This window comes from Tatumella saanichensis (assembly GCF_000439375.1).
Classification (GTDB): domain Bacteria; phylum Pseudomonadota; class Gammaproteobacteria; order Enterobacterales; family Enterobacteriaceae; genus Tatumella; species Tatumella saanichensis.
The window spans coordinates 57,672-173,014 of sequence record NZ_ATMI01000002.1 but is presented as its reverse complement, the minus strand read 5'-3'; the positions used below and the strand labels follow the sequence as shown (position 1 = coordinate 173,014).

Genomic DNA, 115,343 nt, shown 5'->3' with positions numbered 1-115,343 from the left:
TTCTCCGAGCTTAAATAAACGCTCCCAGCACAACACCAGTAATAAGGTAAATAATGTCATTCTTTGTCGCCTTTCTGTCTGTGCAGCTCTGTTCAGGAAGTGGTTTTAACATCGATTTCATGGCGGTAACGGGCCCAATCAAAAGACTCGCCTGGATCGGTTTTACGACCTGGGGCAATATCACTGTGTCCGGTAATATCTTCAGCCTTGATCGAATAACAACGCATCAGTGTTTCAGTGACTCGGCACAGTGACTGATACTGTTCATCGGTATAAGGCTCAGTGTCCGTCCCTTCCAACTCAATGCCGATAGAAAAATCATTGCAGTTATCTTCCCCTTGATAGGACGATTGACCGGCATGCCAGGCGCGTTTATCAAACGCCACATACTGCACAATCTCACCATCGCGCCGGATCAAGCAATGGGCGGCCACTTTTAGGTGGGCAATCTCCTGAAAATAGGGATGCGCCTCTGGAGATAAGGTGCCGGTAAACAGCTGATCGATCCACGGACCTCCGAACTGACCGGGGGGGAGACTGATATTATGGATCACCAGCAACCGCGGAACGACCTCATCAGGACGCTCATTAAAATGCGCGGATGGGACTTTTTTCGCGGCGCTCAACCAGCCGGATTCCAGTTTCATTGCGGTCATCTCTTCCTGCCTGATATCGAAAAAATCAACAAAACGGCCATGATAGGGCTTCTGTCTATAAGGAACCAGTGTTGACAACACATAGTTACGCTATTCAACTGGTGACTAGCAATACATCAGGCTACAGTATTTAGCTCTGTGACTAAAGGAGCAACCCTTGTTATGCCTGTCAGCCCAATCGTTTCACAGCACTGTAAGCGACAGTTACGTGAACGCGCGCACAATGAAATTTTGCAGGCGGTTCGCCAGAGGATAAAATCCCCCACAACCCTCTCACATCCCATCGACCGTGCCCTGATGTCTACCAATCAGACTGCGCAGGCCACTATTATCAGCGAGCGGGACGGAATTTTTTGTGGTCGCCATTGGGCAGAGGCGGTCTTTAACGCTATTGACCCCACTCTCACCCTGACGTGGCAAGTGGATGATGCAGTCGCCATCACTGCCGGACAAACCCTAGCAACGGTGAGCGGCCCAATAAGCGCTATACTGGCCGCAGAAAGTACTGCCCTGTGGTTCTTACAGCGACTCTGCGGCGTCGCGTCCGTATTCGCGCAAACACTGAATGCCGTCGCCGGTGCTGACTTGCGGGTGCTTATCGGTATCAATGATACCCCCGCCCTCACCGCATCACTAAAATATGCCATGCTCTGTGCCGATACCGGTTTCCAACGCGTGGATGTGAATGATCCCATCCCGGTAACCGCTAACCATATCTCTGCCTGTGGCTCACTGACGGCAGCCATGGAAAATGCTCGCTGGCTGGACCCTGATCGTCCGGTGGAGGTTGCGGTCAGCTCACTCAAGCAGTTTCATCAGGCCCAGCAAGCTGGTGCCGATCTGATTTTACTGCAAGGTTTCTCGCTGCCACAACTCAGCACCCTGCCTACGGCACTGCCGGGGCTGACGCTGGTGGTGGACGGCCCGTTCGACACGCAGCAGTTTCAGGCACTTGCCCACTGCGGGATTGAATACCTCTCCGCCACCGCGCTGGTAAGCCAACAACCACTGGCAATTCGTCTTAGCCTTACTCCTACCAGTTAATTGTTCTGAGTGCGGTCGTCGTTATTCGCCGCACTTATGCGTACTCTATTTTTAAACCTGATGCTTACTTTCTTTGAATTGTGAATAGCATCAATAATACTCAGTATAAAAGCAGTGATACTAGCAACTTCTTTATTATTTATAATGCGTTTTGATCGTTATCGAGATAACAGTATGGATACTGTAGAAGAATTAAATGGAACCTATTTCTATTCAGACACTTCAAATCTCAGCGCAGGAGAACTTTTCTTTTGGATTATGATAGATGAAACGTCAGAGTATTTTGGTATCAAAGATATTGCTGCAGTCACTGCGATATATTCAGGCAGCAATACTCTCACTGTTACAGGAAAGTTTGCTGGAGCCACTCCGGTGACATCTGTCGCCTCCTTACTCTCCCGAAAACTGTTTAGGGCGACAATGATGCCAATTAGACTGCCGACATGGGTAGGATTTCCTCCGAATGTAAAACGGATTATGACGTATAAACTCAGCACTTTTATAGGCAGGAGTCTGCCTGTCGTGGGATGGGTCATCATTGCCAGTGACATTGTCATCATCACTTTTAGGGCGGTTAGCAAATACAATACCTTGGCACATCCCGCAGATTGTCTTTAGCAGGCTATTATGGATAATCGACAGCAACAGATTATTGACTGGTATAACGAAAACTGGAATATGCGACTATTGCCCTTTTTCAAAAAACCAGTAATCACTCCTGATACTAGCCTTTCTACCGGTAACTATCCCTGGGTTCGGGAGGATGCGGAGGAGATCCTCTGTCACTATTTTACTTTTTTTAATGTTGAACGCCGTGGTTTTACTCTGGCGCTTTACTGGCCAAATGAAGAAGTTTTTATGCCGCTTAATATCTTACGGGCAGAAAATCGAAAGTGGAAATGGAAACAGCCAAAACCTTTGACATTAAAAATGTTAGCGGAATCTGCAAGCGCTGGGTATTGGCTTTATGATTAAAAGGATATTCAGTTATGGCAATTCCAGCACATTTATGGCTTAAAGATGATGACGGGAAATTAATTAAAGGAACATGTGATATCGCTGACCGAGAGGACAGCATAGAAATTATAAGTTTCAGCCATGGTATGCACCTTCCCACAGATCCGACTACCGGTAAAATAACCGCACCCCGTATCCACTCACCGATGTTGTTAGAGAAAGAGTTTGATTCTTCTTCTCCCTCTCTTCACAAAGCGGTTGCGACCGGGCAAACACTCTGTAGCGCCGAGATAAAGTGGTACCGTATTAATGACGCAGGTCAGGAAGTTGAGTATTTCAATATGTTCCTCGAAAATGTCAGGGTCGTCGCGATAACACCGGTCATGTACAACACTCGGACTGTTGAAAAATGCAATCACCTAGAATGCATTGAATTACGTTATGAACGCATCACATGGCGCTATTGCGAGGGTAACAAGCAGTACACTGACGCTTGGAATGAACGAATAACCGCATAGTGCCTTTTACAGAATCACCCTGTGCAGCACAGCGTATGCGCATAATACACTGCGAGCCGCCTCAGAGAACGGTGAGCGTTTATGTTTGCGACGCGGGTTTATAACGGGAACGATCGCGAAACCGTGGTCTGCCTGCTGAAAGCTTAGCCGCCAGATGTCAGTATCTCCCTCATTCATTGAAGGAGAAAACTGTGAAAAACGACCTTGGATTCACCCTGATTGAACTGATGATCGTCATGGCGATTATTGCCATTCTCAGTGCCATCGGCCTACCCGCCTATCAGAACTACTTACAGAAAGCCGCAATGAACGATATGCTGCAACTGATGATGCCTTATAAAACGGCCATTGAATTGTGCAGTATGGAGCAAGGTTCCCCGCAGGGGTGTAACGCAGGCACCCAAGGCATCCCTCCAGCAAAAGGCTCACGCTACAGTGAAACAATCGTGATTGCCGACGGCACCATGACGTTAGCAGGGCGTGAGACACTACAAGGCCTAACCGTTGACTTGATCCCACAATGGAATCAGCAGGACGGTGACTTTACTTGGGCAAAACGTTGTCAGAGTGACAGTCGACTGTTACTGAATAACTGCCAATCACAATTCCGGTTTGATGATGTTGGGCAGGACCTATGAGTCATACACCGCTGCAGAGCCTGTGTCGGCAGCTACCGGCCTGTGTTATCAGCCAGACACCCTCTCATTTGACACTGGCGGTCACCAGCACCCCGCCACAGGAGATGCTCGATGCACTGCATTTTGCTAGTCAATGTCAGCTGTTATTTGAATATTGGCCGCAGGCCCGCATAGAACAACAGCTCCGCCAGCAACATCTCAGCCAGCCTGCAGGACAACCATTACTGGATATTCCTGAACTGGCCCAGCAGTTATTGGATCAAGCGACCCGTCAGCGGGCATCGGATATCCATATTGATCCCCGAGCCGAGGGATTCCAGATCCGCTTAAGGATCGACGGGATACTGCACCCTTTACCCTCTGCAAATACCTATCCTGGGGAGGCACTGATCGCCCGCTTTAAAGTACTGGCCGGACTGGATATCGCCGAGACCCGACGCCCTCAAGATGGAAAGCTAACCGCCGACAGTGATAGCGGACAGCAGCCGCATAGTTTCCGCCTATCCACGTTGCCAACAGAATTTGGGGAAAAAATGGTGCTGCGCCGCCAGTATCCGGCTACCGCCGCCCTCCTCCCCGAGCAACTTGGGCTGGCAGCCGATGATCTGCGTGACCTGCAGCACTGCCTGAATCAGCCGCAGGGAATGATCTTAGTCACCGGCCCAACGGGCAGCGGCAAAACGCTCACCCTCTACAGTCTACTTAATGCCCTAAATAGCCCACAGAGAAATCTAGTCAGTGCCGAAGATCCTATCGAGATCAGCCTACCGGGGGTCAACCAGTCTCAGGTCAATTCCAAAGCAGGATTCAGTTTCTCACTCATACTACGGGCTCTGCTGCGTCAGGATCCTGATGTGATCATGATTGGCGAGATCCGCGATGATGAAACTGCTGAGATTGCGGTGAAAGCCGCTCAGACCGGGCATCTGGTACTTGCCACTTTGCATACAAATTCTCCTCCGGAGGCTATCACCCGTTTACGGCAGATGGGGATCCCCGGTTATCTTCTGGCTGCTTCGCTACGGCTGATCATCGCTCAGCGGCTGGTACGCAAGCTTTGTCAGCATTGTCGACGCCAAGCTGAGCCGCCACTGAAACTGCCGGTAAGCTTGTCTGAGCAGCCGCTGATGCACTGGCAGGCCTGTGGCTGTGATCACTGCTTCAGCGGCTATTATGGTCGCCGCGGACTCTTCTGTTTACTGCCGATTAAGGAGGCGTTATCCCAAGCCATCGCCGCTGACAGTCCACCTGGTACCCTGACTGACATCGCGCTGCAACAGGGAATGCGCCCGTTGCTGCTAAGTGGTTTGCAAGCGATCAGAGAGGGAGACACCAGTTGGCCGGAAGTGGTCAGGGTCACTGGAGGGATCAATGGCTAATTACCGGATTTATCATTGGCAGGCGGTTGACCGTCAGGGACAAGCCTGTCAGGGCGAATCCTTACTGAGTGGCACTCGCCAACTACATAGCCTGCTGCTGAGTGAAGGAAAGGTACTGATTAGCCTGAAAACACGAGGCCGCTACCGACCGCAAGCTTGGCACCCTCAGCAACAAATTCTGCTGTTTCATCAGACTGCCCTGCTACTGAGGGCCGGGTTGCCGCTGGTTGACGGACTACAACTGTTAGCCGACGGACATCCGCTAAAAATATGGCGTCTGCTGCTGCAGCAATTGCGCCGGCAGATTATGCGCGGTATCTCGTTCTCAGACGGCCTCGCGGCTTGGCCGGAAATTTTTCAGCCGCTCTGCTTGGCGATGGTACGGGCTGGGGAAAAAACTGGACAGCTTGACCGCTGCTGCTTACAACTGGCCCACCAACAACAGCAGCAACTTCAGTATAAAAAACAGTTCCTGAAAGCGTTGCGCTATCCACTGTTTATCCTGCTACTCACTCTAAGTATGACCTTGGGCATGCTACTGTGGGTGCTACCGGCCTTCGAAGAGATCTATCGCTCCGCCAATACCCCGCTGCCCGCGTTCACCCGTAGGCTTATCAGTATCTCTCAGGCCGCAACGAACACCTTACCGGTGCTCTTGCCGCTAGTGATGCTGCTATTGTTGGGCGGGGTCGGGCTGTATCGCTATCATCCCAGCTGGCAACTGTTACAACAAAAACTGCTGTTCCGCCTACCGCTGGCAGGTCGGCTTTGGCAAGCCACCACCTTGGCCCGCTTGTTCAGTTTACTGGCACTGACCCAGGGTGCCGGTTTGCCACTGTACGAAGGCCTGACTACGGCTACCGGCTTAGCCACCAGCCGCTTCTGGCATCAGCAACTTTCTGCTTTGCTGTCACATATCCGCCGAGGACAGTCACTCTCTACAGGAATGGAGCACCAACCGGGATTTACCCCGCTCTGTATTATGCTGATCCGATGCGGTGAGCAAAGTGGTCAGCTGGAGGTTCTCTTTCAGCATCTGGCCGACTGGTATGATACTGAGGCTCAACAACTCACAGTCCGTGTCAGCAGCAGTATCGAACCCCTAATGCTGCTTATCACCGGCAGCCTGACCACCATGATGGTGGTAGCACTTTATTTACCGATGCTTAATCTTGGCAACGCGCTGCTATAACCCTCCCGCCCAATTACTTTCGCTCCTTTTTCTGGTTACTCGCTGGCGGACATCACTGACAGAATCCGCCCAATCCTGAGCAAACGGATGGATAAAAATACAGCGACTGCCACCGCTCATCGCCGGTTCTCTACCGCAGGACTGCGTTTTTTAGCCTGATTGCGCTACAATTCATACTCTATGCCTGAATTGACAGGCAACTTAAGACCGAGAGTGACGCTGCCCGTTAATTGCTAGGACAAATAGCACTATGACCTATGTTGTTGCCCTGACCGGGGGGATAGGAAGCGGTAAAACCACCATTGCTAACCACTTTGCCTCGCTGGGCGTGCCGGTGATTGATGCCGATATTATTGCCCGCCAAGTGGTCGCGCCCGGCAGCCTGGCATTGCAGCAAATCCACCATCACTTTGGTACACAGGTGCTTCTACCTGACGGCAGCCTAAACCGCAGTTGGTTACGTCAGACCGTGTTCAGTGATCCTGCGGAGAAAACGTGGCTTAACCAGTGTCTACACCCGTTAATTCAGCAACAAACACAACAGGCGATCAGTGAGGTCACTGAAGACTGGTGTCTGTGGGTGGTGCCATTACTGGTGGAAAATAATTTACAACATTGTGCTGACCGGGTGCTGGTGGTGGACACCGATGAAGAAACTCAGATCCGCCGTACTATGGCACGGGACAATATGAGTAGGCAGCAGGCGGAAAGCATTTTGGCGGCGCAAGCTGACAGGCAGTCTCGGTTACAGGCTGCTGACGATATTATTGATAATTCAGGAGTACCTGCCGATAAGCAGCAGGAAGTCATAAGGTTGCACCACCACTATCAGAGACTGGCGTCTGCAAAAAAAGGATCTGCATTATGAGCACTGTCATCCTGTTCGAGTATCCGTTAAATGAGAAGGTACGCTCTTGGTTACGTATGGAGTATCTGCTGCTGCAGCTAAGCGGTAGCCAGCCGGTGAATGACCCCGTGGCAGCCTTAAGTTTTTTCCGCAGCATTGCCGATTTGCTGGATATTTTTGACCGTGGCGATATGCGTGCCGACTTGGTCAAAGAACTGGAGCGCCGCCAGCAGAAACTCGAAAGCTGGCTCAATGTCAGTGGCGTGGATGTTGCCCTAGTCAGCGAGCTGCAGCAGACACTCAAGCACCATTCTGCAGAGATGATGACGGTCCCACGTATGGGACAGCAGTTGCGTGAAGACCGCTTTATCAGCCAGGTCCGCCAACGTTTGAGCATTCCCGGCGGATGTTGTAGCTTTGACCTGCCGACGCTACAGATCTGGCTGCATCTGCCTGAGGATGTCCGCCAACAGCAGGTGGATGAATGGTGCCGCACTCTGCTGCCCTTAAAAGAAAGTTTATTATTGGTTCTGGATCTGATCCGTCAGTCTGGCACCTTTCAGACGAAAATGAGCCTGAACGGCTTTTATCAGGATAATGCTGAAGATGCCGATATCCTACGTCTGAAAATACGCGCTGAAGATGCGCTTTATCCGCAGATTTCTGGTCACAAAAATCGTTACGCTATCCGCTTTATGCCGGTGGACAGCGAAGGGGGACAGATCCCAGAACGGTTAGAGTTCGAACTCGCCTGTTGTTAAGAGGATGCTATGCAGGAAGAAATAATCACGGTCAAATGCCCGCAATGTCAAAAAGAGGTGATCTGGGATGAATTAAGTCCCTGGCGTCCGTTTTGCTCGAAACGCTGTCAGATGATTGATCTTGGAGAGTGGGCGGCGGAAGAGAACCGTATCCCGCTGGACGATAAATTGTCTGAGGATGAAAACTGGAGCGGAGAATAACCCCGCTCTGCAGGGAGCCCATGGCTCCCTGTGGTTTACTTTACAGTTCACCTGCCACTAGGCGGGCCACCAACTGATGGTTAGCTGGCGGAAAATCGTCGGCAATTAGGTCTTTCTGTGCCACCCAGCGTTGTGGCTGGCCTTCCTTCCCCCACGGCTCTCCCTGCCACTCCTCAACCAGAAAGAAATGCAGAGTGACGTGTACCTGTTCGTAGGTATGGTCCGCTTCGCCTACCGGACGCGCGTGGATCACGTCAATGCCGGTCTCTTCCATCAATTCACGTTTCAGTGCCTGTTCTGCGCTTTCATCCTGCTCAATCTTCCCACCCGGAAACTCCCATTTATTCGCCATATGGGAAGAGGATGAGCGACGGGCCAGAAAAATACCGCGCTGCGGGTCGCGGATAATCCCGACCGCTACTTGGAGATGCTTCATGGTTTACCCTTTATCACCAGCTCGCCGATTCAGCGGCTGATTGCAGTACATGCAGACAATAAAAAGGTTCATGTTGCCATGAACCTAAAGGTTTCAGCGTAAGACGGCCCCGGTGCTCCGGGGCACGTTTGTTAGGCAATACGCCCGTGACACTGCTTAAATTTCTTACCGGAGCCGCAAGGGCAAGGATCGTTACGTCCCACCTTACGCTCACCGCCCTGGGCAGCCATTTCCTGTGCCGCTTCGGTTTCAGCATCGACGTGGCTCAATTGCTGTTGACTAGCTAAGCGCTCCGCTTCTTCACGACGCTGCTGTTCCATCGCCTCAACCTCTTCCGGCATCCGTACTTGAACTTTGCTCAGCGTGCTGACCACTTCATACTTCAGCGCTTCAAGCATGGCACTGAACATCGCGAAGGATTCACGCTTATATTCCTGCTTAGGATCTTTCTGCGCATACCCACGCAGGTGAATACCCTGACGCAGATAGTCCATCGAAGCCAGGTGCTCCTTCCACAGCGTATCTAACGTCTGCAGCATCACCCCTTTCTCGAAGTTACGCATCATTTCAGCGCCAACCACTTCCTCTTTTTCTTTATAGCTTTCATCAGCACGGGCCATAATACGCTCACGCAGCGTCTCTTCATGCAGCTCAGGCTCTTTATCCAGCCATTCGGTAATCGGCAGGTCTAGGTCGAAATCGTTACGTAGACGCTCCTCCAGACCCGGTACGTCCCACATCTCTTCCAGAGACTGAGGCGGAATATAGCTGTCGATGGTGGCCGTCAGCACATCGCCACGAATACCGTTAATGGTTTCGCTAACATCGGACACATCCAGCAGTTCATTACGCTGGGTGTAGATCGCACGACGCTGATCGCTGGCCACATCATCGTATTCCAGCAACTGCTTACGAATATCAAAGTTACGGCTTTCCACTTTGCGCTGTGCATTGGCAATCGCTTTAGTGACCCACGGATGCTCAATGGCCTCACCCGGTTTCATGCCCAGTTTACGCATCATGTTTGAAACGCGATCAGAGGCAAAGATACGCATCAGGGCATCTTCCATCGACAGGTAGAAACGGGAAGAACCCTTATCCCCCTGACGACCAGCACGTCCACGTAACTGGTTATCGATACGGCGGGATTCGTGACGCTCTGTACCGATGATATGCAGACCACCAGAGTTCAGTACCGCATCATGACGAAGCTGCCAGTCTTGTTTAATGGCCTCAATCTCTTCCGGAGTTGGATTTTCACGCGCTTCCACTTCCGCATGCCAGCTTCCCCCCAGCATAATATCGGTACCACGACCGGCCATGTTGGTGGCGATGGTGACGGCTCCCGGCTGACCCGCCTGGGCGATAATGTCGGCTTCGCTGGCGTGGAACTTGGCGTTCAGTACGCTGTGCTTAATACCCGCTTTGGTCAGTTCATGAGACACCACTTCAGATTTCTCAATGGAGATGGTCCCTACCAAAATAGGCTGACCGTTGGCAGTCCGCTCACGGATGTCTTCAATAATCGCATCGATCTTCTCTTTCTCAGTCATATAGACCAGATCAGGCAGATCTTTACGTACCATCGGACGGTTAGTTGGCAGTACGATGGTGTCCAGTTTGTAGATAGAACTGAATTCAAAGGCTTCAGTATCCGCAGTACCAGTCATCCCCGCCAGTTTCTCGTACAGACGGAAGTAGTTCTGGAAGGTGATCGAGGCCAAAGTCTGGTTCTCATTCTGGATCTCTACGCCTTCTTTCGCTTCAACGGCCTGATGCAGGCCGTCTGACCAGCGACGTCCCTGCATGGTACGACCGGTGTGTTCATCGACGATAATCACTTCACCGTCTTTGACGATATAGTCAACGTCACGGGTAAACAGGGCATGGGCACGCAGCGCTGCGGTGACGTGGTGCATCAGCATAATATTGGTCGGAGAGTAAAGTGACTCACCCTCTTCCATAATGCCCTGCTTAACCAGCAATTCTTCGATTTTAACCAGACCACGTTCGGTCAGGTGGACCTGACGTGATTTTTCATCGACGGAGAAGTCCCCTTCACCTTGGAAGGTGTCAGAATCTTCTTTGTCTTGACGTACCAAGTGCGGAATGATTTTGTTTACTTTGATGTACATCTCGGAGCTATCTTCAGCAGGGCCAGAGATGATCAGTGGAGTACGGGCTTCATCGATCAGGATGGAGTCGACTTCATCCACCAGCGCATAGTGTAATTTACGCTGTACACGTTCTTCTGGACTGAACGCCATGTTATCGCGCAGATAGTCGAAGCCGAATTCGTTGTTGGTACCATAGGTAATATCGGCGTTATAGGCTTCACGTTTTGCCGGTGCAGGCATACCCGGCAGGTTGATGCCAACGGTCAGGCCCAAGAACTCGAACAGCGGACGGTTATTTTCGGCATCACGCTGTGCCAGATAGTCGTTGACGGTGACGACATGCACACCCTTGCCGGTCAGGGCATTCAGGTAAGCTGGCAAGGTCGCGGTCAGGGTTTTACCTTCACCGGTACGCATCTCAGCGATACAACGCTCATTCAGTACCATCCCACCCATCAACTGCACATCAAAGTGACGCATGTTGAAGATACGGCGGCTGGCTTCACGCACAGTAGCAAAGGCTTCTGGGATCAAGCTTTCCAGTTCTTCGCCTTTTTCAAGGCGAGCACGGAACTCAAGGGTTTTGGCTTTCAGTTGTTCGTCGGTCAGTTCGGTGAACTGAGGTTCCATCTTGTTGATCACATCAACGCTTTTACGCATACGGCGTAAAGTACGATCATTACTGCTGCCAAAAATTTTAGTAAGAAGTTTAATAACCATTTTTCTTTTATCTCAATTCAGCCATCCGGCTGCAAAAAATCGGGAGGTTCAGGGGGAGGTAACTCAGGCGCGCTGTGGCCCAGCACGGATCCCCTGCGCTGCGGATACCCAAATACCACTGTCAAACACCCTTGGCTGAGTGGCCGGGGGCTGGATGGCAGGTAAAGGTCGCAGGCTAATAGGCTGAAGTGTCGTAAGCAGGGCATGCAAAGATTGCAGTACCGCAATTTTTTGTACTCGAGGCAGTAATGATTCTTCTGCCTGCGGGCTACCCTGTGGTAGAGAGAAAGAGAGGTGACGGATCACCACACGGATAGCGTGTTGGTGCCAGTAGCCCGTGCCAGGACGGCGGGCATTATCACGCAGCCTCATCAGGCTTTCGAAGCTGACAACATGGCTGACAAACAGAGTGTTGGCGGCTTTACTGACCGTTCCGGCATCCAGTGTCTGCCCATTGGCAACGGGCAGGCCCAAACCGGCCGCAACCATCCCTAGCAGGAGATGGGGCCAGAAGTAGCGCCTACCTAATTGTCGCCAACGTGAAAAAAGTCCGATCACACACTCTATCCATTGAAAACGGGTGCATGTATCTCCGGGAGAAACTCAGCTATCCCTGCGTTCGTGGCCGGAAATACCAAATGATATACCTGAGATAGTACCACTAATGTCAGTTTTCAACATCAGAGAATCAAATCACGGCTTATAAATTCTGCACAGGCGCGGGAAATTTAGACAAACATCGAGGAAGAGATAAAAAAAACAGCAGGTTCACTGACCGGAGAGAGTATCAGTGAAACCTGCTGTTTTATGCAGAATTAAGCCAGTACTAGGTTCGGCGCTTTGAATGCCTGTGGCAGTTCAGCTTCATCTTCAAAGGTTGCCCATTCCCAGGCTTCCTGTTTTGCCAGTACTGCTTGCAGCAATTTATTGTTCAGCGCATGGCCGGATTTATAGGCGCTGAACGCACCAATCACATTGTGGCCACACATAAACAGATCACCGATAGCATCCAACATTTTATGACGAACGAATTCGTCGTCAAAACGCAGACCTTCTTCGTTCAGTACACGGAAATCATCAAGTCCGATTGCACAGTCAAGACTACCGCCCAGGCACAGGCCACGAGACTGCAGATACTCGATTTCACGCATAAAGCCGAAAGTACGGGCACGGCTGATCTGGCGGACAAACGCATCAGCAGAGAAATTCATCTGATAACGCTGTGAGCTTGAGTCGATCGCCGGGTGTTTGAAGTCGATAGTAAAGTCGAGAGAGAAACCGTTATAAGGTTTCAGCTCGGCCCACTTATCGCCATCTTCTACACGTACTGTTTCTTTGATACGAACGAATTTTTTAGCACTGTTCAATTCATCGATACCGGCATCCAGCAACAGGTAAACGAAAGGCGCAGCGCTGCCATCCATGATAGGGATTTCCGGAGCATCCACTTCAACAATGATGTTGTCGATACCCAAACCTGCTAAGGCAGAGTTAAGGTGCTCTACGGTGGAAATGCGCACGCCTTCATCATTCACCAAGCACGTACTGAGCATGGTATCGCGCACGTATTTTGCATCAGCCGGAAAATCCACCGGTGGATTCAAGTCAGTGCGACGATAGATGACCCCAGTATTCGCTGGCGCAGGGCGCAGAGTCAGGCTGACTTTTTTACCGGTATGCAAACCGATACCTGTCGCCTGAACAATACGTTTTAATGTCCTTTGTTTGATCATCGTATTAATCTCGCAATATTACTCTTCATTCGGGACTATACCCTACTGACAGGCCGCCAGTTTAGCACAAAGAGCGCACTAGACCAAATATCGGCGTATTCTTAGTCAGCCTGCTTACGCAGGAAGGCTGGAATATCCAGATAGTCAGGTTCTTTGTTATTCGTCTGACCAGACTGCTCGTTAACCACTTTCGCGGCCGGTTTTGGCTCCTGAGGTAATGGAGTCATACCGTGCTGCTGATAACGATGGTCAACCGGCTGGCTGGCCGCCTTGTTAGTCACCAGGGTGATTTCTGGACGCTTGTCCATGCCGATACCGGTTGCCACAACAGTAACGCGCAGTTCATCGTTCATATCTGGATCCAGCGAGGTACCGATAACCACAGTGGCGTTGTCAGAAGCAAACGCACGGATGGTGTTACCCACGGTTTCAAACTCGTCCAGACGCAGGTCAAAGCCAGCAGTAATGTTGACCAGTACGCCACGAGCACCAGACAGGTCGATATCTTCCAGCAGCGGGCTGGAGATCGCCATTTCAGCGGCTTCTTCAGCACGGTCTTCGCCACAGGCGACACCAGAGCCCATCATCGCATAGCCCATTTCTGACATCACCGTGCGAACGTCTGCAAAGTCGACGTTCATCAGACCCGGACGGGTGATCAGTTCGGCAATACCCTGCACCGCACCTTTCAGCACATCATTGGCCGCGCCGAAGGCATCCAGTAATGAAATACCACGACCCAGTACCTTCAGCAGCTTGTCGTTCGGGATGGTGATCAGTGAATCCACGTGGCGTGACAGCTCCGCGATCCCCTGCTCAGCAAACGCCATACGCTTTTTGCCTTCGAAATTAAACGGTTTGGTGACCACAGCAACAGTGAGGATCCCCAGATCTTTGGCCACTTCTGCCACCACTGGTGCTGCACCGGTCCCGGTACCGCCGCCCATACCGGCTGCGATAAACACCATGTCCGCACCATCCAGTGCTGCACGCAGTGCTTCACGGTCTTCTTCTGCCGAGTTACGGCCGACTTCTGGGTTCGCGCCAGCACCCAGACCTTTGGTAATGTTGTTACCAATCTGAATCGTCTGACCGACGGCAGTTTTACGCAGTGCCTGAGCATCAGTATTCACTGCAAAGAACTCAACCCCTTCGATACGTTCGCGTACCATATGCTCTACGGCATTACCGCCGCCGCCGCCAACGCCGATGACTTTTATCACCGCATCATTGGTTAATTCCATAGGTTCAAACATGATTTCTCTCCGTTATGTGCCTGTCGCCTGGAGACCATAAATGCTGATAGCATGATCTCCTTTAGTAAAAATTAAAACTCTTTTTTAAGCCAACTGTTAATTCGTTTAAACCAACCGCCTACAGAGGCTCTTTTTTCGCTTTCGCCCTCAGCGCCTAGGTGCGATTCCTTACCGTAATGCAACAGCCCGACGGCGGTTGAATAGTAAGGTTCCTGCGCATAGTCAGTCAGACCAGTAATGTTCAACGGCTGACCGATACGTACCTGAGTGTGGAACACTTTTTGTGCGCAGGCTGCGAGGCCTTCGATCTGCCCTGCTCCTCCGGTCAGCACGATACCTGCTGCCAGGTGGTGTTTAACACCCTGCTGACGTAATTGCTCCTGTAACGCCAGGATTTCGTCGTTCACCAAGTTCAGTAATTCGGTATAACGCGGCTCAATGACTTCCGCGAGCGTCTGACGCTGCAGGCTGCGTGGCGGACGTCCGCCAACACTCGGCACTTCAACATTTTCGTCTTTACCGACGATTGAGCCTAGCGCACAGCCATGACGGACTTTGATCGCCTCAGCATCCGTCGGGGGCGTACCGAAGGCATAAGCGATATCACTGGTCACCACATTACCTGCATAAGGGATCACTTTAGTGTGGCGCAGTGCACCGCCAGTATAGACGGCCATATCCATTGTACCACCGCCGATATCCACGACACAGACGCCCAGCTCACGTTCATCTTCGGTTAATACCGCATAGCTCGACGCCAAACCGGCAAAAATCAGTTGATCCACTTTCAGGCCACAGCGCTCCACCGCCTTGACGATGTTTTTTGCCATATCGTTATGACAGGTGATCAGATGGACCTTCGCCTGCATCCTGACGCCGGATAAGCCGACGGGGTTTTTGATCCCTTCCTGATAATCAATGGCATATTCCTGAGGGATAACATGCAGAATACGGTGCTCATCACTGACACGTACTGATTTGGCGGTGTGTACCACATTCTCGACATCATCCTGGGTCACCTCTTCATCGGAAATCGGAACCATCCCGATTTCGTTCTGGCAACTGATATGTTTGCCTGAGAGGGCCAAGTAAACCGAGGAGATTTGGCAGTCCGCCATTAATTCAGCTTGGTCAATAGCCCGCTGAACACATTTCACCACTGATTCCAGATCGTTAACGCCACCTTTATCCATCCCACGGGACGGGCAGCTGCCAACACCGATAATGTTGACCATACCATCGGGCAGAATCTCCCCTACCAGGGCAGCAACCTTCGCGGTGCCGATCTCGAGTCCTACTACCAGTTTTCTGTCCGTTGATTTGATCATTGTTGTTTAGCCTGTGCCTGCTTTTGTTGCTGGTTACTGTTCTTAGGATCGGCAGGAGCTGCTACCCAGCCCACCGCTGCACCGGAGTCATAACGTAAGTCCACGTAGCCGATCTGCTTGTTGTCGGTCTGAGCCTGACGCAGCAACACCGGATAGAGATCGATAAAACGCTGTAAGCGCTTCATGGTTTCATCACGCCCTAACTCAATTTTCATGCCATCACTGGTCACTAACTGCCAAGAGCGTCTGGCGGTCATTGACGCCGCTTTTAGGGTCACTTTCGAAGCTTTCAGGGTATCACTCATCTGATAGAAGCCTGCCATCACCTCTTTCTCGCTACCTTCCGGTCCGTACAGCATCGGCATCGATTGCTGGCCGTTACTGCTGACCGGCAGTCGGAACGAGACCCCATCTGCGTCAACCACATTTTGATCATTCCACCGTGCTACGGGAACATATTCAACCAGATGAATCTTTAATTCGTCCGGCCACTGCTTGCGCACACTGACCTGTTTAATCCATGGCAGACGTTCAATCTGCTGCTGAATGACATCAACATTCTGCGACATAAAGGTCCCGGGCGGTCCCAAGGATAAAATGGCCTGACGGATATCATCATTGGTGGTGTAATGCGTCTGTCCGGTGACCACCAGCTTCGACAGCGGCAGACGTGATGCATCATCCATCCATTTCAGTACCATCGCGCCACCCAGCACCATGGTTCCGAGAACCACTAACAAAAAGATCACTCCAAACAGGCGTGAGCCGTTACTCCTTCCGGATCGGATTCGATCCTGAGGTTCCCGGTTCCGTGTATTTAAAGCCGCCTGAGACATATCAGTCTATTCACTCCAGAATATTGCTAATTAATTGCATAAAAATCGTAACTGACTGTTTCAGTCTCCCGTTACCCACCCGGTTTCAGGGATATTCGTTCACTTTCCGGCCAGCCGCGGTAAAGCCAGCACGGCCACTTAGACTTTCCCTACGGCGACTCATAGGCTTGCTGGCGCTCTCCGATGGCTAAGAGCGCTCGCCATACCCTCGGACTGCTCTGTGAAAACACTAGTATCATCAAAAAGATACTAAGCAGTGTAGCCCTGAATTCTGTCTCTGGCCGCTAACACAACACGGCCAAGAGATTAAGCACTAGCACTGACGGACAAATCCTGTCCGTATTCTCACTATCATATTGAAAAACAAATGCTAACGCACTTAACAAATCTGCTTATTCCGGGCTGCCCTCAACGGTTAGCTGTGCTGTGCGTCACTCGCGACTACCGGTTGCAATTTTGAGTCAGCCAGGGTGCGGGCAATACGCCCAACGGTCCCCGCCCCTTGGGCTAAGATCAGGTCATTGCCGCTCAGTGCCGGTGCCAGTGCATCGGCCAGCATGCCATGGTCTGACACCAGTATCGGGTCGACTCTGCCGCGACTACGGATAGAGCGACACAGTGCCCGACTGTCAGCACCAGCAATCGGCGCCTCACCGGCGGAATACACTTCCAGCATCAGCAGCACATCCACCTGTGACAGCACATTGGCAAAATCATCAAACAGGTCTCGGGTACGAGAATAACGGTGCGGCTGGAAAATCATCACCAGCTTTTTATCCGGCCAGCCGGCGCGAGCAGCTTTGATAGTGGCATCCACCTCGGTCGGATGGTGGCCGTAATCATCCACCAGCATCGCGCTGCCTGGCAGACCATTGACCGGCGCAGTAGGATACTCGCCTAACAGATCGAAACGGCGTCCGGTTCCTTGAAAATCTTCAAGCGCTGCCAAAATATCCTCATCATCAATGCCTTCTTCACTGGCAACGCTGACCGCCGCTGCCGCATTAAGTGCATTGTGCCGGCCCGGCGCGTTAAGCGTTACGGTCAGTACCGGTTTATCCAGACGGACAATTCGAAAATGGCCCTGTGCACCCTGCTGACGGTAGTCCTCGATACGCACATCCGCATCGTCACTGAAACCATAAGTGGTGATCTGACGCCCGACCTGCGGGATCAATTCACGGATCACTGGGTCATCGACACATAACACCGCCCTTCCGTAAAACGGCAGATTATGCAGAAAATTGACAAAGGTCTGTTTCAGATTGTCAAAATTCCCCTGATAGGTATCCATATGATCCGCTTCGATATTGGTCACCACCGCCACCATCGGCTGCAGATGTAAAAACGAGGCATCACTTTCATCGGCTTCTGCAATCAAGTAACGGCTACTGCCCAATCGCGCATGGGTTCCAGCCGCCTTTACCAAACCACCATTCACAAACGTCGGGTCCAAGCCACCTTCCGCATAAATACTGGACACCATCGCAGTGGTAGTGGTTTTACCGTGGGTACCGGCAATGGCGATACCATGACGAAAGCGCATCAGTTCTGCCAACATCTCAGCACGGCGGATCACCGGGATACGTGCCTCACGGGCCGCCACCAGTTCTGGGTTATCTTCGGAAATCGCACTCGACACCACCACCACACTGGCATCGTTCACGTTTTCTGGACGATGGTTAAAATAGACAGTGGCGCCCAGTGCACTCAGATGCTGAGTCACCGGATTTGGCGCCAGATCCGAACCACTGATCTGGTAACCTTCATTGGCTAACACTTCAGCAATACCGCCCATGCCAGCACCACCGATGCCGACAAAATGGATATGTTTCACCCGACGCATTTCGGGTACGACAGAGCGCAGTTTTGCCAATTGCTGAGTATTCATTTATTCACACGACCTGTTATCACTTCGCCCGCCACCGGGCTAAGCCGCTCATATTGAGCAGTAAAATTATTTAACGACTTTCGCCACTTCATTGGCTACCCGCTCGGTAGCATCTGGCACCGCAACGGCCCGCGCTTGCAACGCCATCGACAATAATGTCGGACGATCCCAACCGGATAACGTCTCTGCCACCACATCAGCAGTAAACTGCGGCTGTTCAAAAATCTTGGCAGCACCGGCCTTTTCTAGCGGCAGCGCATTCCAATATTGCTGGCGATCTTTATGCTGGAACGGGACGAAGATCGCTGCCAGTCCGGCAGCGGCTACCTCGCTGACCGTCAGCGCACCGGAACGGCACACCACCACATCAGCCCAAGCATAGGCCGCAGCCATATCATCAATAAATTCGGTAATTTTGTGGCCGCCCTGCCCTACGGCATCGTAGGCTTGTTGTACCGCCTCACGGGCCCCTTTACCGGTCTGGTGCCACAGAGTAATACGCTCACCACATAGCTTGGCCACTTCCGGCAAGGTCTGGTTCAGGATACGAGCACCCTGACTTCCACCGAGTACCAGTACCCTTATCGGACCTTCCCGGCCTTCAAAGCGCCGTTGCGGGGCCGGCAGTGCCAGTACATCGGTACGAACCGGATTACCCACCACTTCCGCATCAGGAAAGGCGCCTGGAAAAGCCTGCATCACTTTGCGGGCAATCTTCGATAGCCCTTTATTAGTCAGCCCGGCAATGCCATTCTGCTCATGCAGTACCACCGGGATGCCGCAACTCCAAGCGGCCAACCCGCCAGGCCCGGACACATAGCCGCCCATTCCCAGCACCACATCCGGTTGCCACGCTTTTAGGATCGCCCGCGCCTGACGCCAAGCGGTAAAGATACGCCACGGGGCCAGCAGTTGAGCTTTCAGTCCTTTACCACGTAGTCCACTGATACGGATAAAATCAATATCGATACCGTGTTTCGGCACCAAATCGGCTTCCATACGGTCAGCCGTTCCCAGCCAACGTACCTGCCAGCCTTGTTCCATCAGTTCATGGGCGACCGCCAGTCCCGGGAATACGTGTCCACCGGTCCCGCCAGCCATCACCATCAGTCGTTTGCCGCTCATCGACTACCTCGGGTAAACGCCTGTGCTTTCGTCAGACGTGTTTCATAATCTATTCGTAATAACAACACGATGGCCGTCGACATAATAATCAGACTCGAACCACCATAACTGATCAGTGGCAATGTCAGACCTTTGGTCGGCAGCATACCAGCGGCCGCCCCAACATTGACCAGTGCCTGGAAGCTAAACCAGACGCCAATGGCACAGGCTAGGAAACCTGAAAAACGCTGATCAAGCTCTAGCGCCCGACGGCCGATGGACATCGCGCGAAAAGCGACGAAGAATACCATCAAAAGTGCCAGTGACACACCGAAAAAGCCCAGTTCTTCGCCGATAATCGAGAAGATAAAATCGGTATGGGCTTCCGGTAAATATTCGAGTTTCTGCACCGAGTTACCTAAACCCTGCCCCCAGAATTCACCCCGCCCAAAGGCCATCAGTGACTGGGTTAACTGGTAACCACTGCCGAACGGATCCGCCCACGGATCCCAGAACGAGGTCACACGGCGCATACGGTAAGGTTCTGCCAAGATCAACAGCACCACCGCAAACAGACCAGAGCCGATAATCGCCAAGAACTGCCACAATTTGGCTCCCGCCAAAAACAGCATTGCCAGGGTCGTCACGAACAGCACGATAACCGTTCCTAAGTCCGGCTGCGCCAGTAGTAACACCGCCAGGATCACCATGACCCCCATCGGTTTACAGAAGCCCCAAAAGTTACTGCGGACTTCATCGACCTTTCGCACCAAATAGCTGGCCAGATAGCAGAACAGAGAGAGTTTAGAAAATTCTGCTGGCTGAATACGTAATGGGCCGAGAGCGATCCAGCGCGATGCCCCGTTTACCGAGCTACCGACCACCAATACCACCAACAGCATCACGACCGAAATCAGTAGCATCACATTACTGTAACGCTGCCAGAAGGACATCGGTAAACGCAGGGTCACCAGTGAAATCACAAAGCCAAGACCGAGATAAAAGGCATCACGCTTGGCAAAGTAGAAAGGATCATCGTTCATGCGCTGCCCGACCGGCACCGAGGCTGAGGTCACCATTACAAAGCCGATAATCGCTAGGCCAAAGGTCAGCCATAGCAGGGTACGGTCATAGAGGATGATTGCAGTGTCATCACTCTCTTTGGCGCCCATCACCCAATCTCTCAGACGACCGCCGATGGCCATCGCAAGTGTCAGGGGAAGTCGCAGGCCTGGGATACGCATTAGCCTAGCTCCTTTGCAAGACGGGTAAACAGATCCCCGCGTTGCTCAAAATTTTTAAACTGATCGAGGCTGGCACAGGCCGGTGACAGCAGCACCATGTCTCCCGCCGCCGTGTGCGGTGCAATAGCCGCCATCGCCTGTTCGAGGGTCTCTGTGCGAACTGAGATTTCCGCTCGCAGTGCCGCCAGTTGGTCACCGTCACGGCCGAAGCAATACACCGCCAGATTGTCCCGCTGTAGATAGGGCAGTAATGGCGAGAAATCGGCAGATTTACCGTCGCCGCCCAGCAATAGCCACAGCTTGCCGCTGACCTTTAGCCCTTTTAACGCTGCTTCGGTACTGCCGACATTGGTGGCTTTTGAGTCATTGATCCAGTCCACACCACGATGGCGGTAGGCCAGAGCAAAGCGGTGACTCAGCCCGCTAAAGGTAGTGAGCGCTTTCAGGCTAGTCGCCCGGGGCAGCCCCACCGCATCAGCCAGCGCCAGGGCGGCCAGTGCATTGGTAAAGTTATGCTGGCCGGTGATCCTCATCTCGGCGGTATCCAGTACCTTTTCGCCTTTTACCCGCAGCCAGGTACTGCCCTGCTGAGTATTCAGATGATAATCACCGACATTCACGCCAAAGCTGATACAACGCTGATCGACGCCGCGTACCGGCATGGTCAGACCATCATCGGCGTTAACCACGCAGACTTTCGCCTGCTCATAGATACGTAACTTAGCCGCACGGTATTGCTGCATTCCCAACGGATAGCGGTCCATATGATCTTCAGAGACATTCAAGATTGTGGCCGCTGCCGCTTTCAGACTGTGGGTAGTTTCTAACTGAAAACTGGACAATTCCAACACATACAGCTCAACATTGGGGTCCAGCAGCGACAACACCGGTAAACCGATATTCCCCCCTACCGCAACCTGACATCCGGCTGCTTGGGCCATTTCACCGACCAGGGTGGTGACGGTGCTTTTACCGTTCGAACCGGTGATCGCCACCACCGGTGCCGTCACTTCACGGCAAAACAGTTCAACATCCCCAACAATCTCTATACCCGCCTCGGCGGCTTCCGCCAGCAATGGATGAGACAGCGCGATACCGGGGCTGGCGACGATCAGATCCGCTGACATCAACCAGCCTTCATGCAACCCGCCCAGATAACGCTCAACGCTGTCCGGCAGTTTATCCAGCCCTGACGGAGATACCCGGGTATCAGTCACGCGCGGCGTCACACCTCGCGCCATAAAGAAATCAACACAGGAGAGGCCCGTCAGCCCCAACCCGATAATGACGACCTGTTTACCCCGATAGTCAGTCATAATTAACGCACCTTAAGGGTTGCCAGCCCGATTAGAACCAGCATCAGTGAGATGATCCAGAAACGCACAATCACGCGTGGTTCCGGCCAGCCTTTCAGTTCATAGTGGTGATGGATAGGTGCCATGCGGAAAATACGCTGCCCGCGTAATTTAAAGGAGCCGACTTGCAGGATCACCGACAGGGTTTCGACCACGAACACGCCGCCCATGATCACCAACAGGAATTCCTGGCGCAGTAATACGGCAATAGTTCCCAGAGCACCGCCCAGCGCCAGAGACCCTACGTCCCCCATAAAGACCTGCGCCGGATAGGTGTTAAACCACAGGAAGCCAAGACCCGCACCGACAATTGCCGTACAGACAATCACTAATTCACCGGCGTAACGTAGATAAGGAATATGCAGGTAATCGGCAAAGTTAACGTTACCCGTTGCCCACGCCACCAAACCGAAGCCTGCCGCCACAAACACCGTCGGCATAATCGCCAGACCATCCAGTCCATCGGTCAGGTTGACCGCGTTGCTCGTCCCGACAATTACCAAGTAGGTCAGCAGCAGATAGCTCAGCCCCAGTTGCGGCATCACATCTTTAAAGAACGGCACCACCAGCTCGGTCGCCGGCGTCCCTTTACCGCTGACATATAAGGCAAACGCCACGCCGAGAGCGATCACCGACTGCCAGAAATACTTCCAGCGGGCGATCAGGCCTTTAGTATCTTTGCGGACCACTTTGCGGTAATCATCGACAAAACCGACAATCCCGTAGCCGATCAGCACCACCAACACGCACCACACATAGGGGTTAGACGGATAGGCCCACATCAGTACCGAAATGGTGATGGAGGTGAGGATCATCAGGCCGCCCATGGTCGGGGTACCGCGTTTGCTGAAGTGAGACTCAGGTCCGTCATTACGTACCACCTGACCGATCTGCAATTTCTGCAGCCACGCAATCAGGCGCGGGCCCATCCACAGGCTGATAAACAGCGACGTCAGCAGGCTGACAATGGCACGGAAGGTCAGATAGGAGAAAATGTTAAACCCGGAATAGAAGGAAACCAGATGTTCAGCGAGCCAGACTAACATGTGCCTTTCTCCTGTAATTGCTGAACCACCTCTTCCATAGCTGCACTGCGCGAACCCTTAATCAAAATAGTCACTTCCTGATGTTCCGATAATAATGTTTTTAACCGCGCGATAGCCGCCGGTTTGTGAGTGAAATGTTCTCCGTCAGCACTTTCCTGAGAAATAAAACGGCTCAGGTGACCAACGCTGATGACTTTATCAATGCCGGCATTTTTCGCCGCAATCCCCACTGAACGGTGGCACTGTTCGGCTTCATCCCCCAACTCGGCCATGTCACCGACCACCATGATGCGGTAACCCGGCATCTCGCCCAGAACCTGCGCGGCGGCGGTCATTGAACCAACGTTAGCATTGTAGCTGTCGTCCAACAGACGCTGATGCTCAGACAGGCGGATCGGGTATAACCGGCCAGGAACCGGTTGCAGGAGACTGAGGCCTTGTTGGATTGCCGACAGTGGCGCGCCCGCAGCCAGCGCCAGCGCAGTGGCGGCCAACGCATTGGCGACGTTATGACGTCCCGGCAAGGGCAGTTGAATATCGGCTTCACCCTGTGGTGAATGCAGGCGGAAGGCGGTGCACTCCCCTGTGACCTGAATATCCGTGGTAAAGAAATCAACCCCGTCGCCACCCTGTGGGGTAAAACGCCACACGGTTTTATCGGTCAAGTTAGCTTGCCAGTGCGGCCAGTCATTGCTCTCTTCATTAAGGATGGCGATGCCGTTTTCCGGCAGCCCTTCAAAAATTTCGCCTTTGGCTTTGGCAACCCCAGCCAATGACCCAAACCCTTCCAAGTGGGCTGCTGCCAAGTTATTCACCAGGGCCGCTTCTGGGCGGACCATCGCCGTGGTATAGGCGATCTCACCCTGATGGTTAGCACCCAGTTCAATCACCGCATACTGGTGCTCTGGCGTCAGCCGTAGCAGGGTCATTGGTACGCCAATATCGTTATTCAGGTTACCGGCGGTATACAGGGTATTACCACACTGCTTCAGGATAGCGGCGGTCATCTCTTTGACCGAGGTTTTTCCAGAAGAACCGGTTAGCGCGACGATCTTGGCGGGGACCTGTTGACGTACCCAAGCCGCCAACTGACCAAAGGCAATACGTGTGTCATGCACCACCACCTGTGGAATGTCCACGGGCAAGGGTTTACTCACCAGTAATGCGCTGGCACCGGCCGCTATCGCATCGCTGATAAAATCATGGGCATCAAAGCGCTCACCGATCAGCGCCACAAACAGGCAACCAGAAGTCACTTTGCGGGTATCGGTGGTGACCTCTGTAAAGGTCAGTGTTGGGGAGCCGGTTAATTGCCCCTCGGTTAAGGTTGCCAGTTGCTGCAAACTTACAGAAATCATGCCATCACTCCCAGTAAAGCGGCCACTGTCGCCCGATCAGAATAATCAAAGCGGCGGTTACCAATGATCTGGTAATCTTCATGGCCTTTACCGGCCACCAAAATAATGTCGTCAGCCCCGGCTTGTGCCACGGTCTGCGCTAACGCCTGGGCCCGTCCTGGGATCGCCAGCGCCATGCCGGGGTCCAGTAATCCGCTGAGGATATCGCTGACAATCCTGGCAGGATCTTCACTGCGCGGATTGTCGTCGGTGATCACCAGCCGGTCAGCAAACTGTTCAGCGATCGCCCCCATCAGCGGGCGCTTGCCTTTATCTCGGTCTCCGCCACAGCCAAACAGGCACCACAGTGTGCCACGGCAATGTAAACGGGCTGCCTGCAAGGCTTTTTCCAGCGCATCAGGAGTATGGGCATAATCCACCACCACCGTCGGATGCCCCTCACGATGGAACACTTCCATCCGTCCACATACCGGCTGTAGTTGCTCGGCCGTGTCACACAACCGTTGCAGCGGATAGTCCAGTGCCAACAAGGTCGCCATCGCCACCAGTAAGTTACTGACGTTGAACGCTCCCATCAGCGGACTGGTAAATTCACCGTCACCCCATGAAGAGCGGATTTTTACCTTGGCCCCTTTTTCGAGCCATTGAACGTCGATGGCTTCTAGGCGTCGACCGGTGGCATCCTCAGCAATGTGCCCTGCCATACTCACCGCCACCGCATCCGTCAGCCTTAACAGCCACTGACGGCCAACCGGATCATCGGCATTAATGATCGCCTGACCGACCTGGTGTTCGGAAAACAGTGACCATTTCGCGGCTTCGTAATGTTTCATATCACCGTGATAATCGAGATGATCACGACTGAGATTAGTGAACACCGCCGCGGCAAAAGGTAAAGCTGCCACTCGGTGCTGCACTAGGCCGTGGGAGGAAACCTCCATTGCCGTTAGGGTGGCACCCTGGGTAAGTAGATCTGCCAACTGGTGCTGGATATCCACCGCCGAGCCGGTGGTATTCTCCGCCGCCGCTAACTGACCGTACAGGCCGTTGCCGACGGTACCCATCACGGCCCCAGTCTCTCCCAACAAGTTAGCCCACTGCGCCAGCAACTGACTGACCGTGGTTTTACCGTTGGTACCGGTGACACCAATCAAGGTCTGCTTTTCTGCTGGATGGTCATAAAAACGTCCAGCCAGCGCCGACAGCCGTTGCGATAACTGTGTCAGATAGATGACCGGAACACCTCGAACTTCGGTAATATCCCCGTCTGCTGCTTCCCCTTCCGCTTCCGCAATCACCGCGGCGACACCGCGGTCAATCGCCTGAGGAATATACTGCCGTCCATCCACCTGATGACCGTTGACGGCCACAAACAGATCGCCGGATGCCACACTGCGGCTATCCAGTGTCATTTCCCTAAGCTGACGTTCTGGCGCACCGGGCACCCAAGGGGCCAGCAGGTCGCGCAAGTTACGATCTGTCACTGAGATCCTCATTTTTATTAACCACTAAATCACTTTTATCGTTGGTAGGCAGTGCATCTGGCTCAATGTTCATGGTACGTAAAACGCCGCCCATGATGGCACCGAACACTGGCGCAGACACGGCACCACCATAATATTTACCGGCCTGTGGGTCGTTAATTACCACCACCAGCGCAAAGCGCGGATGGCTAGCAGGCGCGACCCCAGCCGTGTAAGCAATATATTTGTTGATATAGCGTCCATCCGGGCCTACTTTCTTGGCGGTACCGGTTTTAATCGCAATCCGGTAGCCCTTAATGGCCGCTTTCACACCGCCGCCGCCCGGTAGGGCCACACTTTCCATCATATGCAGCACTGTTTTCACCGTCGCTTCAGGGAAGACACGCTGACCGGCCACCGGCGGATCCACTTTAGTGATCGATAACGGGCGCGCGATACCATAGCTGCCGATGGTCGCATAGACACGGGCCAGTTGTAGCGGCGTAACCATCAAGCCATAACCAAATGAGAAGGTCGCCCGCTCGATATCGGACCAGCGTTGTTTATTCGGGTAAAGGCCGCTGCTCTCACCGATCAGACCAAGGTTGGTCGGTTTGCCGAGACCAAAACGGGAATAGGTATCCACCAAGGCAGAGGAGGGCATCGCTAGCGCCAGACGCGAGACCCCGACGTTACTCGATTTCTGTAATACCCCGGTCAGCGTCAGTTCGTTATAGCGAGCCACATCTTTGATCTCATGGCCGTTGATACGGTAAGGCACGGTATTAATCACACTGCCTTCACGAACCACTCCCCGTTGCAATGCGGTCATCACCACCATCGGTTTAACCGTTGAACCAGGCTCAAAGATATCGGTGATAGCACGGTTACGTACCGCATCTTTGGAAAGATTATTGAGATTATTCGGGTTATAGGCTGGGCTATTGGCCATGGCCAAGACTTCACCGGTATTGACATCCACCAGCACGGCAGTACCTGATTCAGCCTTGTTAAAGGCGACGGCATTATTGAGTTCACGGTACACCTGGGCCTGCAGACGCTCGTCAATACTCAAGGTCAGATTATGAGCAGCCTGGCTATCTTTTGAAGAAATATCTTCAATTACTCTTCCCTGACGATCCTTCCGCACCGTGCGCTCGCCAGGTTGACCGGTCAGCCACTGATTGAAACTTTTCTCAACCCCTTCAATCCCGACACCGTCGATATTGGTAAAACCGATCAAATGTGCCGTCACCTGGCCCGCTGAATAGTAACGACGTGATTCCTCACGCAGATAGACGCCAGGTAATTTCAACTGTTTGATGTAGGCGCCAACAGACGGATTAATCTGTCGGGCAAGATAGGTGAAACGACCATCGGGTTTGGCATCGATCTGCGCTTTAAGCTGTGGCAGTGTGAGAGAGAGGGCATCGGCCAGCGCCTGCCAGCGACCGTCTTGGGTGACCCCGCCTTTTTCATTCAAAACCTTAGGGTCGACCCACACCGCATTCACCGGCACACTGACTGCCAGAGGGCGACCGGTCCTATCGGTGATCATACCCCGCGAGGCGGGCACCGCCTGCACTCGCAATGAACGGGCATCTCCCTCTTTCACCAGACGATCAGGGTTCAACACCTGTAGATAACCGACTCGCGAGATCAGTCCAACCAGTGCAGCCAAGATCCCCAGACAGAGCAACGCAAAACGCCAGCTGACAAAGCTGGCCTTATTTTCCCGTTTTCCCGATTTCAGCGTTTTTTTCGCGCTGCTCATTCAGTCATTTCGTCCCTAAGGTTGTACCACGATATTTTCCTGTGAAGGATCAACGTGCTGCATATGAAGCTTCTCAATGGCCAGTCGCTCGACACGGCTGTGATCACCGAGGGCATTTTCCTCAAGGATCAGGTTACGCCATTCGATATCCAGAGAATCTTTTTCCAGCACCATCTGTTCCCGCTGTGCTGTTAGCAGGCGGGTTTTATGGGTAGTGATCACCACCATAATGGCCGAGACTAATACCGCAACCAGTAGGATCAGCGGTAATTTACCGTGACGTAACAGATCCCCGCCGATGATCCCCGGCAGACTGTGACGTTCATTGCTGATCATTCTGGGTTCCTCTGTGCAATACGTAGCACCGAACTGCGTGCTCGCGGGTTATCGGCCACTTCACGCTCCCCGGGCACCAGTTTGCCGAGGGTTTTCAGTTCCCGCCCACCGAGGGCTTTCAGTTGTGCTTCGGTCAGCGGTAATCCAGACGGCACCTGTGCACCGCGACTCTGATCACGCATAAAGCGTTTCACTAGTCGATCTTCCAACGAATGGAAACTGATCACCGATAAACGCCCTTCCGGCGCCAACACATCCATAGCCCCTTTCAATGCCTGGGCAATCTCATCCAGTTCACTGTTGACCCAGATACGGATTGCTTGGAAACTGCGGGTTGCAGGGTGTTTAAACTTATCTTTAACTGGCGTGGCGTGATAAATCACCTCCGCCAGTTCTTTGGTCCGGGTCATTGGCTGCTCTCGGTTGCGCTCAACGATGGCGCGGGCAATCCGTTTCGCAAAACGCTCTTCACCATAGGCTTTCAGTACAAAAGCAATATCCTGCTCTTCTGCCTGCATCAGCCACTCCGCAGCTGACTGACCACGGGTCGGATCCATACGCATATCCAGAGGCCCGTCACGCATAAAGGAGAAACCGCGTTCTGCATCATCCAGTTGCGGTGATGAAACCCCTAAATCCAGCAAAATACCGTTAATTTTACCTCTTAATCCCAAGGAATCGACATACTCTTCCAGACCGGAAAAAGGTCCGTGAATAATCGAAAAGCGCGGATCGGCGATTTCTGCCGCCGCCGCAATCGCCTGCGGATCCCTATCGATGGCGATCAGCCGCCCGTGCTCTCCTAACTGTGAGAGAATAAGGCGGGAATGCCCTCCCCGGCCGAAAGTACCGTCGATATAGATACCGTCCGGCTGGAGGTTGAGTCCGTTCACTGCTTCATCGAGCAGCACGGTAGTGTGCTTAAAATTTTCCGACATAGGCTATAGCGATAGGTCCTGCAACCGCTCAGAGAGTTCGCTGTGAGCGGTTTCTGATTCGATATCTTCCCTGATTTGTTGATACCAGGCCTGTTCATCCCACAGTTCAAACTTATTGAACTGACCGACCAGCATAATTTCTTTCTGTAAACCGGCGTGCTGTCTGAGGGTACTGGCAAGCAATAGGCGCCCTGCACTGTCCATCTGGCATTCGCTGGCATGTCCTAACAGTAGGCGCTGAACCCTGCGTTCTGCCGGATTCATGGTGGAAAGTCGCGATAATTTTCGCTCAATCACTTCCCACTCCGGTAAGGTATAAAGCAGCAGGCAGGGCTGATGAAGGTCGATGGTACAGACCATTTGCCCTTGCGATTCCCCTATGAGGACGTCACGATAGCGAGTAGGGATCGCTATCCGTCCTTTTACATCGAGGTTTAGCTGCGTTGCCCCGCGAAACATAACTGTGTTTCCTCTCAGTTAACCTGTTTCACCACTTTATCCCACATTTTACCACCGAATGAGTGTACGGAGCGGACGAAATCCTTGTCAAGCGACAACGGTCGCGTAACGACATTATTTCCTGCGGCAAATTCAGGGGATGACAGGGATAAAGATAAGAATATTCCCCGCACTCAGGATTAAGCTGATGAATAAATACAGAAATTTAACAACACAGTCAGGAAGGAGCCAAAGACAACGGTGAAAAACGGCAGAATGGTTAACTTCAGGCAATATGTCCAGCGGTAGCACTTTAAGGAATTTCTGAAGTGCTGTCCGCATAATCCGCCGTAATGATGATCAATACGGCAGTAATGCGCTAGCGTTAGCGTAGCGGGCGACGACCAGAGATCCCCCGCCGGTAAAGATGACGACGGATACGGGTCAGCCCAGGGCGGGCTTTTTCCGGTGTTTCCAAACTTGCGAGCACCAGTTCTAACACCCTTTCGGCAATATCCCGATGTCGCTGACCAGCAGACCACACCGGACAGTCCAGAAAATCCAAGAACTCGTTATCGCCGAAGGTGGCTATTGAGACGCCAGTGGGTAATTGGCCATTGACTTGTAGCCAGGCATCCATAATGCCCTGCAACAGCGAAAAAGAGGTGGTAAACAGCGCCTGTGGCAACGGCTGCTGCTGTAGATAACGGACGAAAGTCTCCGCAGCGACACTGCGTTCAAAACTATTGCTGTAGAGAAAAGCGACTGGCCGCCCATCGTCGTTCCAAGCCTCGCGGAAGCCCTGCTCACGCTGGAAGCTCACTGACAGCTCAGGTAAAGCCCCAAAAAACAAAACACTATCAATGGGCTGTTGACGCAGTTCACTGCCCAACGAAAAAGCATCTTCACGATCAGCCCCGACCACACTGATAAACTGCTCACTGTTAAGGGCACGATCCAAGGCAATCACCGGCAACGCCTCTCTGGCACGATGCTGGTAGAACGGGTGCTCCGGCGGCAGTGAGGTCGAGACAATTAGCGCATCCACTTGACGCTGCAACAGATGTTCGATACAGCGAATTTCGTTATCAGGCTGGTCCTCAGAGCAGGCGATCAGCAACTGATAACCGCGTTGTCTGGCCTGACGCTCGAGGTATTTCGCAATGCGGGTATAGCTGGTATTTTCCAGATCAGGGATCACCAGACCGATGGAGCGAGTTCGGCCTGCGCGTAAACCGGCGGCTACAGCATTGGGCTGATAATTATGTTCTTTGACCACCGCCATGACTTTTTCCACGGTTTTTTCGCTGACACGATATTGCCGAGCCTTACCGTTGATGACATAACTCGCGGTTGTTCGCGAAACCCCTGCCAGACGGGCAATTTCATCCAGTTTCACACTCACCTCTTCCTTCACCGCCTCTGCGAGGTCAATGCGGCTATCTAACTCCAGTTCCCCCTGCTGAGCAACTGTTTTTCGCCTAAATCGTGAGCAAAACAAAGGGCCCGGTTTCCCAGGCCCTGCCAATAGCACTCGGTGACCACGCCCTATCGCAAATCAACCGATAGTGCGCTCGCCGCGAGAAACACCCACCACACCAGAACGTACCACTTCCACAATTTCAGTCACGCCACGTAAGGTATTCAGAAACGCATCCAGTTTATCGCTAGGGCCTGCTAACTGTACGGTGTACAGGGTGGCGGTCACATCGATAATATGACCACGGAAAATATCCGCGCAGCGTTTTACTTCATCCCGTAGCTGACCTTCCGCTTTCACTTTGACCAGCATAATCTCACGTTCAACAAACGCCGCCTGCCCCAGTTCACTGACCCGCAACACATCCACCAGCTTATGCAGCTGTTTTTCGATTTGCTCCAGCACTTTTTCATCGCCGACCGTTTGAATGGTCATTCGCGATAGCGTCGGATCCTCGGTCGGTGCCACCGTCAGGCTTTCAATGTTATAGCCGCGCTGTGAAAACAGGCCAACTACACGCGATAAGGCACCGGATTCATTCTCAAGTAATACCGATAAAATACGGCGCATTATTCCGTCCTCTCCGTTTTGCTCAACCACATATCATTCATACCGCCACCGCGCACCAGCATCGGGTAGACATGCTCACTGCCATCGACCCGTACATCCAAGAACACCAAACGACCGCTGCGTACCAGCGCCAGTGCCTCGGCCATCTTCTCATCCAGCTCTTCAGGTTTGTCGATCACCATACCGACATGACCATAAGCCTCAGCCAAGCGGACAAAATCAGGCAGTGATTCCATATAGGACTGTGAATGACGGCCGGAGTAAATCATATCCTGCCACTGTTTCACCATCCCCAGATAGCCATTGTTTAGGTTAAGGATCAGCACCGGCAAATTATACTGCGAGGCGGTGGACAACTCCTGAATGTTCATTTGAATACTGCCATCACCGGTCACACAGACCACGGTAGCCTCAGGGATCGCCAACTTCACCCCTAAAGCTGCTGGCAGACCAAAGCCCATAGTGCCGAGGCCACCAGAATTGATCCAATGACGGGATTCATTAAACCGGTAATGCAGCGCAGTAAACATCTGGTGCTGGCCGACATCCGAGGTCACGTAAGCATCTCCACCGGTCAACCGCCATAGGGCATCAATGGCCGCCTGAGGTTTAATCGTCTCGGACTGAGTATCAAATGCCAGACAGTTGCGGGCACGCCACTGGGTGATTTGCTGCCACCAATCTGCATGTTTTTCAGCACTGTCGTTATCCGCTGGCAGCAATTCCAGCATCTGCGTCAGCACCTGAGCCGCATCGCCAACCACAGGAATATCAGCCATTACCGTTTTAGAAATTGAGGTTGGATCAATATCGATATGGATCACTGACGCGCCTGGGCAATATTTTTCCAAGTTATTGGTAGTACGATCATCAAAACGGACACCAACGGCAAAGATGACATCTGCGGAATGCATGGTCATGTTGGCTTCATAAGTGCCGTGCATCCCCAGCATCCCGACACTCTGCGGATGGGTGCCGGGAAAAGCCCCCAGTCCCATCAGAGTAGTGGTAACCGGAATATTTAACACTTCGGCTAATTGGATCAGCGCTTTTTCCGCTCCGGCAGTGATCACCCCACCACCGGCATAGATCACCGGACGTTCAGCGGAAGTCAGCATCTGGATAGCCCGTTTAATCTGCCCGCGGTGTCCCTGTGTGGTTGGATTATAGGAACGCATAGAAACCTGTTCGGGCCAGCTATACGGGAATTTAGCGGCCGGATTAAGCGCATCTTTCGGCAGATCGATCACCACCGGTCCAGGACGGCCAGAGGCAGCCAGCCAAAATGCTTTCTTAATGGTTTCCGGAATATCTTCCGCTTTTTTCACAAGGAAGCTGTGCTTCACAATTGGCCGCGAAATCCCGACCATATCGCATTCCTGGAACGCATCACTGCCGATAAGAGAAGACGCCACCTGCCCGGAGAGCACCACCATCGGGATAGAATCCATATAAGCGGTGGCAATACCGGTGATGGCATTGGTGGCCCCTGGTCCGGAAGTCACCAATACCACGCCAGTTTCCCCGGTGGCACGGGCCAGAGCATCAGCCATATGCACCGCAGCCTGCTCATGACGAACTAAGATATGGTCAACACCGCCAACGGTCTGCAGGGCATCATAAATATCGAGCACCGCCCCACCGGGATAACCAAATACCTGCTTTATTCCCTGATCAATTAATGACCTGACGACCATCTCGGCCCCTGACAACATCTCCATTCTTTCCTCCAGGCTACTGACTTCACGGCTCCACAAGACTGACAAAAGACCGACTTCCGCAACAGATAAGTTTCTCGGTAAAAACCTGTTTTATCTCTGAATTCAGAGCATGAAAGTTTCTACGACACCCTTAATTGGCACCGGTTGACGGTGAATGTCTGCATTTCATCCGGTTAACATAACCGCAGAAATCATGTCAGGCAAACCTGCCAGAGAGGTAAATAGGAAATTAATAAATAAAAGCTACTACGATCATGGATTACCGCGTCGGAATAATAACGAAAGGCCAATAGTTATTAGCTGAATATTCTGCATTCATGATAAATAACAGTGTAATGTTGAGTTTATGATTTTTATTCCCGTGCTATTTTTGGTTCCCTGTACGGCATATCCACCATGTCCTAACATCATTCTCCAAAAATTAGCAGTAACCCACTATATTTCTCTATTAACATAGAGGTAAATAGGGGGGTAATGCTGCCTCGAGAAAATAAAAATCAATTAAAAATCATTACGATAGATGGATAACCCTCCCCTACACTCGCCTCAATCCTTTCGGCTTTTCCTCCGTGTCTACCATTGGACATGACAGAGCACTTTTTACAGGACAAATGGCAGAAGATTCCACTTTTATAAAAACAGGATAATCCACTACGGAAGGTTGACATCCCATCCGCTTTCCAGTACCAATATACACATACTTATTTTAAGGGTCTGACAAATGATTCGTTTTATCCGCCTATCAGCACTACTCCTTCTCGCATTAAATTTGCGCGGTAGTCTGGTGGGCGGAATTAAAAAATGATTCGGGCCTGAAAACAGAAAAACCCGCGCCGAAGCGCGGGTTTTTTTATATCCGCAGGCCGGTGCCAAAATAGTTAAGGAACAAGGTATGAGCCAGCAAGTTATTATTTTTGATACAACCTTACGTGATGGTGAACAGGCGTTACAGGCTAGCCTGAGTGTCAAAGAGAAACTGCAAATCGCCTACGCATTGGAGCGTATGAAGGTCGATGTCATGGAAGTCGGCTTTCCGGTCTCCTCCCCTGGAGATTTCGAATCGGTACAGACTATCGCTCGCAACATTAAGAATAGCCGTGTCTGTGCACTGGCCCGCTGTGTTGAGAAAGACATTGATGCCGCTGGCGAGGCATTACGAGTAGCAGAAGCATCTCGTATCCATACCTTTATCGCCACCTCTCCGATGCACATCGCCACTAAATTACGCAGTACCCTGCCAGATGTTATCGAACGAGCCGTCCACATGATCAAACACGCCCGTCGCTACACGGACGATGTTGAGTTCTCCTGCGAAGATGGCGGTCGTACCCCGATTGACGATTTATGCCGCGTGGTAGAAGCCGCAATTAACGCCGGTGCCCGCACCATCAATATCCCAGATACCGTCGGTTACACTCTGCCAGGTGAATACGCCAATATTATTTATCAACTGACCCAGCGCGTGCCGAACATTGATAAAGCGATCCTGTCGGTCCACACCCACGATGACCTGGGTATGGCCGTCGGGAATGCTATCGCCGCCGTTCAGGCCGGTGCCCGTCAGGTTGAAGGTACCCTTAATGGTCTGGGTGAGCGTGCCGGTAACTGTGCCCTGGAAGAAGTGATCATGGCGATTAAAACCCGTCAGCAGATCATGAACCTGACCACCGGTATCAATCATCAGGAAATTTACCGTACCAGCCAGATCGTCAGCCAGATCTGCAATATGCCGATCCCTGCCAACAAAGCGGTCGTCGGTTCTAATGCCTTCGCTCACTCCTCGGGGATCCACCAGGATGGCGTGCTGAAAAACCGTGAAAACTACGAAATCATGACTCCGGAGTCCATCGGCCTGAATCAGATCCAGTTGAACCTGACTTCCCGCTCCGGTCGTGCCGCCGTGAAGCACCGAATGGAAGAGATGGGCTACAAAGAGTCTGACTATGATGCTGAAGCGCTGTATACCGCCTTCCTGAAGCTGGCAGATAAGAAAGGTCAGATCTTCGATTACGATCTGGAAGCCTTGGCCTTTATCAATAAACAGAACGAAGAACACGATCACTTCCGTCTGCAGGACTTCAACGTCCAGTCTGGCTCCAATATCACTGCTACCGCATCAGTCCGTCTGGCCTGTGGTGAAGAAGTCAAAGAAGAAGCCGCGACCGGCAATGGCCCGGTGGATGCTGTTTATCAAGCCATTAACCGCATCACCGGCTATGGCGCTGAACTGGTTAAATATCAGTTAACTGCGAAAGGCCATGGCGAAAACGCACTGGGCCAGGTCGATATCGTCATCAGCTACAACGACCGTAAGTTCCACGGTGTTGGTCTGGCCACGGACATCGTCGAGTCCTCTGCCACCGCGATGGTGAATGCGCTAAACAATATCTGGCAGGCCAAACAGGTCGAAAAAGAATTAGAACGTAAGTTTAAGAACGAAGCTAAGGAAACCGTGTAATTATGTCTACATCATTTCACATTGCCGTATTGCCGGGTGACGGTATCGGCCCGGAAGTTATGGCGCAGGCGCTGAAAGTGTTAACGGCGGTGCGTGAACGTTTTTCTATCGACATTACGACCCGTCAGTATGATGTAGGCGGTATTGCCATTGATAACCACGGTCAGCCGCTGCCGGCAGAAACTCTGGCAGGCTGTGAGCAGGCCAATGCGGTGCTGTTCGGTTCAGTGGGCGGGCCTAAATGGCAGCACCTGCCGCCGGACGGTCAACCAGAGCGTGGTGCCTTATTACCGCTGCGTAAGCACTTCAAATTGTTCAGCAACCTGCGTCCTGCGGCACTGTACAATGGCCTGGAAGCCTTCTGCCCATTGCGCAGTGATATTGCCGCCAAAGGCTTTGATATTCTGTGTGTCCGCGAATTAACCGGCGGTATCTACTTCGGTCAACCTAAAGGCCGCGAAGGCAGCGGTGATGAACTGCGTGCGTTTGATACCGAAGTTTATTATCGCTATGAAATCGAGCGTATTGCGCGTCTGGCTTTCGAGTCAGCGGCTAAACGCCGTAAAAAAGTCACCTCGGTAGATAAGTCTAACGTGCTGCAGTCTTCCATTCTGTGGCGTGAAACCGTGACGGAAATCGCTAAAGAGTATCCGGACATCACCCTGGAGCACATCTATATTGATAACGCCACCATGCAGCTGATTAAGGATCCGTCACAGTTTGACGTCCTGCTGTGCTCTAACTTATTCGGCGATATCCTGTCCGATGAGTGTGCGATGATCACCGGCTCTATGGGGATGCTGCCCTCTGCCAGCCTGAACGAGCAAGGCTTTGGTCTGTATGAGCCAGCCGGTGGCTCTGCTCCAGATATTGCCGGTCAAAATATTGCCAACCCTATTGCCCAGATCTTATCGCTGTCACTGCTGTTACGTTACAGCCTGAATGCCGCTGACGCCGCAGACAGCATTGAGCAGGCGGTGAACCGTGCGCTGGAAGAAGGTTACCGCACCCGTGACCTGGCTGGTGAAGGCCCATCAGTCACCACCGATGAAATGGGCGACATCATTGCCCGCTTTATCTCCGGAGAAAAATAAAAATGAGCAAGACCTTATATCAGAAGTTATTTGATGCCCATGTCGTGTATGAAGCCCCTAACGAAACGCCGATCCTGTATATCGACCGTCACCTGGTGCATGAAGTCACCTCGCCGCAGGCCTTTGACGGCCTGCGTGCCCACGGCCGTAAACTGCGTCAGCCGTCAAAAACCTTCGCCACCATGGATCACAACGTCTCGACTGAGACCCGTGATATCAATGCCTCCGGTGAAATGGCCCGTATTCAGATGCAGGAACTGATCAAGAACTGTGAAGAGTTCGGCGTACAGTTATATGACCTGAACCACCCATTCCAGGGGATCGTCCATGTTATCGGCCCTGAACAAGGGATGACTTTACCGGGTATGACTATCGTCTGTGGTGACTCCCATACCGCGACCCACGGTGCCTTTGGTGCCTTGGCGTTCGGTATCGGCACCTCAGAAGTGGAACACGTGATGGCGACCCAGACCCTGAAGCAGGGTCGTGCTAAAACCATGAAGATCGAAGTGGTCGGCGATGCCGCACCAGGCATCACTGCCAAAGATATCGTGTTGGCAATTATCGGTAAAACCGGCAGCGCCGGCGGTACCGGTCACGTCGTCGAATTCTGTGGCCCGGCTATCGAAGCCCTGAGCATGGAAGGTCGTATGACCCTGTGTAATATGGCGATCGAAATGGGCGCTAAAGCCGGTCTGGTTGCTCCGGATGAAACCACCTTTGCTTACCTGAAAGACCGTCAGTTCTCGCCGCAGGGTGACAAATGGGAACAGGCCGTCGAGTACTGGAAAGGGCTGAAATCGGACAGCGATGCAGTGTTTGACAGCGTTGTCACCTTGGATGCGGCAGAGATCGCCCCCCAGGTGACTTGGGGCACTAACCCAGGTCAGGTTATCGCTATTAACCAGCCGATCCCAGCTCCGCAATCGTTCAGTGATCCGGTTGAGCGCGCCTCTGCCGAAAAAGCGTTGGCCTATATGGGCTTGGACGCTGGCGTCAAGCTGACGGATGTGGCGATTGATAAAGTGTTTATCGGATCTTGTACTAACTCCCGTATCGAAGATTTGCGTGCTGCCGCAGCCATTGCTCAAGGCCGTAAAGTGGCACCGGGCGTGGTGGCGATGGTGGTTCCTGGCTCTGGTCCGGTAAAAGCCCAAGCCGAAGACGAGGGGCTGGATAAGATCTTCCTGGAGGCCGGTTTTGAGTGGCGTCTGCCAGGCTGTTCCATGTGCCTGGCGATGAACAACGACCGTCTGAATGCCGGTGAACGTTGTGCCTCAACCAGTAACCGTAACTTTGAAGGCCGTCAGGGCCGTGGTGGACGTACCCACCTGGTCAGTCCGGCAATGGCTGCCGCGGCTGCGGTTAGCGGTCACTTTGCTGACATCCGTGAACTGAATTAAGGAACTTAACCATGGCCAGAAAATTTACCTGTCACACCGGTATTGTCGCTCCGCTGGATGCGGCCAATGTCGATACCGATGCGATTATCCCGAAACAGTTCCTGCAGAAAGTGACCCGCACTGGTTTTGGTCAGCATCTGTTTAATGACTGGCGTTTCCTTGACGATGCCGGTCAGGTGCCTAACCCAGAATTCGTACTGAATAAGCCGGAATTCAAAGGCGCTAGCATCCTACTGGCCCGTGAAAACTTTGGTTGCGGCTCCTCCCGTGAGCATGCCCCTTGGGCACTGACCGATTTCGGTTTCCACGTGGTGATCGCCCCAAGCTTTGCCGATATTTTCTATGGCAACAGCTTTAACAACCAGCTACTGCCGGTAAAACTGGACGAAGCACAGATCGACGAGTTGTTTGAATTGGTAGCGGCTCAGCCGGGTATCGAATTCACCGTTGACCTAGAAGGGCTGGAAATTATCGCTGGCGGTAAACACTATCCGTTTACCCTCGATAGCTTCCGCCGTCACTGCATGATTAATGGCTTGGACAGCATCGGCCTGACGCTACAGCATGAGACAGCGATCTCTTCTTATGAAGAGCATCAGCCAGCCTTCCTGCGTTAATCCCTCAGCGCCACCGTTTTTAGCACTCCCCCTCTTTACCGAGGGGGAACTTAACCTTCCCGACCCGCCTCTCTGACCTGCCAAGTCAACAGCAGTGACAGCAGCATTATACCCGACGCCAACCAATAGACACCCTGGTGCCCCCAGTGAGCACTGACCGTTCCTTGTAATACGCCCGCAAAGATCATGCCGGTCGACACAGAGTTAGTAAACAAGGTGGTGGCCGCCCCGGCCTTGCCCGGCATCAGATCCTGGAACCACAGCATCACCAGCCCGGCGGTGATCCCGATAAACAATGCGTTGAGCAACTGCAACGCTAACAGTCCTTCGATGCTGTGGAACAGCAACATTCCCGGATAGAACAGAGCCCCGGCGATCATCGCCAGCAATACCAATGGCCGTTTGCCGATCTTTTTCGCCAGATAACCCGCCACCAGCATCACCGGAATTTCTAAGCCTGCTGCCACCCCCATCAGCACTCCGGCCATTTTCTCCGGCATCGCAAGTGTACTGCTGATATACAGCGGCATATCAATGATATACATAAGGTTGCACATCCACATCAGTACCGAGCCAATAAACAGAAAGCGGACATGGTGATTTTTCCAGCCACTGGCGGCACTGCGAGCAATATCTACCGCGGGATAAATTCTTGGCACAGACGGCAGGGTGACACGGATCAACACCAACGCCAGTAAAAACAGGGACGCCGCCACCAGATACAAGGTCTTAAACCCGAAATTTAAGGCCAATACAAAGGAGATCGGTGGGCCAATCACCCATGCCAGCGACATCTGCGCCCGCATTAACGAGCTGAACATCACGATTTCCCGCGAGGTGGACTCTGCATACTCACGCGCCAGCGCAAAAATCTGCGGCATCACTACGGTAGAAAACGCCGACAGCAGTAGCCCAAGGGTAATCAACACCCAGTAGCTACGGGTAAAGGCAAACACCAGCGCATTCAATAGCGCCAGCAGGCAGCAGAACATCAGCAAATGACGGCGGTCACCTTTATTGTCGGAGCGCTTAGCCAGTAAAAAACTGACGATAATCCCAGTCACTGCGTTGACGGTAAAAAACACGCCGACCATCAGCGGACTGGCCTGCAATGACTGACTGAGGAATAGGCTCAGGGTCGGTGCCTGTAATGCCCCGGCAATGCTGACAAAGAAGGTCACCAACATAAAAAACAGAAACACGGTGTTGCCTTTAGTAGGCGGCTGTTCAGAGGTTTGCATAGCATGGGTATCCGGTGAGAGAGAATTCGCTGTCTGCCCGACATCGCTGTGCCGCGACAGACAGCATCCGGCTAATTTACACCGCTCGGCGCGCAGTTTCAGCAGAAACTCCCTGACAGCTGATCTGCTGCACACAAATACTGCAACGTCAACGACCCGCACCACTTTCCCGAAGGGAAAGAATTGCATAGAATGAGACGTTCTCAACGGGGTGCACTGTCTGTGCTGAGAGATACCCGTCGAACCTGATCCGGTTAATACCGGCGTAGGGATTTGAGATTGATCACTCAGATCCTTTGCGCATTGCTGAAATTAATGCTCAAGGAGCGCAAAGTGTTAAAGAAAATACTGCCTGTTTTACTGCTGATATCGGCCCCTGCCCTAGCGGACAAACCTGTCCTCACCGTCTATACCTATAGCTCGTTCTCCTCTGACTGGGGGCCTGGTCCGGCGATTAAAAAAGCCTTCGAAGCCAATTGTGGTTGTCAGCTAAAATACGTGGCGCTCGGCGACGGTGTTGCTCTGTTCAACCGCCTGCGCATGGAAGGTCAACGCAGTAAAGCCGATGTAGTGGTGGGGCTGGATAACAACCTGATTGCGGCGGCCCACCAGAGCGGGCTGTTTGCCCCCTCCGATACCGACCTCAAGTCACTGACCGTACCTGGGGGCTGGAGTGATCACACCTTCATTCCTTATGACTACGGTTACTTTGCCTTTGTCTATAACAAGAAACGCCTGAAAAATCCCCCTACCAGCCTTAAACAACTGGTGGAAAGTCCGGAGAAATGGCGAGTCATTTATGAAGACCCACGTACCAGTACCCCAGGATTGGGTCTGTTGCTGTGGATGCAAAAAGTCTACGGTGACCAAGCACCGGCAGCGTGGAAAAAACTTGCAAGTAAAACCGTCACGGTCACCGGCGGCTGGAGTGAAGCCTACAGTCTGTTTCTGAAGGGGGAAAGCGACCTGGTGCTCAGTTATACCACCTCCCCTGCCTATCATATTATTGAAGAGCACAATCATGATTACGCCGCCGCTGATTTCAGCGAAGGCAATTACCTGCAAGTCGAGGTTGCGGCCCGCCTGAAAAATAGCCCCCATCCGGCGCTGGCCAAGCAGTTTATGGCTTTTGTCACCTCACCGGCTTTCCAGCAAACCTTGCCACAGGGTAATTGGATGTATCCGGCCGTGAAAACACCGCTCCCTGCGGGTTATCAGCAGCTGAGTGTCCCGGCAACCGCGCTACAATTTACGCCACAACAGGTGGCGGAACACCGTGCTGCCTGGGTAGATGCGTGGCAGAATGCTGTCAGCCAATGAGTCCCGGCAAATGGCTCCCTGGTCTGCTGGCGGCGTTATTCAGTAGCGGCATCGCCCTGCTGGCACTGGCCAGTCTGCTGCACAGTGCCAGCGCCCGAGACTGGCTCAGCGGGCTGCAAGATCCCTATCTGCATCATGTGATTGCCTTCTCTTTTGAGCAGGCATTACTGTCAACCCTGCTGTCGGTGGGGTTGGCCGTGCCGGTGGCCCGGGCACTGTACCGACGTCGCTTTCCCGGCCGTCAGGCTTTGTTGCGCCTCTGTGCCATGACGCTGGTGATGCCGGTACTGGTGGCCGTGTTTGGCCTGCTGAGTGTCTATGGTCATCAGGGCTGGCTGGAGAAAATGTTTGCCCTGGCGGGTTGGCACTATCACTTCCCCGTCTATGGCTTAGCGGGGATCCTGCTGGCACACCTGTTCTTTAACCTGCCGCTGGCCGCGCGCCTACTGTTACAGGCATTTGAACAGATCCCCGCCGAGCAGCGACAACTGGCGGCACAACTCAATATGCAGGGTTGGTACCTGTTTCGCTGGCTAGAATGGCCTTGGCTAAAACGTCAGTTATTGCCGGTGGCGGCACTGATTTTTATGCTCTGTTTTGCCAGCTTCGCCATTATCCTAACCCTCGGGGGCGGCCCGAAAGCCACCACCCTGGAGTTGGCGATCTATCAAGCACTCAGTTATGACTTTGACCCCGCCAAAGCGGCGATGTTGGCACTGTTACAGTTGGGGGTTTGCCTGAGCCTTATGGCGGTCAGCCTACGCCTGAATACGGTACTCAGTGGCTCCGCCAGTCTACAGACGCCTTGGCAGGCACAAGACCGGCGCTGGCTACCAGGGCTGGCCGATAGCCTGTGGATCCTGCTGACCCTATTACTGCTGCTGCCGCCGTTACTGGCCGTGATCATCAATGGCCTGCAGGGAGGCTTGTTAACCGCATTACAGCAACCAGCACTGTGGCAGGCAGTTCTGACGTCAGTCACCATCGCCCTACGCGCGGGTCTGTTGGCAATCGTGCTGACCCTGATGCTGCTATGGACCACCCGAGAATGGCGAGTCAGGGAGCGGCCGCTTCCTGCACAGCTACTGGAAAGCAGCGGCATGCTGATCTTAGCAATGCCCGGTATCGTCCTAGCCAGTGGCTGGTTTCTGTTGTTCAATAACACGGTAGGCCTCCCCGATTCACCGGCATTTATCGTGGTGATCACCAATGCACTGATGGCTATCCCCTATGCGATGAAAATCCTAGATATGCCGATGCGTGACTTGGCGCGCCACTATGACCGCCTGTGTCTATCACTCGATGTCCGTGGCTGGCGCAGGCTACGTTTAATTGAATATCCGGCCCTGAAAAAGCCGCTATTTCAGGCACTGGCCTTTGCCTGTGTGCTGTCACTGGGCGACTTAGGGGTGATTTCGCTGTTCGGCAGTGAAGATTTCCGCACCTTGCCTTTCTATCTGTACCAGCAAATTGGCGCTTACCGCCAACAACAAGGGGCCGTGACAGCGTTATTGTTGTTGCTGGTCTGTTTTATCCTCTTCACCCTGATTGAAAAAATGGCAGGCAAAGATGCTAACGCTGAATGATCTCAGTTACCGCTACCAAAACCAGACCCTGCGTTTTTCCCTGCAGGTCGCCCGCGGCGAAAGGGTGGCGATTGTCGGCCCAAGTGGTGCCGGTAAAAGCACACTATTAAGCCTGATCGCCGGATTCCTGCCTGCCAGCAGCGGTGAATTGTGGATCGATAACCGGCTCTGTACCCATCAGCCACCGGCACAGCGCCCGCTTTCAATGCTGTTTCAGGAAAATAACCTGTTTGCCCACCTGACCGTCAAACAAAATCTGGGCTTAGGACTGCATCCTGGACTAAAACTGAAGGCCGGACAATGGCAGCAACTGACCGAGATTGCCGACAACGTCGGCCTGGCTGACCTGCTAGAACGTTTACCAGGGCAGCTTTCCGGTGGTCAACGGCAACGGGTCGCCCTGGCTCGCTGTCTGTTACGCCAGCGCCCGCTGCTGCTACTGGATGAGCCCTTTTCAGCCCTCGACCCGCAACTACGTCAAGAGATGATCACCCTTACCGATCGCCTGTGTCGTGAGCAAACCATGACACTGCTGATGGTGTCCCATCATCAGGAGGATATACAGCAGATTGCAGGGCGAACCGTAACGGTCCGTAACGGAGAGGTGATCAGCGAGAAGTAATGGCAGTGTGCAGACCGGGCCACTGTCTTGGCCTACACACTCTGTGTCAGGCGATAAATACCCGCCATAACAGATGACGGAAGTCCGGCATCATCGGGTGAAACTGCAGGGCCACAAACCCGGCCACTGCGGCGACAATCATTAACGGCGCTAACCAACGTAAATTTTTTGCCGACAACAGCCCGCTGGCTGGGGCAATTTTCTTACGGATACTGCGGAACCAACGCCAGCCGAGCCAGGCGGCCAGCCAAATCAGCACCGCTTCTGCGAGCAACAACCATTTAAAATCGCTGCTTTGTGCGGTATGGGGCGCATCGATAGCCACACCCGCGAGGATCCCCGGCAGCAGATAGACCGGTGGCCATAATAGACAGCCGACAATATTGGCCGGCAGAAACTTCTTCACCGGCAGTTCCAGCATTCCCGCCAGCATCGGTACCAGCGGACGGGTCGGCCCGACAAAACGGCCAATTAGGATGGTGGCAACGCTGTGATCATTGAGGGCATGCTCGATTTTATCCAGCAACTTACGGTGTTTTTGCAGATATTTCCAGCGGTGCAACGGCCCCTTAAAACGCCAGCCGATATAAAATGAAATCCAGTCCCCCAACAAGCAGCCAGCACAACCTGCCGCCCAGGCCGGATACAGGCCGATTTTGCCGCTGCCGATCAGTGCACCGAGGCTGGCCATCATCACCGTCCCGGGCAGAACCAGGCCCACCAGCGCCAGAGACTCGAAAAACGTCACCACCGCAACGGCAAACAGCGCCCACTGCAATGACTGAGTCATCAGGTGTTGGATCCAGACTTCCATAACAATTCCTCACAGTAACAGAGCCTGGATTGTCCTGAGCGAGTCAGTGGACGTCAAGCAATGTCGGTTGTTTAATACAAACAGATACAAAACCCACCACAGCAGGCTGGCTGCGCTTTCAGCATGGAGAGTTATGCTATACTCCCTCTCTCGCGACTGCGGAGTCTTTGTGAACCCTTCTCAACCCGGTTTTTTATTAACTCGTCACTGGCGGGATACCCCTCAGGGAATCGAGCTGATCTTCTGGCTGGCCACCGACGCCGGGCCGGTACAGTTACGGGTGCCTGCACAACAGGCGATAGCGTTTATACCACAGTCCGCCGCCGAAAAAGCTCAGCGTTTGCTGAGTGATGAGAAAAACCTCGAATTTCGGCCGCTACCGCTGAAAGATTTCCGCCATCAGCCGCAAACGGCCCTCTATTGTCGCCAGTACCGGCAACTACAGCGCATTGAAAAACGCTTACGCGAGGCGGATATTCCGGTCAGTGAGGCAGACATCCGTCCGGCGGATCGTTTTCTGATGGAACGCTTTATCACCGCACCGGTCTGGTTTGACGGTCATCCTACCAATGGACTGATCGATCAAGCTCGCTTGAAACCGCACCCCAACTATCGCCCTACTCTTAAATGGATGTCACTGGATATTGAAACCAGTGAACAGGGAGAGCTGTATTGCATCGGCATCGAAGGCTGTGGACAGCGCTTGGTTCTGATGCTTGGCCCACCGACCCCTGGTGAGACGACAGACGATTTCCAGCTTGAGTATGTCGGCAGCCGCCGTGAATTACTGCAGCGTCTTAATCAGTGGATGAGTGAGCATGATCCGGACGTGATCATCGGCTGGAATGTGGTGCAGTTCGATTTGCGAGTGTTACAGAAACACGCCGACCGCTATCAGATCCCGCTGCTGGCAGGCCGCGGTGGCACTCCGCTGGAATGGCGAGAGCACGGTTTTAAACCCGGCACTTGGCAGGCAATGGCAGCCGGACGGTTGATTATTGACGGGATCGAGGCACTCAAATCAGCATTTATGACTTTTCCGTCCTTCAGTCTGGAAAATGTATCACAGTGCCTGTTTGGGGAAGGCAAGTTTATCGAGGACCCGCTGAACCGCATGGCGGAGATTAATCAGCGCTTTGCTACCGATAAACCGGCACTGGCGCACTATAACCTACGGGACTGCGAATTGGTCACCCGTATCTTTGAACATACCCGACTGATGCCGTTTTTACTTGAACGTAGCAGCGTCAACGGACTGCCCGCCGATCGTCATGGGGGGTCGGTCGCCTCATTTAGCCACCTCTATCTGCCGCGGATGCACCGTGCCGGTTTTGTAGCCCCCAATACCGGCGAAGTGGCCCCCGCTGCCAGCCCCGGCGGTTATGTGATGGACTCACGCCCCGGGCTTTATGATTCGGTACTGGTCCTGGACTATAAAAGCCTGTACCCCTCAATCATCAAAACCTTTCTGATTGATCCTGTCGGCCTGGTGGTCGGCGAGGCAGAAAGCGATGACCAGGCCATTGTACCGGGCTTCCTCGGTGCCCGCTTTTCCCGCCACAGCCACTGTCTGCCGGCGATAGTCGGCGAGATCTGGCAACATCGAGAGCAGGCAAAACAGCAGCAAAACCAACCGCTGTCGCAGGCACTGAAGATTATTATGAATGCCTTTTATGGCGTACTCGGAACCCCAGCCTGCCGTTTCTTCGACCCGCGATTGGCCTCGTCGATTACCCTACGCGGTCATGAAATTATGCAGAAAACCCGCCAAGTCATCGAACAGCAAGGCTATCAGGTGATCTATGGCGATACGGACTCGACCTTTGTCTGGCTGAAAACCGCCCATGACGAACAGCAAGCCGAAACCATCGGCCGGGCTTTGGCCGCCGACGTCAATCAGTGGTGGCGTGAACATCTGGCAGAAAACTTCGGCCTAGAGAGTGCCCTGGAACTGGAATATGAAAACCACTACCGACGTTTTCTAATGCCAACCATCCGCGGTGCCGAACAAGGCAGTAAAAAGCGCTACGCAGGTTGGGTGAATAATCAGGGCCAGGACCGGATTATTTTCAAAGGCCTGGAAGCAGTGCGTACCGACTGGACACCGCTGGCCAAAACTTTTCAGCAGCAGCTTTATTCACTCATTTTCCGTCAACAGCCGTGGGAACCCTATGTATTGGAGACGGTGGCCAAACTGATGGCCGGGGAGTTGGATGATCAACTTATCTACAGTAAGCGTCTGCGGCGACCGTTGGAAGAATATCAGCGTAATGTGCCACCCCACGCCCGGGCGGCGCGGCTAGCGGATGAGCAACACCGTAAAGCCGGACGGGCACCGCGTTATCAAAAAGGCGGAACCATCCGCTATGTAATGACCACCCGTGGGCCGGAACCGGTCAGCGGCCAAACTGCGCCGCTGGATTACGATCATTACCTGACACGACAACTTGAGCCAGTGGCAGATGCTATACTCGGCTTTGTCGGCGGAAACTTTTCCACATTGATTACCGGGCAACTGGGACTGTTTTGACAGGTGACGAATGCCTCGCCTTCCAGTACCATATCGCCCTCCCTGAATCTCATTGCTCTGATTTTATTCACCAGACTTCTGCCTGGTCACACTGCTATTGTCTGCAGAGCATGGACATCTTTTTATACCTTAAGAGAATCGAGCTAAATATTTATGCCTTTTACACTTGGTCAGCGCTGGATTAGTGATACAGAAAGTGAACTTGGACTGGGGACGGTCGTCGCTATCGATGCACGTATGGTCACTTTACTTTTCCCAGCGACTGGCGAAAACAGACTCTATGCCCGTAATGATTCTCCGATCACCCGTGTGATTTTTAATCCGGGTGACACCATCACCAGCCACGAAGGCTGGCAGTTAACCGTCGATAGTGTCCACGACAACGACGGCGTGATGACCTATACCGGTACTCGCACCGATACCGAGGAGACCGATGTCAGCCTGCGAGAAGTGATGCTCGACAGCAAACTGGTCTTCAGCAAACCACAGGACCGGCTGTTCGCCGGTCAGCTTGACCGTATGGACCGCTTTGCCCTGCGTTTCCGTGCCCGTAAATACCAGAGTGCCCAGTACCGTCTGCCGGTCAGTGGCCTGCGCGGCATGCGCACTAACCTGATCCCGCATCAGCTACACATTGCCCGCGATGTCGGTCGCCGCCACGCGCCACGCGTCCTGCTGGCTGATGAAGTCGGCCTCGGTAAAACCATCGAAGCCGGTATGATTATCCAGCAACAATTACTGGCCGGTCGGGCCGAACGCGTGCTGATCATCGTTCCCGAAACCTTACAGCACCAGTGGCTGGTCGAAATGCTGCGCCGCTTTAATCTGCGTTTTGCGCTGTTTGATGATGAGCGTTACAACGAAGCTCAGTTCGATACCAGTAACCCGTTCTTTACCGAACAACTGGTGATCTGTTCGCTGGATTTCGCCTGTAAAAATCGCCAACGTCTGGAAGCCATGGCGGATGCGGACTGGGATTTACTGGTGGTCGATGAAGCCCACCACCTTTCCTGGTCTGAAGGCAAACCCGGCCGTGAATATCAGGTCATTGAAAAACTGGCAGAAACGACGCCAGGCGTGCTGCTGCTCACCGCGACCCCAGAACAGTTGGGAATGGAGAGTCACTTCGCCCGTCTGCGTCTGCTCGATCAGGACCGCTTCCACGATTATCAGACTTTTGTCGAAGAACAGCAGCAGTATCAGCCGGTCGCCGATGCGGTGACGTCGCTGTTAGCGGATCACCCGGTGTCTGCCGCCGAAGAGCAGATGATCAACGATCTGATCAGCGATCAGGATATTTCAGCGCTGATCAGCCAAGCCAACAGTGACCAGCAACAGCGTCTAGCGGCGCGGACAAAATTGGTTTCGCTACTGATGGATCGCCACGGTACCAGCCGCGTGCTATTCCGTAACACCCGTCAAGGGGTTAAAGGCTTCCCATCGCGTCAGTTACAGGATATCCGCCTGCCATTGCCGTCTCAGTACCAGACCGCCATTAAGGTATCTGGGATCATGGGTGGCCGTAAAAGTGCTGAAGAGCGTGCCCGCGATATGCTCTACCCAGAGCAAATTTATCAGGAATTTGAAGGGGACAGTGGCACCTGGTGGGCCTTTGATCCACGCGTTGAGTGGTTATCTCAGTACCTGCTGGAAAACCGCAAAGAAAAAGTCCTGGTGATCTGTGCCAAAGCGGCCACGGCTCTGCAACTGGAGCAGTATCTGCGTGAGCGTGAAGGGATCCGTGCCGCAGTGTTCCATGAAGGGTTATCAATCATTGAACGTGACCGTGCCTCGGCATTTTTTGCCTCACAGGAAGACGGTGCTCAGGTACTGCTGTGTTCAGAAATCGGTTCTGAAGGCCGTAACTTCCAGTTTGCCAGCCGACTGGTAATGTTCGATCTGCCGTTTAACCCTGATCTGCTGGAGCAGCGTATTGGTCGTCTCGACCGTATCGGCCAGCAAAATGATATTCAGATCCTGGTACCTTGGCTGGAAAATACGGCTCAGGCGGTACTGTTGCGCTGGTTCCACGAAGGGCTAGATGCCTTTGAGCATACTTGTCCAACCGGCCGCACGATTTATGATCAGGTGCATCCGCAGTTGCTGAGTTTCCTCGCGACCCCAGAAAAGACCGAGGGACTGGATGAATTTATCACCGCATGTCGTCAACAGCACGATGCACTGAAGGCCAGTTTGGAACAGGGGCGCGACCGTCTGCTGGAGCTGAATTCTAACGGCGGAGAAGCCGCACAGGCGTTGGCAGAGGCGATTGCCGAACAGGATAACGATACCGAGCTGGTGAATTTCGCCCTGAACCTGTTCGATATCGTCGGTATTAATCAGGAAGACCGCAGCGATAACCTGATTGTATTGACGCCGTCGGATCATATGCTGGTCCCGGACTTCCCAGGACTGCCGGAAGAAGGCTGTACCATCACCTTTAACCGTGAACAGGCACTGTCGCGGGAAGATGCTCAGTTTATCACCTGGGAACATCCGTTAATCCGTAATGGTCTGGACCTTATCCTCTCTGGGGATACTGGCAGCAGTGCCATCTCTTTATTGAAAAATAAAGCGTTGCCGGTGGGGACTCTGCTGGTTGAGCTGATGTATGTAGTGGAAGCTCAAGCGCCGAAGCATCTGCAACTGACCCGCTTCCTGCCGCCAACACCACTGCGTCTGTTACTGGATAAATCCGGTAACAATCTGGCGGAAAAAGTTGAGTTTGAAAGTTTCAACCGTCAGTTAAACGCCGTGAACCGTCACACCGGCAGCAAACTGGTGAATGCAGTGCAGCAGGATGTCTATCAGATCCTGACCCAGGGTGAAGAAAAAGTGGTCCCCGAAGCCGAAGCGGTGATCGCCGAAGCCCGTCGTCAGGCGGATGAAACCCTGAGTGCTGAACTAGACCGACTGCGTGCTTTACAGGCCGTTAACCCGAACATCCGTGATGATGAAGTCGAGGCACTGGAAAGCAACCGTCAGGAAGTGCTGGAAAGTCTGTCTCAGGCCAATTGGCGACTGGATGCCCTGCGTCTGATCGTTGTCACGCACCAGTAATCGATGCGGGGGCTACGGCCCCCGATGGAAAACCCCATGGAACCTTACAATCCTCCCCGTGAACCTTGGCTGCATATCCTCTATCAGGACAGCCATATTATGGTGGTCAATAAACCGAGCGGTTTACTGTCGGTACCGGGACGGCTGCCAGAGAACTTTGACAGCGTCATGTTACGGGTACAACGTGATTTTCCCGAGGCACAGTCGGTTCACCGCCTGGATATGGCCACCAGCGGCATTATCGTGGTGGCGCTGACCAAGGCGGCGGAGCGAGAACTGAAACGCCAATTCCGTGAGCGGGAACCGCAGAAAACCTATGTCGCCCGGATTTGGGGGCATCCGCAGGCAGAGAAAGGGGTGGTGGATTTACCTTTGATCTGTGATTGGCCTAACCGTCCTAAGCAGAAAGTCTGCGTCGAGACCGGTAAAGCGGCACAGACTGAATGGCGGGTATTGGAAGTGGCAGCAGATAACAGCTGTCGTGTCGAGCTAAAACCGATCACGGGCCGCTCGCACCAGTTGCGCGTTCATATGCTGGCTCTCGGCCATCCTATCCTTGGGGACCGCTTTTACGCCCACCCGGAGGCACTGGCGATGGCAGAGAGGCTATTACTGCATGCAGAATCGCTGACCATTACCCATCCTACCTTTGGTACTGCCATGACGTTCCGTCAGCCCGCAGATTTCTAAGGAGTAGGTTGCAGAAAGGGCAGCGCCGATAACCGGGCTGCCCTTTTTTATTTGAGTCGTTACTTAAACCCTTTCTCTTTACGGATCAGTTCGTAGGCTGACTGTATCTTCTGGGTTTTCTGCTTCGCCATCTCCATCATCTCTGGCGGTAGCCCTTTGGCAACCAGTTTATCTGGGTGATGTTCACTCATAAGTTTGCGATAAGCGCGCTTAATGGTGGCAATATCATCGTTCGGGTTCACGCCCAGCACATGACAAGCATCTTCCAAGGTCGGTCCACGCTGCGCCTGCTGATACTGCCCTTGATAGGATCCCTGACCGGAAAACTGTTCCCCTCCTGCCATCATTCGCAGGAACTGATCAAACTGACCACGGGAAATGCCCAGTTCTTCGGCGATCACATACAACACCTGACGTTCGTTCGGATGCAGAATGCCATCAGCAAACGCCGCCTGCACCTGGATCTCCAGAAACATACGAATCAGATCGAAACGGCCAAAACAGGCACTGCGAAACTCCCGCAGTTTATCCCGTAATGGATATTGGCTGTCTTTACCTTCACGGAACGCCTGTTGTGCCGCGCGGCGCGAGTCACCGTGCAGCTGTAAGCGGTCCATAAACGCCGAGGCCACTTGAATGTCGGCCTCAGTCACCCGGCCTTTTGACTTGGTCAAATGCCCCATCACTTGAAAGGTGGTTCGAAAAAATAGGCTTTGCCTTGACTGATTATCTGAAAAATAGCCCTGGCTTTTATTACTCAATACTTTGTCGATGGCATGGCCGATCATTAATCCCAGCACCACGCCCCAGAAGCCGGCACCTGAGTAAAGGCCGAGCACGAATCCAATTACTTTACCCCAATAGCGCATAAACTCCTCAATTCGCCATGCTTACGGCTGAAATTTGCATTATCATACCTGTCATTTGCTCAACCGCCTATCGGCAAACCGGAGAGATCAGGATTAACACCAGCCGCATAATGCGGTAAGTTAGTCCTCCACCGAGTGTCGGCATGATGACAGGTTTAACGGAATCCTTGATGCAGCGTATGAATAAACGTCTACCCACCCTGCTTGCCACGATGATTGGTGCAGCGCTTTATAGTCAGCATTCTTTTGCCGATGACCTGATGTCACAGTGTATGCTGGGCGTCCCCTCGTATAATCGCCCGCTAACTAACGGCAATCCTAATCAGCTGCCTGTCACTATCCATTCTGATTCAGTGAAAGGAACCTACCCCGATTCTTCGGTGTTTAGCGGTGCCGTCAGTGTTAATCAGGGGAATAGTCGGTTGCAGGCCGATGAGATCCAATTGCACCAGCGCCAACAGGCCGGTGAAACTACTCCGCAGCGCACCGTCGATGCGCTGGGTAACGTACATTATGATGATAACCAAGTCATCCTCCGGGGTCCGAAAGCCTGGTCTGACCTGAATACCAAAGATACCAATGTCTGGAACGGTAATTATCAGATGGTCGGTCGTCAGGGACGGGGAAGCGCCGATGAAATGAAGCAACGCAGCAATAACCGCTATACCATCCTGCAAAACGGGACCTTTACCTCCTGTCTGCCTGGCAGTAACAGCTGGAGTGTTGCCGGTTCAGAAATTATCGAAGACCGTCAGGAAGAGTTGGCTGAGATCTGGAATGCCCGTTTCCGCATCGGTTCAGTGCCGGTGTTTTACAGCCCTTATCTGCAGATGCCGATCGGTAACAAACGTCGTTCCGGCTTTCTGGTCCCTAATGCGAAATATGGCAACAATAACGGCTTCGAGTTTATGCTGCCGTATTACTGGAACATTGCCCCGCAGGCCGATGCCACCATCACCCCGCACTATATGAGTAGGCGCGGGATGCAGTTACAGAATGAATTCCGTTATCTGTCAGGGTTAGGGGGCGGCCTGATTGAGCTCGACTACCTGCCCTCCGATCAGCAATATAATCGTGATAAAGAGGCCCGCGGGTTATCGTCAGATTCGAACTCCGATCGCTGGTTATTCTACTGGCGTCACGAAGGTGTCTACGATCAGCACTGGCGTTTTAATGCCGACTACACCAAAGTCAGCGACGCCTATTACTTTAATGACCTGACTTCCCGTTATTACAGCTCGACGGACGGCTACGCCACGCAGAAATTCAGTATCGGCTATGCGGATACCAACTGGGATGCCACCCTGTCGACCCGTGATTTCCAGACCTTCAGTAAAACATCCACCAATATTTACCGTGCGATGCCACAGTTGGATGTTAACCTCTATCAGAACGATATGGGGCCATTTGATGGTCATATCTACGGTCAGGTCGCTCGCTTTACCAATACCAATCCGAACTACCCGGCAGCCACACGCCTTCACCTTGAGCCGACCCTAGACCTGCCATTGTCCAATGGCTGGGCGAGTCTTAACACTGAAGCTAAACTGCTGGCAACTCATTATCAGCAGGATAATCTGGATGATTATAATAACGGTGATCTGGGCTATACCGGTAATGAGAAGCTGAAAGACTCAGTAAACCGTACCCTGCCACAGTTCAAAGTCGATGGCCGTATGGTGTTTGACCGTGATATGACTTGGTCACCGGGCTATACCCAGACCTTGGAACCGCGGGTACAGTATCTGTATACGCCGTACCGCGACCAGAGCGCTATCTATCCTTACGACTCAACCTTATTGCAGACCGACTATACTGGGCTGTTCCGTGATCGCACCTACAGTGGCCTAGACCGTATTGCTTCTGCAAACCAATTAGCTACTGGGGTAACCTCCCGTATTTATGATAATAATCTGGTTGAACGATTTAACGTTTCCGTGGGTCAGATATATTCGTTTACTCCGTCACGGACCGGAGTGCAGCAAGTTGATGACCAAGATAGCACTGGTAGTCTGATTTGGGCCGGTGATACCTACTGGAAAATCAGTGACCGTTGGGGCGCACGTGGCGGTATTCAGTATGATACCAAGCTGAATAATGTCTCACAGGGTAATGCTATCCTCGAGTATCGTCGTGATGCCGATCGTATGGTTCAGCTGAACTACCGTTATAGCAGCCCAGAATATGTTGCCTCAGCGCTGAATAATGAATCTCTGCTGACCAATCCGATCTACCGTAAAGGGATTTCACAGGTCGGTACCACTGCCAGCTGGCCGATTGCAGATGCCTGGTCAGTGGTCGGAGCCTACTATTACGACACTCGTAACAGTAAGCCAGCTGAACAGTTACTGGGGCTGCAGTACAGCTCCTGCTGCTACGCTATCCGTGTCGGTTATGAGCGTAAGATCAACGGCTGGGAGAACAATACCAGCAAATATGACAACCAGATCTCATTCAACATTGAGTTCCGCGGACTGGGCGCAAACTACGGTCTGGGAACTAATCAGATGCTGCATCAGGGTATTATCCCTTATCAGCCTGCATTCTAATGTTGCAATGGTTGGCCGGTAACTTCCGCAAAGCGGTAACAACGATGGAAAAAGTATGAAGAACTGGAGAATAGTGATTCTGTGCGTGGCATTGAAAGCCACAGCGGCCTTTGCAGCACCACAGATGATGGATAAAGTCGCCGCAGTCGTGAATAACGGTGTCGTTCTCGAGAGCGATGTCGATGATATGATGCGTACCGTAACCACTCAGGCAAAAGAAGCCGGCCAACAATTACCTGACGCTCAGACGTTGCGCCATCAGATCCTTGAACGTGAGATCATGGACAGCATTATCACCCAAATGGGCCAGCGTGCCGGGGTGCAAATCAGCGATCAAGAGCTGGATCAGGCAATCGGCGACATTGCCGCTCAAAACCATATGACGGTGGATCAGTTGCGTAGTCGTCTTAGCTATGACGGCGTTAACTATAACGACTACCGTAATCAGATCCGCAAAGAAATGCTGATCGCAAATGTGCGTAACAACGAAGTCAGAAGCCGCATCACCATTCTGCCGCAGGAAGTCGACAATCTGGCCAAGCAGATCATGTCGCAGAACGTGCCGGGCACCGAACTGAACCTGAGCATGATCCTGCTGCCGTTACCGGAAAATCCGACCCAGCAACAGGTTGACGATGAGCAAGCACTGGCCAACAAACTGGTGGGTGAGCTGAAAGCGGGTGCCAATTTCGGTAAAATGGCGATGACCTACTCAGCAGACCCGCAGGCGCTAAAAGGCGGTAATATGGGCTGGGGCAAAATTGAAGAGCTGCCAAACCTGTTCAGCCAAGCCTTGAGTACCGCACATAAAGGGGATATCGTCGGTCCAATCCGTTCCGGTGTCGGTTTCCATATCTTGAAAGTGAATGACATGCGTGGTGAGTCACAGAATGTTTCTGTCACCGAAGTACACGCCCGTCATATCCTGATCAAGACGTCACCGATCATGAGTGACCAGCAAGCAGAAGCAAAAATTCAGCAGATCGCTCGTGATATCGACAGCGGTAAGATCACTTTTGCCGCTGCCGCGCAGAAATACTCTGAAGATCCAGGTTCCGCAAACCAGGGGGGTGATCTGGGTTGGGCTTCTCCGACCATTTATGATCCGGCGTTCCGTGATGCGGTCATGAAACTGAAAAAAGGCCAAATCAGTCAGCCCGTGCGCTCTTCTTTCGGCTGGCACCTGATTCAATTACTGGATACCCGTCAGGTAGACAGAACCGACGAAGCCGCCAAAGACCGTGCCTATCGTATCCTGTTTAATCGTAAGTTTGCGGAAGAAGCGCAAACCTGGATGCAGGAACAGCGCGCCTCTGCCTACGTGAAAATCTTGGACAACAATGGCTGATATCCCACGTATCGTGATCACTCCCGGCGAACCCGCCGGGATTGGTCCTGACCTTACCCTGCAACTGGCCAGTCGTGACTGGCCAGTTCAGCTTGTGGTCTGTGCAGACCGCGAGTTACTCCAAGCTCGGGCCGATCAGCTCGGCCTGACCGTCACCCTTGAAGACTACGCGTCGCAACAGCCTGCCCGACCTCAGCAGGAAGGTAGCCTGACCGTTCTGCATGAACCCCTCTGTACGCCGGTAGTCGCTGGACAGACCGATGTCCGCAACAGTGACTATGTGCTTCGCACTCTGAGCCGCGCCAGCGACGGCTGCCTAAGCGGTGAATTTGCTGCCATGGTGACCGGCCCGGTACACAAAGGGATTATCAACCAAGCCGGTATCCCATTCAGCGGCCATACCGAGTTCTTTGCCGAGAGAGCGGGCTGCCACAAAGTAGTGATGATGTTGGCCACTACCGAGCTGCGGGTGGCGCTGGCCACCACTCACCTGCCGCTAAAAGATGTGTCGGCGGCCATCACCCGTGACAACCTGCATGAAGTGATCACTATCCTGCATCATGACCTGCAGCACAAATTCCATCTGCCTGATCCACGGATCCTGGTATGCGGGCTCAATCCCCATGCCGGAGAAGGCGGTCATATGGGCCGTGAGGAAATTGACGTGATCGAGCCTGCGCTTGAAGAGTTGCGTCAGCAAGGTATCACGCTGATCGGGCCACTGCCTGCCGATACCCTGTTCCAGCCGAAATACCTGCAAAATGCTGATGCCGTGCTGGCGATGTATCACGATCAGGGTCTACCCGTGTTAAAATTTCAAGGCTTTGGTCGAGCGGTGAATATTACCCTCGGTCTGCCATTTATCCGGACTTCTGTCGATCACGGGACTGCGCTTGACTTAGCCGGTCTCGGACAGGCAGATCCGGGCAGCTTTATTACGGCGATCACCCTCGCCATCAATATGATTAAGAGCAGTAATGAATAATCGCGTCCATCAGGGGCACTACGCCCGTAAACGTTTCGGGCAGAACTTCCTGAACGATCAATATATTATCGACAGCATTGTCTCAGCGATCCACCCACTTAAGAGTGATGCGCTGGTCGAAATCGGCCCAGGCCTCGGTGCTCTCACCGAGCCGGTGGGTGATAAAGTCGATGCCTTAACGGTTATCGAACTTGACCGTGATCTAGCAGCCCGTCTGCAGACCCATCCGTTCCTCGGCCCGAAACTGACCCTGTTTCAGCAAGATGCGATGACCTTTAACTTCGCAGAATTGGCCGCTGAACGTGGACAGCCACTGCGAGTGTTCGGTAACCTGCCCTATAATATTTCTACCCCGCTGATGTTCCATCTGTTCAGCTATCCGGGTGCCATCAAAGATATGCACTTCATGTTGCAAAAAGAAGTAGTGAATCGTCTGGTGGCCGGTCCGGGCAGTAAAGCCTATGGTCGTCTGACCGTGATGGCCCAGTATTATTGCCAAGTGATCCCGGTGCTGGAAGTGCCTCCGCACTCCTTTACCCCGCCGCCGAAAGTGGACTCTGCGGTAGTGCGTCTGGTGCCTCATGTTAACTCCCCTTACCCGAAGGTGGATGTCAGAGTCCTAAGCCGCATTACCACTGAAGCCTTTGGTAAACGCCGTAAAACCCTGCGTAACAGCTTGGGTCATCTGTTCTCCGCACAGGTACTGTCAGAACTGGGAATTGATGAATCACTGCGGGCAGAGAATATCAGTATCGCCCAGTACTGCCAGTTGGCGCACTGGCTGACTGAACATCCGGAACAGCCTCAGGAGCAATAATCATGTGTGGATCCAGACGCGTTTATGTTCATGTACAGACCTTCTACGTGGCCGCGCAATCGCTGCCAGAAGAGGAGAGGTATGTGTTTGCTTACACTATTACGATCCGTAACCTCGGACGTGAGGCGGTAACACTGCGTGAACGCTACTGGTTAATCACCAATGGTAATGGTAAACAGACCGAAGTTCAGGGAGAAGGTGTGGTCGGCGAACAGCCGCTGATCGCCCCCGGTGACGAATACCAGTACACCAGTGGTGCGGTACTGGAAACCCCGGTCGGTACCATGCAAGGCCACTATCTGATGGAAGCCGCTGATGGCGAGCGTTTCCAGACCGAAATCCCGGTGTTCAGGCTGGCAGTCACTGCGAGCCTTCACTAACCCTTCCCCACAGGCCTGTTTCCGCAGGTCTGATGTCTACGCGCACAGGATTTTCATGAGTACGTATCTGATAGGTGATATTCACGGTTGTTATAGCGAATTTTGCGCACTGCTGGATCAAGTCAGTTTTGATCCGGACCAAGATGAACTGTGGCTGACTGGTGACCTGGTGGCCCGTGGTCCAGACTCACTGGCGGTGTTAAGAAAAGTGAAGTCACTGGGAGACTCAGTAAGACTGGTACTGGGTAACCATGATCTGCATATCCTAGCGGTATTCGCCGGCATTAGTCGTAATAAGCCGAAAGATCATCTGGCTGAGCTGTTGGCCGCTGAAGACTGCGACAGCCTGATTAACTGGCTACGTCGTCAGCCGTTGTTACAGGTCGATGAGCAGAAAAAACTGGTGATGGCCCATGCCGGTATCACCCCGCAGTGGGATATTGAGACCGCTAAAGCTTGTGCCCGTGAGCTGGAAATGATCCTCTCCAGTGACAGTTATCCACTGTTTCTCGATGCCATGTACGGGGATATGCCGAATAATTGGACCGAAGAACTGAGCGGTTTAGCAAAGCTGCGTTTTAGCGCCAATGCCCTGACCCGCATGCGTTACTGCTTTCCTAACGGTCAGCTGGATATGATCTGTAAAGATACCCCAGACAAAGCCACGCCGCCGCTAAAGCCCTGGTTTATGCTCAATGGTCCGGTGCGTGAAGACTATACTATCGCTTTTGGTCATTGGGCCTCACTAGAGGGGAAAGGTGTGCCAGAGGGGATCTTAGCACTGGATACTGGTTGTTGTTGGGGCGGCACACTGACTCTACTCCGCTGGGAAGATCGCCAATGGTTTCACCAGCCATCATTACAGAAGAAAAAGAAGTAATACTGCGACGGGCCTAATGATCAGGCCCGTTTTTTTTAACCTTGCCTCAGCTTTAGAAAGCATCAGGATGCAACCGACAAGACGACGGCCGCCTTCATAGCGGCCGTGGACAGAGATTAACGTCGGTCGAGGATCTCAAAACAGAAGCTGTGGGTATTGGCGTTATCCGCATCGTGAAATTCACTGAATACCGATTGCCATTGATCCGGGTCGTAATCTGGGAACTGCGTGTCCCCTTCCACTTCGGCATCAATATGGGTCAAATATAAGCGATCCGCTTTTTCCAACATCTGCTCATAGATCTTACCACCACCAATGATCATGACCTCCGGCACATCCCCCGCTAGTGCCAGCGCTTCGTCCAACGAGGTGACCCAGCGTACACTCGGGTCATTGCCCGGCGTCCGGCTGAGGACAATATTTAAACGTCCTGGCAGCGCACGACCAATAGACTCAAAAGTCCGACGCCCCATAATCACGGGCTTATTTAGCGTCTGCTTTTTGAACCATGCCAAGTCAGCCGGCAGGCTCCAAGGCATGGCGTTATCCATCCCAATAACACGATCTGCTGCCATCGCAGCAATCAGACTAATCATTACGTTAACCCGCTCGAAAAATTGGCGCCATCATACGGAAAGGGATTGTCGGAGTCGATAGGCAGCATTCACTATTTAATGAAACCCTGCGCCAGCACAACATCTCAGTAATTAGTGCAACATTTCAGCAGCAGTAAAGTAGCGATAAAAAAAAGCGGCCCTGTAGACAGGGCCGCTTCAGGTCTGACCGACCAGGATTAGCCGTTAAGTTCGGCGTGCATTTCCTGAACAGAGATCACGCGGTCACGAGGGTCCGCATTGAGGGCCATCGCGGTGGCAAAACCGCCGTTCAAGGTGGTGTCATAATGCACTTTATATTGCAGTGCGCTGCGACGGATCAGGCGGGAGTCTTCAATCGCCTGACGTCCTGCGGTGGTGTTAACGATATAGCTGTACTCACCGTTTTTCAGTCGGTCCTGAATATGGGGACGACCTTCGTGAACCTTGTTCACCAAGCGCGGGTTAATCCCCGCTTCGCCCAACACCACTGCCGTACCGTGGGTGGCATCCAACTCGAATCCAAATTCGATCAGTTGCTTCGCCAGCGCAGCAATACGTTTCTTATCCCCTTCACGAACAGAAATCAGCGCGCGTCCCGATTTTTTCATGGTCGCCTGCGCACCCAGCATCGCTTTCGAGAACGCCTCGGCAAAAGTACGGCCAACACCCATGACTTCACCGGTGGAGCGCATCTCTGGGCCAAGGATTGGGTCAACCCCTTGGAACTTATTAAACGGCAGTACCACTTCTTTGACCGAGTAATACGGTGGGATCACTTCTTTGGTGACACCCTGGGTCGCCAGTGACTTACCGGCCATTACGCGGGCGGCCACTTTGGCCAGAGGTACGCCGGTCGCTTTCGAGACAAAGGGTACGGTACGGGCAGCACGCGGGTTAACTTCAATCAGATAAACTTCGTTATCTTTAACCGCAAACTGTACGTTCATCAGACCGCGCACATTCAGTTCGAAGGCCAGTTTGCGTACCTGGTCACGCATCACATCCTGGATCGCTTGGCTCAGGGTATAAGCCGGTAACGAACACGCAGAGTCACCGGAGTGAACCCCAGCCTGCTCGATATGTTCCATAATACCGCCGATCAGTACCTGCTCGCCGTCACAGATCGCATCGACATCCACTTCAACCGCATCGTCCAAGAAGCGATCCAGCAATACAGGCGCATCATTAGACACTGATACCGCAGTCATAAAGTAGCGTTTCAGATCCTGCTCATCGTAGACGATTTCCATCGCCCGGCCGCCCAACACATAAGACGGACGTACCACCAGCGGATAACCGAGGGTCGCGGCTTTTTCAACGGCCTGCTCCAGGGCAGTCACGGTGGCATTAGCTGGCTGTTTCAGCGACAGACGGTCAACCGCCTGCTGGAAACGCTCACGGTCTTCGGCACGGTCAATGGCATCCGGGCTGGTACCGATCACCGGCACACCGGCCGCTTCCAGTTCACGCGCTAATTTCAGCGGAGTCTGGCCGCCGTACTGAACGATGACGCCTTTCGGCTTCTCGATACGGACGATTTCCAGCACATCTTCCAAGGTCACCGGCTCAAAGTAGAGGCGATCTGAAGTATCGTAGTCGGTCGACACGGTTTCTGGGTTACAGTTAACCATAATGGTCTCATAACCGTCTTCACGCATTGCCAGTGCCGCATGCACACAGCAATAGTCAAACTCGATACCCTGACCGATACGGTTTGGCCCGCCACCAAGGATCATGATTTTCTCGCGATCGCTGGACGGGTTGGCTTCACACTCTTCTTCATAAGTGGAATACATATAAGCGGTATCGGTAGCAAACTCCGCCGCACAGGTATCAACGCGCTTATATACCGGGTTCAGGTTAAACTGCTCACGTAATTTACGGATTTCCCCTTCGGCGACATCGGCCAACTGTGCTAGGCGTAGATCCGAGAAACCTTTACGCTTCAACTGACGCAGTTTTGCTGCATCCAGGCTGTTAATGCCCTGCTGAGAAACCTGATTTTCCAGACGGATCAGCTCTTCAATCTGTACCAGGAACCAGCGGTCGATATTGGTCAGCGCAAACACATCTTCAACGCTCATTCCCAGACGGAAGGCATCACCGATATACCAGATACGGTCGCTGCCAGCATCTTTCAGCTCACGGCGGATAATGGTCAGGGCTTCGGGATCATTGGCGCTGACTTTCGGGTCAAAGCCACAGGCACCGACTTCCAGACCGCGCAGCGCTTTGTGCATCGACTCTTGGAAGGTACGGCCAATTGCCATCACTTCACCAACAGATTTCATCTGCGTGGTCAGACGGTCATTGGTACCGGCAAATTTTTCAAAGTTAAAGCGTGGAATTTTGGTGACCACGTAGTCGATGGAAGGTTCAAACGATGCCGGGGTCAAACCACCGGTAATGTCGTTCATCAACTCATCCAGGGTATAGCCGACGGCCAGTTTGGCGGCAATTTTCGCAATCGGGAAACCGGTAGCTTTAGAAGCCAGTGCCGAGGAACGCGACACACGCGGGTTCATTTCGATCACAATCAGACGACCGCTTTCCGGATTAACCGAGAACTGAACGTTAGAGCCACCGGTTTCAACACCAATTTCACGCAGCACCGCCATCGAGGCGTTACGCATGATTTGATACTCTTTATCGGTCAGGGTCTGAGCTGGCGCGACGGTAATGGAGTCACCGGTATGGATCCCCATCGCATCAAAGTTTTCGATGGAACAGACAATGATACAGTTATCATTTTTGTCACGAACCACTTCCATTTCGTACTCTTTCCAACCGATCAGTGACTCATCGATTAACAGTTCGTTGGTCGGGGAAAGGTCGAGACCACGGGTACAGATCTCTTCAAACTCTTCACGGTTATAGGCGATACCGCCACCGCTGCCGCCCATGGTGAAAGAAGGACGGATAATACACGGGAAACCGACCTCGTCAGCAACCTGATAGGCTTCTTCCATAGTATGTGCGATACCGGAACGCGCGGTATCCAGACCGATGCTTTTCATGGCTTTATCAAAGCGCATACGGTCTTCGGCTTTATCGATAGCATCGGCAGTGGCGCCGATCATGGTGACACCGAACTCTTCCAGCACACCCTGACGCTCCAGTTCCAGTGCACAATTTAGTGCCGTCTGGCCACCCATGGTAGGTAGCACTGCATCCGGACGCTCTTTTTCGATGATTTTGCGTACCACTTCCCAATTAATCGGCTCGATATAGGTGGCATCGGCCATTTCTGGGTCGGTCATGATGGTGGCTGGGTTAGAGTTTACCAGAATGACGCGGTAGCCTTCTTCACGCAGCGCTTTACACGCTTGAGCACCTGAGTAGTCAAATTCACACGCCTGACCGATAACAATCGGACCAGCGCCAAGGATCAGGATGGATTTTAGGTCTGTACGTTTTGGCATTTTTCGCTCCTGATTACTTGCTACCAGTACGGTAAGTGTTGATTAACTCAATAAAATGGTCGAACAGCGGCGCGGCATCATGCGGGCCCGGGCTGGCTTCTGGGTGCCCCTGGAAGCTGAATGCCGGCTTATCAGTACGGTGGATGCCCTGTACGGTATGGTCAAACAGCGAGGTATGGGTCACACGCAGACACTCCGGCAGGCCATCTTTATCGACGGCAAAGCCGTGGTTCTGCGCGGTGATCATCACCACATCACGATCCAGATCTTTAACCGGGTGGTTACCACCGTGGTGACCTAACTTCATTTTCACGGTTTTGGCACCGCTGGCCAGTGCCAGTAATTGGTGGCCCAAGCAGATACCAAATACTGGGATATCGGTGGTCAGGAACTGTTTAATCGCCGTAATCGCGTAATCACAAGGCTCTGGGTCCCCCGGACCGTTTGACAGGAAAATCCCATCCGGTGCCATCTTCAGTACCTCTTCTGCAGAGGTCTGTGCTGGCACTACGGTTAAACGGCAACCGCGATCAGTCAGCATACGCAGGATATTGCTTTTTGCCCCGAAGTCGTAGGCCACCACATGGTAAGGCAGCTCACTTTCCGCTTTCGGTGCTGGCAATTCATCAGCCAGTGTCCAGCTACCTTGAGTCCAGGAGTAGGACTTCTCGGTGGTGACTTCTTTGGCTAAATCCATCCCTTTAAGACCAGGGAAAGCTTTGGCTTTCGCCAGTGCTTCTGCCACGTCCAGATTATCCCCTGCCACGATACAGCCGTTCTGCGCGCCTTTTTCACGTAATAAGCGGGTCAGTTTACGGGTATCGATATCAGCAATGGCCACGATGTTGTGACGGACGAGGTAAGCAGAAAGGTCTTCGGTATTGCGGTAGTTACTGGCGATTAATGGCAGGTCACGGATCACTAAGCCCTGAGCATGAACCTGAGAAGATTCTTCGTCTGCGGCATTGGTGCCGACATTACCAATATGGGGATAAGTAAGAGTGACAATCTGGCGGGAATAGGAAGGATCAGTGAGAATTTCTTGATAACCGGTCATTGATGTGTTGAAAACGACTTCTCCAACTGCCGACCCGCTTGCGCCAATGGCCAGACCGTGGAACTCGGTTCCGTCTTCCAGAACCAGGATTGCTGACTTAGTCAAAACTTCCTCCGGGGAATAAATAGTCACTATACCTGCATATTAATTCATAACTATCGCCTGAATCAATCCAAAAAACAGCTTAAGGCTCGAATTTTGGCAAATTGGGCGCATTCTAATGATCAGATTGACTTATGTCTAGTCACAAAGGCGATAAGGTTGCTTTTTTTAAGGCACTGAGCGTTAATTCTAAATAACACCCACAAAAAAGCACGATATCGCTGGGAATAAAACGATTGCTTAATGACTATCGCTAAAACCACGTTCAGTTGTTGTTTTAACAAACAATAACCCAGAAAAAAAACAGTAAGATGAGATAAAAAAACAAGTTAAGTGCAGGTAATACCACTTTAAGGAAGGACACAACCAAAGACTAACATAAATAAAAAAATAAAGAGGGATATTATTATCCCTCCTTTACAATCAATAGCTTATTGATTGCCACTCACATCACAACATATTAAATATCATTAAGGGAAAGCACATCACGCATGTCATAGAACCCATGTTTATGACCACTTAACCAGATTGCTGCTCTGACTGCCCCTTTTGCAAAGGTCATACGGCTAGACGCCTTATGGGTAATCTCGACACGCTCACCGATATCCGCAAACATCGCCGTGTGTTCACCCACGATATCGCCAGCACGTACGGTGGCAAAACCAATGGTACCAGGCTGACGTTCACCGGTGTGTCCTTCTCGGCTGTAAACCGCATGCTCTGACAGTTTCCAGTCCATCGCCTCGGCAATGGCTTCACCCATCGCCAGCGCCGTGCCGGACGGGGCATCCACTTTATGACGATGATGAGCTTCAGTGATCTCAATATCACTGTATTCACCCATCACTTTGGCAGCTTTTTCCAGCAGTTTCAGTACCAGGTTCACACCAACGCTGAAGTTCGCGGCAAACACGACTGGGATTTTCTCACCGGCTACCCGGATGACGCCACGGCCCTGCTCATCAAAACCGGTGGTGCCGATAACGATCGCTTTTTGGTGTGTCTCACAGAAAGTCAGATACTCTAAGCTGGCTTCCGGGCGAGTAAAATCAATCAGTACGTCAAAATCATCTTTTACCGCCAGCAGGCTGTCGCTCACCTGCACGCCGGTTTTACTTCCACCCGCCAGCTCGCCGGCATCACATCCCACCAACGAAGAGCCTGGACGTACCACTACAGCACCCAGTGTCGCCTGATCGGTCAGTTGTGTTGCTTCAATTAATTGACGCCCCATGCGCCCTGAGGCTCCGACAATACCTATTCGGATGTTATTCATAACTATTCATTCCTTAACCTGTGCATGCAATGCCCCTGCAGGGTAACCAGTGGTTCAGACCAGTACCAGCAAAAAAAGGCATCATTAGAATTTCAGAAGGTAGCTGGCATCTTATCAGCAAAATCAATAGCCGATGACTGGGCAATCAGAACCGGCGACGCGAGTCACCCTAACAAGCGGATAAAAAAAATCCCGCAACCGACGTTGCGGGATTGGCAGCTTACTGGATTTCTTTGACCTCAACCCGTAGCTCTTTCGGAACTTCAAAGACAATATTCTCTTCACGCCCAACCAGCTCAATGGCAGCATCTCCGCCCATCTCACCAAGACGAGTGATCACCTGCTGAACCAGAATATCCGGGGCTGACGCGCCAGCGGTCACACCGATACAAGAGGCGCCTTTCAGCCAGTCAGCATTGATATCGCTGGCGGAGTCAATCAGCCACGCCTGCTTACCGGCACGACGTGCCAATTCTGCCAGACGGTTAGAGTTTGAAGAGTTCTTCGACCCCACCACTAGGATCACATCCGCCTGCTCAGACAAGCTGCGTACCGCTTCCTGCCGGTTAGTGGTCGCGTAACAAATATCATCTTTACGTGGCCCGATGATCGCAGGGAAACGCTGACGCAGGGCATCAATGATTTCAGAGGTATCGTCGACGGACAGGGTCGTCTGGGTCATAAAGCTGAGATTAGATTCATCCTTCACCTGCAGCTTAAACACATCCTCCGGTGACTCAACCAGGTACATCCCCCCTTCCGGGTTACTGTACTGCCCCATAGTGCCTTCCACTTCCGGATGCCCCGCATGGCCAATCAGAATAGCTTCAACCCCTTTACGACTGGCTCGTGCGACTTCCATATGGACTTTGGTCACCAACGGGCAGGTGGCATCGAATAGCATGGTTAATTGACGAGCACGGGCTTCTGCCCGTACTGCCTGCGAGACACCATGCGCAGAGAAAATCAGAATAGCGCCGTCCGGTACTTCGCTGATCTCTTCGATAAAAATGGCGCCGCGATCACGCAGACTTTCCACCACATAACGGTTATGCACTACTTCATGACGAACATAGATTGGCGCGCCGTACATCTCCAGAGCGCGTTCGACAATACTGATGGCACGGTCTACACCGGCACAGAAACCTCGCGGGTTAGCCAGCAGAATCTGCATGTTTACTCTCCAAGTCCGGGTCGACTTCCAGTACTTCGACATCGAATGTAGTCATTTGGCCTGCCAACGGATGGTTAAAGTCAACGGTGACGGAATCTCCGGAAATGTCACGGATAATCCCTGGCATTTCACTTCCATCCGGCAGGGTAAATAACATGATAGCCCCTGGCTCAGGCTCACCGCTTTCGGTGAAGTCTCGCAGAGAAAAATACTGAATCATGTCAGGGTTAGTGACACCAAAAGCTTCTTCGGGTGCCAAGGTAAACTGGCAGCGGTCACCGGCCTGTTTACCGGTCAATTCGCGGCTGAAGGCGGCAGACAGACTGCCATCTCCAAGACGGAACAGCGCCGGTTTGCCCCCGGCGCGGGTCGATTCCGCCACTGACCCATCTTCTAGGGTCAGTACAAAATGGACCAATAGCACGCTGTCAGGTTGGACAGACTGGCTCATCACTCACCTTTCTTTTCATGGCGTGAGGAAGGGATAAACCCTTCCAGGATCACCAGCGCAGCACCGATACAGATACCACAATCGGCGATATTAAAGGTCGCGAAATGCCAGTCACCCACATAGAAGTCGATGAAATCCACCACGAAACCATGCCAGAAACGATCCAGTAGATTTCCCAGTGCCCCCCCGATAATCATTGCATAGGCGATATTGGTCAGGCGTTGGCTGGCGCGGTTGCGATACATCAGCACCACTAAGGCGATGGCGATAGCAATGGCGATCCCCGCAAAGAACCAGCGCTGCCAACCGCCTTTATCCGCTAAGAAACTGAACGCCGCACCATAGTTATGGGCGTAGAACAGATTCAGGAAAGGCATTAGCGCACGGGTTTCGTGCAGCTGCATGTTCGCCATAATCCACTGTTTACTGGCGAAGTCGATCACCATTACCAGCAGCGTAACCCATAACCAGCGTAGTCCAGTTGACGTCAATGATTTACTCATCAGGCAAACTTACGCTCTTCGCCGTCACCTTCGACGTTGCTATAGCAGCGTCCGCAGATTTCAGCATGTTGCGGGTTTTGACCAACATCGGTAGTGAAATGCCAGCAACGCGGACATTTCTCTCCTTCGGCCTTCGTCAGACTGACCTTCAGTCCTTTCAGGTGTTCACTCTGCACCGCATCTGCCGGAGCAGTGGCCAGCGGAGCCACTGTCACCGCGGAGGTCAGCAGCACAAAGCGCAGCTCGTTACCCAGCGCATTCAAGCTGGCTGCCAGTGCATCGTCGGCATACAGGGTCACAGCAGCTTCCAGTGCGCCGCCGATACGCTTATCAGAACGCGCCTGCTCAATCACCTTGTTCACTTCACCACGGACTTTCAGTAATTGTTCCCAGTAACTGTCGTTCAGCACTTCGCTTTCCGGCAGCCCAAACAGCCCCTGATACCACTCACCGGTGAACACATACTTTTCACGCTCACCAGATAGATGACCCCAGATCTCATCAGCCGTAAACGACATGATCGGTGCCATCCAGCGAACCAACGCCTCGGCGATATGCCACAGGGCGGTCTGACAGCTACGACGCGCCACGCTGTCCGCTTTGGCGGTGTACTGGCGGTCTTTGATCACATCCAGATAGAATGAGCCCATCTCCACGGAGCAGAACTGCATCAGACGCTGCACCACTTCATGGAAATCATAGTTTTCATAGGAAGCCACGATATCCTGCTGTGCCGCCAGCGCACGGCCAACCGCCCAGCGGTCAACCACCACCATCTGTTCCGGCGCGACCTGATCGGTTTCCGGATTGAAGCCATTCAGGTTAGCCAGCAAGAAGCGGGCAGTGTTACGGATACGACGATAGGCATCGGCAGAACGCTTCAGGATTTCGTCAGACACTGCCATTTCACCAGAGTAATCCGTTGAGGCCACCCACAGACGCAGAATATCCGCGCCCAATTTCTTCATCACGTCCTGCGGACTGACGGTGTTGCCGATAGATTTCGACATCTTACGGCCCTGACCATCAACGGTGAAACCGTGGGTCAGTACCTGACGGTACGGAGCTTTGCTCTTAATCGCCGTGGAGATCATCAGTGAGGACATAAACCAACCGCGGTGCTGGTCAGATCCTTCCAGATAGATATCGGCACTGTGGCCGTTAAATTCAGGACGTACATCCACCACCGAGCAACTGGTCGACCCAGAGTCAAACCATACATCCAGGGTATCCGGCACTTTGCTGTAATGCTCAGCGTCATCGCCCAGCAATTCTTTTGCATCCAGATCCCACCATGCTTGGATCCCATCCTGCTCGACGCGCAGGGCGACCTGCTCCATCAGCGCCAGGGTATTCGGGTGCAGCTCTTCGGTATGGTTATGCACGAACAATGCCATCGGTACGCCCCAGGTACGCTGACGGGAGATACACCAGTCAGGACGGTTGGCCACCATAGATTCGATACGTGCCTGACCCCAGTCTGGGATCCACTGTACGCCTTTGATTTCTTCCAGTGACTGTTTACGCAGCCCCTGCTGATCCATGCTGATAAACCACTGTGGGGTCGCACGGAAGATGATCGGCGTTTTATGACGCCAGCAGTGCGGGTAGCTGTGATGCAACTTTTCCAGATGCAACAGCGCGGCTTTTTCACGCAGGATCTCGACCACTAATTCGTTGGCTTTAAACACGTTGACGCCATCCAGCCCCGGATAGGTACCCGGCAGGTAGCAACCGTCTGGGCCCACTGGATTAGCCGCTTCGATACCGTATTTCTGACCGATCACATAGTCATCCGGGCCGTGACCAGGCGCGGTATGGACCGCACCGGTACCAGCATCCAGGGTAACGTGATCGCCCAACAGTACCGGCACATCGAAGGACAAGAACGGGTGCGCGAAACGCATCATTTCAAGGGCGCTGCCTTTGCACTCGCCCAGCACCTGCCAGCTTTCGAGACCGGCGCGTTTCAGTACGGTTTCGACCAAGTCTTTTGCCAAGATCAGCGCACGTCCATCGGTCTGGATCAGCTGATAATCAAATTCTGGGTTTACCGAGATCGCGCGGTTAGACGGCATGGTCCAAGGAGTCGTGGTCCAGATCACCAGTGAGACCGGTGTCGCTGGAGTCTGTGCGCCAAAGGCAGTGGCGACCGCTTCTGGCTGAACCGCGTTGAACATCACATCAATAGACAGCGAGGTCTTGTCATAATACTCAACTTCCGCTTCCGCCAAGGCAGAACGACAATCCAGACACCAATGAACCGGCTTAGCCCCTTTGTGCAGGTGGCCGTTACCGATAATACGGCCCAGAGCACGGATAATATTGGCTTCGGTGGTGAAGTCCATGGTCAGGTAAGGGTGCTCCCAGTCGCCCAATACCCCAAGACGAATAAAGTCTTTCTTCTGACCTTCCACCTGTTCGGCAGCATATTTGCGGCAAGCTTCACGGAATTCGGCGGCGGAGACTTTCTCACCCGGCTTGCCGATCATCTGCTCAACTTTGTGTTCGATAGGCAGACCATGACAGTCCCAACCTGGTACATAAGGGGCATCAAAACCGGACAGTCCTTTAGACTTGACGATAATATCTTTCAGGATCTTGTTAACTGAGTGACCAATGTGGATGTTGCCGTTGGCGTACGGAGGGCCATCATGCAGGATAAATGTTTTTTTGCCTTTTTTCGCTGCACGAATAGCACCGTACAGGTTATCGTCGGTCCAACGTTGCAGCATACCAGGCTCCCGTTTGGCGAGATCGCCACGCATCGGGAAGCCGGTTTCCGGCAAATTCAGGGTAGATTTATAGTCACTCATCAGGTTCTCGATTCCATATTTCGGTGGTTATACCGTTGCTTGCAGCCCAAAAAACTCACGGGCCGTCACCACATCTTTGGCAATTTGCACTTTTAATTCATCAAGAGAGGCAAATCGTTGCTCGTTACGTATTTTATGGCGCAGTATCACGGAGATATGCCGGCCATACAAATTCAGATTGACGTTCAGCAGGTTCACTTCCAATTGCTGGCGGATGCCCTTTACCGTAGGACGGGTGCCGATATTGGCCACGCCGAAGTAACTGTGCTGATCAATACCGCGCACTTCCACCGCATAGACGCCACGCACCGGCGTTACCGCACGACGTAGCGGCACATTAGCCGTCGGAAAGCCCAAGGTCCGTCCCAGGGCATCGCCATGCACCACTCGGCCGGTGATCTCAAACGGACGCCCCAGTAAGCGTTCCGCGGCGGCCAAGTCATCACTCGCCAGCGCTTCACGTATCAGAGTGCTGCTGATGCGCTTACCTTGCTCACAGAACGTCTTGGTATTGACCACATCGAAGTGTTCACGTCGACCGGCCTCCTGTAATAACAGGAAATCCCCTTCCCGACCAGCGCCAAAACGGAAGTCATCCCCTACCGCCAAAAAGCGGACATCCAGTTTATCGACCAGAATATCGTGAATAAAATCATTGGCTTTCAGTGCTGAAAAGTGGCGGTCAAAGCGGACACAGATCACAGTATCCACCCCTGCATCGGCCAGATATTTCACTTTTTCCCGCAATCGGGTCAGCCGGGCGGGTACCTCGCCGGCGGTGAAAAACTCACGAGGCTGAGGTTCAAACAGCATCACCACCACCGGGAGTTGGCGACGATGTCCTTCTTCACAGAGCTGCTTCAGCAACGCCTGATGTCCGCGATGCACTCCGTCAAAATTACCAATAGTCAAAACGCAGCCCCGGTGCTGCTTTGAAAGATTATGTAAACCGCGGATAAACTTCATGGCCGACTCAAATCGCTGGAAATCGCCGGATTATACCCTTTACAGCGTACAAAATTAACCCGTCAGTATGGCCTTTCGACGCTTCTTTCCTGCTTTTCCTCATGATTCTTCCTTGCCGGGCAATTTCCCGACAATTTTGTTGCGAAAAGCTGTATTCAACCTAAGGAAGCTGGTAGAATCTTGCGCCATCAATTACGTAACCGGGTGTTGTTTTTTAAACGACGCTTATTTGCACAAATCCATTGACAAGAGAAGGCGCAAAAGGCATAGTCCTCGGCCTTTGATTTGTCCATATAGAACATATTTGGGAGTTGGACCTTGGCTAATATCAAATCAGCTAAGAAACGCGCTGTAACATCTGAGAAACGTCGCAAGCACAACGCAAGCCGTCGCTCAATGCTGCGTACTTTCATCAAAAAAGTATACGCTGCAATCGCTACTGGCGATAAAGCTGCTGCGCAGAACGCATTTAACGAAATGCAACCAATCGTGGACCGTCAGGCTGCTAAAGGTCTGATCCACAAAAACAAAGCTGCACGCCATAAAGCAAACCTGGCTGCACAGATCAGCAAAATGGCATAATTGCCGTCTTACTGACAGCTTTGAAAAGAACCGGCTCAGGCCGGTTTTTTTATGTCTGCCATCCGGGCAGTTGCGACGCCATCGCCCGATGACGTCGCCGAGGCTTAACGCGAATAACGGTATCGCAACAGACAGTAGCCGCAGAGCGCCGACAGAATCGACCCACCGAGTATCCCCAGTTTCGCTTCATTAATCAGTGCACCGCCCTGCTGCCCGTAAGCCAGAGTAGCGATAAACACCGACATGGTAAAACCAATGCCACACAACACCCCCACCGCCGCAATATCACTGATACGCGTGCTCACGGGTAAGCGGGTAATGCCCAAGCGTGCACTCAGCCAGCAGACCAGGGTAATGCCCAACGGCTTGCCGATCAACAGTCCAGCCATAATGCCCAGCGGCAGGGCTGAGAGCATATCGCCCACAGACAGCCCCTTAAGGACCACTCCGGCATTGGCAAAGGCAAACAGTGGCAGGATCAGCCAGCGCACCCAGGGTTCGAGCTGATGCGTCAGCCGTGCCGCTGCACTGTTACTGCCCTCTCCCCTGACCGGCATCATCATACCAAGGATCACCCCAGCTAAGGTGGCATGGATACCGGATAACAGCACCACATACCAGAGGGCGGCACCGGCCACCAACCAGGCAATCCGGCTGCGTACCCCACAGCGGTTCATCACCGCCATCACCACAATCACTGCCACTGCCATGGCTAAAGCCGCGACATTCGGGCTGCCACTGTAGAACAGGGCGATAATGACAATCGCCCCCAAGTCATCGATCACCGCGAGTGCCATCAGAAACACTTTGATCGCGACAGGTACCCGATTACCCAGTAGCGCCAAAATACCCAGCGCAAAGGCGATATCGGTCGCGGTAGGGATTGCCCAGCCACTCTGGCCCTCGCTGCTGTGGCGGGTAAACAACAAAAAAATTAGTGCCGGGGCCAGCATCCCCCCGAGGGCCGCAATCAGTGGAAACAGTGCCTGCTGGCGACTTGCCAGCGCACCGCTGATTAGTTCCCGTTTCACTTCTAAGCCGACCTGCAGGAAAAAGAACACCATCAGCACATCATTGACCCAGAACAGGGTAGTGAGTGGATGAGCATTGCCTGCTGCCGAGCTGTGCGGCTGCCAGTTCAAAAACGACTGGTAACCGACTGCGGTGCTGTCCAGATTGGCCAATAAGATAGCCAGCGCAGCGGCAATGATCAGGATCACGCCTCCGGCGGCATCACTTTTTACGAGTTTCAGAACTCCCGACATCCGTTTATATCCTCTTTAACGTCCTGTGCCGACTCTACACTGCCCGCGATAACCAATAAAGTTTTCTGTACGGAAGGCTGGTTGCAGGGCAAAAAAAAACCAGCCCCGGAGGACTGGCTTATTACGCTAAACCGACTACTGCGATATTAGCGAGTCAGGTCATCAAAGAACTTCTTCACACCGTCGAAGAAACTCTTTGAACGAGGACTGTTGTCATCACCGGACGGTCCGCCCAAGGTCTCACCCAGTTCGTTCAGCAGTTCTTTCTGACGCTCACTGAGGTTGACCGGAGTCTCGACCACCACACGGCACAGCAGGTCACCAATGGCTCCACCACGTACCGATTTCACGCCTTTACCACGCATACGGAACAGCTTATCGGTCTGCGTTCCTGCTGGGATTTTCAGCTTCACACGGCCATCTAAGGTAGGCACTTCAATCTCGCCGCCCAAGGCTGCCATAGCGAAGTTAATCGGTACTTCACAGTAGAGGTTATTCTCTTCACGCTCAAAGATCGGGTGTTTCTTCACCGCCACTTCGACATACAGATCACCAGCTGGTGCGCCCTGCTCACCGGCTTCACCTTCGCCGCTGAGACGGATACGGTCACCGGTATCGACACCCGCCGGAATTTTCACCGATAGGGTCTTGGTCTTCTCAACACGGCCATGACCGTGACAGGCGTTGCACGGATCTTTAATGATGCTACCGCGACCATGACAGGTCGGACACGGCTGATTAACCGCGAAGAAGCCCTGACGCATCTGAACCTGCCCCGCCCCTTTACAGGTGTTACAGGTCTGCGGCTGGGAGCCAGCTTTGGCACCACTACCATGACAGGTATCACACTCCTGCAGGGTAGGAATACGGATCTCTTTGCTCACACCACGCACCGCTTCTTCCAGCGTCAACTCCATGGTGTAACGCAGATCGGAACCGCGAGAAGAACGCTGGCGGCGGCCGCCACCAAAGATATCGCCGAACACATCACCGAAGATATCGCCGAAGTCACCGGCACCGCCACCAAAGCCACCGCCGAATCCGCCACCGCCCATGCCACCTTGCTCAAAGGCCGCATGACCATATTGATCATAGGCCGCACGCTTCTGATCATCGGTCAGGATTTCATACGCTTCTTTAACTTCTTTGAAATTTTCTTCTGCGGCTGAGTCTCCCGGGTTGCGGTCCGGGTGATACTTCATTGCCAGGCGCTTATACGCCTTTTTGATTTCACGCTCATCCGCTGATTTGGATACGCCTAAAATCTCGTAGTAATCATTCTTAGCCATTGTTTCACTGCCCTTAACATGAGCACACGGGCGTGGATATTCTCCGACGCCCGTGCTGGTTAGCGGCGGTTATTCACCGCCGGGCCCGTCATGGGCAATTATTTTTTGTCTTTAACTTCTTCGAACTCAGCATCGACAACATCGTCATCTTTCTGAGCAGAAGCGTCAGCACCGCCAGCCTGGCCAGCAGCCTGCTGCTGCTGTGCGAACTCCATCAGCTTGCCGGAAACTTCCGCCAGCGCCTGGACTTTCGCGTCAATAGCCGCTTTATCTTCACCTTTCAGGGCTGTTTCCAGCTCAGTCAGGGCAGCTTCGATCGGTGCTTTATCTTCTGCAGATAACTTGTCACCGGCGTCTTCTAACTGCTTACGGGTGCTGTGGACCAGCTGATCACCTTGGTTACGAGACTGAACCAGCTCTTCGAACTTACGGTCAGATTCTGCGTTCAGTTCCGCATCGCGGACCATTTTTTCGATTTCATCATCGTTCAGACCGGAAGAGGCCTTGATGGTGATCTTCTGCTCTTTACCGCTGTTTTTGTCTTTTGCAGACACGTGCAGGATACCGTCAGCATCGATGTCAAAAGTCACTTCGATCTGTGGCATACCGCGTGGTGCTGCTTGGATACCGTCCAGGTTAAACTGACCCAGTGACTTGTTGTCAGAAGAGCGTTTACGCTCACCCTGCAGCACGTGGATAGTTACCGCAGACTGGTTGTCTTCAGCGGTCGAGAACACCTGGCTGTGCTTAGTCGGGATAGTGGTGTTCTTGCTGATCAGGCTGGTCATTACACCACCCATGGTTTCGATACCCAGCGACAGCGGGGTAACGTCCAGCAGCAGAACGTCTTTCACATCACCGGCCAGTACACCACCCTGAACCGCAGCACCGATAGCCACCGCTTCGTCTGGGTTCACGTCTTTACGTGGATCTTTACCGAAGAACTCTTTTACCTTGGTCTGAACCATAGGCATACGCGTCTGACCACCGACCAGGATAACGTCGTTGATGTCAGAAACAGACAGACCTGCATCGGTCAACGCCACTTTCAGCGGCTCGATTGAACGGGTCACCAGGTCTTCGACCAGAGATTCCAGTTTCGCACGGGTCACTTTGATGTTCAGGTGTTTAGGACCTGTTGCATCCGCAGTGACGTATGGCAGGTTAACGTCAGTCTGCTGTGCAGAAGAAAGTTCGATTTTCGCTTTCTCTGCCGCTTCTTTCAGACGTTGCATCGCCAGCGGATCGTTGCGCAGGTCAATACCCTGCTCTTTCTTGAACTCATCAACCAGGTAGTTGATCAGACGGCTGTCAAAGTCTTCACCACCCAGGTGGGTATCACCGTTGGTTGCCAGAACTTCAAAGGTTTTTTCGCCGTCAACTTCATCGATTTCGATGATTGAGATATCGAAGGTACCACCACCCAGGTCGTAAACCGCGATAGTACGGTTACCCTGTGCTTTGTCCATACCGTAGGCCAGTGCCGCAGCGGTAGGTTCGTTGATGATACGTTTTACTTCCAGACCTGCGATACGGCCGGCATCTTTCGTTGCCTGACGCTGCGCATCGTTAAAGTAAGCAGGTACGGTGATAACAGCTTCAGTTACTGGCTCACCCAGGTAATCTTCGGCGGTTTTCTTCATTTTTTTCAAGACTTCCGCAGAGACCTGCGGCGGTGCCAGTTTCTGGCCTTTTACGTCTAACCAAGCATCACCGTTGTCGGAACCGATAATCTGGTAAGGCATGATTTTCAGGTCACGCTGAACTTCTTCGTCCTGGAAACGACGACCGATCAGACGTTTGATAGCAAACAGAGTGTTCTGCGGGTTAGTCACGGCCTGACGTTTAGCAGGCTGACCTACCAGAGTCTCGCCATCCTGCGTGTAAGCGATGATTGAAGGAGTGGTGCGATCACCCTCAGCGTTTTCCAGTACGCGTGCTTTACCACCATCCATGATTGCGACACATGAGTTAGTTGTACCCAGGTCAATACCAATAATTTTACCCATCTCTACACATCTCCCACGTAAATTCTGATTTTGTTCGGATATGAACCTTATGTGTGGTCGCCAACGTTGTTTTCAAGCGGCAGTTCCAACTTTTTTTTCAGGCTCATCTTTCTGCATGACAACTAGATGGGGACGCTTGGTCTGGCATCAAGGGCAGTGATAAAAAAAATCAAAAAAAAGCAGCGTTAAACGCTGCTTTTCATCTGTTAACCAGTAACGGTCAGGCAGTTTGCCGGATATCCCCCCGCCGACACCATAGATAACCGCCAATTATCGCGCCCATCAAACAGAGCCCGGCCATATACCAGCAAGGTGCTAACGGCGTAACCCGCATCGCTAGGGTCACCAGTATTGGTGTCAGGCCGCCGAATAACGCATAAGAGAGGTTATAGGAGAGAGAAATACCACTGAAACGTATTGCCGGCGGAAAGGCGCGTACCATGACAAAAGGTACAATGCCGACGGTACCGACCGCCAGTCCGAGCAGGCCATAGACCTCCGTGAGATACTGGGGACGATAAGCCAAGGTATCGAAAAACAGCCAAGTGGTCACCGCCAGCAATACTGTCCCAACCATCAGGCATAACCCAGCGCCAAAACGGTCCGCCAATACACCGGCCAGTAGACAGCCAATCAGTAACATCAGGGTCGCAACGCTGTTCGCTTGCAGGCTATCCGCTGCCGGAATATGGTACAGCTTCTGGATCAGTGCCGGGGCCATCAGGATCAGCACCACCAGTGCCCCAGACAGCAGCCAAGTCAACAACACCGACATCAGCAAGCTTTTACGATGATGACGTACCACCGCTTGCAACGGTAATGCGTCCGCCAACGCTTTCTGTTGCTGCATCTGTTTAAACACTGGGGTCTCTTGTAACCAGCGGCGCAAATACAGCGCGATAAAGCCAAAGACGCCGCCAAGCAGGAAAGCGACGCGCCAACCGTAGGAGACTACCTGCTCCAGGCTCAGATGACGATTAATCTGCCCGGCCACCAGCGAACCCAGTAAAATACCCACCGTCAGACCGGCAGTCAGGGTACCGCAAGCAATGCCGGTCCGTTTCTCTGGGACATGCTCTGCAACAAATACCCACGCTCCCGGCACCTCACCACCAATAGCCGCTCCCTGTAGCAGACGCATCAGTAACATCAATAAAGGGGCCGCCAGCCCGATACTTTGATAGGAGGGTAACAGCCCCATTGCCAGGGTCGGCACCGCCATCAGCAAAATACTCAGGCTAAACATTTTTTTGCGCCCAAGGATATCGCCGAAATGAGCCATCACAATGCCTCCCAGCGGTCGCGCCAGATAGCCGGCGGCAAAAATGCCGAAGGTCTGCACCTGTCGTAACCATTCTGGAATGTGCGGCGGGAAAAATAGCTCGCCGATAATAGCGGCAAAGAAGACAAAAATAATGAAGTCGTAAAACTCTAAGGCTCCGCCAAGGGCGGCCAATAGCAGAGTTTTATAGTCCTGACCGCTGAGGCGGTGTGCGGGATGAGTATCCATGTTCAGTTATCGGGTCAGCGTCCGGTGAAAATACAGTTGTAAATATTTCCTTACTATATCGTAATTTTACCGGCACACCAGACCCGAAGAGAGACAGCAGTCAAAAAACCGAAATTCAGTCGATTATCTCACGGCGTGCACTTTTAGGGCGGAAAGATGCTACCACTTCAGGGTGGGTCTCGACATACGGTCCCTCCAGCAACTGTAAACAATACGCTACACTTGCAAAAATACCGGCCACTTTTACCTTACCGTTTTCGTCTTTCAGACCTTCAAGAGTCTCTTTTATCGATTTAGGCTGCCCCGGCAGGTTCATGATCAGCGATTGCTTACGGATCACCGCCGTTTGACGGGAGAGAATGGCCGTGGGGACAAACTGTAAACTGATCTGCCGCATCTGTTCGCCGAAGCCCGGCATTTCACGGTCAGCCACCGCCAGGGTCGCATCCGGCGTGACATCACGCAGTGCGGGGCCAGTGCCCCCGGTGGTCAGTACCAAGTGGCAGTGGCGCTCATCTACCAGTTCACACAGAGTCTGTTCAATCAGTGGCTGCTCATCCGGGATCACCCGGCTTTCAATGTCAAAGGGCGTGCTTAGCGCTTGGTTCAGCCATTCGGTCAGGGCGGGAATGCCTTTATCCTGATAGACACCTTGGGAGGCACGGTCAGACACCGACACTAAGCCGATTCGTAGAGTATTCATAATGGGTTCACTTCACAGGAGGTCGTTTCGCACGACAGGGACAGGGAGAAACGATTCCGCAGCACGGAGCGCGCTGCGGAAGGGATGATTACAGCAGGTCTGCAATCATTTTTTCCAGTTTACCCTGGTCGAGGGCAAAGTTACGGATACCTTGAGCCAGTTTATCGATAGCCATTGGATCCTGGTTGTGTTCCCACAGGAATTCCGCTTCGCTCATCTTCTCCGGACGGGCAGCCGTTTCACCGCTGTAGCTCAGTTTACGCTCAACGTCGCCTTCGGTTTCAGACAGCTCTTTCAGCAGTGCTGGAGAGATAGTCAGACGGTCACAGCCAGCCAGTTCGATGATTTCACCAGTGTTACGGAAACTTGCACCCATCACCACTGTCTCATAACCGTGCTTTTTGTAGTAGTCGTAGATCTCGGTCACTGATACAACACCTGGATCTTCCTGCGGTGCGTATTCTTTCTTATCGGTGTTAGCTTTGTACCAGTCGAGAATACGGCCAACAAACGGAGAGATCAGGAATACGCCCGCTTCGGCACAGGCACGGGCCTGGGCGAAGGAGAACAGCAGGGTCAGGTTACAGTTGATACCTTCTTTTTCCAGCTGTTCTGCCGCACGGATCCCCTGCCAGGTAGAGGCCAGTTTGATCAGGATACGGTCATTGCTGATGCCTGCATCGTTATACAGTTTGATCAGGCTGTGCGCCTTGGCAATGCTCGCTTCGGTATCGTAAGAAAGACGTGCATCAACTTCAGTAGAAATACGGCCAGGGATCAGTTTCAGGATTTCTAGGCCGATGTTCACTGCCAGCTTGTCAGAGGCATGGGCAATCTGCTCGTCTTTGTCATTACTCTGCTGGCGTGCCCAATCGATGGCTTCATCGATCAGTTTGCGGTATTCAGGGATTTGAGCAGCGTTCAGGATCAGTGAAGGGTTGGTGGTGGCATCCTGTGGCTGATAGAGTTTCATTGCAGCAATATCACCGGTATCAGCAACGACTGTGGTGATCTTGCGCAGTGAGGTAAGTTTGTCCGTCATGTTTTGCTTCTCTTCTGTTGTACGTCAGTGTAAAAAGCCTCTCCGGATAATATCACGCACTTCTTGAGGTGCAAGACCGCCTGGGAGAATCAGCGGCTAAATCGTGCCAGCGATCGCAGTCTGCAAGCGGTATCCCCTTCATCATAGAAGTTAACGACCATAACGATTGATCAATCCGTGCAGCTTTTTTGTTAAACTGCGACGATTACCTGCGGGTCTGAATCATGAGGAACGAAAAATGTTATTGGTAATCTCCCCAGCGAAAACCTTGGATTATGAAAGCCCGCTGGCAACAGACAAGTACACTCAACCCCAGCTGCTGGAGGCGTCACAGCAACTGATCGACATTGCCCGCCAACTGAGCCCAGCACAGATTGCCTCGTTGATGAGTATCAGTGATAAGCTGGCCCACCTCAATGCAGAACGCTTTAATGACTGGCAACCGCCGTTTAGTCCTGACAATGCCCGTCAGGCGATTTTGGCGTTTAAAGGGGATGTCTACACCGGTCTAGATGCCGCGAGTCTGAATGACGAAGATTTTACCTTTGCCCAGCAGCATCTGCGGATGTTGTCCGGCCTGTACGGTATTCTACGTCCGCTGGATTTAATGCAGCCTTACCGCTTAGAAATGGGCATCAAACTGGCCAACCCGCAGGGCAAGGATCTTTACAGCTTCTGGGGAGACCGTCTAACAGAGAGGCTGAACGATGCCCTGAAAGCCCAAGGTGACGATATTCTGGTGAACTTGGCGTCCGATGAATACTTTAAAGCGGTCAAACCTAAGCAGTTACAGGGGCGGATCATCAAGCCGGTTTTCCTTGATGAGAAAAACGGGAAGTTCAAAGTGATCAGCTTTTATGCCAAAAAAGCCCGTGGTCTGATGAGTCGCTATATTATTCAGCACCGTCTGACCGACGCAGAACAACTGAAAGCCTTTGACGTGGATGGCTACTTCTTTGATGAAGCCGCCAGCCAAGGAGATGAACTGGTGTTTAAACGCCACGAACAATAATCTTGGCGTAACACCCAAAAGGCGGACCCGTGGGTCCGCCTTTTTTGCTTATTGCGGTTTATTGTTGATCAAGTAATCACGTAATACGGCAAAATCTGCAGGCAAATGATCAGACAGTAATGGCAGCTCAGCACGTTCTGCCAGCTCCGGCGGCAACGCCAGAGACTGACCGAGGATCGCTTCCACGCTCTCTTTAAACTTGGCCGGATGGGCAGTGCCGAGGAACAGACCGTATTCACCGTCCTGCAACTGATCACGTAGCACCCGCCAAGCGATCGCGGCATGTGGCTCAGAGATATACCCTTCTTTCGCCAGTTCACGGACCGCTTCACGGGTCTGCTCATCATTTAGTGTGCCGTGGCCCAGCTCACTCAGTTGCCAGGTTTTACGGCGGAACAGCTCTTCGACACGCGGCCAGTTATTCGGCTGGCTGACGTCCATGGCATTAGACAGGGTTGCCACGGTTTTATTTGGCGCCCACTCACCGCTGGTCAGGAAGCGAGGCACCGTGTCATTGGCGTTAGTGGCAGCGATAAAACGCTTCACTGGTAGGCCAAGGCTTTTTGCCAGCAGACCGGCCGTCAGGTCCCCAAAGTTACCGCTCGGTACCGAAATCACCAGCTGGTTACGTTTTTCCTGCGGCAGCTGTGCAACGGCTTCAAAGTAGTAGCAAATCTGCGCCAGCAGACGGCTGATATTGATGGAGTTCGCTGAGTTGAGGCCGATCGCTTGCTTCAGATCTTTATCATCAAACGCTTTCTTCACCAGCGCTTGGCAGTCATCAAAATCGCCGTCGACAGCGATGGTTTGGATATTACCGCCCAGAGTACAGAACAGTTTCTCCTGTAACGGGCTGATTTTGCCCTGTGGATACAGGATCACTACACGGATATTTTCCATACCATAAAACGCATGGGCAACCGCTGCACCGGTATCGCCGGAGGTGGCGGTCAGGATAGTGATTTTTTCATCTTTATCGCTACTCAGCGCCAGCATCTGTGCCATAAAACGGCCGCCGAAATCTTTAAACGCCAAGGTCGGGCCATGGAACAGTTCGAGACAGGCCATATCCTCAGAAACGGTTTTTACCGGCGCAGGAAACGCAAAGGCAGCCTTCACGCGCGCAGCCAGTTCCTGTTCTGGGATCTCATCACCGATAAACGCCGACAGGATCTTGCTGCTGCGGCTGACAAAATCCATCTCCAGCAACTGATCGATTTCCGTCAGTTCAAAGGCCGGTAATTCGTGAGGAAAAAACAGCCCCTGCTGTGAGCCAAGGCCCTGTTTTACCGCCTGAGTGAAGCTGACCTGCTCGTTGTGATCTTTCAGATTATATAATTTCATTGCTTATCCCAGTTTACGTGCGCCGGTTGTATCAAGACGGCAAATATGTACAAAGCCTTCATCATTCTGCAGATAGTGCTGTTTCAGCCAGTCGCTGGCCTGCTCTGCCACTTCACGGCGATCGCAGACCGCAAACAACGTCGGGCCGGAGCCGGAGATACCACAGGCTAACGCCCCCAGCTCACGCACTGCCTGACGGGCTTCGGCGAAGCCGGGTAGCAGTCCGGTGCGATAAGGTTCTGCCATCACATCTTTCATCAGACTGGCCGCCAGCTTTGGCTGACGAGTGTGGCAGGCATGGATAAAGCCGGACAGCATACGTCCGTGGGTGATACAGTCTGCTTTGCTGTAGCTGGCCGGTAAAATCGCCCGTGCCTCGGCGGTGGAGACTTTGATACCTGGATAGGCCATCACCCAGTACCACTCATCAAAACAAGGGACTGGCTGACAGGTGATCCCCTCTGATTCCAACATCAGTTGTAAGCCGCCGAGAAAACACGGAGCAACGTTATCAAAATGGACACTGCCGGAGACCCGCCCTTCTAACTCACCCATCAGGGCCAGCAGTCGGTCATCATCCAGCGGGTTATCACAGAATTCATTCATTGCCATCAGCCCAGCAACCACCGAGCAGGCACTGGAGCCGAGGCCGGAACCGATAGGCATATTTTTTTCCAAGACCATTTTGACCGGCACTTCATGGCCAATCTCTTGGCAAAAACGTTCCCAGCACTGATAAACAATATTCTGTTTCGGCTCTGCCGGCAGTTTGCTGACGAAATGACCGCGGTTTTCCAAGCTGAAACTGTCGGCCGCTTCTACGGTGACGCAGTCGCCAAGCAGTGTGCCGTCGACAGGTGATACAGCAGCGCCAAGGACATCAAAACCGACACTGACATTGCCGATAGAGGCCGGTGCATAAATTTTTACCATGATCAGACTCCCAGCTTCCACGACAGAGTTCTCAATAAATCCGCAAATACCCCGGCTGCGGTCACGTCATTGCCAGCACCGTAACCACGCAGTACCAACGGAATTGGCTGATAGTAACGGCTATAGAAGGCTAATGCATTCTCACCGTTCTTCACTTTAAACAGCGGGTCATTACTGTCCACGGCCGAAATTTTCACACTGCACTGCCCCTGCTCATCAATGGCACCGACAAAACGTAACACTTTGCCTTCTTCACGGGCCTTGGCGACACGCTCTGCAAACTCAGCATCCAGTTCCGGCAAACGCGCCATAAAGCTGTCAGCATCTGGCAGATCGGTCAGGGCTTTCGGCAGCACTGCTTCAATGGCGATATCGCTCAGCTCGAGCGGGAAACCGGCTTCACGAGCCAAAATCAGCAGCTTACGGGCCACATCCATCCCCGATAAGTCATCCCGCGGGTCTGGCTCGGTAAAGCCTAACTCACGGGCTTTGGCGGTAGCTTCGGATAATGACATTCCCTCATCCAGCATCCCGAAAATATAGGATAACGATCCGGACAGGATGCCGTTAAATTTGATCAGCTCATCACCGGCATTCAGCAGGTTTTGCAGGTTTTCAATCACCGGCAAACCGGCTCCCACGTTGGTGTCATACAGAAACTTACGCCGCGATTTTTCTGCTGCTGCACGCATCTGCTGGTAGTAATCCCAAGAGGAGGTGTTGGCTTTTTTGTTCGGCGTTACAATATGGAACCCTTCACTGAGGAAATCCGCATACTGATCCGCCAGACTCTGGCTGGAGGTACAGTCGACGATCACTGGATTGAGCAGATGATACTCTTTGGCAAGGCGGCTTAGGCGCTCCAGCGAGAACACCTCTTTAGCCTCCGACAGTTGCGCCTGCCAAGTATTCATATCGATGCCGTGGACGTTGGTCAGTAAGGCTCGAGAGTTGGCGATGCCGCATACCCGCAGATCAATATGCTTATTTTTTAGCCATTGCTGCTGGCGGTGTAACTGTTCCAGTAATGCCCCACCGACACCGCCGGTACCCACCACAAACACTTCGATCACCTGATCGGTGGCAAACAGCATCTGATGGACCACACGTACTCCGGTGGTGGTCTCTTCGTTGGCGACCACGACCGAGATAGAACGTTCGGAAGAGCCTTGAGCAATCGCCACAATATTGATATTGGCGCGGGCCAATGCTGCAAAGAATTTGGCAGAGATCCCACGCTGGGTGCGCATACCGTCACCCACCACAGAGATAATCGCTAATTTTTCCTGAACGTCCAGCGGCTCTAACAAGCCGTCTTTCAGTTCCAGATAGAACTCATCTTCCAGTGCGCGGCGGGTCGCCCGCATCTCATTTTGCGGTACGCAAAAGCTGATACTGTATTCCGACGAGGACTGAGTGATCAGTACCACCGAAATGCCCTTCCGTGACATCACGGCAAACACCCGTGCAGCCATGCCCACCATCCCCTTCATGCCAGGGCCAGAGACATTGAACATCGCCATATTGTTCAGATTAGTGATCCCTTTAACTGGGGTAGTATCCAGCGCAGCGCCATCGGCAATTAGGGTACCGGGCGCTGAAGGGTTGGCGGTATTTTTAATCAGGCAAGGGATTTGGAAGCGGGCAATCGGGGTAATGGTGCGTGGGTGTAACACTTTCGCGCCAAAGTAGGACAGTTCCATCGCTTCCTGATAAGACATAGATTTCAGCAGACGGGCATCCGGCACTTGGCGCGGGTCGCAGGTATAGACCCCGTCCACGTCGGTCCAGATTTCACAGCAATCAGCCCGTAAACAGGCGGCCAGCACCGCAGCCGAATAGTCGGACCCGTTACGGCCGAGAACCACCAGTTCACCGCGTTCGTTACCGGCGGTAAAGCCAGCCATCAGGATAAAGTGTTCGGCGGGGATTTGGCTGGCGGCAATACGGCGAGTCGATTCATTAATATCGACGGTAGACTCCAAGTAACCGCCAATCGCCAGCAGTTTCTCTACTGGGTCGATAACCGTCACCTGATGGCCACGGGCCTGTAACAGCGCCTGCATAATGGCAATTGAGAGTTTTTCACCGGTGCAGATCACCGCGGCATTGACACTGTCCGGGCACTGCCCCAGCAAATTAATGCCCAGCATCACTTCCTGTAAGCGGGTAAATTCGGCATCGACAAATGTGGTCATCGCGGCGTGAGCAAAGCCTGGCTGTGCGTCAGCCAACTGACGTAGCAAGGTATCAAAGATCTCACGGGCCTCAAGGAGATTAGCGGACGCATCCTGACCGGAAATCGTCTTCTCAACCAGTGCAACCAGATGGTTAGTGATTTTTGCGGGCGCGGAAAGAACCGTGGCAACCTGCTCCTGTTTCGCATTATTTTCCAGTATATCGACAACGCGCAGAAACCTGTCTGCGTTGGCGACCGAGGTTCCGCCAAATTTCAACACTCGCATGATTCAATCACTCCTGAATTTACGCCAAAAAAAAACCCGCACCTGAGTGGGTGCGGGCTTTTTCATTTTTTTTATTGGTATGCGTCAGCCCGCACCGTTACCTGTAGTAATGGTGGTGGTAATAATAGTCATCATCAGGCTGTCGTTACGCATGGGTTTTCTGTCTGTCTTTGTAATCTGTCTGTATCCAGAAGTAAAACATATGGCCGGTCAAGTCAACTTATTTATCAGTTTTAGTGAATTTACGTCCTGCCCATTTATGCTACCTCAAAAACCTCCTACCGAGAGATAACACAATCTATAGCAGCTCACTAAAATATGATGCCGAGAAAAAAACGTCATCCAGCGGATTACTCTGCCAGTTTTTTTTCGATGTCATGGACCAGTCGATGCAGCATGGCACTGTCGCGCTGCTCCAGTAAGCCGAGCCGCTGATCGAGCCAGTCGGTCATTTTCTGGTCATCACTGACCTCCAGACGCGCTAATAGATGGTGAAAGCGCGTTCGGAGCGCCTGCAGTTGTTGGGGGTCCGCCTGCGATGGAGCAACAGCACTAACCTGCATTAGCGAGGAGAACTGATAGCAGAGCACCATTACCGCCTGCCCGAGATTCAGGGACGGGTACTCCACTGCCATAGGAATACCCGTCAACACATCCGCAAGTTCAAGATCCTCATTACTTAACCCACTCTCCTCACACCCGAAAATCAGCGCCATGCGCCCCATCCATTGTTGCTTCTCTTTGAGTAGGGCTTCAGCCTGCTGTGGCGTGGCGTAATAGCGGTATTTTGCACGACTGCGGGCGGTGGTCGCGACCGAGAAATCGACATCGGCCAAGGCCGCAGCCAGGTCTGGATATTCCTGCACATTATCCAAAATCTCTGTGGCCCCGTGAGCAACGCGGTAGGCTGCAGGGTCCTTCCAGGCCTGACTGTTGACGATACGCAGTTCCGAGAAGCCCATGGTTTTCATGGCCCGGGCAGCGGCTCCAATATTTTCCGAGCGCGCCGGTGAGACTAAAATGATGGCAAATGACATTAAAGAACCTTAATAATGCTGACTAAATAAACGCAAATTTTATTTACCGGTGGTTTCATTATTTTACTACTGTTAACCTTAGCCCTTGGCATACAGCCGACTCTACGCTGTAAAATGCCGACTTTTTGACCAATAAAAACAGCAGCTTAGAAATCCGCTTTTTGCCTTATCCCGCTGGCGGCATGACGGATACACCGTTATTTAGCGATTTATTCTCTATCAGAGATAAAAAAGAGATATTTTTAACATAAGTGTTAACGTGCTACACTCAGTTTTGATATAAGTCAACGAAGCGTTTTTATTTGCTTCCTGAATATTGTTGGTGCTGTTAGCTGGCTGTTAAAGCGGTTAGGATGAAACAGGTTGAGACCCCTTCGGCGCATACAGACCGAGTGTGTTAAAGCTGGATCCGGCGTTAGCGTAATTCTGTGATGCATCAAGAACAAAACGTCGTAAATTGGCCATGCAGACTCATAATACGTTAACCAATATCTCTGACTTCAGCACTGTATGCCTTGTATCAATTTTGATGGCAAATTTTAGGTAGCAAAACATGCAGACCCCGCAAATTCTAATCGTCGAAGACGAGCTCGTAACCCGTAATACCCTGAAAAGTATTTTTGAAGCGGAAGGATACGTTGTATTTGAAGCAACTGATGGTGCTGAAATGCATCAACTGTTGACTGAAAATGATGTTAACTTGGTAATTATGGATATCAACCTGCCAGGTAAAAACGGACTGTTACTGGCGCGTGAATTACGTGAACAAGCCAGTGTGGCGCTGATGTTCCTGACTGGCCGTGACAACGAAGTCGATAAAATCCTGGGACTGGAAATCGGTGCTGATGATTACATCACTAAACCTTTCAATCCGCGTGAACTGACGATCCGTGCCCGTAACCTGTTGTCTCGCACCATGAATCTGGCAGCGGTCAGTGAAGAGCGTAAGCACGTTGAAAACTATCAGTTTAATGGCTGGACGTTGGACATTAACAGCCGTTCACTGGTAAGCCCGCAGGGTGACCAGTACAAACTGCCACGCAGTGAGTTCCGTGCCATGCTGCACTTCTGCGAAAACCCAGGCAAGATCCAGACCCGCGCTGACTTGCTGAAAAAAATGACCGGCCGTGAGCTGAAGCCTCATGACCGTACTGTGGATGTCACTATCCGCCGTATCCGTAAGCATTTCGAGTCCAATGCCGATACGCCGGAAATTATCGCTACGATCCACGGCGAGGGTTACCGTTTCTGTGGTGAATTAGAAAACCACTGATGACAACCTTAAATGAAAAAGCCTGACCGCGTCGCGTGTCAGGCTTTTTTTATCTTGTTAGTGCCATGGCATAATCGGTACTGCACTCAGCGCATTCTTCGGTGAACCATTCACCAATTTGTCCGAATAAGTCAGATACACCAAGGTATTGCGAGATTTATCATAGAAGCGTACCACCTGCAGACTTTTGAATATCAGTGAAGTACGTTGTTTAAATACCACCGCCGATTTGCCAGGCTGGATCGAGTCCGGTACTGCCACCGGCCCAACCTGCTGACAGGAAATGGCCGCATCAGAGGTGTCTTCCGCCAGCCCCAGTCCACCTTTAATGCCACCAGTTTTGGCTCGGCTGATATAACATGTAACATTTTTAACATCTGGATCATCAAATGCTTCGATTACAATCTTGTGATCCGGGCCGATCAGCTTAAATGCCGTATCCACAGAGCCGATTTCCTCTGCGTGAGCCATACCTTGCGCAGCAAAGAGAAGGCACCCTGCGGTGAGCAAACTGCTGACAACATGCTGTAATTTTTCGGTTTTCATTAAATTCTCGTCCGTAGGTTAATTACTGGGCAACCACGATAAGGTTACTATGCTTAACTTCGAGTGTGCTGCTAATAACGCTCCTTTTTGTAACAATAAAATACGCTGAAATGCCGTGCATGGCATTTTGCATTTAATGCTATTCTAAGTGTCACGTAGGTTGCCTGACTTTTGTGCCAACCAGGACTGTGAGGAAGTAATATGGACCAAGCTGGTATCATTCGCGATTTGCTTGTCTGGCTGGAGAGCCACCTTGATCAGCCGTTATCCTTGGATAACGTGGCTTTCAAGGCGGGATATTCGAAATGGCATTTACAACGAATGTTTAAAAATGTAACAGGCCACGCCATCGGTGCTTATATCCGGGCCAGACGGCTCTCCAAAGCCGCTGTTGCGCTACGTCTGACCAGTCGGCCCATTTTGGACATTGCCCTGCAGTACCGTTTTGACTCCCAGCAGACCTTTACGCGGGCCTTCAAAAAGCAGTTTAATCAGACCCCTGCGGGCTATCGCCGCGCCTGTGACTGGAACTCCTTTGGCATGCGCCCACCGATCCGCATGGGTGAGTTTACGATGCCGCAGGCTACCTTTGTCACGCTGCCGGAAATTCCCCTGCTGGGCCAGACTCAGAGCTACAGTTGTACCCTCGAACAGATCTCGGTGTACCGTGCCGAAATGCGTAGCCATTTTTGGCGTCAGTTCCTGCATGACACCGATTCAGCCCCGCAGGTGCTCTACGGACTGCATCAGGTACGCGCGGGCATTGAGAAAGAGGATGAACAGGAAATTCTTTACACTACCGCAGTTTCCGACCAAGATGCCCCGTCATCCCTGCAAACCGCGCAAAAAATCACGCTCGAAGGCGGTGACTATGTCCAGTTCACCTATCAAGGCCCTAAAGAGAAGTTACAGGACTTCATCTTGGTACTGTACAGCACCTGTATGCCGACTCTGGGGCTGACCCGGCGGGCGGGACAAGATATTGAGCGCTTCTATACCCCGGGCGGTAAACTGACCAAAGAAAATACCGCAGAACTGAACTGCGAATATATGATCCCCATTCGCGAATCGGAAAAACAGAGTGCCTAAGGATGATGGGATTTCGTGACCGGACAAGGTGACGAAATCCCGCCACTTACTGACTGTCACACTGGCTACTGAGTGACAGATGCGAAACATCGCCGGCTGTTTCCACTACCCAGCCGTCTGCCAGCCAGGGGCTCTGCTGATAATCAATCCGTGACAATGAACCGTTTCTCAAGCGGATACGCCGTTCTGCCCAAGCCGGTAGTCCCAGCAGTGTATTAATCAGGGTGCCGAGCGCCATCCCGTGGCTGACCAGCAATACTCGGCTACCTCGCGGTAATTCACGACAGGCGTTCAGCACCTGATGCATCCGTTGCGCCGCCTCGGACATGCTCTCTCCTCCTGGAATACGCCCTTGCGGCGATCCGTTAATCAGCGAATGACGCCACTGTTCTTCTTCGGCGCTTAACTCATTCAGTTTTCGGGTTTCCAAAACCCCCATATTCAGTTCCCGCAATCGAGAGTCGGTACTGACCGGACAGCAGGTAAATTCGGCAATGATCTCTGCCGTTTGCTTTGCCCGACCGAGATCACTGCTGATAATATGGGTGATACCGTAGGCTGCAACTCGCTCCCCTACCCGCCTGGCCTGCTGCTGTCCCAACTCGGTGAGCGGACTGTTGCTCTGCCCCTGAAGACGGCGCTCGGCATTCCATTGCGTTTCACCATGACGAACCAGAAAAATTTGTTGCATAATCTCCATCCATTATACTAGGGCAGATCCTACCACTGCCCAGAGTGAATACCCATTATGTATCATGTTGTCGCTGCCACCAGCAATCCAGCCAAAATAACCGCTATCAGTCACGCTTTTAATGACCTTCTCGGTACTGAACAGTGCCAAATTAGCCATGCAAAAACCGATAGCGGCGTCGCTGAACAGCCAATGAACAGCGACGAGACCCTACAGGGTGCCCGGCAGCGAGTCGCCAATGCCCGCCTCAATCGCCCCGATGCCGATTACTGGGTGGCGATTGAGGCCGGTATCGACGGACAGCAGACGTTTGCTTGGATAGTGATTGATAATGGTCAGCGAGTCAGCGAATCGCGCTCTGCCAGCCTAAGCCTGCCGGCAGCGGTCATTCGCGAACTGCACCAAGGACGGGAATTAGGGGAGATCATGGCCGAACTGACAGGCATTGAGAATATCAAACAGCAGGGTGGCGCCATCGGTGTGGTAACGCAAGGCCTACTCAGCCGCAGTTCGGTCTATCATCAGGCGCTGATCCTAGCCTTAAGCCCGCTGTTGCACCCTTGGTACACCACATAACCACTATAACGACGGTAGCTGCGACTGCAACCATTGCAGCAGTTCCGGTGACGCCTCTTTCAGGCTGTTTGAGCCACGCGTAATGGTGGCGATGCCCACCCCGAGCTGCTCTTTAAGCTGACGCTGGCTCAACTCTCCGCGCATTAGCTCTTCGATAATGCACAACCGGGTGGCAAACGCCTCACGCTCATCGGCAGTCATCATCAACTGTAATAGTGCCGCCGAGTGCTGATCACTGAACGCTTTTTCCAGCAATGACACAAAGCGTGACCAGTCAGAGTGGACATTCTGCCCTGTCGTTTCAGCAGGTAACATAAAACCTTCCGTACTCATTAGATAGTACGGAAGCATAGCACAGTCAGTAATGGCTATTCCACTCTGCCGCATCAATCACTGGCCCTGGCTGGCCCATAAAATCACGGTAGTAGGCATCGTACGCCAGCACATTTTTCACGTAGTTACGGGTTTCGGCAAACGGGATCGTTTCGATAAAACCGATAGCACTCAGTTTACCATTACTCACTGCCTGCCATTTACGTACCCTTCCCGGCCCCGCATTATAGGCCGCGGAGGCATAAATGCGGTTATTATCAAACTGGCGATAGACATAATCCAGATACTGCATACCGATTTGAATGTTCATGTTCGGGTCCAGTAACTGACTGCTATTAGTGTAGTTGCTGATCGACGGGAACATTTTCACTGTATGTTCAGCAGTACCCGGCATCAGCTGCATTAGGCCACTAGCCCCAACCGGTGAACGGATTTTCGGGTTCCAAGCACTTTCTTGGCGGGAAATCGCCATGGCATAGCTGACCGGTATCGCTTTACCGGCAGAATACTGTTGGTAAACCTGTTGCCATGCCATAGGGAAGCGCTCTTTCAGGCTGTCCCACATTTTTGCCGTGATCGTGGCCTGTACACTAAGATCCCACCAACCTTGTTCATTGGCATAACGAGCCAGCATCTGTTGCCCAGTGCGGGGTTTACTGCGAATAAGATTGGCCCACTCCATCCGTGCCAAGTTATCCAGTCCCCAATACATCAGTTCACGTACCCGAGCCATCTCTGGTCCTTGGGCGACATCGGTGGTCGGAGTCGGCGCACTATCAATGGTCAAACGATAAGGTGTTCCCAACGTCTGCGCTGCCACCATCGGGTAGAAGCCGCGTTGCTGTGCCAGTCCCTGTAGGATCTCCCGTGCTTCCTGCCGGTGACCCTGCTCAATCAGCAGTTCGGCTTGCCAGTACTGCCATTCATCTTTCTGTTTGGCTTCAACTGGCAGGCGAGCAATCCAGGTATTCAGACCACGGTGATCATTATCTGAAATCGCTTGGCGGACACGGCGCTCGATAAGTGCCGTCGACTCACTGTCCATCACCACTGCATCACGCCAGCGCATTTGCTCAGGGGTGATATCGGTCCCCATATACTGCCAAGCAACATCCTCTTTCAGGCGCTGGACCTGGTCAGCAGTCAGTTGCTGCTCACTGGTCAATTGCGGGATCATCGCACGGGCACTGTCTGCATCCTGGCGAGCGAGACGTAAGAACGCGATAAAGGTGATCTCACGGCTGAAATCGCTCGGGGAAACCGAGGCGGCAAACAGGCTAACTCCCTGCGGATTTTGCTGTAATGCGGTCAGGGCACCGGCCAGGGTGGCATAGTTATCCGGTAATCCGGCAATAAGCTGCATCAACAGTCGTTGATTACCGTTGTAGTAAGCCAGCAACACCCGCTGTAATGCCAGTTGCGGGTTGTATGCAGGCGAAGCCTGCCAGGCGGACATCAGTGCGTCACAGGCGGACGGTAAATTGCCACCGGTCATCCACAACTGTTTCGCCCCCTCCCAAGCCAGCTGCGATTTGCCGGTATTCAAGTTGGCGGTATACCAGTTACAACGAGCCTCTTCAGCGACGGGCGCTGTCGGACTGAAACTCAACAGCCCCATCCAGTCCTGGCGGTGTGCAAGCTCATTGATAAATCGGTCTTTCAGCAAGGGCGAGGACGGCAGGGTCGGATACTGGCGAATAAACTGTGAGACGGCAATGGCCGTCTCTTGGTTGAGGTCATCGCTGATCTGCCGGTATTCCAGATACGGATAAAGGGGATAATCCTTTAAGGTCGGCAGTAGCTGGTTCACGGTATCCATCTGGTGGTTATCCCAAGCTTGCCTGATTTGCTGATAGCGTAAACGTTGCTGATCCAGCGAATCCGCATGACTCAGTCCGGCAATCCCTGTCAGGCAAACGCCCACCACCCAGTTTTTCCACTTAATCACACCACTCTCCTCTTTTCCCCGCTGTCTGATACCGCCTTACCGGCACCGTTACAATGCTAGCCGCTTGTACCCGGACTTACTATGGTTGGCTAAAAATTTACCTATGCTGACAGTGTGACTGCACACTTTTTCGATGGTGACGAACATTGAAAACAGCTTAGCCACTTGCCGCGCCCACTGCTATGAAAAAACCTATTAAAACTGATAAGGTAAAGGATCACCGAGTCGGTGCTTAATCGTTTAAGATCCTGAGGTGACAAGATGTTAGACAATGTCATGAGTGCGGCATGAACCGAGAACATAACTCGAATACTGGTTTCCCGACCCTCAGCGGCGTCATTGCGGTATTATTCGCGGCGATCTTATGGGGAACCACCGGCACATCAGCGAGTTTCACTACCGGCGTCAGCCCGCTGGCGATAGGGGCCGTTGCCATGGGCGGCGGCGGGTTGTTACAAGCGTTGCTGGCGATAAAAACCATTGTCCGTCAGCGGCGACAGCTACTCCGTCATCCAGGCTATCTGCTAAGCGGCGCACTGTCTGTGGCCCTTTATCCTCTGGCCTTTTATTCGTCGATGGCTTACGCTGGCATTGCCACCGGCACGGTGGTGGCCATCGGTTCCGCTCCGCTGTTAACCGCCGTGATTGAATACCTTACCGAAAAGCAACCACTCAGTCGCCAGTGGGCGCTCGGGGCCGCTCTAGGGATCGCCGGTATTGCGCTGCTGTCGCTATCAGAAGGCCAAGTCTCTGCCGGAACTTCGGCTGTGCATTTTTATACGGGTATTGCCTTGGCACTGGTGGCTGGCTTGACCTATGCCCTCTACTCCTGGTCAGCCCGCCAGTTGATGCAGCAACAGATCCCCTCCGCTGCGGCGATGGGAGCCACCTTTGGCGGCGGTGCCATACTACTGGCACCGGTGCTGTGGGTGACCGGTGCCCCGCTGCTTGCCACCCCACTCAATCTGGCGGTCGCCGCGTATATGGTGCTGATACCGATGTTTCTCGGCTATTTCTGTTATGGCTTCGGTCTGAGCCGCATCAGAGCTAGCACCGCCATCACCCTGACTCTGGCGGAACCGCTGGTGGCTGCCCTGCTGGCGGTATTGCTGGTGGGCGAGCCGATGACTTTGGCTGCCGGTGGCGGTATTGGCCTGATTATTCTCTGTCTACTGGTCACTTCTCTGCCGGCACGGGTCTTTCGCCGCCGACCGACGGTGACCGAAACCGCCACCGGTTAATGACTGCCTATCACTGGCGGGGCAGACGAATTGTCTATCCCGCTGGCTGTGATTCTGGGCGGAAAAAGGCTACACTTGCCCCCTGAATTCTTATGAACAATCTGTCTTAAAGAGGCTCATTTCCGTGGCTCAATTCGTTTACAGCATGCATCGCGTGGGGAAAGTTGTCCCGCCGAAGCGGCACATTCTGAAAAACATCTCTCTGAGTTTTTTCCCTGGCGCAAAAATCGGGGTACTGGGCCTGAACGGCGCCGGTAAATCCACCCTGTTGCGCATTATGGCCGGTATCGATACCGATATCGAAGGGGAAGCGCGTCCGCAGCCTGGCCTGAAAATCGGCTACCTGCCGCAGGAGCCGCAGCTTAACCCTGAGCACACTGTCCGTGAGTCAGTGGAAGAAGCGATGGCAGAAGTGGTCGGTGCCCTGAAGCGTCTCGACGAAGTCTACGCACTCTATGCCGAGCCGGATGCGGATTTCGATAAACTGGCCGCCGAGCAGGGTCGTCTGGAAGAGATTATCCAGGCCTATGACGGCCACAACATCAATACTCAGTTCGAACGCGCCGCAGACGCACTGCGCCTGCCAGACTGGGATGCCAAAATTGGCAACCTGTCCGGGGGTGAGCGCCGTCGTGTGGCCCTGTGTCGCCTGTTGTTAGAAAAACCAGACATGCTGCTGCTGGACGAACCAACCAACCACTTGGATGCAGAATCTGTGGCCTGGCTGGAACGCTTCCTGCACGACTTCGAAGGTACCGTCGTGGCGATCACCCACGACCGTTACTTCCTGGATAACGTTGCCGGTTGGATCCTCGAACTGGACCGTGGAGAAGGTATCCCTTGGGAAGGTAACTACTCTTCCTGGCTTGAGCAGAAAGATCAGCGTCTGGCACAGGAAGCTTCTTCCGAAGCGGCTCGCCGTAAGTCTATTGAGAAAGAGCTGGAGTGGGTGCGTCAGGGGGCTAAAGGCCGTCAGTCGAAAGGTAAGGCCCGTCTGGCCCGTTTTGAAGAGCTGAACAGCGTTGAATATCAGAAACGCAACGAGACCAGCGAGTTGTTTATTCCGCCTGGTGCGCGTCTGGGTGATAAAGTCATCGAAGTCGAAAACCTGACCAAAAGCTACGGCGACCGTGTGCTGATTGATGACCTTTCCTTCTCCGTACCCAAAGGGGCGATCGTCGGCATTATCGGTGCCAACGGTGCCGGTAAATCGACATTGTTCCGCATGTTGTCTGGTCAGGAACAACCAGACTCTGGCGCTATCACTCTGGGCGATACTGTGAAACTGGCCTCTGTCGATCAGTTCCGTGATGCCATGGATAACAGCAAAACCGTTTGGGAAGAAGTATCCGGCGGTCAGGACATCATGAAAATTGGTAACTTTGAGATGCCAAGCCGTGCCTATGTCGGCCGCTTCAACTTCAAAGGTACTGATCAGGGCAAGCGGGTTGGAGAGCTATCCGGGGGCGAACGCGGCCGTCTGCATTTAGCGAAACTACTGCAGGTCGGCGGTAACCTGTTACTGCTTGATGAACCGACTAACGACCTAGACGTTGAAACCCTGCGCGCCTTGGAAAACGCCCTACTGGAGTTCCCGGGCTGTGCAATGGTTATTTCCCACGACCGTTGGTTCTTGGACCGTATTGCTACCCACATCCTCGATTATCAGGATGAAGGTAAGGTCGCTTTCTTCGAAGGTAACTTTACCGAATATGAAGAGTATAAGAAGCGTACCTTGGGTGCTGATGCCTTGGAACCTAAGCGTATCAAGTACAAGCGTATGACTAAGTAACGCCTACAGCGGGCGTAAAAAAAGCCCCCTGTCTCTTCTGAGACGGGGGTTTTTACTGAGCTCCTCGGAAAAGTTCTTATTTTCCTTTCGCCTGTAGGCTGATACAGCCGGCTGGTTTCTCCCCCGGATGCTCAAGCATATGCTTCACTAACTCGATACACCGCAGGAAGCGGGTATCGTAATCGTCCTCCTCCACCCGCACATAGTCGATACCGTTATCTTCCAACATGCGTAACAGCAGCGTCTGGAACTCACGGCGGTCCACCGAACTGCCAAGGCTGCGCAAACCGTCAGCTACCCAAGGCACGTTATTTTCTAAGACGATCACCAGATCAAACCGGTATTCATCGATCAGCGCTTGGACAAAAGGGTGCTGACGTCCTTCATATTTCAGACAAAACGCCTGAGTGGTCACAAAATCCGTATCGATAAAGGCGACTTTATTGGCATATTTTACTGCAAAGTCAATGTACTGCGCCTGTCCTAGGGCAATCTTGTCGTAGTCGGAATATTGCAGGGCAATTTCATCACCACCAAGGTGCGAGAACACATAATCACGGCCATATTCCCAGGCACTGGTGGTATTAAAGATATTCGCCAGTTTGTTGACCAGCGTTGATTTGCCGCTCGATTCGCCACCCAGTAGGGCAATTTTGCGCACAAAGAAAGGTTTCACCTCGGTAGGAATATAGTCCCAGTAACGGAAAGGATCCTGACGGATCTGTTTGCCGCTGATATTCATAAATGAACGATCCGGATCCACCAGTACCGACTGGATCGACAGATACTGCTCAAACATCGGCGCATCTGCCGCTTCGCAAGTGTACACCCGGTCAGGAACAATACCCTGTTCAGACATAAAGGTCTTAATGCCGTGGCTCCAGACATCCCAACCGTGCGGATAAGGCTCCATCCCCTCCTCATTAAAGGAGTGGATACGGATATTCTTCTGGTATTTAAAGGTCTGCAACAACCAGCGCAAGCGGTCGCTGGTGGTCGGTTGTTCAGACATGGCACTGTTCTCAAACAACAGACGGTCCCGCGGCTCATCATGCCCCATGATGATATGTAGCTCATCTACTTGGCTGCAGGCACGCTGGATCAGATAGATATGCCCAGTGTGTAAGGGATAAAACTTCCCGAACACTACCCCGACCGTCTTTTCGCGGCGCGGAAATTCTAACCCGAGGAAGCGGTGCAGCGCTTCCAGCTTACGGGCGCTCGGGCTGTTAATTTTGGCGTTGATTAACTGACTCAGGTAACCCTTAGTCATATCGCAGGCGTCAGCAACCTGTTGCAGCGTATGTCCCTGCTGGCGGATAGCCGTTTTCAGATAGTCGTAAGCGGACATTAATTGCCTCTTGTTATCCGTGATACGGCAGGGCCTGAGTCTCCTTTCGGCCCCAGCCGTGGGAAGTTACGGGTTAGCGTTCACCTGCCCGGGAGCATGCCCTATCAGGACAGATCATCAAAAATTTCCAGTGCATCAGCTAACTTTTTCACGCTATAGACCTTAATACCGTCCGGCGCTTTTTTCGGTGCATTGGCCGCGGGCACAATCGCTCGGCGGAAACCGTGTTTAGCCGCTTCAGTAATACGCTCCTGACCACCAGGTACCGGTCGGATCTCGCCGGACAAGCCGACTTCGCCAAAAATCACCAGATCTTGGGGCAATGGACGATCCCGCAGGCTAGAGACCATCGCCAATAATAATGCGAGGTCAGCGCTGGTTTCAGTGACCTTCACCCCGCCGACCACATTGACGAACACATCCTGATCCGCCATCTGCAGGCCACCATGCCGGTGTAACACTGCCAGCAGGATCGCTAGACGGTTCTGCTCCAGCCCGACCGCCACACGACGCGGATTGCCCATCATGGAGTGGTCGACCAAGGCCTGAATTTCCACCAACAGGGGCCGGGTACCTTCACGAACCACCACGACCGAACTACCGGACGTGACTTCCTCACCACGGGACAGGAAGATGGCTGACGGGTTGCTGACTTCACGCATGCCCTGCTCGGTCATGGCAAACACGCCGAGTTCATTGACTGGGCCGAAACGGTTTTTATGGCTACGCAGGGTACGAAAACGAGAATCTGCATCGCCATCCAGCAGCACCGAGCAGTCAATACAGTGTTCCAGTACTTTCGGCCCTGCCAGAGAACCGTCTTTGGTGACATGACCGACCATAATGATCGAAACGCCGTGCATTTTCGCAAAGCGAGTCAGGTAGGCCGCGGTTTCCCGCACCTGGGCGACACTGCCTGGCGAAGATTGGACATCCGCCATATGCATAACCTGAATCGAGTCGATCACCATCAGTCGCGGCTTTTCTTCGGCGGCAATCAGGCAGATTTGTTCGATGCTGGTTTCTGACAGCATATTCAGGTTTTCGGTAGGCAATCCCAAGCGATGGGCGCGCATAGCAACCTGTTGCAGTGACTCTTCCCCGGTGACATACAGGGTGTTCATCTGTTGGGATAGTAGGCACAGCACCTGTAACAACAGGGTCGATTTACCGGCCCCGGGGTTACCGCCAATCAGCACCGCACTGCCGGGCACCACCCCGCCGCCTAATACTCGGTCAAACTCTTTGAAACCGGTAGAAAAGCGCGGCAAAGCTTCGAGGCTGATTTCAGACAATTTCTGGACTTTCGAGACCCCAGCAGCCCCGGCGTAGCCGCTCAAGCGCTCATTACGCGCCGCCGCTGGGGTTGAGGCAATACGGACCTCGGTAATACTGTTCCACGCCTGGCAGGCGCTGCATTGCCCCTGCCAACGGGGATAATCAGCACCACATTCGTTACAGACGTATGCGCGTTTTGCCGCTTTGGCCAAAACAACTCCTCAGTTTATCGCTGTTCGTGGATCAAACTACCACTCAGAATACATAACACCCCGGTCAGCGATGCATTTCGGATCGAGACTCGGGCCTTTTCGTTTACTTTCGGTTTGGCGTGATACGCGATACCCAATCCGGCTGCTTTCATCATCAGTAAATCATTGGCACCGTCACCGATGGCCACGGTCTGCTGGGGAGGAATATCAAAGCGCTGGGCCAGCGTTTCCAGGGTAGTCGCTTTATAGCGGGCATCCACCACTGCGCCGGTTACCTCTCCGGTCAAACGGCCATCAAAGATTTCCAGCTCATTGGCCGCCACCGCATCCAGCTGCAGTTCATCACGTAGATAGTCGGCAAAGAAAGTAAATCCGCCGGAGGCTATAGCGGTTTTCCAGCCATGTGACTGCAGCTCTGCCACCAGTTCCCGTAATCCCGGCATCAAGGGTAACTCATCACGCACCTGTCGCAGGATCTGCGCATCGGCATCTTTTAAGGCCGCCACACGCTGACGGAGGCTGGCCTCAAAATCCAGTTCACCGCGCATCGCGCGTTCGGTGACTTCTGCTACCTGCTCACCACAACCGGCTAATCGGGCGATTTCATCAATGCATTCGATTTCGATGGCAGTGGAGTCCATATCCATCACCAACAGGCCTGGGCTTTTTAGATGGGGAAGATCCCCCAGAGGTACCACATCCAGACCCTGCTCATGGGCTAAACGGCTGGCACGCGGCGTCAGGGAACCGGCAAGGCGAATGACCTGCATATCACCCACTGACCAGCCACTGACAATCACCATCGCGGCACCCAAACGGTGCTGGTAATCGGTCAGTGCCTGTTTATCCAGCCCGTGGCCATACAATAACCAACCGGTACTGCCGGCACGATAGTCTAGTGGCATCACTTCATCACCACTGAGAGATAAAGGCAGACCCGGCCATTGCGAGACATCCGCAGGCAGATCGCACCAGGTAAGACGGTTCGGCATCAGAACTCCTGTTGGGGGACAACAAAACCACGCAAGAGGCTACCCCGAGTGCAGCTCTTCTGGCAACATAAACCATAAGTCATTACGATTATTCGCCCCCGGAATGAGATCCGCCGCGCATGCCACAGCAAAAAATCAAGATTAAAGTCCACCGCACAGTGATCACACTGGTGTGTCTAGCCCTGTTAGTGATACTGATGCAGGGGGCGTCCTGGTTCAGTCAGAATCACCAGACAGCCCAAGCGACACAGGGTCAAGAGCTGGCGCAAACCCTTGCCCGCCAAGTGGCCTTCAGCCTCATTCCCTTGATGGATGACAGTAATGTCCACCAATCACAAATTGATGCCATCTTAAAGCAGCTGACTAGCGATAGCCGGATCCTCGATGCCACTGTCTATGACACTACCGGCGCGGTGATGGCCCAAAGCGGCGAAACCATTGCTGTCCGTGACCGGCTAGCACTGGATGGCAAACGAGCGGGCAGTTATTTCAACAACCAGGTTGTCGAACCGGTTACGGGCAAACAGGGGCCGCTGGGGTTCATACGTATCACTCTCGATACCCATGTCTTGGCGACGGAATCGCGGCAGGTGGATAACACTACCAATATTCTGCGACTGATGCTGCTACTGGCATTGGCTATTGGCTTGGTACTCAGTCAGACCTTACTGCGCAACCGCCGCAGCCACTGGCAACAGTCGCCCTTTTTACTGACCGCCAGTCAACCGGTCCGCGAGGAAGACGATGAGGATGAGGATGTCCCGCAGCAAAAGGCACGCAACGGTGCCCGTAAAGTGCCTCCAACCCGCGGTTCTCGCAAAAAAAAACGTCACTCTTAAATTAAATTTGGCTTCCTTAATTCACCAGATAGGAAGCCAACCCTTTATTAATTTTAACTTTTTGTCTTTATTTCACTTTTTGTGAATAAATTTGCGATCTAAAAGTTAATATCGTGTATTCATCATCTCTGCCAGACTTCTTTCCATCGACACGCAATAACTTCAGAAATTAGCCACCCTCTAGTGTAGCGCTGAAGTAGACGTGTCTCCGAGCCAGGTTGCCGCTGAGTCCGGCTGATGAGAAGGAGGCTTTTATGCCTGTCACTGATTTACTGAATAAATATACCATCGACACCGCAGAGTATCAGCAGTCCGCTGACTATGTGTTTAACCACACCATGCTGCGGGTCAAAGATCTGCCGAAAGCCATCGCCTTCTACAGTCAGGTTCTTGGGTTTGTCCCAGTCTACGAAGAGCGCTTTGAAGAAGCTGCCTTCACCATTGTCTATCTAGTTCGCCGTCCGTTATCAGAGATCCCTGAGGACGATGACCTGCGAAAACAATGGGTTCTCAGTCAGCCCGGGGTACTGGAACTAACGTGGAACCATGGCACTGAAAAAGACCCACAGTTCCATTACCACAACGGGAACAGCGAGCCTCAGGGCTTCGGTCACCTGTGTGTCACCGTACCGGATGTCCGTCAGGCCTGTCAGCGCTTTGAACAGCTGTCGGTTCCCTTTAAAAAGAAATTACACGAAGGCCGGATGAATTATGTGGCCTTTATTAAAGATCCCGATGATTACTGGATCGAAGTTTTGCAGCCAACACCACTGGCGGGCTGATACCGCCTATTACATTCACCTATAAGAAAAATTCTACAGGAGAGAAAGTATGAGTAACACGTTTAATCATCTGATCCCTGAATCACCTGCACATTTTATTAACGGTCAATGGGTCACTGCCAGCGACAGCAGCGATGTTCTCAACCCAACCACCGGCAAAGTGATCACCCGCGTCGCCATGGGCGATAAAGAGACGGTGGCACAGGCCATTGAAGTGGCCGCCAAGGCCCAAATTAGCTGGGCAAAACGCCCTCAGCCTGAACGCGCCGCCTTCTTGGAGTCTTGGATTGAGAAAATCAAAGATAACCATGAAGCCCTAGCTCAGCTGCTGGTGACAGAGCAGGGTAAACCGCTTAGTGAAGCCCGCGGTGAAGTGGATATGGGTATCACTATGCTGCGCTATGCCGCCAACTTTGCGTGGAAAAACCAAGGAGAAGTGCTGGCCGCCAATGCGCCAGGTCAGCATTCGGTGACCCGCGAAGTGCCGCTGGGTGTGGTCGGAGCCATTACCCCATGGAATTTCCCACTGGCGCTGTTCCTGCGCAAGACGGCCCCGGCTATCGTGGCAGGCAATACCATCGTCCTAAAACCGAGTGAGGAAACGCCGCTCTGTTCTCTAGCACTGGCGACCCTCAGCCAGCAGGCCGGTCTGCCGAACGGTGTGGTCAATGTGGTCTGTGGTAGTGGCCGAGTGGTCGGTGACGCACTGGTGAAACATCCAGATACCGCGTTGATCACCATGACCGGTTCCACCGGCGCCGGTAAAACCATCATGAAAAACGCCGCGGAGAAGGTGATCCCGGTATCACTAGAGCTGGGCGGTAAAGCCCCGTTTATCGTACTGGCAGATGCGGATATAGAAAAAGCGGCCCGTGATGCGCTGGATGCCAGAATGTCAAACTGTGGTCAGGTCTGTATCTGTAACGAACGTACCTACGTGCAGCGAGAAGTTTACGCCGAGTTTATCGAAGCACTGAGAAAAGCCGCACAGGATGTCGTGGTAGGTGATCCGATGGCTGATGGCACCACCGTTGGTCCGAAAGTCTCGGTACCGGAAAAAGAGCATGTCGAAGAACTGATGGCAGAAACCTTGAAACAGGGAGCCAAAGTACTGTGGCAGGCCGAATTGCCTAAGGACAGAGCCCTGAGCGGCGGTAACTGGGTTGCCCCGGCGATTGTGACTGACCTGCCGGCAGATGCCCGTATCCTGCGTGAAGAGGTGTTCGGCCCGATTTTACCAGTCGTGGCTTTCGATACCCTTGATGAAGTGATCGAAAAAGCCAACGATTGCGAGTACGGACTCAGTTCTTACCTCTATACCCGCGATCTGTCTAACGCGCTGAAAATCTCCGATGCCCTCGAGTACGGTGAAGTCTATATAAACCGTCATGGCCCGGAAGAGATCAATGGCTTCCACGCTGGCTGGAAACTGTCCGGACTGGGTGGTGATGACGGTGAACACGGTTATCAGATCTATGTGAAACGTAAAACCGTCTATATCAATTATCAGTAATCCGATACAGGGAGCGCAGGACGCACTCCCTGTCACCCGGTCCATGAGGCTCGGCCGGGTGACGTCTATCAGGAGAAAAGCGGATGAATTTATTACTGATTATTTGTCTGCTGACAGGCATCATTGTCCGGCAAATTGGCAGATTTCCACCCCAACTGGTGGCGTCGATCAATTGGTGGTTAATCACTATCGCGCTTCCATGCGTAATACTGACGCTGATCCCCTCAACCCGTTTCAGCAGTTCCAGCCTGTTTCCAGTGATGAGTATGTGGCTGGTGTTTCTCGGGGCTGCCACACTCGCTCTGCTGGTTGGCCGTTTAGCGGGCTGGTCCAGAGAGGTGTGCGGGGTATTGATGTTAGTGGCGGGGATCGGTAATACCTCGTTTATGGGCTATCCCATTATTCAAGGTTACTACGGTGCGGAAGGCCTAAAAGTGGCGGTGATCGCCGACCAATTGGGCAGCTTTATTGTGCTTTCCACTGCAGGGGTGATCGTCATGGCACTCTGCTCGGGGAGCCGTATCAGCCTACGGGCGGTGGGGATGCGCATTATCACGTTTCCACCGTTTATCGCATTGGTCATCAGCCTGGCGCTGAAAACCGTCGGCGGTCTACCTGCAATGATCCAGGCCGCACTGGTCAGTATCGGTGCCACCATGACGCCGCTGGCGTTGTTCGCCGTCGGATTACAGATAGCCCTACGTCCAGCACGAGGCATGGTCACCCCACTGGTAGCAGGTACCTGCTGGAAGCTAGTGGGCGCTCCAGCACTGGTCTGGTTGTTATCACGGTGGTTTAGCCCCGACGGCTATAGCGGGGATGTGTCGGTGTTAGAAGCCGGTATGGCACCGATGATCGCCGCAGCAATCATGGCTCAGCGGGCAGGTTTACGCCCTGATTTAGCCAATACGCTGCAAAGTTACGGAATTTTACTCTCATTTATCACCCTGCCGATTTGGCATCAGGTGTTATAAGTCACTCAGGGCGGTGGTCATATGTTACTTAAACTGCATCAGGTAAGTTTCTTCTGTGCGCTGGTGGAAGAAGGCAGTATTGCCGCCGCCGCAGATAAAATGTGTTGTGTTCCTTCCAATGTCAGTACCCGAATAAAAGAGCTGGAGGCCAGTCTCGGTATCTCGCTGGTCAACAGAGATAAACAACGACTGACCCTGACGCCTGAGGGCCGCGCCTTTTATCCAAAAGCGCAGCAACTGCTTGAACAAAGCCGCATGTGTCGCTCGTTCTTCAGCCATGACCAGTTACAGGGTACCCTGCAACTTGGGGTACTGGATGTGGCCCTGAAAGGACGCTTACAGGCCCCAGTGATTGAGTTTATGCAGCAGAACACCCAAGTACAGATCAACATCAGTTGTGACTCATCACTGCCATTGATGGAGAAGATGCTGCAAGGTGAACTGGATATGATCCTGGTGGATGGGCCGGTACAACATCCGGCACTGAAAACTGACTTCTTTGCGCCGGAAAGTCTGTCGCTGGTGACTCACCTCGCCGATCGCCAAACCTTTGCCAAACAGGCTGCATCACTGACCTTATTCAGTTTTGGCGAGAAATGTTTTTATCACCAACTGGCCCGTCAGTGGCTCAGCCATGAGCACCTAAGTTTTGCCCGTCAGTCAGACATTGAGTCTTATGACATGATCCTATCGGCGGTGCGTAAAGGCCTTGGCTTTACCGTGATGCCAGAGAGTTTTATGAGAGATAATCCAGCACTGGATGGCTTGTATCACTTCCCGCTGGAAAATATCGCGCCCTGCGATATCTATCTGGCCGCGCCGGCGCTGGAGCAGTCAGCGCTGGCAAACGCCTTTTACCAGCAACTGATCAACTCTCCGCAGTAATCGCTAACGGTTGCCCTCAGGGGTGACCGTTCAGCAACACCCGCAACTCAGCCAAATCTCGTACCTGCCAGGTGGGGGAAATCGTCTCAGGTAGTGACCGCTGGCCATGATCCAGCCAACAGGTTTTCATGCCAGCACGGATGCCGCCGAGAATATCCGACTCTGGGGTATCCCCGACCATCAGTACCCGCTCAGCTGGCGGATTGCCTAGTAGGTTAAGGGTATGCTCGAAAATCGTCGGGTCCGGCTTCGGAACTCCCACCTGTTCGGAGATCACGACCGCATCAAAATAACCACTAAAACCGGTACGTTGCAAACGTGCTTGCTGCAAAGCGGTGAAACCATTCGTGATGATCGCCAGTTTTACTTTCCTTTTCAGGCTGTCGAGTAATGCTGCCGCCCCATCCAGGGGCTGGCAGATTTCCGCCATCGATTGCAAAAAACGCTGATTCAGCTCGGTCGGTTGCACGCCGAGACGCTCCGCCCAAGGAAGAAAACGCCTAGTTTGTAGCTCGCTGGCACTGATCTCACCGTCCTGATAAGCGACCCACAATGGCTTATTCACTGCCTGATAGGCCTGATAATCCTCGACACTAAAAGAAAACTGATAACCCTCAAACATCCGTTGCAGGCCATGGAAGGCGTCAAACGAGAAAAGCGTTTCATCAGCATCAAAAATGATGCAGTCAAACTGAGTAAGCATGAAATCTCCGCAAAGTGAAGGTCTAGAGCACCAGAGCCATCATTAAGGCATCTTCACGACCGTCAGCGGTCGGATAATAGCGTGCTCGGCGTGATACTTGGTTGAATCCCATCTGTTCATAGAGGGCAATGGCTGGCAGATTGGATTCACGCACTTCCAACCACAAGGTCAGTACCCCACGTTCGCTGAGGGCAGCAACCAAATGCTCCAGCAACTGGCGGCCAAATCCACGGCGTTGGAACTGCGGATCGATGGCTATATTAAACAGCGAGGCTTCATCGAGTACGATTTGGGTGATAGCAAAACCGGCCATCTTACCGTCGAAGTCGAGGCGCAGGTTAAGAAAACGCTCACCGCAATTAGTGGCAAGGGTCTCCGCGGACCACGGAAAAGCATGGCTACGTTGTTCGATGGCCAGCGCCTGTGGCTGATCCTCAGAGGTAAGAAGAGAAATGACTGTCATAAGTGGTTATCTGCTGCCAGAAGGCGCGTTTTTCGGCGCTGTTATCAATAAGGTCGGCCAAGGGCGGGGTCGCCAGTTGGATCTCTGCATACTGCCTGTCTGCGTCAATGCCCAGTAACCAGACTGCGCAAGGCAGTGGTGTCGGTAACATCGCCAGTTGTCGAGCTGGCAGGAGCATCACCTGATGTTCCGCCAAGTGAAGACTGTGTAGCACATCCTGAAGGAACCTCTGCGCCAACGACAGGCTGTCAGCGGTGACCACCACCAGCCGAGTCTCCGGTTTCAGGCGTACCGCGACCTCCCCCTGTAATACTCGGGGACGGTATAAACGATACTGGGTGATCCCCATTTGCTTTAGTAATGCGTCGCGCCTGCCTGCCATACCGGTGTCCGTAGAAAGAAGATTGCGGCTCTATGCTAGCAAACCCATAGGACATGCGCCAACAAAGCACTATAATCACCGAGCTTAAGAATAAGGAGCCTACATGTCCGTATATACACCGGCCAGTGAAGTGATACTGCGCCACAGTGAAGAATTCGAAACCCGTCATGTTTTATTTGCCGGGGACCTGCAGGATGATCTGCCAGCTCGTCTGGACACCGCATCCCGCAAAGTTCATACCCAGCAATATCACCACTGGCAAAAATTGAGCCAGCAGATGGGTGAAGATGCCAGCTTTAGCCTAGTGGCCGATGCCGCGATGGTCAGTGGCTGTGACACCTTGGTGTATTACTGGCCGAAAAACAAACCGGAAGCCCAGTTCCAGTTACAAAACCTGCTGTCACTGCTGCCAGTCGGCAGTGATATCTTTGTAATCGGTGAAAACCGCAGCGGTGTCCGCAGTGCCGAAGCCCTGACCGCTGAGTGGGCGACCCTTGAGAAGATTGACAGTGCGCGCCGCTGTGGCCTGTATCACGGTCGTCTTGATAAGCAGCCGTCATTTAATGTCGCAGATTTCCGTCAGCAGTATCAGAGCGACGGTCTGGTGATCGACACCTTGCCCGGAGTGTTTAGCCGCGACGGCTTGGACCCAGGAAGTGCCCTATTGTTGTCAACGCTGACTCCGCATACCAAAGGCAAAGTACTGGACCTCGGTTGTGGTGCCGGCGTGCTGTCCGTAGCCCTAGCGAAACACTCACCGAAAGTGCGTCTCTGGCTGGCGGATGTCAATGCGGCGGCCTTGGCAGCCAGCGAAGCTACCCTTGCCTCTAACGGCGTTGAAGGCGAAGTGTTTGCCAGTAATGTGTTCTCCGATGTTAGCGGCCGCTTTGATTTGATCATCTCCAACCCGCCGTTCCATGAAGGCTTACAGACCAGCCTGGAAGCGGCTAACGCGCTGATCCGCGGGGCGGCTAAACACCTGAATACCGGCGGAGAGCTGCGTATTGTGGCCAATGCCTTCCTGCCCTACCCGCAGGTGCTGGAAGAAACGTTCGGTAACCATGAAGTGCTGGCTCAAACCGGACGTTTCCGCGTTTACCGCAGCGTCTACGGTCGCGGTAGCCGCGCAAAATAACGCTACCGACAAGCCGTCAGAACACTGAGTCGTTAAACGACTGGCAGCGCTGCTGTTTTTTACAGCGTTTACACCCGCGTCAACGAAATATCAGTTGACGCGGAGTGGAAAATCTCTACAATGCGCCTCCGTGGTAACAATACAATACTGTTGTATTGATGGTAGGCGAAGGTGGCGGAATTGGTAGACGCGCTAGCTTCAGGTGTTAGTGTCTTAACGGACGTGAGGGTTCAAGTCCCTCTCTTCGCACCAATAACCACATGTTTCATGATTATCCTGAATACTGCGAAGGTGGCGGAATTGGTAGACGCGCTAGCTTCAGGTGTTAGTGTCTTAACGGACGTGAGGGTTCAAGTCCCTCTCTTCGCACCAGGACAATGATGAACAGACAACACGATGCGAAGGTGGCGGAATTGGTAGACGCGCTAGCTTCAGGTGTTAGTGTCTTAACGGACGTGAGGGTTCAAGTCCCTCTCTTCGCACCACGTTGTCTCCCTGCAGTTCTCTCTTTCCCTGTGTTGTTCAGCAAAAATCCTTTGTCTCCCTCGACAGTCAATATCGTTTACCCGTATTAAGAGAAATTCACAATCAATGCGCCGATCCCCCCTGATAGCACTAGGCAGGAAGGTAATAGCAGATAAGTGCGTAATCGCGGATGTAACAGCGTGACCAATGTCAGCAGAAACGCCGCCAGCATCACTAACCGCCACTGTTCAAAGCCCGGATGCCAGAGGGCAAACACTGGCAATGCCGCGCAAGGCAATAACACTCCCCAGCCGCTATCTATCTTTTTACCCAGAATCCAGCTCACTACCCACAACGACCCTGATGCAACCATTGCCGCTTCCATCCCCCGACCTCCCCTGTTGATCTCAGCTAGGAACACTATATGATAATGGTTATCATTTTCAACTAATGTTATCACCCTTCAGCACAAAACTGTTTTTTCATCGCAGTCAGAGGGTTTTCGCCCTGCGGACATTTACAGTCATCGCCGGTTATGGCAGTTTTTTAAACCTGAAAAATTCCTGGAGAAGAACATGAGTCTGCAGTCGGTACAGGCATTCTTTGCTGAACATGCCCCTGATATTGAAGTGATTGAAACCCCAGAAAGTACCGCTACCGTCGATATGGCCGCCAGCGTCCATCAGGTCGAGCCAGGCCAGATTGCCAAAACTCTGTCACTAAAAGTGAAGCAGGAGATCATCCTGATTGTAATGAGCGGCAATACCCGTCTGGATAATAAAAAACTCAAAGAGACACTCGGCCATAAAGCCAGAATGTTGAGCGTAGATGAAGTGATCGATTATACCGGTCATCCGGTCGGCGGCGTCTGCCCTTTCGGCCTGGAAAACCCGCTGACCGTTTACTGCGATGTCGCCTTGCAGGCCTATGACGAAGTCCTGCCTGCCGCCGGCGCGACCAACAGTATGGTGCGTATTTCTCCGCAACGTATGGTGGAGCTGACACAAGCCCGCTGGGTGGATGTCAGCCAGTGAGCCACAGACGGTGGCAGTCTTAGCCACCGCTGCTTACCCATTCATCCCATCGTGCCCCGACACATCTGCACAGAAATTTGCCTACCTCATCCTCAGCCTGATGCGGATATCAACCTCCTGATGCCAAAAGCATGGCATACTGCCTTCTCTGCCCCCGGGATGGGGGCTAGCCGCAGCAGTCCGGCGATTATGTTTTATACTTGAGAAAGGGCCTATTGGCGCTAAACACAGTATGGTGCTGTGCCAAATTACCCTCAGATGTCCCCTTCTCCAGGCCTGATTGCTGCGAAATAAAACAGTTACCGGCAGTGACAAGCTGCTGTTTTTATCCTGAAAACAGGACCTTGCAGGAGAACCCTTCAGTGTCAGAACTTTTATCCTCAGGACTCTTTATCGCCGCGTTGGTCGTCTATGCCCGTAAAGCTGGTAGGCACCGGCTGTGGTTTGCGGTGATTTGTGCGCTATTACTCAGCTTTCTACTGCTCAACGGGCTGCTGTTAGCCAGCAACTACTTCACCGGTAACGGCATTACCGATGCTGTGCTCTACACCCTGACCAGTAACCTCAGCGGTGCCGGTACTCGTAAATACTGGCTGCCCGCCGCTGGGCTTATTCTAATGATCGTGGTGATCTTCTGGGCACTGTCGCGGCTGCTGCGTAAACGTAATCACCGCCACCATTTCGGCTGGAGCTCCGTGGCCTGTCTCATGGCGCTGATCTCCATCAATACCAGTCCAGCGTTCCGCCAAGTCAAAGCATTGGTGGTTTCTCACCAGCAAAGCGGTGGATCAGATTTTGAGGACTACTATAAAACACCCCCCTCGGTGATTAACAATCCGTCTCTGAACGTGGTCTATATCTATGCGGAAAGCTTGGAAAGAACCTACTTCAACCCAGCGTTTCCCGACCTGGCCCCACAACTTAACCAGCAGATGCAGTCCGGTTTAGATTTCACTGCCACCGCACAGCTTCCAGGTACCGATTATACTATTGCCGGAATGGTCGCCTCCCAGTGTGGCATCCCGCTGTTCGCCCCGTTTGAAGGTAATGCTTCCTCGTCACTGTCTAGTTTCTATCCACAGAGTCTCTGTCTGGGAGATATCCTGAAGAACTCCGGTTATCAAAACTGGTTTATTCAAGGAGCTGACTTGCGCTTTGGGGGGAAAGATATTTTTCTGCGCTCCCACGGCTTTGACGCGCAGCATATGGAAGGCTCGGAGGAGCTGAAAAGCCAAGTCTCTGACCCGGCGTATCGTAATAACTGGGGCTTTTATGATGATACCGTTCTCGACCAGGTCTTTGATAAATATCAGAAGTTATCACAACAGAAACAACGCTTCGCCCTGTTTGCCCTCACCGTGGATACCCATCACCCTGATGGTTTTATCTCCGCCAGTTGTCAGCGGAAAACCTACGATTACGAGGGAAAAAACAATCTGTCGCTGGCGGCGGTAGCCTGCTCTCAACAGCATATCGCCCGACTGATCGAGCGGATCAAAGCCTCACCTTGGTTCAAAAATACGGTGATTGTGGTCGGCTCTGATCATCTGGCGATGAACAATACCGCCTACCGTTATCTAACCCGTTATCCGCGCCATGATACCTTCTTTATCATCCGCGGCGATCAGCCACACGCGCAGCAAATTGATGCACCCCGCAGTACCTTAGATAACGGCGCTACACTGCTCGATATTCTCGGCGGCGGAGACCAATTAGGTCTCGGGCGCAGTACCCTGTCAGCGCCCTCTTTATCCGCGCTCTTCCCCGACCTGCCGCAGAAAGTGATGCAATGGAAGCCGGACATTATTAGCTTGTGGAAATTCCCGCGCAATATTGACCGTTTTACCGTGGACAGCGCTAAAAATACCCTCAGCTTCTCCGGTTCGGTGTTTAAACTGCCGGTGCTGGTGCGGGTGGAGAGCGATAAAGTCGAGCCTATTCCTGAAGGGGTCTATGCCGAGACGCTCTCTGCCCGCCTGAGCCGTTTCACTGCAGAGGATAAATTTGTCTGGATTGATAAATGCTATAAAGCCGGCCGGCTGTGGGATCCAGCACTGGCATTATCCAGCACGCTCTGTTATACCCACGGGCAGTTGGGCGGTCAGCCGCAGATCACCGAAATCACCTCACCAGAGTGGCAAGGCCAGGTGACCTTCCCGCAACAGACGTTGTCAGCAGAACAGTATGATAAGGCCATCGCCTTGCTGAAAGTCCCTGATAACACGATCCGTTATCCGTCCGACCGCTATCTGTTTGCCTTGCCTGGCGCACCGCAGTCTGTTGAGAGCTTTAGCGGACTGTCGCGCAATGAAGCGTGGGGACGCTGGTCTAATGCCAATTTAGCCCCAGTGGTTACACTGAGTTATCGCCAGCCGCTACCGACTGCCTTTACCCTGCAATTGGTGGCCAAAGGGTTTGGTCCCAATGTCGGTAAACCGGTCACGGTCCGGGTGGGAGACCAGCAACAGCAATTCATGCCAACGGCAACCTTGGCAGAATACCGGCTGCACTTCTCTTCGGTAACCAGTGCTAGGCAGATAATCCTGATCCCCTCCCAGCCCACGGAGACCATGCTGGACAATATTATCGGTCAGGATCCGCGTAAGTTAGGAGTCGGCCTGCAATCGCTGCACATTATTGCCGATCCTTAAATCCGGAAAATGGCATAAAAAAAGGAGGAACCAGGTTCCTCCTTTTTACAATGTGGTCAGCGCTTAGCGGTAAATAATGTCGCCGGAAATAATGCGCTCGATTTTCCCTTCTGCGTCAGAGATTAAGATGTAGTCACCGCCCATGTAGGTCCAGTGGCTGTCTGCAGTTGGTGCAGGCAGCTTTCTTAACTGCCACTGCGAGATATTATAGGTTTTGGAACGGTACAGCGGCGGCACCACATCGCCGATCGCATAATGGTGGAAATCGCCAAATACGCTGGTTTTATCTAGCGGGTCCTGCTGCTGCGCCACAGAGGCAGATGCTGCAGGAGCCTGAGCGGGCGCCGGTGTCGCAGCAGGGGCTGAAGTGGCTGCAGTCACAGGAGCGTCTTCGGCATTGGCCTGCACAGCACCTAGGACACTCACTGACATCAGCACGACAGTTGAGGCTAAAATAAACGGCTTACGCATAAAAACTCCCTAACAAACATTCCCCGTAACGGGCCTAATCAAAAGCAATCGTTTCTTGGCGATAACAGCTTCTCCGGCGCTAAGTAAACCAGTATTCGCACTTTTTTTCCTGCTTTCATCTGTGACAAGGTTTTGCAGCGCCGAGGAAGCAGCATCAGTTCCTATCATCGCTTAATGGGCGGCACAATTCATCCGCTATATTCACAGATAGAGCAGATAATGGGGAATAGCCTGTTGACAAACAACGCTGCGCACCAAAATCGCCACAGGACAAGCCCCCATCAGTCTTATGCTGAGAAGGCATTCAAGACAAAGCATTGAGCGCTTGTGCTGGGCCAGACAGACTCAATCAGCAGCTGTCCACCGACCCGCTGAGGCTATGACAGGCGGCGGCAATCCGCTCACCGGCGGCTCGGACCGTCTCATCACTGACGGCGATCGATAGGCGGAAAGCCGGTGAGATCCCAAATGCCTGGCCACCTACTGCGGATACCCCGTGTTCTAGCAGAAACTGTAATACGCCCGCTTCGGTCTGAAGCACTGTCCCCTGCGGGGTAACTTTACCCAGTAGACCGGCGCAATTGCAGAACACAAAAAAGGCTCCCTGAGGGGTAAAGACGTCCAGCCCATCGACGCAACTGAGTTGTGCCACTAAGTGATCTCGGCGTCGCTGATAGGCCTCCACCTGCGGACGGAGAAATGCCGTACCTGATCCAAAGGCGGCGACGGCTGCCGCCTGACTGACAGCGCTGGCCCCAGAGGTACTCTGTGACTGAATCACGGTCATCGCCGCTATCAGGGGTTGCGGCCCCGCAGCAAAGCCGATACGCCAACCGGTCATGGCATAGGTTTTGGAGACTCCCCCCACCAGCAAGCAACGAGGTGCCAGATCCGGTGCGACATTCAGAAGGTTGAGTGGTTGCCGGTTGTCGAATAGGATTTTTTCATAAAGCTCATCCATCAGGATCATCACATGCGGATGATCGCGTAACACCTCGGCCAATGCTTGCAATTCATCCCTATCGTAGACCGCACCGGAAGGATTAGACGGATTATTCAACACCAGCCAGCGAGTCTCGGCAGTGATAGCCGCGGCCAGTTGCTGAGGCTGTAATTTATACTGTTGGGTTAGCGGGCAGTCTACCCGCCGCACCACACCATCCTGTAACGCCACGCTGGCAGGATAGGCCGGCCAGTAAGGTGCAGGAATGATCACCTGATCACCAGGATTAAGGGTGGCGGCAAAGGCATTAAAGATCACCTGTTTTGCCCCGTTAGCGATCATTATCTGCGGCAGGCTATAATCGAGCTGATTTTCCGCGGCTAACTTAGCCATCACCGCCTGTCGTAGCGCAGCAGTACCCGCCGCAGGGGAATAACGGGTTTCACCCCGTTGTATTCCCTGCCACGCCGCCTGACAGATATGAGGGGGCGTGGCAAAATCCGGCTCACCGATAGTCAAATCCAGAATATCTCGGCCTTCGGCCTGCAATTGCTGTGCTTGCGCTCTGGCGGCAACATTCGGCGATAGCGCGATCCGTTTTACTCGTTCAGAGAGGGGAAAACTCATTACAACACCTGTTAGTTCAGTGGCAAACCGAGATTCTCACGCAGTGTCGCGTACTGATAGCGGTCATGGAACAAGCCACGCTGACGCAATTCTGGGATCACCCGTTCAATAAACAGATCCAACTGTTCCGGCATAATCGCGGGCATGATATTGAAACCATCGGCAGCGCCCTGCTCTAACCACTGCTGAAAATCATCGGCGATATCCTGCGCGGTACCGACAATCACCCGATGTCCCCGAGAACCGGCTGCAATAGCGGCCAATTCGCGCAACGTCAGATTATCGCGCTTCGCCATATCGATCAGTAAGCGCACCCGACTCTGATTTCCTTCACCTAGCTCAACCTCCGGCACCGGCCCATCTAACGGGTACTCGGAGAGATCAACACCAAAGCGCAATGACAATTGCTTTAAACCATTATCAATGTCCACCAGCGTGTTCAGCTTTTTCCACAATGCCTGAGCCTGCTCCCTGGTTTCGCCGACGATGGGCATCACACCCGGCATGATCACTACATGATCAGGATTACGTCCTGCTGCAGCGACCTGTTGTTTCTGAGACTGATAAAATGCCTGACCTTCTTCCAAAGTGGCGGAGGCGGTGAACACGACTTCTGCGGTTTCCGCTGCCAGTTGCTGTCCATCAGCCGAGGAACCGGCTTCGATAATCACCGGCCGCCCCTGCGGAGAACGGGTAATATTTAGCGGACCTTGTACCCTAAAATGCGTTCCCTGATGGTTGATCGGTTTAATTTTCTCATCGACAAAATAACGGCCGCTGTCCACATCCGGTTGCACCGCTCCCTCTTCCCAGCCATTCCACAATTTGTTGGTCACGTCCAGAAATTCCCGTGCCCGGGCGTAACGTTCACGGTGTCCAGGCATATCGTCACGACTGAAATTGCGCGCTACATCGGTGGAAAACGAGGTCACCACATTCCAAGCAGCACGACCACGACTGATGTGGTCCAACGAGGAAAAGCTACGCGCTAGGGTAAAAGGATCGCTGAAGGTCGTCGAGGCCGTAGCCGCCAAACCGATATGCCGAGTATGCACCGCCAGCGCCGATAACAGGGTGAGCGGTTCCAGGCGTGCCATCGTCGACGGCAGACGATACATACTGGTCGCGAGTGCATCACCGACAAAGAATAGGTCAAAAGTGCCTGCTTCGGCTTTTTTAGCCAGCGTGATCAACCAGTCAATATCCGTCGGGTCCCCCAACTGCTCTGTCAGTCGCCAGCCACTGACATGATGACCAACAGGTTGCACAAAAAGTCCGAGACGCAGGCGGCGCGGGGTGGCTGAAGTATCCATAAAGTCGTCCTATGAAAGCGATAAATGCTGTAAATCGGGGAAGGGAAGGCTGTCAGTCAGTCGTAGCGCCCGCTCCAAGGCTGGGGCGCTGATATCAAAGGGCAGCATGGCGGCACAGTGCGCGGGAAAATGTACCTCGCTAGCAATGTCGGCAAACACCCGGTCACGGTCGCCCTCTAACGGTGGCAACCGCAGCGGTGAACCGAAGCGCGCCAGTAATGCCAACAGAGAGGGCTCCGGTTGACCATTATTTTCCAGCAATGACTGGACCAGCAGACAGAAACCCACTTTTTCGCCATGTAACCACTGGGATAACTCCGGCTGTCGGGTAAGGCGGTTATGCAGAGCATGGGCAAATCCGGGCGTGGCTAAACTGTCACGGACGCTATTTGCCAATCCTGCTAGCACCAAGTTAGCCTCGGCAACCTTATCCAGTGCGGTAGTCACTCTCTGTGACTGATTATCTACAACCGCTTGGAGGCCATATTCGTTAAAGACCGACAACGCCTGTTGAGCGGGTAATAGTTTTAATTGCAGTGATAGGTTATCAGGATTATTTCTCTGATAAGGACGAAATTCATAGTATTTCGCCAGCGCGTCAATCATTCCTGCTTTAATATAACACACATCACTACGGGCAATAATTTCACTGTCCAACAATACTAAGTCAGGCATTGAAGATAATAA

At 52.8% G+C, this 115,343-nt stretch carries 102 protein-coding genes, 3 tRNA genes, 1 riboswitch and 1 other annotated feature (2 of these 107 cut by a window edge); of the genes, 44 read left to right on the top strand and 61 right to left on the bottom strand.

Going from position 1 to position 115,343, the window contains the following annotated elements; all coding sequences use genetic code 11:
• Together ampE and ampD are read right to left on the bottom strand one after the other, a co-directional pair.
• Window positions 1-60, bottom strand: the beginning of a protein-coding gene (gene ampE / locus DW47_RS0101920) for a beta-lactamase regulator AmpE (RefSeq protein WP_029684640.1). 795 nt of this gene lie to the left of the window's left edge; the window shows 60 of its 855 coding nt (coding positions 1-60); the start codon lies at window positions 58-60; its stop codon lies off the left edge, out of view.
• A 32-nt stretch (window positions 61-92) separates the two neighbouring features.
• Window positions 93-647, bottom strand: a complete 555-nt coding sequence (gene ampD, locus DW47_RS0101915) for a 1,6-anhydro-N-acetylmuramyl-L-alanine amidase AmpD (protein WP_029684639.1) — start codon at window positions 645-647, stop codon at window positions 93-95.
• Between the two features lie 171 nt (window positions 648-818).
• On the opposite strand from ampD, the gene DW47_RS0101910 reads away from it, so the two are divergent.
• From DW47_RS0101910 to yacG, 10 genes are all read left to right on the top strand, one after another.
• Window positions 819-1,700, top strand: coding sequence for a beta/alpha barrel domain-containing protein (locus DW47_RS0101910; RefSeq protein ID WP_029684638.1), 882 nt, complete (start codon window positions 819-821; stop codon window positions 1,698-1,700).
• Between the two features lie 174 nt (window positions 1,701-1,874).
• Window positions 1,875-2,318, top strand: a complete 444-nt coding sequence (locus DW47_RS0101905) for an STM2901 family protein (RefSeq protein ID WP_029684637.1) — start codon at window positions 1,875-1,877, stop codon at window positions 2,316-2,318.
• Between the two features lie 9 nt (window positions 2,319-2,327).
• Window positions 2,328-2,675 carry a DUF1493 family protein gene (locus DW47_RS0101900; RefSeq protein WP_029684636.1) on the top strand — a complete coding sequence of 116 codons (348 nt, stop codon included), beginning with the start codon at window positions 2,328-2,330 and terminating at the stop codon, window positions 2,673-2,675.
• Window positions 2,676-2,689: 14 nt separating this feature from the next.
• Window positions 2,690-3,175, top strand: coding sequence for an Hcp family type VI secretion system effector (locus tag DW47_RS0101895; RefSeq protein ID WP_029684635.1), 486 nt, complete (start codon window positions 2,690-2,692; stop codon window positions 3,173-3,175).
• A 191-nt stretch (window positions 3,176-3,366) separates the two neighbouring features.
• Window positions 3,367-3,813 (top strand): prepilin peptidase-dependent pilin, encoded by a 447-nt coding sequence (gene ppdD, locus DW47_RS0101890; protein ID WP_029684634.1) that lies wholly within the window; start codon window positions 3,367-3,369, stop codon window positions 3,811-3,813.
• Window positions 3,810-5,192 carry an ATPase, T2SS/T4P/T4SS family gene (locus DW47_RS0101885; protein WP_029684633.1) on the top strand — a complete coding sequence of 461 codons (1,383 nt, stop codon included), beginning with the start codon at window positions 3,810-3,812 and terminating at the stop codon, window positions 5,190-5,192. Before ppdD ends, DW47_RS0101885 begins: the two co-directional genes overlap by 4 nt.
• On the top strand, window positions 5,185-6,384 hold the full coding sequence (gene hofC, locus DW47_RS0101880; RefSeq protein WP_029684632.1) for a protein transport protein HofC: 1,200 nt from the start codon (window positions 5,185-5,187) through the stop codon (window positions 6,382-6,384). Before DW47_RS0101885 ends, hofC begins: the two co-directional genes overlap by 8 nt.
• A gap of 250 nt (window positions 6,385-6,634) precedes the next feature.
• Complete coding sequence (coaE, locus tag DW47_RS0101875) at window positions 6,635-7,252, top strand: dephospho-CoA kinase (protein ID WP_029684631.1); 618 nt, start codon at window positions 6,635-6,637, stop codon at window positions 7,250-7,252.
• Window positions 7,249-7,992 carry a cell division protein ZapD gene (gene zapD, locus DW47_RS0101870; RefSeq protein WP_029684630.1) on the top strand — a complete coding sequence of 248 codons (744 nt, stop codon included), beginning with the start codon at window positions 7,249-7,251 and terminating at the stop codon, window positions 7,990-7,992. The genes coaE and zapD overlap by 4 nt, the downstream gene beginning before the upstream one ends.
• Window positions 7,993-8,001: 9 nt before the next feature.
• On the top strand, window positions 8,002-8,193 hold the full coding sequence (gene yacG / locus DW47_RS0101865) for a DNA gyrase inhibitor YacG (RefSeq protein WP_029684629.1): 192 nt from the start codon (window positions 8,002-8,004) through the stop codon (window positions 8,191-8,193).
• Window positions 8,194-8,233: 40 nt separating this feature from the next.
• Here the strand turns inward: yacG and mutT are convergent, their stop codons facing one another.
• The 21 genes from mutT to ilvI all read right to left on the bottom strand — a co-directional run bounded on the left by mutT (window position 8,234) and on the right by ilvI (window position 33,337).
• Window positions 8,234-8,629: an 8-oxo-dGTP diphosphatase MutT gene (gene mutT, locus DW47_RS0101860; RefSeq protein ID WP_029684628.1), complete on the bottom strand. Its 396-nt coding sequence runs from the start codon at window positions 8,627-8,629 to the stop codon at window positions 8,234-8,236.
• Window positions 8,630-8,760: 131 nt separating this feature from the next.
• Window positions 8,761-11,466, bottom strand: coding sequence for a preprotein translocase subunit SecA (secA, locus tag DW47_RS0101855; RefSeq protein ID WP_029684627.1), 2,706 nt, complete (start codon window positions 11,464-11,466; stop codon window positions 8,761-8,763).
• 63 nt (window positions 11,467-11,529) lie between these two features.
• Window positions 11,530-12,024 (bottom strand): secA translation cis-regulator SecM, encoded by a 495-nt coding sequence (gene secM / locus DW47_RS0101850; protein ID WP_029684626.1) that lies wholly within the window; start codon window positions 12,022-12,024, stop codon window positions 11,530-11,532.
• A gap of 257 nt (window positions 12,025-12,281) precedes the next feature.
• The gene (gene lpxC, locus DW47_RS0101845; protein ID WP_029684625.1) at window positions 12,282-13,199 is read right to left on the bottom strand and encodes a UDP-3-O-acyl-N-acetylglucosamine deacetylase; all 918 of its coding nucleotides are present in this window, start codon (window positions 13,197-13,199) and stop codon (window positions 12,282-12,284) included.
• Between the two features lie 101 nt (window positions 13,200-13,300).
• The gene (ftsZ, locus tag DW47_RS0101840) at window positions 13,301-14,455 is read right to left on the bottom strand and encodes a cell division protein FtsZ (RefSeq protein ID WP_029684624.1); all 1,155 of its coding nucleotides are present in this window, start codon (window positions 14,453-14,455) and stop codon (window positions 13,301-13,303) included.
• 71 nt (window positions 14,456-14,526) lie between these two features.
• Window positions 14,527-15,783 carry a cell division protein FtsA gene (gene ftsA, locus DW47_RS0101835; RefSeq protein ID WP_029684623.1) on the bottom strand — a complete coding sequence of 419 codons (1,257 nt, stop codon included), beginning with the start codon at window positions 15,781-15,783 and terminating at the stop codon, window positions 14,527-14,529.
• A complete protein-coding gene (gene ftsQ, locus DW47_RS0101830) occupies window positions 15,780-16,619 on the bottom strand; it encodes a cell division protein FtsQ (RefSeq protein ID WP_029684622.1) in 840 nt (279 codons plus the stop codon). Before ftsQ ends, ftsA begins: the two co-directional genes overlap by 4 nt.
• Before the next feature lie 415 nt (window positions 16,620-17,034).
• Entirely contained in the window at window positions 17,035-18,510 is a 1,476-nt protein-coding gene (gene murC / locus DW47_RS0101825; RefSeq protein ID WP_029684621.1) for a UDP-N-acetylmuramate--L-alanine ligase, read from the bottom strand.
• A 66-nt stretch (window positions 18,511-18,576) separates the two neighbouring features.
• The gene (gene murG, locus DW47_RS0101820) at window positions 18,577-19,635 is read right to left on the bottom strand and encodes an undecaprenyldiphospho-muramoylpentapeptide beta-N-acetylglucosaminyltransferase (RefSeq protein ID WP_029684620.1); all 1,059 of its coding nucleotides are present in this window, start codon (window positions 19,633-19,635) and stop codon (window positions 18,577-18,579) included.
• Window positions 19,632-20,858 (bottom strand): cell division protein FtsW, encoded by a 1,227-nt coding sequence (gene ftsW, locus DW47_RS0101815; protein ID WP_029684619.1) that lies wholly within the window; start codon window positions 20,856-20,858, stop codon window positions 19,632-19,634. The genes murG and ftsW overlap by 4 nt, the downstream gene beginning before the upstream one ends.
• Window positions 20,858-22,174, bottom strand: a complete 1,317-nt coding sequence (gene murD / locus DW47_RS0101810; RefSeq protein WP_029684618.1) for a UDP-N-acetylmuramoyl-L-alanine--D-glutamate ligase — start codon at window positions 22,172-22,174, stop codon at window positions 20,858-20,860. The genes ftsW and murD overlap by 1 nt, the downstream gene beginning before the upstream one ends.
• Window positions 22,175-22,176: 2 nt before the next feature.
• Complete coding sequence (mraY, locus tag DW47_RS0101805) at window positions 22,177-23,259, bottom strand: phospho-N-acetylmuramoyl-pentapeptide-transferase (RefSeq protein WP_029684617.1); 1,083 nt, start codon at window positions 23,257-23,259, stop codon at window positions 22,177-22,179.
• The gene (gene murF / locus DW47_RS0101800; RefSeq protein ID WP_029684616.1) at window positions 23,253-24,617 is read right to left on the bottom strand and encodes a UDP-N-acetylmuramoyl-tripeptide--D-alanyl-D-alanine ligase; all 1,365 of its coding nucleotides are present in this window, start codon (window positions 24,615-24,617) and stop codon (window positions 23,253-23,255) included. Before murF ends, mraY begins: the two co-directional genes overlap by 7 nt.
• Entirely contained in the window at window positions 24,614-26,101 is a 1,488-nt protein-coding gene (gene murE, locus DW47_RS0101795; RefSeq protein ID WP_029684615.1) for a UDP-N-acetylmuramoyl-L-alanyl-D-glutamate--2,6-diaminopimelate ligase, read from the bottom strand. The genes murF and murE overlap by 4 nt, the downstream gene beginning before the upstream one ends.
• Entirely contained in the window at window positions 26,088-27,854 is a 1,767-nt protein-coding gene (ftsI, locus tag DW47_RS0101790) for a peptidoglycan glycosyltransferase FtsI (RefSeq protein ID WP_029684614.1), read from the bottom strand. Before ftsI ends, murE begins: the two co-directional genes overlap by 14 nt.
• A 15-nt stretch (window positions 27,855-27,869) precedes the next feature.
• Entirely contained in the window at window positions 27,870-28,190 is a 321-nt protein-coding gene (ftsL, locus tag DW47_RS0101785) for a cell division protein FtsL (protein ID WP_029684613.1), read from the bottom strand.
• Window positions 28,187-29,128, bottom strand: coding sequence for a 16S rRNA (cytosine(1402)-N(4))-methyltransferase RsmH (gene rsmH, locus DW47_RS0101780; RefSeq protein ID WP_029684612.1), 942 nt, complete (start codon window positions 29,126-29,128; stop codon window positions 28,187-28,189). Before rsmH ends, ftsL begins: the two co-directional genes overlap by 4 nt.
• Window positions 29,129-29,131: 3 nt before the next feature.
• The gene (mraZ, locus tag DW47_RS0101775) at window positions 29,132-29,587 is read right to left on the bottom strand and encodes a division/cell wall cluster transcriptional repressor MraZ (RefSeq protein WP_029684611.1); all 456 of its coding nucleotides are present in this window, start codon (window positions 29,585-29,587) and stop codon (window positions 29,132-29,134) included.
• Between the two features lie 364 nt (window positions 29,588-29,951).
• The gene (cra, locus tag DW47_RS0101770; protein ID WP_029684610.1) at window positions 29,952-30,965 is read right to left on the bottom strand and encodes a catabolite repressor/activator; all 1,014 of its coding nucleotides are present in this window, start codon (window positions 30,963-30,965) and stop codon (window positions 29,952-29,954) included.
• A gap of 159 nt (window positions 30,966-31,124) precedes the next feature.
• On the bottom strand, window positions 31,125-31,616 hold the full coding sequence (gene ilvN, locus DW47_RS0101765; RefSeq protein ID WP_029684609.1) for an acetolactate synthase small subunit: 492 nt from the start codon (window positions 31,614-31,616) through the stop codon (window positions 31,125-31,127).
• A complete protein-coding gene (gene ilvI, locus DW47_RS0101760) occupies window positions 31,616-33,337 on the bottom strand; it encodes an acetolactate synthase 3 large subunit (protein ID WP_029684608.1) in 1,722 nt (573 codons plus the stop codon). The genes ilvN and ilvI overlap by 1 nt, the downstream gene beginning before the upstream one ends.
• 892 nt (window positions 33,338-34,229) lie before the next feature.
• Here ilvI and leuA point away from each other — a divergent pair.
• From leuA to leuD, 4 genes are read left to right on the top strand one after another with little or no spacing between them, the layout of a single operon-like run.
• Window positions 34,230-35,795: a 2-isopropylmalate synthase gene (gene leuA, locus DW47_RS0101755; protein WP_029684607.1), complete on the top strand. Its 1,566-nt coding sequence runs from the start codon at window positions 34,230-34,232 to the stop codon at window positions 35,793-35,795.
• A 2-nt stretch (window positions 35,796-35,797) separates the two neighbouring features.
• On the top strand, window positions 35,798-36,889 hold the full coding sequence (gene leuB, locus DW47_RS0101750) for a 3-isopropylmalate dehydrogenase (protein WP_029684606.1): 1,092 nt from the start codon (window positions 35,798-35,800) through the stop codon (window positions 36,887-36,889).
• A gap of 2 nt (window positions 36,890-36,891) precedes the next feature.
• Entirely contained in the window at window positions 36,892-38,292 is a 1,401-nt protein-coding gene (leuC, locus tag DW47_RS0101745) for a 3-isopropylmalate dehydratase large subunit (RefSeq protein ID WP_029684605.1), read from the top strand.
• Window positions 38,293-38,303: 11 nt separating this feature from the next.
• Entirely contained in the window at window positions 38,304-38,909 is a 606-nt protein-coding gene (gene leuD, locus DW47_RS0101740; RefSeq protein ID WP_029684604.1) for a 3-isopropylmalate dehydratase small subunit, read from the top strand.
• Window positions 38,910-38,959: 50 nt separating this feature from the next.
• Here the strand turns inward: leuD and DW47_RS0101735 are convergent, their stop codons facing one another.
• A complete protein-coding gene (locus tag DW47_RS0101735; RefSeq protein ID WP_029684603.1) occupies window positions 38,960-40,150 on the bottom strand; it encodes an MFS transporter in 1,191 nt (396 codons plus the stop codon).
• Between the two features lie 197 nt (window positions 40,151-40,347).
• A riboswitch (TPP riboswitch) is annotated at window positions 40,348-40,440 on the top strand.
• Between the two features lie 43 nt (window positions 40,441-40,483).
• On the opposite strand from DW47_RS0101735, the gene thiB reads away from it, so the two are divergent.
• The 3 genes from thiB to thiQ are packed head-to-tail and all read left to right on the top strand — an operon-like array spanning window position 40,484 to window position 43,678.
• Entirely contained in the window at window positions 40,484-41,470 is a 987-nt protein-coding gene (gene thiB / locus DW47_RS0101730) for a thiamine ABC transporter substrate binding subunit (protein ID WP_029684602.1), read from the top strand.
• Complete coding sequence (gene thiP / locus DW47_RS0101725; RefSeq protein ID WP_029684601.1) at window positions 41,446-43,056, top strand: thiamine/thiamine pyrophosphate ABC transporter permease ThiP; 1,611 nt, start codon at window positions 41,446-41,448, stop codon at window positions 43,054-43,056. The genes thiB and thiP overlap by 25 nt, the downstream gene beginning before the upstream one ends.
• Window positions 43,040-43,678: a thiamine ABC transporter ATP-binding protein ThiQ gene (gene thiQ, locus DW47_RS0101720; protein WP_029684600.1), complete on the top strand. Its 639-nt coding sequence runs from the start codon at window positions 43,040-43,042 to the stop codon at window positions 43,676-43,678. The genes thiP and thiQ overlap by 17 nt, the downstream gene beginning before the upstream one ends.
• A 46-nt stretch (window positions 43,679-43,724) precedes the next feature.
• Here thiQ and DW47_RS0101715 read toward each other — a convergent pair whose 3' ends face one another.
• On the bottom strand, window positions 43,725-44,492 hold the full coding sequence (locus DW47_RS0101715; RefSeq protein ID WP_029684599.1) for a DedA family protein: 768 nt from the start codon (window positions 44,490-44,492) through the stop codon (window positions 43,725-43,727).
• Between the two features lie 169 nt (window positions 44,493-44,661).
• Between DW47_RS0101715 and DW47_RS0101710 the strand changes: the two genes are divergently transcribed.
• From DW47_RS0101710 to rluA, 3 genes are all read left to right on the top strand, one after another.
• Complete coding sequence (locus DW47_RS0101710) at window positions 44,662-47,022, top strand: DNA polymerase II (protein ID WP_029684598.1); 2,361 nt, start codon at window positions 44,662-44,664, stop codon at window positions 47,020-47,022.
• 153 nt (window positions 47,023-47,175) lie between these two features.
• Window positions 47,176-50,082, top strand: coding sequence for an RNA polymerase-associated protein RapA (rapA, locus tag DW47_RS0101705; RefSeq protein ID WP_029684597.1), 2,907 nt, complete (start codon window positions 47,176-47,178; stop codon window positions 50,080-50,082).
• Between the two features lie 36 nt (window positions 50,083-50,118).
• Window positions 50,119-50,772 carry a bifunctional tRNA pseudouridine(32) synthase/23S rRNA pseudouridine(746) synthase RluA gene (gene rluA, locus DW47_RS0101700; protein WP_029684596.1) on the top strand — a complete coding sequence of 218 codons (654 nt, stop codon included), beginning with the start codon at window positions 50,119-50,121 and terminating at the stop codon, window positions 50,770-50,772.
• A 59-nt stretch (window positions 50,773-50,831) separates the two neighbouring features.
• Here the strand turns inward: rluA and djlA are convergent, their stop codons facing one another.
• Entirely contained in the window at window positions 50,832-51,641 is an 810-nt protein-coding gene (gene djlA, locus DW47_RS0101695; RefSeq protein WP_029684595.1) for a co-chaperone DjlA, read from the bottom strand.
• Between the two features lie 179 nt (window positions 51,642-51,820).
• Here djlA and lptD point away from each other — a divergent pair, with 179 nt between their 5' ends.
• From lptD to apaH, 6 genes are read left to right on the top strand one after another with little or no spacing between them, the layout of a single operon-like run.
• Window positions 51,821-54,190 carry an LPS assembly protein LptD gene (lptD, locus tag DW47_RS0101690; RefSeq protein ID WP_038027002.1) on the top strand — a complete coding sequence of 790 codons (2,370 nt, stop codon included), beginning with the start codon at window positions 51,821-51,823 and terminating at the stop codon, window positions 54,188-54,190.
• Window positions 54,191-54,245: 55 nt separating this feature from the next.
• Window positions 54,246-55,538 (top strand): peptidylprolyl isomerase SurA, encoded by a 1,293-nt coding sequence (gene surA / locus DW47_RS0101685; RefSeq protein WP_029684593.1) that lies wholly within the window; start codon window positions 54,246-54,248, stop codon window positions 55,536-55,538.
• Window positions 55,531-56,523: a 4-hydroxythreonine-4-phosphate dehydrogenase PdxA gene (gene pdxA / locus DW47_RS0101680; RefSeq protein ID WP_029684592.1), complete on the top strand. Its 993-nt coding sequence runs from the start codon at window positions 55,531-55,533 to the stop codon at window positions 56,521-56,523. The genes surA and pdxA overlap by 8 nt, the downstream gene beginning before the upstream one ends.
• Window positions 56,516-57,340, top strand: a complete 825-nt coding sequence (gene rsmA / locus DW47_RS0101675) for a 16S rRNA (adenine(1518)-N(6)/adenine(1519)-N(6))-dimethyltransferase RsmA (RefSeq protein ID WP_029684591.1) — start codon at window positions 56,516-56,518, stop codon at window positions 57,338-57,340. Before pdxA ends, rsmA begins: the two co-directional genes overlap by 8 nt.
• Before the next feature lie 2 nt (window positions 57,341-57,342).
• On the top strand, window positions 57,343-57,720 hold the full coding sequence (gene apaG / locus DW47_RS0101670; RefSeq protein ID WP_029684590.1) for a Co2+/Mg2+ efflux protein ApaG: 378 nt from the start codon (window positions 57,343-57,345) through the stop codon (window positions 57,718-57,720).
• 55 nt (window positions 57,721-57,775) lie between these two features.
• Complete coding sequence (apaH, locus tag DW47_RS0101665; protein WP_029684589.1) at window positions 57,776-58,600, top strand: bis(5'-nucleosyl)-tetraphosphatase (symmetrical) ApaH; 825 nt, start codon at window positions 57,776-57,778, stop codon at window positions 58,598-58,600.
• Window positions 58,601-58,716: 116 nt separating this feature from the next.
• On the opposite strand, the gene folA is transcribed toward apaH, so the two are convergent.
• From folA to ribF, 9 genes are all read right to left on the bottom strand, one after another.
• Window positions 58,717-59,196: a type 3 dihydrofolate reductase gene (gene folA / locus DW47_RS0101660; protein WP_029684588.1), complete on the bottom strand. Its 480-nt coding sequence runs from the start codon at window positions 59,194-59,196 to the stop codon at window positions 58,717-58,719.
• Between the two features lie 197 nt (window positions 59,197-59,393).
• Window positions 59,394-62,618: a carbamoyl-phosphate synthase large subunit gene (carB, locus tag DW47_RS0101655; RefSeq protein WP_029684587.1), complete on the bottom strand. Its 3,225-nt coding sequence runs from the start codon at window positions 62,616-62,618 to the stop codon at window positions 59,394-59,396.
• Window positions 62,619-62,631: 13 nt separating this feature from the next.
• Window positions 62,632-63,780, bottom strand: coding sequence for a glutamine-hydrolyzing carbamoyl-phosphate synthase small subunit (carA, locus tag DW47_RS0101650; RefSeq protein WP_029684586.1), 1,149 nt, complete (start codon window positions 63,778-63,780; stop codon window positions 62,632-62,634).
• A 457-nt stretch (window positions 63,781-64,237) separates the two neighbouring features.
• On the bottom strand, window positions 64,238-65,053 hold the full coding sequence (gene dapB, locus DW47_RS0101645) for a 4-hydroxy-tetrahydrodipicolinate reductase (RefSeq protein ID WP_029684585.1): 816 nt from the start codon (window positions 65,051-65,053) through the stop codon (window positions 64,238-64,240).
• A 220-nt stretch (window positions 65,054-65,273) separates the two neighbouring features.
• On the bottom strand, window positions 65,274-66,227 hold the full coding sequence (gene ispH, locus DW47_RS0101640; RefSeq protein WP_029684584.1) for a 4-hydroxy-3-methylbut-2-enyl diphosphate reductase: 954 nt from the start codon (window positions 66,225-66,227) through the stop codon (window positions 65,274-65,276).
• Window positions 66,208-66,678, bottom strand: coding sequence for an FKBP-type peptidyl-prolyl cis-trans isomerase (gene fkpB / locus DW47_RS0101635; protein WP_029684583.1), 471 nt, complete (start codon window positions 66,676-66,678; stop codon window positions 66,208-66,210). The genes ispH and fkpB overlap by 20 nt, the downstream gene beginning before the upstream one ends.
• Window positions 66,678-67,181, bottom strand: a complete 504-nt coding sequence (gene lspA / locus DW47_RS0101630) for a signal peptidase II (protein ID WP_029684582.1) — start codon at window positions 67,179-67,181, stop codon at window positions 66,678-66,680. Before lspA ends, fkpB begins: the two co-directional genes overlap by 1 nt.
• Window positions 67,181-69,997, bottom strand: coding sequence for an isoleucine--tRNA ligase (ileS, locus tag DW47_RS0101625; RefSeq protein WP_029684581.1), 2,817 nt, complete (start codon window positions 69,995-69,997; stop codon window positions 67,181-67,183). The genes lspA and ileS overlap by 1 nt, the downstream gene beginning before the upstream one ends.
• Before the next feature lie 27 nt (window positions 69,998-70,024).
• Window positions 70,025-70,963, bottom strand: coding sequence for a bifunctional riboflavin kinase/FAD synthetase (ribF, locus tag DW47_RS0101620; protein WP_029684580.1), 939 nt, complete (start codon window positions 70,961-70,963; stop codon window positions 70,025-70,027).
• A gap of 318 nt (window positions 70,964-71,281) precedes the next feature.
• On the opposite strand from ribF, the gene rpsT reads away from it, so the two are divergent.
• On the top strand, window positions 71,282-71,545 hold the full coding sequence (gene rpsT / locus DW47_RS0101615; RefSeq protein ID WP_029684579.1) for a 30S ribosomal protein S20: 264 nt from the start codon (window positions 71,282-71,284) through the stop codon (window positions 71,543-71,545).
• A 104-nt stretch (window positions 71,546-71,649) separates the two neighbouring features.
• On the opposite strand, the gene nhaA is transcribed toward rpsT, so the two are convergent.
• From nhaA to tal, 6 genes are all read right to left on the bottom strand, one after another.
• Window positions 71,650-72,810 carry a Na+/H+ antiporter NhaA gene (gene nhaA, locus DW47_RS0101610; RefSeq protein WP_029684578.1) on the bottom strand — a complete coding sequence of 387 codons (1,161 nt, stop codon included), beginning with the start codon at window positions 72,808-72,810 and terminating at the stop codon, window positions 71,650-71,652.
• A 146-nt stretch (window positions 72,811-72,956) separates the two neighbouring features.
• On the bottom strand, window positions 72,957-74,099 hold the full coding sequence (gene dnaJ / locus DW47_RS0101605) for a molecular chaperone DnaJ (protein WP_029684577.1): 1,143 nt from the start codon (window positions 74,097-74,099) through the stop codon (window positions 72,957-72,959).
• Window positions 74,100-74,197: 98 nt separating this feature from the next.
• A complete protein-coding gene (gene dnaK, locus DW47_RS0101600) occupies window positions 74,198-76,108 on the bottom strand; it encodes a molecular chaperone DnaK (protein ID WP_029684576.1) in 1,911 nt (636 codons plus the stop codon).
• A 220-nt stretch (window positions 76,109-76,328) separates the two neighbouring features.
• Complete coding sequence (locus DW47_RS0101595; protein ID WP_029684575.1) at window positions 76,329-77,618, bottom strand: MFS transporter; 1,290 nt, start codon at window positions 77,616-77,618, stop codon at window positions 76,329-76,331.
• 115 nt (window positions 77,619-77,733) lie between these two features.
• Window positions 77,734-78,321: a molybdopterin adenylyltransferase gene (mog, locus tag DW47_RS0101590; protein ID WP_029684574.1), complete on the bottom strand. Its 588-nt coding sequence runs from the start codon at window positions 78,319-78,321 to the stop codon at window positions 77,734-77,736.
• 88 nt (window positions 78,322-78,409) lie between these two features.
• On the bottom strand, window positions 78,410-79,363 hold the full coding sequence (tal, locus tag DW47_RS0101585) for a transaldolase (protein WP_029684573.1): 954 nt from the start codon (window positions 79,361-79,363) through the stop codon (window positions 78,410-78,412).
• A 238-nt stretch (window positions 79,364-79,601) separates the two neighbouring features.
• Between tal and yaaA the strand changes: the two genes are divergently transcribed.
• Complete coding sequence (gene yaaA / locus DW47_RS0101580; RefSeq protein WP_029684572.1) at window positions 79,602-80,375, top strand: peroxide stress protein YaaA; 774 nt, start codon at window positions 79,602-79,604, stop codon at window positions 80,373-80,375.
• Between the two features lie 48 nt (window positions 80,376-80,423).
• On the opposite strand, the gene thrC is transcribed toward yaaA, so the two are convergent.
• The 5 genes from thrC to DW47_RS0101560 form a co-directional block, all read right to left on the bottom strand.
• The gene (thrC, locus tag DW47_RS0101575; protein ID WP_029684571.1) at window positions 80,424-81,719 is read right to left on the bottom strand and encodes a threonine synthase; all 1,296 of its coding nucleotides are present in this window, start codon (window positions 81,717-81,719) and stop codon (window positions 80,424-80,426) included.
• Window positions 81,720-81,722: 3 nt separating this feature from the next.
• Entirely contained in the window at window positions 81,723-82,652 is a 930-nt protein-coding gene (gene thrB, locus DW47_RS0101570; RefSeq protein ID WP_029684570.1) for a homoserine kinase, read from the bottom strand.
• A gap of 2 nt (window positions 82,653-82,654) precedes the next feature.
• Window positions 82,655-85,117, bottom strand: a complete 2,463-nt coding sequence (gene thrA, locus DW47_RS0101565; protein WP_029684569.1) for a bifunctional aspartate kinase/homoserine dehydrogenase I — start codon at window positions 85,115-85,117, stop codon at window positions 82,655-82,657.
• A 25-nt stretch (window positions 85,118-85,142) separates the two neighbouring features.
• Window positions 85,143-85,263, bottom strand: a sequence feature (Thr leader region).
• Entirely contained in the window at window positions 85,202-85,270 is a 69-nt protein-coding gene (gene thrL / locus DW47_RS17860; protein WP_071846600.1) for a thr operon leader peptide, read from the bottom strand. (Overlaps the previous feature by 62 nt.)
• 197 nt (window positions 85,271-85,467) lie before the next feature.
• Window positions 85,468-86,154 carry a tRNA/rRNA methyltransferase gene (locus DW47_RS0101560; protein WP_029684568.1) on the bottom strand — a complete coding sequence of 229 codons (687 nt, stop codon included), beginning with the start codon at window positions 86,152-86,154 and terminating at the stop codon, window positions 85,468-85,470.
• Window positions 86,155-86,707: 553 nt separating this feature from the next.
• Here DW47_RS0101560 and arcA point away from each other — a divergent pair.
• Entirely contained in the window at window positions 86,708-87,427 is a 720-nt protein-coding gene (gene arcA / locus DW47_RS0101555; protein WP_029684567.1) for a two-component system response regulator ArcA, read from the top strand.
• A 57-nt stretch (window positions 87,428-87,484) separates the two neighbouring features.
• Here arcA and creA read toward each other — a convergent pair whose 3' ends face one another.
• Window positions 87,485-87,973 carry a protein CreA gene (gene creA / locus DW47_RS0101550; RefSeq protein ID WP_029684566.1) on the bottom strand — a complete coding sequence of 163 codons (489 nt, stop codon included), beginning with the start codon at window positions 87,971-87,973 and terminating at the stop codon, window positions 87,485-87,487.
• Between the two features lie 201 nt (window positions 87,974-88,174).
• On the opposite strand from creA, the gene robA reads away from it, so the two are divergent.
• Complete coding sequence (robA, locus tag DW47_RS0101545; RefSeq protein ID WP_029684565.1) at window positions 88,175-89,062, top strand: MDR efflux pump AcrAB transcriptional activator RobA; 888 nt, start codon at window positions 88,175-88,177, stop codon at window positions 89,060-89,062.
• Window positions 89,063-89,108: 46 nt separating this feature from the next.
• Here robA and gpmB read toward each other — a convergent pair whose 3' ends face one another.
• Window positions 89,109-89,753, bottom strand: a complete 645-nt coding sequence (gpmB, locus tag DW47_RS0101540; protein ID WP_029684564.1) for a 2,3-diphosphoglycerate-dependent phosphoglycerate mutase GpmB — start codon at window positions 89,751-89,753, stop codon at window positions 89,109-89,111.
• Between the two features lie 57 nt (window positions 89,754-89,810).
• Here gpmB and yjjX point away from each other — a divergent pair, with 57 nt between their 5' ends.
• Window positions 89,811-90,329, top strand: coding sequence for an inosine/xanthosine triphosphatase (gene yjjX / locus DW47_RS0101535; protein WP_029684563.1), 519 nt, complete (start codon window positions 89,811-89,813; stop codon window positions 90,327-90,329).
• A gap of 3 nt (window positions 90,330-90,332) precedes the next feature.
• On the opposite strand, the gene trpR is transcribed toward yjjX, so the two are convergent.
• Entirely contained in the window at window positions 90,333-90,662 is a 330-nt protein-coding gene (gene trpR, locus DW47_RS0101530; RefSeq protein WP_420911390.1) for a trp operon repressor, read from the bottom strand.
• Window positions 90,663-90,687: 25 nt separating this feature from the next.
• On the bottom strand, window positions 90,688-92,610 hold the full coding sequence (sltY, locus tag DW47_RS0101525) for a murein transglycosylase (protein WP_029684561.1): 1,923 nt from the start codon (window positions 92,608-92,610) through the stop codon (window positions 90,688-90,690).
• Between the two features lie 287 nt (window positions 92,611-92,897).
• Here sltY and DW47_RS0101520 point away from each other — a divergent pair, with 287 nt between their 5' ends.
• Together DW47_RS0101520 and ettA are read left to right on the top strand one after the other, a co-directional pair.
• Window positions 92,898-93,851 carry a DMT family transporter gene (locus DW47_RS0101520; protein ID WP_029684560.1) on the top strand — a complete coding sequence of 318 codons (954 nt, stop codon included), beginning with the start codon at window positions 92,898-92,900 and terminating at the stop codon, window positions 93,849-93,851.
• A gap of 124 nt (window positions 93,852-93,975) precedes the next feature.
• Entirely contained in the window at window positions 93,976-95,643 is a 1,668-nt protein-coding gene (ettA, locus tag DW47_RS0101515; protein ID WP_029684559.1) for an energy-dependent translational throttle protein EttA, read from the top strand.
• A 76-nt stretch (window positions 95,644-95,719) separates the two neighbouring features.
• Here ettA and nadR read toward each other — a convergent pair whose 3' ends face one another.
• The 3 genes from nadR to serB all read right to left on the bottom strand — a co-directional run bounded on the left by nadR (window position 95,720) and on the right by serB (window position 99,476).
• Window positions 95,720-96,994, bottom strand: a complete 1,275-nt coding sequence (gene nadR, locus DW47_RS0101510; protein WP_038026970.1) for a multifunctional transcriptional regulator/nicotinamide-nucleotide adenylyltransferase/ribosylnicotinamide kinase NadR — start codon at window positions 96,992-96,994, stop codon at window positions 95,720-95,722.
• Between the two features lie 104 nt (window positions 96,995-97,098).
• Window positions 97,099-98,484, bottom strand: a complete 1,386-nt coding sequence (gene radA, locus DW47_RS0101505; protein WP_029684557.1) for a DNA repair protein RadA — start codon at window positions 98,482-98,484, stop codon at window positions 97,099-97,101.
• 14 nt (window positions 98,485-98,498) lie between these two features.
• Window positions 98,499-99,476, bottom strand: a complete 978-nt coding sequence (gene serB / locus DW47_RS0101500) for a phosphoserine phosphatase (protein ID WP_029684556.1) — start codon at window positions 99,474-99,476, stop codon at window positions 98,499-98,501.
• Between the two features lie 119 nt (window positions 99,477-99,595).
• Between serB and DW47_RS0101495 the strand changes: the two genes are divergently transcribed.
• The 5 genes from DW47_RS0101495 to DW47_RS0101475 all read left to right on the top strand — a co-directional run bounded on the left by DW47_RS0101495 (window position 99,596) and on the right by DW47_RS0101475 (window position 104,469).
• Window positions 99,596-100,315: a YtjB family periplasmic protein gene (locus DW47_RS0101495; RefSeq protein ID WP_084689016.1), complete on the top strand. Its 720-nt coding sequence runs from the start codon at window positions 99,596-99,598 to the stop codon at window positions 100,313-100,315.
• A gap of 254 nt (window positions 100,316-100,569) precedes the next feature.
• Entirely contained in the window at window positions 100,570-101,097 is a 528-nt protein-coding gene (gloA, locus tag DW47_RS0101490; protein WP_029684554.1) for a lactoylglutathione lyase, read from the top strand.
• A 49-nt stretch (window positions 101,098-101,146) separates the two neighbouring features.
• Window positions 101,147-102,610, top strand: a complete 1,464-nt coding sequence (locus DW47_RS0101485; protein ID WP_051150794.1) for an aldehyde dehydrogenase family protein — start codon at window positions 101,147-101,149, stop codon at window positions 102,608-102,610.
• A gap of 83 nt (window positions 102,611-102,693) precedes the next feature.
• Window positions 102,694-103,584 (top strand): AEC family transporter, encoded by an 891-nt coding sequence (locus DW47_RS0101480; RefSeq protein WP_029684552.1) that lies wholly within the window; start codon window positions 102,694-102,696, stop codon window positions 103,582-103,584.
• A 21-nt stretch (window positions 103,585-103,605) separates the two neighbouring features.
• On the top strand, window positions 103,606-104,469 hold the full coding sequence (locus tag DW47_RS0101475; protein WP_029684551.1) for a LysR family transcriptional regulator: 864 nt from the start codon (window positions 103,606-103,608) through the stop codon (window positions 104,467-104,469).
• Window positions 104,470-104,485: 16 nt separating this feature from the next.
• On the opposite strand, the gene yjjG is transcribed toward DW47_RS0101475, so the two are convergent.
• Genes yjjG through DW47_RS0101460 form a run of 3 tightly spaced genes read right to left on the bottom strand, consistent with a single transcriptional unit; the run spans window position 104,486 to window position 106,017 of the window.
• Window positions 104,486-105,172, bottom strand: coding sequence for a pyrimidine 5'-nucleotidase (yjjG, locus tag DW47_RS0101470; protein ID WP_029684550.1), 687 nt, complete (start codon window positions 105,170-105,172; stop codon window positions 104,486-104,488).
• A gap of 22 nt (window positions 105,173-105,194) precedes the next feature.
• A complete protein-coding gene (rimI, locus tag DW47_RS0101465) occupies window positions 105,195-105,635 on the bottom strand; it encodes a ribosomal protein S18-alanine N-acetyltransferase (protein WP_029684549.1) in 441 nt (146 codons plus the stop codon).
• On the bottom strand, window positions 105,607-106,017 hold the full coding sequence (locus DW47_RS0101460; protein ID WP_029684548.1) for a DNA polymerase III subunit psi: 411 nt from the start codon (window positions 106,015-106,017) through the stop codon (window positions 105,607-105,609). Before DW47_RS0101460 ends, rimI begins: the two co-directional genes overlap by 29 nt.
• A gap of 103 nt (window positions 106,018-106,120) precedes the next feature.
• Between DW47_RS0101460 and rsmC the strand changes: the two genes are divergently transcribed.
• From rsmC to DW47_RS0101440, 4 genes are all read left to right on the top strand, one after another.
• Complete coding sequence (gene rsmC / locus DW47_RS0101455; RefSeq protein ID WP_029684547.1) at window positions 106,121-107,152, top strand: 16S rRNA (guanine(1207)-N(2))-methyltransferase RsmC; 1,032 nt, start codon at window positions 106,121-106,123, stop codon at window positions 107,150-107,152.
• A 165-nt stretch (window positions 107,153-107,317) separates the two neighbouring features.
• Window positions 107,318-107,404 (top strand) — tRNA-Leu (locus DW47_RS0101450).
• Between the two features lie 33 nt (window positions 107,405-107,437).
• Window positions 107,438-107,524: transfer RNA gene (locus DW47_RS0101445), tRNA-Leu, on the top strand.
• 26 nt (window positions 107,525-107,550) lie between these two features.
• Window positions 107,551-107,637, top strand: a tRNA-Leu gene (locus DW47_RS0101440).
• Window positions 107,638-107,723: 86 nt separating this feature from the next.
• Here DW47_RS0101440 and DW47_RS0101435 read toward each other — a convergent pair.
• On the bottom strand, window positions 107,724-108,002 hold the full coding sequence (locus DW47_RS0101435; protein ID WP_029684546.1) for a DUF1435 domain-containing protein: 279 nt from the start codon (window positions 108,000-108,002) through the stop codon (window positions 107,724-107,726).
• 190 nt (window positions 108,003-108,192) lie between these two features.
• Between DW47_RS0101435 and DW47_RS0101430 the strand changes: the two genes are divergently transcribed.
• The gene (locus DW47_RS0101430; protein WP_029684545.1) at window positions 108,193-108,651 is read left to right on the top strand and encodes a YbaK/EbsC family protein; all 459 of its coding nucleotides are present in this window, start codon (window positions 108,193-108,195) and stop codon (window positions 108,649-108,651) included.
• Window positions 108,652-109,013: 362 nt separating this feature from the next.
• Window positions 109,014-111,302, top strand: a complete 2,289-nt coding sequence (opgB, locus tag DW47_RS0101425; RefSeq protein ID WP_029684544.1) for a phosphatidylglycerol--membrane-oligosaccharide glycerophosphotransferase — start codon at window positions 109,014-109,016, stop codon at window positions 111,300-111,302.
• Between the two features lie 63 nt (window positions 111,303-111,365).
• On the opposite strand, the gene DW47_RS17780 is transcribed toward opgB, so the two are convergent.
• The 4 genes from DW47_RS17780 to DW47_RS0101405 all read right to left on the bottom strand — a co-directional run.
• Window positions 111,366-111,773 carry an RcnB family protein gene (locus DW47_RS17780; protein ID WP_029684543.1) on the bottom strand — a complete coding sequence of 136 codons (408 nt, stop codon included), beginning with the start codon at window positions 111,771-111,773 and terminating at the stop codon, window positions 111,366-111,368.
• A 349-nt stretch (window positions 111,774-112,122) separates the two neighbouring features.
• The gene (locus tag DW47_RS0101415) at window positions 112,123-113,343 is read right to left on the bottom strand and encodes an aminotransferase class I/II-fold pyridoxal phosphate-dependent enzyme (protein ID WP_029684542.1); all 1,221 of its coding nucleotides are present in this window, start codon (window positions 113,341-113,343) and stop codon (window positions 112,123-112,125) included.
• 11 nt (window positions 113,344-113,354) lie between these two features.
• Window positions 113,355-114,656 (bottom strand): LLM class flavin-dependent oxidoreductase, encoded by a 1,302-nt coding sequence (locus tag DW47_RS0101410; protein ID WP_029684541.1) that lies wholly within the window; start codon window positions 114,654-114,656, stop codon window positions 113,355-113,357.
• A 9-nt stretch (window positions 114,657-114,665) separates the two neighbouring features.
• Window positions 114,666-115,343, bottom strand: the 3' portion of a protein-coding gene (locus tag DW47_RS0101405; RefSeq protein WP_051150793.1) for an iron-containing alcohol dehydrogenase family protein. 423 nt of this gene lie beyond the right edge of the window; 678 of the gene's 1,101 nt are visible here — the last part of the coding sequence; its start codon lies beyond the right edge, outside the window; its stop codon occupies window positions 114,666-114,668.

Coding starts and splice junctions, on each gene's coding strand:
- ampD (WP_029684639.1), bottom strand. CDS start 647: ATGAAACTGGAATCCGGCTGGTTGAGCGCCGCGAAAAAAGTCCCATCC.
- DW47_RS0101910 (WP_029684638.1), top strand. CDS start 819: ATGCCTGTCAGCCCAATCGTTTCACAGCACTGTAAGCGACAGTTACGT.
- DW47_RS0101905 (WP_029684637.1), top strand. CDS start 1,875: ATGGATACTGTAGAAGAATTAAATGGAACCTATTTCTATTCAGACACT.
- DW47_RS0101900 (WP_029684636.1), top strand. CDS start 2,328: ATGGATAATCGACAGCAACAGATTATTGACTGGTATAACGAAAACTGG.
- DW47_RS0101895 (WP_029684635.1), top strand. CDS start 2,690: ATGGCAATTCCAGCACATTTATGGCTTAAAGATGATGACGGGAAATTA.
- DW47_RS0101885 (WP_029684633.1), top strand. CDS start 3,810: ATGAGTCATACACCGCTGCAGAGCCTGTGTCGGCAGCTACCGGCCTGT.
- hofC (WP_029684632.1), top strand. CDS start 5,185: ATGGCTAATTACCGGATTTATCATTGGCAGGCGGTTGACCGTCAGGGA.
- coaE (WP_029684631.1), top strand. CDS start 6,635: ATGACCTATGTTGTTGCCCTGACCGGGGGGATAGGAAGCGGTAAAACC.
- zapD (WP_029684630.1), top strand. CDS start 7,249: ATGAGCACTGTCATCCTGTTCGAGTATCCGTTAAATGAGAAGGTACGC.
- yacG (WP_029684629.1), top strand. CDS start 8,002: ATGCAGGAAGAAATAATCACGGTCAAATGCCCGCAATGTCAAAAAGAG.
- mutT (WP_029684628.1), bottom strand. CDS start 8,629: ATGAAGCATCTCCAAGTAGCGGTCGGGATTATCCGCGACCCGCAGCGC.
- secA (WP_029684627.1), bottom strand. CDS start 11,466: ATGGTTATTAAACTTCTTACTAAAATTTTTGGCAGCAGTAATGATCGT.
- lpxC (WP_029684625.1), bottom strand. CDS start 13,199: ATGATCAAACAAAGGACATTAAAACGTATTGTTCAGGCGACAGGTATC.
- ftsZ (WP_029684624.1), bottom strand. CDS start 14,455: ATGTTTGAACCTATGGAATTAACCAATGATGCGGTGATAAAAGTCATC.
- ftsA (WP_029684623.1), bottom strand. CDS start 15,783: ATGATCAAATCAACGGACAGAAAACTGGTAGTAGGACTCGAGATCGGC.
- ftsQ (WP_029684622.1), bottom strand. CDS start 16,619: ATGTCTCAGGCGGCTTTAAATACACGGAACCGGGAACCTCAGGATCGA.
- murC (WP_029684621.1), bottom strand. CDS start 18,510: ATGAATACTCAGCAATTGGCAAAACTGCGCTCTGTCGTACCCGAAATG.
- murG (WP_029684620.1), bottom strand. CDS start 19,635: ATGAGCGGCAAACGACTGATGGTGATGGCTGGCGGGACCGGTGGACAC.
- ftsW (WP_029684619.1), bottom strand. CDS start 20,858: ATGCGTATCCCAGGCCTGCGACTTCCCCTGACACTTGCGATGGCCATC.
- murD (WP_029684618.1), bottom strand. CDS start 22,174: ATGACTGACTATCGGGGTAAACAGGTCGTCATTATCGGGTTGGGGCTG.
- mraY (WP_029684617.1), bottom strand. CDS start 23,259: ATGTTAGTCTGGCTCGCTGAACATCTGGTTTCCTTCTATTCCGGGTTT.
- murF (WP_029684616.1), bottom strand. CDS start 24,617: ATGATTTCTGTAAGTTTGCAGCAACTGGCAACCTTAACCGAGGGGCAA.
- ftsI (WP_029684614.1), bottom strand. CDS start 27,854: ATGAGCAGCGCGAAAAAAACGCTGAAATCGGGAAAACGGGAAAATAAG.
- ftsL (WP_029684613.1), bottom strand. CDS start 28,190: ATGATCAGCAATGAACGTCACAGTCTGCCGGGGATCATCGGCGGGGAT.
- rsmH (WP_029684612.1), bottom strand. CDS start 29,128: ATGTCGGAAAATTTTAAGCACACTACCGTGCTGCTCGATGAAGCAGTG.
- mraZ (WP_029684611.1), bottom strand. CDS start 29,587: ATGTTTCGCGGGGCAACGCAGCTAAACCTCGATGTAAAAGGACGGATA.
- ilvN (WP_029684609.1), bottom strand. CDS start 31,616: ATGCGCCGTATTTTATCGGTATTACTTGAGAATGAATCCGGTGCCTTA.
- ilvI (WP_029684608.1), bottom strand. CDS start 33,337: ATGGAGATGTTGTCAGGGGCCGAGATGGTCGTCAGGTCATTAATTGAT.
- leuA (WP_029684607.1), top strand. CDS start 34,230: ATGAGCCAGCAAGTTATTATTTTTGATACAACCTTACGTGATGGTGAA.
- leuB (WP_029684606.1), top strand. CDS start 35,798: ATGTCTACATCATTTCACATTGCCGTATTGCCGGGTGACGGTATCGGC.
- leuC (WP_029684605.1), top strand. CDS start 36,892: ATGAGCAAGACCTTATATCAGAAGTTATTTGATGCCCATGTCGTGTAT.
- leuD (WP_029684604.1), top strand. CDS start 38,304: ATGGCCAGAAAATTTACCTGTCACACCGGTATTGTCGCTCCGCTGGAT.
- DW47_RS0101735 (WP_029684603.1), bottom strand. CDS start 40,150: ATGCAAACCTCTGAACAGCCGCCTACTAAAGGCAACACCGTGTTTCTG.
- thiQ (WP_029684600.1), top strand. CDS start 43,040: ATGCTAACGCTGAATGATCTCAGTTACCGCTACCAAAACCAGACCCTG.
- DW47_RS0101715 (WP_029684599.1), bottom strand. CDS start 44,492: ATGGAAGTCTGGATCCAACACCTGATGACTCAGTCATTGCAGTGGGCG.
- rapA (WP_029684597.1), top strand. CDS start 47,176: ATGCCTTTTACACTTGGTCAGCGCTGGATTAGTGATACAGAAAGTGAA.
- rluA (WP_029684596.1), top strand. CDS start 50,119: ATGGAACCTTACAATCCTCCCCGTGAACCTTGGCTGCATATCCTCTAT.
- djlA (WP_029684595.1), bottom strand. CDS start 51,641: ATGCGCTATTGGGGTAAAGTAATTGGATTCGTGCTCGGCCTTTACTCA.
- lptD (WP_038027002.1), top strand. CDS start 51,821: ATGAATAAACGTCTACCCACCCTGCTTGCCACGATGATTGGTGCAGCG.
- surA (WP_029684593.1), top strand. CDS start 54,246: ATGAAGAACTGGAGAATAGTGATTCTGTGCGTGGCATTGAAAGCCACA.
- pdxA (WP_029684592.1), top strand. CDS start 55,531: ATGGCTGATATCCCACGTATCGTGATCACTCCCGGCGAACCCGCCGGG.
- rsmA (WP_029684591.1), top strand. CDS start 56,516: ATGAATAATCGCGTCCATCAGGGGCACTACGCCCGTAAACGTTTCGGG.
- apaG (WP_029684590.1), top strand. CDS start 57,343: ATGTGTGGATCCAGACGCGTTTATGTTCATGTACAGACCTTCTACGTG.
- apaH (WP_029684589.1), top strand. CDS start 57,776: ATGAGTACGTATCTGATAGGTGATATTCACGGTTGTTATAGCGAATTT.
- folA (WP_029684588.1), bottom strand. CDS start 59,196: ATGATTAGTCTGATTGCTGCGATGGCAGCAGATCGTGTTATTGGGATG.
- carB (WP_029684587.1), bottom strand. CDS start 62,618: ATGCCAAAACGTACAGACCTAAAATCCATCCTGATCCTTGGCGCTGGT.
- dapB (WP_029684585.1), bottom strand. CDS start 65,053: ATGAATAACATCCGAATAGGTATTGTCGGAGCCTCAGGGCGCATGGGG.
- ispH (WP_029684584.1), bottom strand. CDS start 66,227: ATGCAGATTCTGCTGGCTAACCCGCGAGGTTTCTGTGCCGGTGTAGAC.
- fkpB (WP_029684583.1), bottom strand. CDS start 66,678: ATGAGCCAGTCTGTCCAACCTGACAGCGTGCTATTGGTCCATTTTGTA.
- lspA (WP_029684582.1), bottom strand. CDS start 67,181: ATGAGTAAATCATTGACGTCAACTGGACTACGCTGGTTATGGGTTACG.
- ileS (WP_029684581.1), bottom strand. CDS start 69,997: ATGAGTGACTATAAATCTACCCTGAATTTGCCGGAAACCGGCTTCCCG.
- ribF (WP_029684580.1), bottom strand. CDS start 70,963: ATGAAGTTTATCCGCGGTTTACATAATCTTTCAAAGCAGCACCGGGGC.
- nhaA (WP_029684578.1), bottom strand. CDS start 72,810: ATGTCGGGAGTTCTGAAACTCGTAAAAAGTGATGCCGCCGGAGGCGTG.
- dnaJ (WP_029684577.1), bottom strand. CDS start 74,099: ATGGCTAAGAATGATTACTACGAGATTTTAGGCGTATCCAAATCAGCG.
- dnaK (WP_029684576.1), bottom strand. CDS start 76,108: ATGGGTAAAATTATTGGTATTGACCTGGGTACAACTAACTCATGTGTC.
- DW47_RS0101595 (WP_029684575.1), bottom strand. CDS start 77,618: ATGGATACTCATCCCGCACACCGCCTCAGCGGTCAGGACTATAAAACT.
- mog (WP_029684574.1), bottom strand. CDS start 78,321: ATGAATACTCTACGAATCGGCTTAGTGTCGGTGTCTGACCGTGCCTCC.
- tal (WP_029684573.1), bottom strand. CDS start 79,363: ATGACGGACAAACTTACCTCACTGCGCAAGATCACCACAGTCGTTGCT.
- yaaA (WP_029684572.1), top strand. CDS start 79,602: ATGTTATTGGTAATCTCCCCAGCGAAAACCTTGGATTATGAAAGCCCG.
- thrC (WP_029684571.1), bottom strand. CDS start 81,719: ATGAAATTATATAATCTGAAAGATCACAACGAGCAGGTCAGCTTCACT.
- thrB (WP_029684570.1), bottom strand. CDS start 82,652: ATGGTAAAAATTTATGCACCGGCCTCTATCGGCAATGTCAGTGTCGGT.
- thrA (WP_029684569.1), bottom strand. CDS start 85,117: ATGCGAGTGTTGAAATTTGGCGGAACCTCGGTCGCCAACGCAGACAGG.
- DW47_RS0101560 (WP_029684568.1), bottom strand. CDS start 86,154: ATGTCATTTGCCATCATTTTAGTCTCACCGGCGCGCTCGGAAAATATT.
- arcA (WP_029684567.1), top strand. CDS start 86,708: ATGCAGACCCCGCAAATTCTAATCGTCGAAGACGAGCTCGTAACCCGT.
- creA (WP_029684566.1), bottom strand. CDS start 87,973: ATGAAAACCGAAAAATTACAGCATGTTGTCAGCAGTTTGCTCACCGCA.
- robA (WP_029684565.1), top strand. CDS start 88,175: ATGGACCAAGCTGGTATCATTCGCGATTTGCTTGTCTGGCTGGAGAGC.
- gpmB (WP_029684564.1), bottom strand. CDS start 89,753: ATGCAACAAATTTTTCTGGTTCGTCATGGTGAAACGCAATGGAATGCC.
- yjjX (WP_029684563.1), top strand. CDS start 89,811: ATGTATCATGTTGTCGCTGCCACCAGCAATCCAGCCAAAATAACCGCT.
- trpR (WP_420911390.1), bottom strand. CDS start 90,662: ATGAGTACGGAAGGTTTTATGTTACCTGCTGAAACGACAGGGCAGAAT.
- DW47_RS0101520 (WP_029684560.1), top strand. CDS start 92,898: ATGAACCGAGAACATAACTCGAATACTGGTTTCCCGACCCTCAGCGGC.
- nadR (WP_038026970.1), bottom strand. CDS start 96,994: ATGTCCGCTTACGACTATCTGAAAACGGCTATCCGCCAGCAGGGACAT.
- serB (WP_029684556.1), bottom strand. CDS start 99,476: ATGCCGAACCGTCTTACCTGGTGCGATCTGCCTGCGGATGTCTCGCAA.
- DW47_RS0101495 (WP_084689016.1), top strand. CDS start 99,596: ATGCCACAGCAAAAAATCAAGATTAAAGTCCACCGCACAGTGATCACA.
- gloA (WP_029684554.1), top strand. CDS start 100,570: ATGCCTGTCACTGATTTACTGAATAAATATACCATCGACACCGCAGAG.
- DW47_RS0101485 (WP_051150794.1), top strand. CDS start 101,147: ATGAGTAACACGTTTAATCATCTGATCCCTGAATCACCTGCACATTTT.
- DW47_RS0101480 (WP_029684552.1), top strand. CDS start 102,694: ATGAATTTATTACTGATTATTTGTCTGCTGACAGGCATCATTGTCCGG.
- DW47_RS0101475 (WP_029684551.1), top strand. CDS start 103,606: ATGTTACTTAAACTGCATCAGGTAAGTTTCTTCTGTGCGCTGGTGGAA.
- yjjG (WP_029684550.1), bottom strand. CDS start 105,172: ATGCTTACTCAGTTTGACTGCATCATTTTTGATGCTGATGAAACGCTT.
- rimI (WP_029684549.1), bottom strand. CDS start 105,635: ATGACAGTCATTTCTCTTCTTACCTCTGAGGATCAGCCACAGGCGCTG.
- DW47_RS0101460 (WP_029684548.1), bottom strand. CDS start 106,017: ATGGCAGGCAGGCGCGACGCATTACTAAAGCAAATGGGGATCACCCAG.
- rsmC (WP_029684547.1), top strand. CDS start 106,121: ATGTCCGTATATACACCGGCCAGTGAAGTGATACTGCGCCACAGTGAA.
- DW47_RS0101435 (WP_029684546.1), bottom strand. CDS start 108,002: ATGGAAGCGGCAATGGTTGCATCAGGGTCGTTGTGGGTAGTGAGCTGG.
- DW47_RS0101430 (WP_029684545.1), top strand. CDS start 108,193: ATGAGTCTGCAGTCGGTACAGGCATTCTTTGCTGAACATGCCCCTGAT.
- DW47_RS17780 (WP_029684543.1), bottom strand. CDS start 111,773: ATGCGTAAGCCGTTTATTTTAGCCTCAACTGTCGTGCTGATGTCAGTG.
- DW47_RS0101415 (WP_029684542.1), bottom strand. CDS start 113,343: ATGAGTTTTCCCCTCTCTGAACGAGTAAAACGGATCGCGCTATCGCCG.
- DW47_RS0101410 (WP_029684541.1), bottom strand. CDS start 114,656: ATGGATACTTCAGCCACCCCGCGCCGCCTGCGTCTCGGACTTTTTGTG.